Origin of the sequence: Rheinheimera hassiensis, assembly GCF_022436675.1 — a bacterium.
GTDB lineage: Bacteria > Pseudomonadota > Gammaproteobacteria > Enterobacterales > Alteromonadaceae > Alishewanella > Alishewanella hassiensis.
Genome location: NZ_JAKUJZ010000001.1, coordinates 1 through 115,343, shown reverse-complemented (window position 1 = coordinate 115,343; position 115,343 = coordinate 1). Strand labels below are relative to the sequence as shown.

Here is a 115,343-nt window from a genome sequence, read left to right as displayed (position 1 = left end):
TAAACGAAGCCGCACGACTGGCCGTACTACTGCCCGGCCCTCGCAGCCGCGACGCCCGTAATTTAACACCTTACCTGCGTGAGCGGGTGACCTGGGTTGAGCGGCAAATGCGGCAGCTGGGCAGTGGCTATTTAACGCCTATGCTTAATTAACCGACGAAACTTTTAACAGGATTGATACGCATGCCTATGTTGCAAATAATGACAGCGCCGGTCTTTGTCACGCTACTGGCGTTAAGCAGCCTTATCAGTGTTGCTGAAGCGAAGCCGGCAGCACGCGAGCAGAGCTTAGCGACAGCCGGGTATCGCCACGCCGGCGAAACTATCGGCACGGTGCGCCAGGTTTACGACGGCAAGTTATACCCGGATATTCAGGTTAACACTTTTCGCAATATCGACCGCTTGTTTCCAACCCGCACAGTAGCGCGCGGCAAGACGGTAAGTACTTTGCCGCTGAGTAAGCAGCCGTTGCAAGAGTTCTCTTACCAGGTCGATGGCAAGACCTATGATTTGTACGACGTACTGTCGATGAACCGCGTTAGCGGCATGCTGATTATTCACCGCGGTGAAGTTGTGTTTGAGCAATATTTGCTGGGTAATAACGAGCATACGCGCTGGATGTCGATGTCGGTGGTTAAATCTATTACCGCTACCTTAATTGGTGCTGCTATACACGATGGCTATATCAACAGCATTGACGACCCTATTGTTAACTATCTGCCGCGTTTTAAGGGCACCGCTTACGATGGCGTAACGGTGAAACACTTATTGCAGATGAGTTCCGGCGTAGCCTGGAATGAAACCTACACCGACCCGGCATCAGACCGCCGACGCATGCTGGAAGCACAAATAAGCCAACAGCCGGGCGCCATTCTGGACCTGATGGCAGCATTACCGCGCGCAGCAAAGCCCGGCACCGTATGGAACTACAGTACCGGCGAAACTCAACTGGCGGGCGCGCTGGTACGGGCCGCCACCGGTAAGCCGGTAGCGCAGTATTTGTCAGAAAAAATCTGGTCTAAGCTGGGCATGCAGGCCGATGCCAACTGGTGGCTACAATCGCCCGATGGCCTGGAAATAGGTGGCAGCGGTTTATCGGCCACCTTGCGTGATTACGCCCGTTTTGGCTTATTTTTACTTAATGACGGCGTAGTTAACTCGACAAATAACAGCCTCACGGCAACCGGCAGCGAGCGGATATTGCCGCAAGGCTGGACTAAAGCCGCCAGCAGCCGTCAGGTGATTGGCGGCGAAACGGTTGATTACGGCTATATGTTTTGGCCGATGCACGGCAACAGTTATGCCGCCGAGGGCATTTTTGGCCAGTACGTGTTTGTCGACCCGGATGCAAAGCTGGTAGTAGCGATGTGGAGCGCACAAGCCAAGCCGCTTAACCGCGCCGGATTAAATGAATACCGCTTTTTGCAGGCACTGTCTGATCATTTTCAATAATGTGTGTTTGCACTTGCTGAAACAGGGCGGATTACTATACTTTTTGTTTTAAACAAAAAGATGCTAAATAATGATTAAAACGTTAGCTTCGTTGTTTTTTATCTGCTGTTTTTATTTCTGTTTTCATTTAACAGCGGCGACTAAACCCGATTTACTGCTGGCTGAAGTGTATAACGGCAATATCGATGTGCAGCAGTATTGGGTTAGCGAAAAGCTTGATGGTGTACGCGCTTACTGGAATGGTAAGCAACTGATCTCGCGTGGTGGTAATGTTATCGCGGCGCCAGACTGGTTTGTGGCGGATTTCCCGCCACAACAGTTAGATGGTGAACTGTGGCTCGGCCGCAATAAGTTTGCCGATATCTTAAGTATTGTTAGTAAACATCAGGCTATTGATGCGCAGTGGCAGCAAATCCGCTATTACATTTTTGAGCTGCCGGATGCTGAGGGTACTTTTACTGAGCGCATTGAGGCTATGCAACGCCTTGTTCAGCAACAAAACAGCCGTTATTTAACGCTGGTACCGCAGTTTCGTATTGCGGATAACGCCGCGCTGCTGGCCAAACTTAGCGAACTGGAAGGTAAAGGGGCTGAAGGTTTAATGCTGCACCGTCAGGATGCTTTATATAAAACCGGCCGCAGCAATGATTTACTCAAACTAAAAACCTATCAGGACACTGAAGCCGAGGTTATTGGCTACCGGCCGGGTAAAGGTAAGTACAAGGGCATGGTGGGGGCGTTAATTGTTAAAACGCCGGAAGGCAAAGAGTTTGCCATTGGCAGCGGCTTAACCGATGCACTACGCCAGACTCCACCAGAAATTGGCACGGTAATTACCTATCGCTACAATGGTTATACCAATAACGGCATCCCACGCTTTGCCCGGTTTTTGCGGGCGCGGCAAGAGTTTTAGTAAGCTGTAGGAAGGCAAACCTGTGGGGCCGGTTTTTTTAATTTAACCGCAACAAAATAATCGCACGGTTTTGTTTTATTGCTAAAAACACAGTTTTTATTTTGGTTAGGGCGGCCTGGTCAAAATAATATCAGTTTTTTCTCCATTCAATATCACACTGCGGCTTAGATCCTGACTTAGGTTTTACTTACCCGGCATATAAAGCAATATATCGCCGGGCTCTCAACAGTTTATGTTTTTGTCATGCGTAGCTGTTGCCTCAGGATAGTGTAGACGGAGCCTTAATATGAAACTGATAATTTTTACTGCAAGCTGTTTGTTATGTACCTTGCCGCTGATGGCTGAAGATACGGCCCCCACTTCAATTGATTATGCCATGTACTTTCAATCATCCATTAAAGATGCTGAATACTGTTCAATGAAACTGGTGTCGGGCCAGTTGCAGGCAGTGAATAAATACAATGGTAAGCTGATTAGTAACCCGGCGATGACTTGCCCGGATATGTTTTCCTGGAAGTTATTTGCCGAGGTGATAACCGACAAGTTCTGGTCGCACTGGGCAGATGAGCAGCAGAACTGGCCGGCTGAGCCTTACCCATTATGCCAGACAGGGCAAAAGCCCTCTGCTGGTGTGCAATGCTGTTTGCCCGGCGATAAAAACAATAGCACTGAGCATTGTCCGGTGTTTCCGGGCGAGCGGTTTAAATCGCAGCTGACCACACTGGCAAAAGCTAAACCAGAAAATGCAGAAGCACATGCCAGAAGCAGTGCGTTAAAGCGCCACACCCGTTTGCCATTTCACAGCCAATTAAACCCGTTAACCAAGGTTAGTACTGAAGCGATGCTAAAGGCTGCGCAGTCGGGTAGCGCTGAGGTGGTGTCGTGCAGTGCCGTGCCGGTAAACGGCAGAACAGAAAATATGATACCGGCTATTTACAAAGCTTTTAATCCGGCTGATGTCGAAAGTGTTGGTCGGGTGATACGGCAAACAAATGCCGAGCTGACGGTACGTAACCAGACGTTTCATGACTACCTGTTTCGCAATAATCTGTATAACGCCAACGGCGCTTTAGATGTGTTTTTTGCCAGCCAGGCCAATATGCTGCAAGACGCACCGTATCGCAAAGCTAACCGCTCAGCGCAGGCAGGGCAGGCGCCACAGTTAGTGAAAATAGATCTGCCAACAGATGCGGTAATGATAAAAAGTAATTGGCTGTATCAGGGCCTGGCAGCGCAACTGGGCATGAATGCCGATGCCAGCGCTTATGCCAGTAAGTACCTTGCTACCCAGATAGACCTCAATGCGCTGGGTTTGTCTGCCGAAAGCGGCGCAAGCTGCAACCTTGAAGGCATTCATTATCTGGTGGCATTTCATATTTCATCGAAGGATATCCCCAATTGGGTATGGACGACCTTTGAGCATATCGCCTTACCCGGCCGCTGTGATGTAACAGGCTGTAATGATGCCTATGGCTACAGCAGTGCCGACCAACGGCCTGCCAATACCGCAGCTAATTATGTGGTACCCAACCAGCACTCAGATAAGCTGAACCAGAGCAGTATAGTGTTTAACCCGGATGCCGGTTATCCGACTGAAAGTATCCGGCAGGAATGGCAGCAATTGCTCAGTGCAATGAATATTGGCACCGGCAGCAGCAACAACCCGTATGAACCGGCCGCCACGAACAAAGCCTGGCTTAACTATCGGTTGAAGGGTTCTCAGGTTGAGTTTGTTAATGCTATAGGACAGCCAACGTTCTTGGGTAATTCTGTCACTGAAGCCGGATTCATGGACGGTTCCAGTTGTATTAGTTGTCACTCCAGGGCGGGGGTAGCAGCATTAGGTGCAAAACCGGGCGAAAAGCTGAACCCAAGCAATAGTTTTAAACACTTCTTAGCCTTGTCGGTGTTTGAAACCAGCCTGTCTGACTTTGGCTATTTCCACAGCCACAGCGGTACGCCGAACCCAGCCTGGTATTACCGGGACAACAACTCATCACCACAAATGGAGGTGATGCAGGCTGACTTTATCTGGGGCTTTTTAAATGCACAGCCGCTGGTGACATCAAGCAGCGCGAAGTAAGTTACACACAGCTGCATTTATGGCCGGGGCGGTAAATGCAGCTTATTTGGCAACAGCACCAGATAAACTTTTTTGCCATATATCAGCATAACTTGAACTAACAAAACAGAAACAGGCCGGCGTATAATCAGGCTTCGGTTTACCTTTTAGGAAGTACAGATGTCGGATGTAATCAGTAATTTAACCTGGCGCTATGCCACCAAAAAATACAACCCGAACAAGGTTGTTACGCAAGACAAAGTGGACTTAATTCTGGAAGCCATCCGGTTAACAGCTACATCCAGCGGCTTACAGCCTTATGAAGTCCTGGTGGTAACCAACCCGGCCCTGCGCGAGCAAATTAAACCGCATGCCTGGAACCAAAGCCAGATCACCGACAGTTCGCACTTACTGGTATTTGCCGCCTGGGACAATTACACCGCAGAGCGAATTAACCAGATGTTTGATTTAACCAACGAGATTCGTGGTTTTAAGAACGAAGGCTGGGAAAACTATCGCGCCATGCTGTTAAACACCTATCCGCAGCGCGATGCCGAAACAAATTTCCAGCACGCTGCCCGCCAGGCATATATCGGTTTGGGCTCGGCGTTGATTGCCGCCGCAGAGCAAAAAGTAGACAGCACACCAATCGAAGGCTTTGATCCGGCTAAAGTAGATGAAATACTGAACCTTGAACAAAAAGGTTTACGCTCGGTCGTGTTAATGCCGTTGGGTTATCGGGCAGATGAAGGTGACTGGTTGGTTAACCTGACCAAAGTACGGCGCAGCCGCGAGCAGTTTATTACTGAAGTAAACTAACATTCTGTCAATGGCGCTAAGCAGTATTACAACTGCTCGCGCCTTTTTAACAGGGCGATGATGATAGTCATTAGCCAACAGTTTGTGGTTGGTGGCGCGCCAACAGTAGCGCCCTAATTCTGGCAAAGGGTGTAAGTACTATTGCATTGCCCAGCAGCACCAGCGCGAAGCCGCTAAAGGTGTAGCCGGTCCAGTGAAAACCTTCAAATAAAGTGCTAAGCACTACAGCAACCAGCGGAAATAACACTATGGTGTAGCTGGCTTTTTCCGGGCCTATTTGTTTTAGCAGGGCAAAGTAACTGGCAAAGGCGACAACTGATCCAAACACGGCTAAATACAGCAGTGAGGCAATATAGGCCGGTTCGGTACTAAAATTAAAGCTATGGCCTTTACACAGCGCGGCTGCCAGTAGTACCAGGCTGCCATACAACATACCCCAGGCATTTACCTGCATAATTGGCATATTTTCCCGCGAGTTACGGACACTGACCATATTACCAAATGAGGCCGACAAGGCACCGGATAAAATCAGCAGCAGGCCCAGCAGGCTGGCGTTGGTAAAATCAATACCGTCTAAATCCGGCCAGAACAGCACCACAATGCCGGCAATGCCGAGCAAGGCACCAAAGTAGATACGTTTGGCTACAGGTTTGCCAAAAAACAGCCGGGTGTTAACAATGTTCATCAGCAGCATGGTGGTAAAGGCAATGGCGGTCATGGCTGAGGTAAGGTATTGCTGTGCCTGATAAATAAATAAAAAATTCAGCGCAAAATTCAGGCTGGCAAGCAGGAAAATAAAACCATGCTGGCGCAGCGTAAAATGCATATTAAGTTTGCGCCACCAGCAAAATAGCCACATTAAAGCCGCTGCGATAGCAAAGCGGTATAGCAACGACACTTCTATCGCAACCTCGCCTAGCTGAAATTCAATAGCAAACCAGGTAGAGCCCCAGATTAAAACAGTGATTAGGTACAGCAGAATGTTTTGCATAAAGGCGCCACTGCAGCAGCAAGAAAGGCGCCTATGATACGGCCTTTTTTGCTTTCTGATAGTGGCTGGCGCAACAATATTTTCGCTATAAAAACATACCACCTGAAGCTTCAATACGCTGGGCGTTGATCCAGCCAGCCTGTTCGGACAACAGTAAACTGACGACACCGCCGATATCATCGGCCTGACCAACCCGGCCCAACGCAGTCTGGCTGGCCAGATACTGATTTACGCTGTCATTGTCGCGTACAGTGCCGCCACCAAAGTCGGTAGCGATGGCGCCTGGTGCTAATACGTTAACGCGGATGCCATGCGGCCCCAATTCTTTTGCCCAGTAGCGGGTTAATGTTTCCATCGCGCTTTTCATTGCGGCATAAGCGCCGTAACCCGGCACGGCAAAACGCGTTAAGCCGGTTGAAACATTTAAAATGCGGCCCTGCTCGGCCAGTAATGGCAACAAATGTTGGGTCAGAAAAAACGGCCCTTTTACATGTATGCTCATTAGCTGGTCAAACTGCTGCTCAGTGGTATCAGTAAAGGGTACATTTATGCCAATGCCGGCGTTATTAAGCAAATAATTAAAGCTGTCTCGCTGCCAAAGCTGTTGCAATTGTTGTTGTACCTGGCTGGCAAAGGCAGCAAAGCTACTGCTGTCGGCGACGTCAAGCGGCAACGCTACGGCTTTTCGGCCCAGCCATTCAATTTCGCTGACCACTGCCTGCGCTGCTGTTGCGTTTTGCTGATAGGTCAGAATGATATCAGTGCCTTTTTGGGCCAGTGCCAGGGCGGCATTTTTGCCAAGGCCGCGGCTGCCGCCTGTGATTAGGGCGATAGGGTTAGTCGTTGTCATAGTGTGCTCCGTTTTGGGTTGCTCAGTTACGAAGCTCAGTGTATTGGTTGCTTGCAAGATGATAAACATGCTAAAAATGGTAAAACTGTTTGGTATAAATGGACAATAACATGCAGGACAAGTTACAGGCACTGCAGATATTTATCCGGGTGGCGCAGCTTGGCAGCTTTACCAAAGCCGGTGCCAGCCTGGGTTTATCAAAAACCCATGTATCTAACGTGGTGCAGCAACTGGAGCAACATTTAGGTTGTCGTTTGCTACACCGCACTACGCGCCGTGTCAGCCTGACGCAGGATGGCCAGCTGTGCTATGACCGCAGTTTATTGTTGCTGGCTGAGTATCAGGAACTTGAAAACCTGTTTCAGCAGCAAAGCAGCCAGGTAAGCGGGGTGCTGCGGCTGGATATGTCGACCGGTATGGCGCGGCATATATTGATGCCGCAGTTGCCTGACTTTATGCAGCAGTACCCGAATATCCGGCTGGAGCTGAGCAGCACCGACCGTAAAGTCGATTTGGTGGCAGAAGGCTTTGACTGCGTGATCCGGGTGGGTAGTGTTGGTGATGAAGGGCTGGTGGCGCGTAAACTGGCACAGTTACCAATGCGTAATCTGGCTAGCCCGGCCTATATTGCCCGCTTTGGCATGCCACAAACTCTGGTCGATTTAGCGCAACATCAACTGGTGCATTACGTCAGCATACTGGGGCAGCACAACAGCTATTTTGAATATACCGAGCACGGGCAGGACAAAACACTGTCGATGCCGGGTATGGTAACAGTGAACAATGCAGACGCTTATACTGCAGCTTGCCTGGCGGGGCTGGGGATTATTCAGGCGCCGGTAATTGGCGCTGCGGCTTATTTGCAAAGCGGAGCGCTGCTGGATATTTTACCGCAGCACCGCTGTGCACCTATGCCGGTGTGGTTATTGTACCCGCACCGGCGTCACGTCAGCCGGCGGTTGCAGGTATTTATGCAGTGGTTTGAACAGCAGTTGCAGCAGTATCTGCAGGCATGTCAGTAAACTTAAGCTGTTCAGATGGTCTGGCGAAAACGGGCGACATCGGCTTTTGGTGGTGCACCAAATAAACGGCTGTACTCACGGCTAAACTGCGACGGGCTCTCATAACCTACCTTATAACTGGCAGTAGCCGCTTCTACACCTTCGTACAGCATAATACGGCGGGCTTCATTGAGACGTAATTGTTTTTGAAATTGCAACGGTGACATTGAGGTAACCGCTTTAAAGCTTTGAAACAAGGCCGATTCACTTAAATGCGCTACGTCAGCCAATTCTTTAATTCGCAGCGGCTGGTTAAAACGTTGACGCAGCGTATCAATCACTTTGCCGATACGGCTGGCCTGGCTGTCAAGCAGCGTAAACTCGCGCAAATGGCTACCTGCGGGGCCTAACAGTAAACGGTACAGCAACTCTCGTTTTAGCAATGGATGTAGTACTGCGACATCCTGCGGGCGTTCCAACAAGGCAAAAATACGTTGAAATACCGATAGTAGATCCAGGTCGGCGTCGCCGATACTGATGCCACGGGCAGGTACCGGTTGGCGCGGTACTTTATCGCCCAAATCGATTACCAGCTCAGTAAGTTCACGCAAATCCAGACTGATACTGACACCCAGATAAGGCTCGTTACTGCTGGCCCTGATGATTTTACCGCTAACCGGCAGCATTACCGGTACCAGCAGATACTGCAGCGGATCGTACTGCAGCATTTCTTCGCCAAGTAATATTTGCTTGTTGCCCTGTAGTAACAGGCAAAGCGTTGGTTCATAAAGGGTCGGCGTTGCAGATGTCGGTGCATTGCTGCGATATAGTTTTAGCCCGGGTATGCAACTTTCGTTGACACCGGTGCCGGTTAGCTTGGCAAGCAGCGGTTGTAGCATTTGCTGGCGCAGAAGTTCGCGTTCGTCTGTCATTGTCGGCCTCCCGGCACAGTGGGTAAACGCAGTATAGGCAGCCAACATGGCTTTGCCTATTACTGCAGCAGTGCTTTGGAGGATCAGGCAATAAGTATGGACTATAAGGCAGCCACTACAGACTTAACCGGCGCGAGGAAAAGCCTGCAGAGTCATGTGTGCGACCTGGCGAAGTTGCTCAGAACAAGCGCCGTTATTGGCCTGAATTGCCATACCTTGTAGCACGGTAAGCAGATAACGCGCCAATACACCAGTATCAGTGTCAGGCGGTAAGTCACCGTCGGTTTTAGCCTGATCAAAGCGAACTTTGAGTTTTTGTTCACCCTCTACCCGGCGGTTAATTAGCGCTTCTTTTACACTGGCGGCAGCTTCACTACATGACAATGCGCCTTGTACAACCACGCAACCTTGTGGGTGGTTACTGTCGGCCATATTCATTGCTGCGCCATGCAGCATATGTTCGGCTACCTGATAAGCGGTGGGTTTTTCCAGCGCCGGTAAGAAAAACGAGCACGGGCGGCTTTCGTATAATTCTATCGCTTTTAAAAACAACTGCTCTTTATTGCCAAAAGCAGCATACAAACTGGGCTTGTTAATGCCCATGGCTTCAGTTAAGTCTGATAGCGATGTGCCGTCATAGCCTTTGCGCCAGAATACTTCCAGCGCTTTTTCCAGCGCGGTATCCATATCAAAGGCGCGGGGGCGGCCTACATTCACAGTGCTAGTTACTGCTGACATTATTCAGCTCCTGCATTAAAACTTGCTTATATAGTAAACAGCAAAAGACCCCTTGTCTAGTAAGGGTTATTTACCGATAAGTACATATATCTTGCCACTGACACCCACTAAGACCCCTAACCGGCTGCTATCGTTCAGTATATTCCGGCTTAACCAACAGCTGCGGAGTTTCAGGCAAGAATGCGCCAGCATTCGGCATTAAGCCCGCTGCGCTTTCGTCATACACTACTGACGTAGCCTGACAGTAGCCTCTGTTAGCTTTGTGAAGTCATCGGCACTGCAATAGTGCTGTTTCAGCCTTAGAACAAATTCTTCTTTTATGGAATTAAATTAATTTACCGCTCGGTACAGAAATCGGTTGACAGTTTTTCGCTGTCCTATATATTTACCGGGCGGTACAAAAATAACAAGTCTTTTTATACAATTTTAGTAACAACGTGGAGCAAAACGTCATGAGCAGAAAAAACACGGTAAGAACTTTTATGTTAGCAAGCGTAGCCGCGCTGGTGTTAACCGCTTGTGGCAACCCTGAAGCCGCTAATCAGGCCGCGGCACCGGCTGCACCACAGGTGAGTGTGGCGCAAGTGGTACACGAGCGCATTACCGAATGGGATGAATTTACCGGCCGCCTGCAAGCACCACAAACCGTGAATTTGATGCCACGCGTGTCAGGTTACATTGAACAGGTGCACTTTAACGAAGGCGCCCTGGTGAAAAAAGGCGATTTGCTGGTACAAATTGACCCTCGGCCTTTTGCTGCTGAAGTGGCCCGGCTAAATGCTGAGCTGCAAAGTGCACAAAGCGCCGCGGCACTGGCAGATAACGAATATAACCGGGCAGAAAAGCTTAGCAGCCAACGGGCTATTTCAGCCGAACTGCTGGACAGCCGTTTAGCCCGTAAGCAACAAACCACTGCCACTGTCGCCTCGGTAAAAGCCGCGCTGCAACGTGCCGAGCTGGATTTAAGCTACACCCGTATTACCGCACCAATCAGCGGCCGCGTGTCTTATGCGCTGGTAACTGCCGGTAACTTTGTAAATGCCGGCCAGAGCCAGTTAACCAGCCTGGTATCGACCGACAAAATGTACGCTTACTTTGATGTAGACGAACAAAGCTACCTGAAATACGCCCGTTTAACCGAAGCCGGTAAACGTGCCGATACCCGTGATGTCAGTGCAAACCCGGTGTATATGGCGCTGGCTAACGACACTGCATACAACCATACCGGCAGCATTGATTTTGTGGATAACAGCGTAAACCAGCAAACCGGCACTATCCGTATCCGCGCCAGTTTTGCCAACGGCGATAACAACCTGTTACCGGGTTTATTTGCCCGCATCAAGCTGGTAGGCAGCGACAGCTACGACGGTATTTTGATTGACGAGAAAGCGGTTGGTACCGACTTAAACAACAAGTATGTGCTGGTGGTAAATGCGGATAATCAGCTGGAATACCGTGCGGTGAAACTGGGCGAGAAAGTGAATGGCCTGCGCATAGTGCGTGAAGGGTTAACTGCAACTGACCGCATAGTGGTTAACGGCCTGCAGCGGGTAATGCCGAATATGCAGATCGATCCCCAAATGGTGGATATGGCAAGCGTAGAGCAGATAGCCAGCTTACGTAAAGAACAACAACTGCTGGATGAAACCAGCACCGCTCTGACTGCAAAAGCAGACGGCGCGGCAGCAACAGTTAATGCCGGCAAAACGCCGGGACGGGGTTAAGGAAATAGTATGTTCTCGCAATTTTTTATTAAAAGGCCCATTTTTGCCGCTGTTATTTCACTGCTGTTTTTTATTACCGGTGCGATAGCAGTATGGCAATTGCCGATCACGGAATACCCGGAAGTGGTGCCGCCTACTGTAGTAGTAACGGCCAACTATCCCGGTGCTAACCCCAAAGTTATTGCCGAAACGGTGGCGTCGCCGCTGGAGCAGGAAATTAACGGCGTGGAAGACATGCTGTATATGTCATCACAGGCTACCTCTGATGGCCGCATGACATTAACCGTTACTTTCGCCATTGGTACTGATGTCGACTTAGCACAAACCCAGGTGCAAGCCCGGGTAGACCGTGCCATGCCACGATTACCGCAGGAAGTACAACGTTTAGGTGTGGTTACTGAAAAGTCCTCACCGGATTTAACCATGGTGGTGCATTTAACCTCGCCGGACCAGCGTTACGACATGCTGTATTTGTCTAACTACGCGTCATTAAATGTGAAAGACGAGTTGGCACGGATTGAAGGTGTTGGCGCGGTGCGTTTATTCGGCGCCGGTGATTACAGTATGCGCATCTGGCTGGACCCAAACAAAGTGTCGGCGCTTGGTTTATCACCAGCGCAAATTACTGCGGCCATTCGCGAGCAAAACCAGCAAGCTGCAGCCGGTAGCTTAGGCGCCCAGCCAAGCGGTGAAGCTGATTTCCAGCTGCTGATTAACGTAAAAGGCCGTTTAGCCACGGTGGAAGAGTTTGAAGATATTATTATTCAGGTGGGCGCTAACGGCGAAATCAGCCGGTTAAAAGATGTGGCCCGGGTTGAGTTGGGTGCGTCTACCTATGCGCTGCGCTCATTGCTGAATAATAAAGACGCAGTGGCCATTCCTATTTTCCAGGCATCTGGCTCTAACGCGATCCAAATTTCTGACAATGTACGGGCGAAAATGGCCGAACTGTCAAAAAACTTCCCGGAAGGTTTAACCTACGACATCGTATACGACCCAACGGTATTTGTGCGTGGCTCTATTGAAGCCGTAGTTAAAACCCTGCTTGAAGCCGTGTTGTTAGTAGTCTTAGTGGTGGTGCTGTTTTTACAAACCTGGCGCGCCTCTATTATTCCGCTGGTGGCCGTACCGGTATCCTTGGTGGGTACTTTCGCCTTTATGCATCTGCTGGGCTTCTCGCTTAATGCGTTGTCATTGTTTGGTTTGGTACTGGCCATCGGTATCGTGGTGGATGATGCCATAGTGGTGGTAGAAAACGTTGAGCGTAATATCAGCGAGGGTTTATCGCCGATTGCTGCGACACAAAAAGCGATGAAAGAAGTTACCGGGCCTATCGTTGCCACAACGCTGGTACTGGCGGCAGTGTTTATTCCTACGGCCTTTATGTCTGGCTTAACCGGGCAGTTTTATAAGCAGTTTGCTTTAACCATTACTATTTCTACCTTTATCTCGGCCATTAACTCATTAACGTTAAGCCCGGCGCTGTCGGCATTGCTGCTAAAAGGCCATGGCGAGAAAAAAGACGCGCTGACCCGTGGTATGGACAAGCTGTTTGGTGGCTGGTTATTTAATCCGTTTAACCGCTTTTTTGCCCGTTTATCCAACGGTTACGGCTGGCTGGTGAAAAAAGTGATCCGTTTTGGCGCAATAGTGGGTGTAATGTACGTGGTATTAGTGGGCTTAACCGGCCTGCAGTTTGCCACCACACCTACCGGTTATGTGCCAGGACAGGACAAACAGTACTTAGTCGCTTTTGCCCAGTTACCTGACGCCGCTTCACTTGATCGCACCGAAGAGGTGATTAAAGAGATGTCGCGTGTTGCGCTGGAGCACCCTGGTGTGGCCAACTCGATCGCTTTCCCTGGCCTGAGCATTAATGGTTTTACCAATAGCCCTAACTCCGGCATTGTGTTTGTTGGTCTGGACGGATTTGACGAGCGTGGTAGCGCAGAGTTATCCGGCAATGCGATAGCCGGAGCGTTAAACCAGAAATTCGCCGGTATTGAAGATGCCTTTATCGCTATTTTCCCGCCACCGCCGGTGATGGGTTTAGGCACTATTGGTGGCTTCAGGCTGCAAATACAGGACCGCGGTAACCACGGTTATGAAGAGCTGTACAAAGTCACCATGCAGGTGATGCAAAAAGCCTGGGCTACGCCTGAACTTGCTGGTGTGTTCTCTGGTTATCAGGTAAATGTGCCGCAACTGGATCTGGATATCGACCGCACCAAAGCCAAGCAGCAAAGTGTGGCACTGGATGAAGTGTTCCAAACCCTGCAGGCTTATATGGGCTCGGTGTATGTGAATGACTTTAACCAGTTTGGCCGTACTTATCAGGTTAATATGCAGGCTGACGAGCAGTTCCGCCAAAGCGCGGCGCAAATCAGCCAGTTAAAGGTGCGTAATACTCAGGGCGAGATGATCCCACTGGGCTCCTTTATCAATGTTACCGACACGGCTGGGCCAGACCGGGTAATGCACTATAACGGCTTTACCACCGCTGAAATTAACGGTGGCCCGGCGCCAGGTTACAGCACCGGTGAAGCGCAGGCAGCGATTGAGAAAATACTGGCTGAAACGCTGCCAAACGGTATGACCTACGAGTGGACAGAGCTGACCTATCAGCAAATTCTGGCCGGTAACGCCGGGATGTTTATCTACCCGTTGGTGATTTTGTTGGTGTTTATGGTACTGGCGGCGCAGTACGAAAGCTTAAGCTTACCGCTGGCGATTATTCTGATCATTCCGATGACGTTGTTATCGGCACTGAGCGGCGTACTGATTTATGGTGGGGATAATAATATCTTCACCCAGATTGGCTTAATCGTGCTGGTGGGGCTGGCAACGAAGAATGCCATCTTAATTGTCGAGTTTGCCAAGGAGCTGCAAGACCATGGTATGACTGCAATGGAAGCCATTCTGGAAGCTGGCCGCCTGCGGTTACGGCCAATACTGATGACCTCTATCGCTTTTATTATGGGCGTGGTGCCAATGGTGTTCTCCAGCGGTGCCGGTGCTGAAATGCGCCAGGCCATGGGAGTAGCAGTGTTCGCCGGCATGATAGGCGTCACCATCTTCGGCTTAATTTTAACCCCGCTGTTCTACTACATGCTGGCTAAGCGTGGCGAAAAAAATGCAGCGACAGCAGATACTGCGGAGGCTCCTCATGCGTAATATCCTGAAACTCAGTGCTATTGCTGTACTGGTAGCGTCATTAAGCGCCTGTGCCGTGGGGCCGGATTACCAAACCCCGGCAAAAGTGGCGGATATCAGCTTTAACAGCCCGTATCAGCAGGCTGAACAAGCGCAAAGCTGGTGGCTGGCGTTTGACGATGCGGTGTTAAACCAGCTGATTAGCCGCGCACTGGTTGAAAACCGTACCCTGGCGCAAGCCAGGGCCAACGTCGACCGTGCTTATGCGGTGTTTCGTGATGCGAATAACGACTTTCTGCCCAAAGGTACTTTAGACGCCGGTTACCAGGCCAGTGAAAACCCGACGTTATCACCAGCCGACAATGGCGTAATCACCCGTGGCTACAGCACCGGCGCGAATTTAAGCTGGGATCTAGACCTGTTTGGCAAATTGCGCCGCGCCAGTGAAGCGGCAGAAGCCCAAGCACAGCAAGCCGATATTTTATGGCACGATGCGCAGGTGCAGCTGATAAGCCAGGTTGCCACCAGTTATGGTGAATACCGCGGTGCCCAGCTGCGCTTAGTGGTGGCCGAGCAGAACCTGCAAAACCTGCAGCAAAGCCGCGCTATCGTACTGGCACGGTTAGAGGCCGGTATGGCGTCTGAACTGGAGCTGGCACAAATAGACGTGCAGGTGCATCAGGTACATGCGGCGATACCGGCCTACCGTGTTGCACGGTTAACGGCTGATGCCACCTTATCAGCCTTGCTGGCACAGCAGCCTGGCCAGTTAAAGCTGGGCTCGGTACCAAACCTGCCAGAGCTCAAGCAACCTGTGGCGGTGGTAGACGGTGAAAACTATCTGCGTTACCGCGCCGATGTGGCCAGTTCAGAGCGCTTGTTAGCCGCCCGTACTGCACAAATTGGTGTGGCTACCGCTGATTTATACCCGAATATATCGGTACGCGGCTTTTTAGGCTTTTTATCCGGCCCGGGGTTAACGCTTAATGGCGATACCCAAAGCTGGTCGGTGGCGCCAACATTAAGCTGGCAGGCCGCGGATTTAGGCTCGGTTAAGGCCCGTATCCGCCAGGCAGAAGCCAGCTCACAAATGGCGCTGGCCCAGTTTGAGCAGCAGGTGTTTGATGCTATTAACGAGATGCAGTTGTCGCTTGGCAGTTATAACTTAAGCCGCGAGCAGCAACTGAGCACCGAGCAGCAATGGCAGGCCAGTAACAGAGCCGTGCAAATCGCCCGCGAGCGTTACAACGCCGGCACCGGTGAGTTTCTGGATTTACTGGACGCTGAGCGTGAACTGCTGCGTGCCCGCGACCAGTTGGCACAAGTACAACAGCAGAGCTTTATCCGTTTAGTGGACATATACCGCAGCTTTGGTGGCGGTATCCAACTGATTTAGCGTTGCTATAAGAAAAGCCGGACTTGTCCGGCTTTTCTTATTTGAGCTTCAGATAACATTCTTTCGGAGATATTGGCTCAGTACTCATCCAACGGGAAGTGTCAATATTGTTTAATATACCTGTGGAGGTCTGCGGGTATTGCTGCGCATGGCTTCACCATTTAAATTTGCAATACAGTGTCGATTTCCAACTGCGCAATAAAGTGCGCATCATGGCTTACCACGACAAAGCCGGCCGGATATTGATACAACGCTTGTGCCAGCAACTGTTTAGTCTCTAAATCCAAATGGTTATCCGGTTCGTCCAGTAACAGCAGGCTGTCGCTGTGTTGGCTTACCATTAGCATCGCCAGTTTCATTCGTTCGCCGCCGCTTAATACGCCAGCAGGTTTTAATGCCTTATCAGCACGCAAGCCGGCGCTGGCCAGTAAGGTGCGGGCGGTGGTTTCGCTAAGCAGTGGGCAATGCCGGCGCAGGTTAGCCAATGCGCTTTGGCTGCTATTGAGCAAGCTGAAGTGCTGATCCAGATACTGTACGGCGCAATTCAGCTGCAACTGGCCGGCAGCAGGCGCTATTAAGCCTGCCAACGTTTGCAGCAAGGTAGATTTGCCGCTGCCATTACAGCCTTGTAAATGCACACGTTGCTTACTGCGCCAATTAAAGCTTAGCGGCTGGTTATTGCCGTGCACCATTTGCAGTGCAACGGCATTTACCAGCTGCTTGCTGCCGGTTATTGCAGGTGCCTGCAAATAGAACTGTTGCGGTTTAATGACTTCCTGCTGTGCTTTTACCTGTTGCAACTGTTGCTGTGCCTGCTTTAGCTGGTGTTGCTCTTGTGTGCGCCGGGCCGACACTGCACTTTGTGCACGGTTTTTCTGGTAGTCCAGCAGTATAGTTGCCTGGCTGCCGCGCTGTTTTTCGCCCTGTTGCTGCCGTTTGGCGGCACGTTCTGCGGCGGTTTGTGTCTGGCGTTGCTGTTGTGCCAGATTACGTTCGGCCTGTTGGCGCTGCTGTTGCAATGATGTTTGCTGCAACTGACGTTGCTGCTGATAAAATTCATAGTTGCCGCCGTAACGGCTTAAACCGGAACTGTTTAACTCGTATATTACGTTGACTTGTTGTAGTAATTCCCGGTCATGGCTTATCAGCAAAATGGCGGTTTTTGGCCGGGCCAGAAAGCGGGTAATGCGCTGGCTTAACCAATTGCGTGCCTGTGCATCAAGATGGTTGGACGGTTCATCCAGGATCAGCAGTGGCCGTTGCTGATAAAAGGCCCACCACAGCCGCAGGTGATTAAGCTGACCGCCGCTTAAGCTGCTACAGCGTTGCCAGATATCCGGCGCAGCGCCTATCTGTTGCAGTTCGCTGTGCAGGTCATCCGTCAGTTGCCAGTGCCCGTCAATAATACTCAGGGTTTCAGTGTCGCATTGGCCATCAGCGAGTTGTTGCAGCGCTTTAAGTTTATCTGTAATACCAAGCAGACCGGCAAGGCGAATTTGCTGCCAGTGCGTTGGTGGTAGCTGCGACAGTAAATAGCAATCAGCAGGCTGTTGCTGTGCCAGTTGCGCTGCCAGCACCGATTTGCCGCTACCATTGCGGCCTATCAGTGCGCTAAGCCCGTTATCAAGCACCAGCTGAACATCACGATACAGTATATCGCCATTAGCTAAACTAAAGCTGCAGGGGGAAAAGTTGAATAAGGTCATATTGCCTCCCGATAATTCAGGGGCGGGTAATAAAGACAGATAAGGCAGTGCTATTGATAGCCCAACCGAAACAAACCCGCTAACCCTGATAAGTCCAATAAATAAAATTGACGGCTAATCAGGATTTAGTTGTTCATTTCAGTCATGAGCTCCAATGTTGGGGGGACGGCGGAATTATAACCTGTTCCGCATTGATCTCAATACCAGTGTTAAATGATGCTACTGCTTAGAGCTGTTTAATGCGTGAATAGCAAAACTACCCAGCCAGTGGCCGCCTTCGTAGCTGTCGCCTATCAGGTTGGGGTAAGAATGTGCCATATGCTGATCGGCTACTTGGCGCAGGTGCGCATACTGTGGGTACTGCTTTGCCAGGGCATACAGGTTCCAGGCACGGCTGAAGTTTAAACCATCTAAATGCACCAGCTTACCGTCGGTTCTGTCACTCACTTCGCCCACCGCCAGCGTATAAGCCGGGTTGGCAAGTTGCGGCATAAATTGATTTAGCCAGGGCAAAAATTGCTCTGACGGTAAAATACGCTGCATCAGACCGATTTCTTCCAGGCAAGGCGAGATAAAGTCGTAACCGCTGGGCTCCCAGTTTATCGGGCAGTTTTTATCCTGCAAAAAATAGTCTTTAGCACGCTGAGCAATAAGCTGCTGCAAGGCAGTGTTTTGCTGGTTAACAGCGTAGTCGTAAGCGAAGCTTAAACCAAAAGCAGTATTGGTATGCTCGCCAACGCGAACCGGATATAACAGCCGGGGTAAAAAGCTGATATAGCGCTCGGCAATAAGATCGGCCAGCGGCTGTAAATTAGCCGCCAGTTGTTTGGCCATTGGGTCTTGCCACTGCTGCAGTTCATCAGACAGTTTAAGCAACCAGGCCCAACCGTAGGTGCGCTCGAACGAGGCATTAATATCTTTGCTGAAAAAAGCGACTTCGCGTGCTACTTTGTCGGCCGTTAAGTTGCGCTGTAATACAGCTTTAACGTCATTTTTCTGGGCTAACTCCGGGAATTGACGCAGCAAATTTACCAGTGACCAGTAGCCGTGCACTGCGCTATGCCAGTCAAAACAGCCATAAAACACCGGGTGTACTGCTGAAGGCTCTTGCAAATCAGCGGCGCTGGCCAGTACTACGCCGGTTTTATATGGATAAGGTGTTTCGACACAGTGCAGTGGCAGTGATACCAGCTTGTTTGCTTCAGTGGATGTTAGTGTGTGGCTGCTATTTGCTGTATTGCCAGCCAGGCTAAGTGGCAGTAACAGGGCGCCGGTTAATATTGCAATTAGTTTCATTGGGTTACCTTACTATTGGCCGATGATTATATGCGGTATGTTGTCAGGTTAACGTAATTTATAGCGCTTGTCTGTCGCTGGTAGCCGCAGCTTAACGTGAATACAACGCAGTGAGCCGATCTTGGTTGCGTGGCAGCGTTGAACGTGGATAATTTAGTTCGCTTTGCGATTGCAATAACAACTGCCTAACCCGAACTTATGGGAACACAATGAAAACATCTTACCTTTTTACAGCCGCCGCACTGGCGCTTAGCCTTAGCACAGCAGCTGATGAAGGCCAGTGGCAACCCTATCAGCTGGCACAATTACAACCTGAATTAACCGCCAGGGGCATTGAGATCCCGGGCAAGCAACTGGCCGATTTAAGCCAGTACCCCATGAGTGCTATTGTTAGCCTGGGTTATTGCTCTGCTTCTTTTGTCTCGCCAAATGGCCTGGTGGTTACCAACCATCACTGTGGCTACAACGCCATTCAAAATAATTCTACCAAAGACAATAACCTGATTGAAAAAGGCTTTCTGGCCGCAACCTTAGCTGAGGAATTACCAGCTGGTGCGCAGGAGCGCTTATATATTACTGAATCGGTAACGGATGTAACTGCACAGGTATCGGGTAGTTTGGCGGCAGATTTAGCCGGCGCGGCACGTTATGAAGCCATTGAAGCTAACCGTAAAGCACTGATTAAAAGCTGTGAGGCAGATGCTAATTACCGCTGCTCGGTAGTTAGTTTTCATCATGGTTTAGAATATTTTCAGATTAAGCAATTGATGCTGCAAGATGTGCGGCTGGTGTATGCGCCGTCTGAGGCGGTAGGCAATTTTGGCGGTGATATCGACAACTTTGAATACCCGCGTCATACCGGCGATTACAGTTTTTTGCGCGGCTACGTTGGCAAAGACGGTAAACCAGCTCCGTATTCGGTTGATAACGTGCCGTACCAAAGTAAACAGTTCTTAAAAGTGAATGCCAGTGGTGTGCGTGAGGGCGATGGTATATTACTGGCTGGATACCCGGGCCGTACCAGCCGTTATCGTTTAGCTAATGAAATCGCCTTTGCGGCTAAATGGCAGTATCCGGCACAGGTAAAAACCTATCAGCAAATTATTAATACCATTGATAGCTTAAGCGCTAAGGATGCTGATTTAAAAGTAAAATACGCTTCTACTGTAAAAAGTCTGAACAACAGAATGAAGAAGCTGCAAGGCTTGCTGGATGGCTTTAAGGTAACTGATATTCATGCCATTAAGCAGCAGCAAGAGCAGGCACTGTTAACCTGGATTAATAGTGACGCCAGCCGTAGTGCTTACCAGCAAAGTATTACCGAACTGGCAACAGTCATTAAAGCCGAACAAGCGTTTAACCAGCAAACCTATTATTTTGACACTGCTAAACGCAGCGATATGTTGCAGGCGGCTATGCTGTTGTACCGTTTGGCACAGGAAAGCCAGAAGCCGGATGCCGAGCGCGAAATGGGCTTTCAGCAACGTGACTTAAGCATGATTGAAAGCCGGCTGGCACGAATGGAAAAAAGCTTTCATCCACACATGGATTTAGCTATTTGGTCAGAACAGCTGGCCGAGTATTTAGCTCAACCTGATACGGTAAGGGTAAGCGAGTTGGATGCCGCACTGGGTTTAACAGCGGGTATGAGCAAGGTGCAAGTTGCCGACAAGCTGGCTGCATTATATCCACAAAGCCAGCTAACCAGCACTGCGGGGCGTAAAGCGTGGCTGGGTAAAACCCCGGCTGAATTTACTCAAAGCAAGGATCCATTTATTCAAGTTGCAGTAGCCATTTATGAAAAAAACAAAGCACTGGAGCTGGAGGAGAAAACGTTAAATGGCCAACTATTGCGGGTGCGCCCAGCTTACATGCAGGCGATCATTGCCTACAATAAAACGCTGGGCAAACCGGTATACCCCGATGCTAACAGCACACTGCGTATTACTTACGGCACGGTAGATGGTTACCCGGCAAAAGATGGCGTGTATAAAACGCCGTTCACCTCGGTAAAAGGCCTGATAGCCAAACGGCAAAATACTGATCCATTTATCCTGCCGCAGGTTCTGGTAGAGGCTTACAACGCGGGTAAAACCGATGGCTATTATTATGCCGATTTAGCACCAAAGTACGAACCAGGCTTGCTGTGCCGTATTGCTGGCTGTGCCAAACCGGCGATTAGTGCTTTTAACTCAATACCGGTTAACTTTTTATCCAGCGCGGATACCACCGGTGGTAATTCAGGTTCTGCAGTAATGAACGGTAAAGGCGAACTGGTAGGATTAAACTTTGATTCTACGTATGAGTCGATCACCAAAGACTGGTACTTTAACCCCGAAATCACCCGCGCCATTCATGTTGATATCCGCTACGTGTTGTGGCTGATGGAGTATGTTGATGGGGCTCAAAACCTGCTGAATGAAATGGATATTGTCAGATAAGCACAGTTGCATACAGCAGTTTTTTATTTAGCAGTAACCGCGGCCAAAGCACAAAACACGCTTGGGCCGCAACCCGCTTACATTAACCAGATTAAGCTCGTCGTTAATCAAGGTTTACCCGTTGTATTGGCGTATTACTATCAAGTGTAATGGCCAGCTTGGGCACTTCTACTTCTGATAAAAGTGTTTTATGCCATACGCGCAGGGTGTAGTCGCCGGCTGGAACATCGTTTAACACAGCCAGGCCGTCGTCGTTACTGTGGCTGTAATATGGCGTATCCAGCACCACCACCCACGCAATCATCTGATCATGAATATTGCAGCCCAGAGCCGCTACGCCGCTTTGCTCAAATACAACCGGCTCGGTAGGGGTACCGACATACAGCTTAATTTCAAACTGCTTGATGGATGAAAAAGAATAGACATGATGGCGCACGGTGTCTTCATTGGGGAAGGTTACCGCCGTGCCACGCGGAATAACCAGCACTTCAGGGATAAAGGTGGTTTTGCGCTGAATAATGTTGGCAGTAGCGGCAGGTCTAACCGCAGCGGAGGCTGCAGTTGATTCGAGAAACACTACAGCACCTGCCACGGGCCCGCCGCTGATATGCTGCACCTGCACTTGTAACTGCGCGGCTAACGTTAGCGGCGGCAGCAGAAGTACCGCTGCCAGTAACAGGCAAAGAGACAGCTTAAGGTTCAATGGCAATACCTGCCAGTGCACTGCCATCGGCCAGCGTGCCGAGTTTTTTGGTTTTACCGCTGCTTAAATCTATCTGATAAAGCATACTGGCTGGCTCTGCCGCTGTGCTGGCAGCAACGAGGCCAATATTACTCAGGTCGGAAATATCAAAAGACACCTGCTGCAATGCTGTCAGCCCCAGGCTGCCAACAGTAAACAATTGTCCGGTATTAGGTGATACTGCCGGGGTTGTGCCTTCTTTGGTACCCTGAGTCAGCAAATTACCTGCTGTGATATCTATGGCGTAGTTGGTGGTTATTTTACTGTCTTGCTGGTTGTAAGTGTAAGCCGCAGCAGTAACCGCCGGGGTTTTGCCATGGTGTGAGTCGCCTGGCGCATACTGCAGTGTTGGATCGGTTGACGCCAGTTCTGCTGTAACCGGGTGCAAACGTAAGTTTTGGCCTTTGTCATTTACTACACGAATGCGGTCGGCCGCCGGGTTAAAATCAAAGCCGAACTGACCTTGTTGTAAGGTGCCTGCCGGTAAAGGCATGCCTACCGCTGTCAATGCACCAGTACCGGTGTTAATGGTGTAAAGCTGGCCTTTGTCTGATAACGCAAATAACACACCATAAGCTACGCGATAATCTATACCTTGCAGCGTTTCACCTTTTGCCAGGCCGGTAAGCGTTTTTTGCTCAATAACTTTATCCGGCGCTGAAGGGTTAACTTTAATTAACTGGTTGGCCTGGGTAAGCAGCCACAGTACTTCATTGCCTTTAAGCTCTGGCATTGCCGCTGCGTTAATGCCGGAAGAGAGCAAGCCAGTAACAGCCAGTAGGGTAGAACCGAAAACCGGTTTAGATATTTTCATTCTGTACGTCCTTTATCTGTTTTAACTGGCCGGCAATATGCAGACAGTTATAGTGAGTAAACACCGTTGCAGCTACTGAAATTCGCAGTAGCTTTTAGATCACTATGGCAGTACGGTATCGCAAGCTAAACAGTTTAGTAAATATAATAATAGTTATCTCAGATTTGCCCCATAATGGTCAGAGTCTGGCAGAAAACACCCTATGCTTATTTTGTTTCAAATAAAAAAACACAGGTAGATGAGGGACGTATGTTAAGAAAAATAAAAATTGGTAAAAGGCTTGCGGTAATTTTTTCCTTGATGGTGTTGCTAAGCATCCTTGTTGGTAGTGTTGCTATGTTTCGCTTTTCTGAAACCGAAACGAATATTAATAATATTGCTGACCGACGTCTGCCAGCTTCCTTATTGGCAGGTGATATGAACCGGGAGTTTTTGCTCATTCGCTTGTACACGGTAAATATGTTGCATGCCAGCTCTGAGGCCGACAGGCAGGTGCAGCGTAATGCATTGCAAGAAGCGACACGTAACTATCAGCAAGCTTCTGACAGCGCTGCTGCGTTTCACAAAACGGCAGCGGGAAGTGCGGTATTTAGCCAGGCGGTAGCAATTAAACAGCAATATGACCAGCTACATCAACAACTGCTGATGTTAATTGATCGCGGCCAAATAGATCAGGCTGAACAATTACGCCACCAGGGAATAAACGATACAGCACTAGAAGTGACTGAAGCACTGGTTGCTCTGGCTGCTTATCAACAAACCACCACCAGCCAGCAAGCCGACAGTGCCAAACACAGTATTGAGCTTGCTAACATGAATATGATTGTGATTATAGTCATTGCCGTCATTGTTGCGGTGATACTTGGCTTAATGTTAAGCCGTAGTTTAGTCAGACCAATGCAGGCGGCAGTGCTAATTAGCCAGAAAATTGCCGCAGGTGAGCTGAACCAGATTTTTCATGATGATGAGCCAGACGAAGCCGGCGAAATGATTCGCTCAATGGCACAAATGCAGCAACAATTAAAAACCACAGTACATGAAATAAATCAGTCTTCATCGCAACTGGCGGCTACATCTGAAGAGCTAAGCGTGGTAACAGAGCAATCCAGCCGTATCTTGCATCAGCAAAGTGAAGAGCTGGAGCAGGGCGCAACTGCAGTAACCGAGCTCACGACCGCCATTGAGGAAGTTGCCCGCAGTGCAGCTTCTACCTCACGTGATTCTGAAATAGCTAACGATAAAGCCCGGCAGGGGCAAGAACGGGTAAACCATACTATTCACACCATTCAGGCACTTGATGGCGAGCTGCAATCGTCACGCCACGGCATTGAAAAGCTGGCCGACAGGGTGAAAGACATCGGCTCTGTGCTGGGGGTTATTCGGGCTATTGCGGAACAAACCAACTTGCTGGCACTAAATGCTGCCATCGAAGCCGCCCGGGCTGGCGATAGCGGCCGTGGCTTTGCCGTTGTGGCAGATGAAGTGCGCGCATTGGCGCACCGTACTCAGGAGTCGACTAAAGAAATTGACCGCATGATGCATGCCGTTCAGGCTGAAACCCATAACACGGTAGAAAGCATGAACAGTTGTAGTGGTAAAGCAACCGAAACACTACAAATTGCCCGGCAGGCAGGCGAAGCCTTGCAGCTGATTGCCGAAGCTATTGGCCAGATCAGTGATCAAAACCTGACCATTGCCAGCGCGGCAGAAGAGCAAGCCACGGTCGCCCGTGAAGTTGACCGTAATTTGGTAAATATTCGCGATTTATCAGTACAAACTTCTGCGGGCGCCAATGAAACTCAGGCATCAAGTGCAGAGCTGGCCCGTTTGGCACAAACACTTAGCGAACTGGTAAACCATTTCCGCGTATAAATTTGTGCTGGCACAGAGTATTGCAGCAGCTAACAATCTTAGCTGCTGTTGTTATGCTCAGTAAGGGTTCAGTTGTCTTCTGCTACGGTGCCTGACCATATCGTACCAGGAGATGCTGATGTCTGAAGAGCAGTTGAAGCCGTCTGATCCTTTAGCCGCGCACCATAAACCACAAAATTTATCTGATCGTATCGCCTTTCGCTTAACCAAAATGCTGCGCTTTTGCGCCGACACCTTCTTTGCTAAACGTTATGGCCACCGCGCCGTTATTCTGGAAACTGTGGCCGGTGTGCCGGGTATGGTGGCTGGCATGCTGCGCCATATGCGCAGTTTGCGCCGTATGGAGGACGATCATGGCTGGATCAGGGTGTTGCTGGATGAGGCTGAAAACGAGCGCATGCACCTGATGACCTTTATTGAAATTGCCAAACCGAACTGGTTTGAGCGCACGCTGATTTTGCTAGCACAGGGCCTGTTTTTTACCGGCTTTTTAGTGCTGTATATGCTGTCAGCAAAAACAGCGCACCGCCTGGTGGGCTACTTTGAAGAAGAGGCGGTATACAGCTACAGCTGTTATCTGGCCGAGATAGAAAGTGGCGCAATTGACAATATTGCCGCACCTCAGGTGGCAATAGAATACTGGAAATTACCCGCTGACGCCCGCTTGCTTGAGGTGGTTATTGCCGTGCGCGCAGATGAAGCCGGGCACCGTGATGTTAACCACGATTTTGCCAATCAGTTAGCTAAGCAGTGAGTATTCTGCAACTAAGATATGCCTCATTAATCACAATAACTTGACCTGCTGGTTAATCTCATCTAGCTTAAGTAAGCGCTTACATTTTAATGTAACCATAATAATACTGCCTGTGCCACGGGTAACAAGGCAGAGCGGATAAGCGCAGCAGGACAGGATAAAAGTAATGTGCAGCAACAGGTGGCAATACCTGCTGTTAAAACGCAGCCCGCTAAAATACCGGGCTGCCACACTATTGTTGTTAACCCCACCAGCAAAATGTGTTTTGCCGCTGTTGTTATGGCCGTAAAACCGTTTTCACACTCAGCATGCCTTGTCTGGCACGCTTAAGCATGCATTAAAAGCTAGCGGCGTGACCCGTTTAATTGCACATAAACTGTGGGTTATTGCACATGAAAAATAGTCAAAACATTCCGGCACAGCACGCTAAGCTATGGCCGTCATTTTCTACTTTGCTGGCACTCTGTTGTTTAGGTGTGTCGCACACTTCTCTGGCAGATGTAACTAATCCTGTGATTGGTAATCTGTTATTCGAAGATAATTTCAGCAGCTTTAACAACAATACATGGAATGAAATTGAAGGCGATGGCTGCCAGGTAGGCTTATGTGGCTGGGGCAACCAGGAGCTGCAGTGGTATAGCGCCGACAACCTTAGCATTGAAGATGTGCCGGGCGAGCCGGGTAATAAGGCGCTGGTGCTGCAGGCGCGTAACGACGCTATCGGTGGTCGCGCTTTTAGTTCGGGTAAAATTGACAGCGAACAAAAGCTGGCCGTGCAGTACGGCATGATAGAGGTGCGTTTGCGGGTACCACAGCTGGGGATTGGTTTGTGGCCTGCCGCCTGGATGCTGGGCACCAGTACTGCCAGTTGGCCGGCCAAGGGCGAGATTGACATGATGGAAATGGGCCATCGTGCCCAGGGCAGGGCGGAGGCTGGCCACCCCGGTGCCGATATCAATAGCTATGTAGGTGCCAATGCCATTTTTTACGCCGATGCTGCCTGTGTGCCAGAAAATCCAACCTGTGCCGCCATGACAGCCTGGCAAACCGACAACGCTTATGTCGCGGCCCAGCCGCTGAGCAACCGCTTTGTTACCTACCGCACTTACTGGACGGACACCCAACTGCGTTTTACCGTAATAGACAATGGCGTTGAGTACGATATGTACGATGCACCTATCAGCATTACTGAGGAATCCAGCGAGCTGCAGCAACCGTTTTATTTACTGTTTAATATGGCGGTAGGCGGTAACTTTACTGATGCCGCAACGAATGCGCAGGTGACAGCTCCGTTGCCAGGTAAAATGTATATCGATTACATACGGGTATATCAGCTAAACGGTATGGGGCAGGTATTTAGTGGCAATGTAAACCCACCGGAAACGGGAAGCTTTGGCGTATTTACCGATACTACACCGACAAGCAACCAACTGCAGGCCGGTGTCAGTTCAGATATTTATATCTGGAACCAGGCGTCAGTAGTGGCGGGTAACACCGCACCGCTGGAAGGCAATAATGTTATTGCCTGGAACTATAACAGCCCGAACCAGTGGTTTGGTGGTGGCATTCAAGCCCGCCAAGTGCGCGATATGAGCAACTTTGCCAACGGCAGCATGAAGTTCAGTATCAAAATTCCGGCTAATGTTAGCTTTAAAATTGGCATTGCCGATTCATACACTAATGAAAACTGGCTGAATTTCCCAGCCAATGAAACCCGCTATGGTTTGGTGCGTAACGGTGACTGGGCAGAGGCGACTATTCCGGTTGCCGATTTACGCGGCGAACTGATTGCGCTACAGGCGTTAAGCGGCATGTTTTATATTGCCAGTATGGATGGCCAGTTACCCGGCAGCAGCTTTGAATTTGCCATTGATGATATTGTCTGGGAAGGCGGCGGTGGCACTGCGCTGGCCGACAGTGATGGCGATGGTGTGCCTGATAATCTGGACCAATGCGGCAATACTGCCAGCGGTACAGTAGTGGATGCAAACGGTTGCCCGGCTGCCGCCGGGGCTTCTGGCGTGGCGCAGACGGCAGCCGATAGTGTGCGGTTTTTTGTTAACAGCACAGGCTGGGCTGATGTGCATTACCGGGTAAATAATGGCGGGCAAATTAATGTTGCTATGCAACAGGCAAGTGGCGTAAACAGCTACCAGGTATCGGGTTTAGCGCCCGGCAATGTGCTGACATATTTTTTTACCTACTGGGATGCCGCCAATGGCTATGCTGTTGATACGGCAGAGCAAAGTTTTACCCTAAGCGGTAATGGCGGCGGAACTAACCCGGACCCGGGCGGGCCAGATCCTGATCCGGTCCAGGACAGTGACGGCGACGGTGTGAATGATGCGCTGGACAATTGCCCCGGCACACCGGCTGGTGCGCCGGTAAATGCCAATGGTTGCCCGCTGACAGCACTGAATGTAGTGCCGTTATTTAATGCGGCAACACCGCTGGAGAGCGCTATTCAGTATGATCGCGGCGATGCCTTAGTTACCCGTTTTTCTGATCGCGCCCGCGACAGACACGCCAAAGAAAACCATTTTCAGGCTTATGATCATTACCTGACGTTTTACTGGGAAGACAGAACAGCCGCCATCGAAATTGTCGATTACGTTGCCAAAGGCGGCAGCAGTATTCGGATGAATGTAGTGACGCAGAATAAATTGCATGATACAGAAGCAGAAAACCGCTGGTGGTATATCGGTATGAATACGCTGGCAGAGTTTTGCGGTAATGGTGTGATGAACATGGTAGATAACACCCATTACTGGAAAGAAGAAAGCTATAACTGCCGCGAAGGCCGGCCTATTCAGGTTGGCGATAAGCTGGAGTTTGAAGTCAGCCAGTTTTTAGATGGCTCTACCCTGCCGCGTGGCCGCGCTAACTATTACGGTACCACCTTTTTGTATATTGTTGGCCAGGGCATAGTGCCGTGGGATGTTACCGATAAAGAAATTTTCCAGCCTGGCCGTTATTTACAGCGTGACTCAGTGCCGCTGCCTGCCAGTGCACGGTTAGGTGGCGACACCACCCTGCATGTACAAATGACTGCCGAGCCAGACGGCCATTTTCAACAAATGGCGACTAACCTGGGTTACGACAATGGCCAGCCTTTTGTACTGGGACGGCGTTTGCACCATACCTCCTTTGTCGACGGCAGCCATGATGAAAACGCCGAAAACGGTATTTTTACCGGCATGGTGGGCTTAGCCGGTTCGAATTATATTAACCAGCGCTGCTCTGGCTGCCATGTGCGTAATGGCCGGGCTCCAATTGGCGCCGTTGGCTCGCCGCTGGATAAGTGGGTATTTCGCGTAGGCAATGCCGATGGCTTATCACATGCCGAATTAGGCCGGGTATTGCAACCACGGCGCAATGGCGGAAGCAGCAATGAAAGTATGCCATCTATTGCTTCGTTTACTGAAAGTAACGGCCTGCGCACGCCGAATTACCAGTTCAGTGGCACAATGCCAGATACGTTCTCGGCCCGTATTGCACCGCAGTTAAACGGTATTGGTTTGCTGGAGGCTATACCTGAAGCAGCGATACTGGCGCTGGAGGATGCAGATGATGCCAACGGTGATGGCATTTCCGGCCGTGCCCATCGCGTGCTTGACCCTGTTACCGGTGAAGCGCGTTTAGGCCGCTTTGGTTATAAAGCAGCAACCAGCAGCGTAAAACATCAGGTGGCAGCGGCGCTTAATACCGATATGGGTGTGATGACTACAATATTACCCACACCAGACTGTGGCGCAAGCCAGAGTAATTGCGGTGCTGGCGTACAGTTGGCAGATCAGCATCTGGATAATCTGGTGAAGTACATCTCGTTGCTGGGAGTGCGGCCACAACGTGATTACAACAACCCGCAGGTGTTGCAAGGCAAGGCTGTGTTCAGCACTATCGGCTGCAACGGTTGCCATACCGAAAGCTTTCAAACCAGTGAATATCACCCGCTGGCAGAGTTACGTAACCAGACTATTTACCCATACACCGATTTACTGCTGCATGATATGGGGCCGGGCCTGGCGGATAACTTAGCCGAAGGTGAGGCAGGCGGCTCAGAGTGGCGCACCGCACCGCTGTGGGGCCTGGGTTTATCCGCCTGTGTTACCGGTGGGGTAGCGGGCAACATAGGTTGGGACGCGTTTGGCCTGGATGGGCATGAGTATTGCACTCCAGACGGCAATTATCTGCATGACGGCCGCGCCCGCACTATTGATGAAGCGATCCGCTGGCACGGTGGTGAGGCAGAAATAAGCCGGATGAACTACCAGAACCTGTCGGCTACAGACAAAGATGCTTTGCTGGCGTTTTTAAACAGCTTGTAGCCAGTACCAATCCGCTTACCTAAACGGCACTCAATAGTAGTGCCGTTTTTACTGATGCATGCAAATGATAATTGTTATTATTTGTGCATTGTGCTAATAATACCAGCCTTGTTTACAGGTATAAAAACGCACAGTAGTTACCTCAGTAGTTACATAGTATGGCCGTGCATTAAAGGTAAGGTGAATGAAAGCAAGATTCCGCGACAGCATGACCTGGCTGCATACCTGGTCCGGGCTTGTCGTTGGCTGGGTGTTGTTTGCGGTATTTTTAACCGGCACTCTGGCATTTTTCCAGCATGAAATTACCGACTGGATGCAGCCCGAACTGCAACATAAAGCCAATCCTGAGCATAGCCTGGCACAAGCACAGGCATTTTTGCAGCAAAAAGCGCCGGGCTCCGCCAGTTGGTCTGTGTCGTTGCCCGATGAGCGTTCAGCTACCACCAATGTGTTTTGGCGTGATGCCGCCGCCGGCGGGCGCGGTTTCCGGCGTGCTACGCTCGATGGCAACGGTGAGGAAGTCCCATTAAGAGACAGCCGTGGCGGCAGCTTTCTGTACCGTTTTCACTTTGATTTACACTATATGCCGGTGCTGTGGGCCCGCTGGCTGGTAGGTATTTGCACCATGTTTATGTTGGTGGCTATTATCAGCGGCGTAATTATTCATAAAAAGATTTTTAAAGATTTCTTCAGCTTTCAGCCTGGCAAGGGGCCGCGCAGCTGGCTGGATGCGCATACTATTACCGCAGTGCTAGCGTTGCCGTTTCATTTAATGATCACCTACACCGGCCTGGTTACGCTGATGTTTATGTATTTGTCCTGGGCCATTTCGCTTGGCTTTGGTGATCGCAATACCCTGTTTGAAACCTTAACCCGGCAACCGCCGGCGGTGGTGGCCAGTGGTGAGGCGGCCGCTATGCTGTCGCTGCAGCCGTTGTATCAGCAGGCAAAGTTACAGTTGAGCGGTGCGCCTATTGCTTTTGTGGCAGTGAATAATCCTGGCGATGCGGCTGCCACTGTGCAGTTTACTGAAGGCAGTACGCAGTCGCTTATTGTGCCCGGCCGTACTTTAATTTATTCCGCAGTGAGTGGCGAATTACTCAGCCAGCAGCAACCGCAGTTGGCCGCCGAGCATACCCGCCGCACAATGGTAAATTTACACGCCGGCCGTTTTGCCGGTTTGCAGCTGCGCTGGTTGTATTTTATCAGCGGGGTTATGGGCACGCTAATGATCGCTACCGGGCTGGTGTTATGGTCAGAAAAACGACTGCGAAAGCAGAGCGCTAACAATAAGATAGCGCCGGGGCAGCAACTGGTTCGCTGGTTAAATATCGGCGTTATTCTGGGTTTGCCATTGGCTGTCGCAGCGTATTTTTACGCCAACCGCTTATTACCGCTGGCGCTGGAAAACCGCGCACAGATGGAAATCCACTGCTTTTTTGCCGGCTGGGCGTTAATGCTGCTGTATCCGTTGCTACGCGGTATCAGCAATAGCTGGCGTGAGGGCGCCTTGCTGCTCGCGCTGGCATATTTAGTGTTACCACTGTTGAGCATACTAACAGTACAGCGCAATATACTCAGTTACCATTTTCCTGCCGACACCACCTTACTGGCAGTGGATTTGGCACTACTGCTAAGCGCCGCCGGCTTTTTTCTGCTCTGGCGTTTTACCTTGCGCCGCGCGGCGCAGGCTAAGCAACACCTGACTAAGGACGAGGGCGATACCGCGCAGGAGCTGGTATGTCGTTAATATCACACCCCAAAGTACAATTAAGCTACCGTTTGCTGTTGGCCATTGCCGGCGGCTTTTGCTTGAGTATTCTGGCCACGGCCGCCTTGCCCGGCGTTCTAGCGCTAATGGGTGCCAATAAAGCCGGGGCCTTTGTCTGGCTGATGCTGCTGAGTTTTGTCTGGTATAGCCTGATTATTCTGTGGGTAATAAGCACTAAGCGCCTCGCCAGAACCAGCCTGATGTTGCTGCTGTTAGCGGCCGGATTATATTTGAGCCTGGTTTACACCACACCGCCGGCAGGGGTAAGTAGTAATGCGGAGCAAACAAGATGATGTTGCTGTGGTTATTATGTCTGGCCGGTTTTACGCTGCTGAGCCTGGCCATGCCGCGCTATCGCCGGCTGTTTGGCTTGCGCCATTTAAGCCAGCGCTCAGAGCGCGGCTGGCGGCTAAGCGGTTTCGCACTATTACTGTTGTCTTTACTGCTGGTATTACAGCGCCAGCAACTGGCTGAAGACTTAGTCACCTGGTTTGGCATTTTGACCATGACAGCACTGCTGGTTGCATCGGTGCTTGCATACCGGCAGCGGCGTTAACCGGCGTTATTTGGCCTGGTAGCGTGCCAGAAACAGCGCGATCGCTTCGTTGATAATATGCGCTTGTTGCGCCGGTGTCTGCTGTTCCAGGCCAAATAAACTGGGGTAAAACACAAAGGACTTCAGCTGGTAAATAAACTGTTTACCCGCAAAGGGGATATCGGTAATTTGTAACACCCCGGCAGAGCAGGCGTCGGTTAAAAAGTTGTCTATATAGCGCTTGCAACCCAGACTGCTGTCGCTCATCAGCTGTGCCAGTTCCGGGCGCTGCATGACCTGCATAATGGCAATTTTGGCTACCCGTAAAAAAGCCGCAGAACTAAGCAGCGTAACTTCATCTTGCGCTATGCTGCGCAGTTGCTGATCAATAGGCTCTGCCACGTTAAAACGCACTTCACCGCCCTGCGCCAGTTTGTTGAACATACGCTGTAAAATCGCCTGAAACAGTGCATCCTTAGTGGCGAAATGGTTGTACACTGTACGTTTTGACACTTTAGCCTGCAGTGCCAATTGGTCCATGCTGGTATGCTCCACACCGCTGCTGTGGAACAGTTCTTCTGCCGCATCAAGTATTTGCATGCGTTTCTGTTCTGTTAGTTTCATCGTTTTCAGCCTTGCATTAGTGCAGCTATTGTAGCCCAGCACAGAAAAAACTGCACTAACCAGTTTACTTATGTGTTTTTGTATGTAAACTGCACGGTGTAGTTTATATCGGGTGAGCTTATGCGCAAAGTAATTAAACCACTAAGCTGGCTGCTGGGCAGTCTGGCGCTGACAGGGGCAGGAATAGTGATGCTAAATACCAATATAGTAGCGAATGTTGATGCAACAACCTTAACGGATGCCAGCCAGTATCAGCATGGCAAGTTTCATAATGTGCATGCTTTTGAACAACCGGGTTTGCTGAAAACGCTGGAAATTGCCAAACGTTATTTCACTGAGCCGGCAGTAGACAAGGTGCCGGCGAAAACCATGCCGCTGCAGCCACTGAGCCGGCAGCAACTAGATGCCCTACCGGATAACGATGTGCACTTTGTTAAGCTGGGGCATTCATCGGTGCTGTTAAAAGTGTATGGCGAATACTGGCTGTTAGACCCGGTATTTTCGCAGCGCGCCTCGCCGTTTTCATTTCTGGGCCCGAAACGTTTTCACCAGACGCCAATCAGTATCGCAGAGCTTCCAGCTATTGCTAAAGTGCTGATCTCACATAACCACTATGATCATTTAGACAAAGCCAGTATTAAACAACTAGCGGTGAAAACCGCGCAGTTTTTGGTGCCGCTGGGGGTAGAAACCGACTTACAGAAGTGGGGTGTGGCAGCAGAGAAAATTCAGCGTTTTGACTGGTGGCAGGAACAGGTTAGCGACAATGCGCTGATTGCCTTTACGCCAACGCAGCATTTCTCCGGCCGTGGCATTGGTGATGGCAACACCACTTTATGGGGCTCCTGGGTAATTAAAACTTTAGCCGGTGCGGTGTATTTCAGTGGTGATTCTGGTTACTTTGATGGTTTTAAGCAGATAGGCAATAAATATGGCCCGTTCGATATCAGCTTTATTGAAACCGGCGCTTACGATAATGACTGGGCACATATTCATATGACGCCGGAGCAAAGTGTGCAGGCGCATCTGGATGTAAAAGGTCAGGTAATGGTGCCGGTGCATAACGGCACTTTTGACCTGGCGTTTCATGCCTGGTATGAGCCACTTGAGCGGGTTAGTACTGCTGCATCACAAGCTGATACCGCACTGTTAACACCAGAGTTTGGGCAGCTGGTGTCTCTGTCACAATTGCATAGCAGTGTGGCACAAAACAGCTACTGGTGGCAGGCGCTGATGCGCCAAGCAACAGCAACTAATGGTACTATTACCTCAGTAATACCATAAAAAACTGCTTGGTTTGCAGCGTTATTGTTTTTAACGATACATTCTTGCACAAAATATAAACCTGACTTTGGTTCATTATCGTACACGCAATTGTCGCTTGATATTTTAACCATATGAATAACATGTTAAATTACCGTTTATCTTTAATGGCGAGTCTGAATATATAAAAAGACAGATATAAAATAAAGCTGCGCGTTGGAGTAGTTACAATATCATCTTGTTTTTAAGCAATTTGGTTATTTTTAGAATGATTATCGTTAGATAATTTTATCAGGCAGGTCTGCTGGGTTTTCTTCTGCTCAAACACCGATAGTTATTGCACGATGCACTGTTTTTTAAACTTAATGTCTGATAGCCGAAAGTTGCGGCTATCAGATGCTGTGATCTCTAGAACGGATTTATACTGCCGCCCCATATTATCCCTGAAGCACAAACATTTAAATCTTCCCAGGTATTATCAGTGTAAATTACACGGTTAGCACAGGCTGACAGCTCTGTAAAACTGCTATTATTAGAGTAATTTATCAGGTTTACTATGCATGTTGTACTATTATCGCAACTCCAGCTTTGGCCGCGTCCGCTGTCATGGCTCCAGGTAACTTCCAGCACTGGTTTCGAAGTAACCAGCCTATACCAGATGGATGGTTGTGCATTAACTATGCTTGAACAATAGTGAGCAGTATATTGCTGCTGTGTTGGTGTGCCGCTAATAACACATTCAACATGAGCTGCAGCAGCATTAGCTGAGAAATATAGCGCGCTAAGAACAAGTAGTGATCTGATTATGTTCATATTTTTTCCTTACTTATTAGTATTTTACCCCCGTTGGGCCTATATACTCTAGCGCAGAATACATATTAAAAATAATACTTAAAATTAACTAAAATGTGATATTTATTTGATATTTAGGGGTGTTGAAGAACAGTAACGGCTGAATCATAGTGTAATTGAAGCATCATAAAGCTAAAAAATAGTATCTGATAAAAAATGAGGCTGAGCTGCATGGAGCGCATACAATGACAAAACATTGCTTTATGGGAGCAGCATTAGTTGCAAGCAGAAGTAGTTGGTTTAGGACTATATGAAAGCAAAGTTCGAAATGATGGATCCGTAAGGGGTACGTGCCAAGTAAATAAAGGGCTTTTTGGCTGCAATTTCCCCTTTAAAATTGCGCTGTCGTGCCTTGTTGTCGCACGTTAAATGCGATTAATAAAAGGCACAATGATGAACCTGACAACTACTTTTCCGTTTACAGAAAAACAACGATTGGCATTAAAAGCACTTGCCAAAAAATGCCAGTATAGCGACGAAAAACTGAGCAATTTAAAGCTGATCGTAACGCCAGCAGATATAAAAACGTACTATGTAGCTTTAGAAGTCAAAGGAAAAACGCATACGATTAAACTTGGCAGTCTTGAGGAGTTAGCACTGGATGATGCCAAAGCCCGGGCGGTTGAATTTATCGCTGGTGCAGATCATTTATATAGCAGCAATGAAAAAGCACCTGACATAACATGAGATTCTTTAGTGTTGAATAACAAGCATTAAATATAATGCTTGTTATTTTGTTTAAATAGAATTAAACAGATTTTTTCTTACGGCTAGCAGCAAAACCAATTAAGCCTAAAGCGAAAATAGCTAAAGAAGTTGGTTCAGAAACTGCAACCACAGGAGCTGGAGAAGTTACTGTTGAAGAGAAGCTTTTTACATTAACGCCATTGTTTGTTAAACCTTGAGTAGAAAAGAACCACTCAGTCTCAGTCGCAATAAAATCAGCGTGTGTAACATTACCGATAATGTATAAGCCAGTAGAAGCACCTTGTGTACTATTTTGACGAATGCTTGTACCCGTAAAAGAAAATCCTTCTACAGTCCAAAGTTCAACGCCAATAATATTGCTTAAAACTAAAGGGTTTTTTACGCTGAAAATAGAATCAATAGTGAAGTAATCTAAGTAATCGCCAGTAGCAAGAACAGGAAATAAAGTGCTGTTAAGGCTAAAATCAACTTGGGTAATTTCACCGTTTGCATTTAATGTAGTTTGACCAATACCAAACACATCAAAAGAACCATTAATACCTATAATTGGTGCTGCGTTAGCTGAAGCAGTTATAAAAAGTAATAAACCAGCGGCGAATAATTTTTTCAACATGATATTTCCATATTTCAATAAAATAATAAAAGTCAAAATACATAATTAAGTAAATGCTTAATTACATATAGAACGTTTCAATGAATCCCTCTATTTTTAAGCACTTTACGTGCCATGTTTGTATCTACTTGTTTTATATGTCTTTACCTGTTTTGTTTATTTTTTATGTTTTAAATTTTTTTTATATGAGAGCTATATGTAAGAAAAGCGGACGGTCAATTAATATACAATATCTGACGGGTCCGCGCGAATGGCGTAGATAAAGCAAATAGTTAGAATCAAAGGGAGCGTTCATGGCTGTTCGCGATCATATCTTTCGCCAAAAACTGCGAGTTTTCCAGTACGCAGCGATCTTGCATGGCTTGGTGGAAAGCGAGTAGTTTTAAGGAAGAAAAAAATTAAGGACTAATGCCTTAGTAAGTCAGAGCCGAGGCAAGTTTGAATTACCTTGCGTAACTTCCAAGTGAACTAGAGGAAGTACTCATAAAGTTGGAAAAGTTCGTTTTTCTGTTATTGCACACGACACTTCTGTTATTGCACACGGCACTAAAGCAAATTAGCGCTTCTTAAGCGCTAAAAACTAATCTGATAGGGCGACATTAACGCACTCATCGAGTTCTGTTTATATGCTAACAACAGCAGTATAAATATAGTTGGCGCCTGGCATATCGTGCAGTTTAGAGTGGTGGGTATCCTAAAGTTTTGCAGGCTGTAGCTTGTTTAGTAGAATCTCGGTAGCATCGAGCTATTTTCAGGAAGTAGGGCAAACGACAAGCCTTTAAAAATAGCGGCACCAGCTGGGTGGCGCGAGTGTAGTAATAAAGCATAGCTTTATATGAGCAGAACGTGCAGCAGCTCCAACTGCAAGGGAGAATAGTCCACTGAGGTTAGCATGAAAGCGAAGCTTGAAATGGTGGCCCCAGCTGGACTCGAACCAGCGACCGATCGATTATGAGTCGAGCGCTCTAACCAACTGAGCTATGGGGCCATGTGTAGCATTTCGCTATTGAAGCTATTAGCTGTGAAGCGGCAGGCAGTATAAAAACTTTTGCCGGCTTTGTCATCCGGCTTATTACGCTAAGTGCAGTTAATTGCTGCTTTTTTAGGCGTTAAGCCGGTTTAAATAATAAAGGCGCCGTTTAGCGCCTTTATCTGTGTTGTTATGAACGCTGCAACTTACTCGTCCAGGAAGCTTTTTAATACTTCTGAACGTGATGGGTGGCGCAATTTACGCAGAGCTTTGGCTTCAATTTGACGAATACGCTCACGGGTTACGTCAAACTGTTTACCTACTTCTTCCAGCGTGTGGTCGGTGTTCATATCGATACCAAAGCGCATACGCAGTACTTTGGCTTCACGGGCTGTTAAGCCTGCCAGTACTTCGTTAGTAGCGTTTTTCAGGCTTTCCATGGTGGCAGAGTCCAGCGGTGATTCACCGGTGGCATCTTCGATAAAGTCGCCCAGATGCGAGTCTTCATCGTCACCAATCGGCGTTTCCATTGAAATCGGCTCTTTGGCGATTTTCAGCACCTTACGGATTTTATCTTCCGGCATTTGCATGCGTTCGGACAATTCTTCCGGAGATGGCTCGCGGCCCATTTCCTGCAGCATCTGGCGGGAAATACGGTTTAACTTGTTTATGGTTTCAATCATATGCACCGGAATACGGATGGTGCGGGCCTGGTCCGCGATAGAGCGGGTAATGGCCTGACGGATCCACCAGGTGGCGTAAGTTGAAAACTTATAACCACGACGGTATTCAAACTTATCTACTGCTTTCATCAAGCCGATGTTGCCTTCCTGAATTAAATCAAGGAACTGCAAACCACGGTTGGTGTATTTTTTCGCGATAGAGATAACCAGACGTAAGTTAGCTTCTACCATTTCTTTCTTAGCACGGCGGGCTTTGGCTTCGCCGATAGACATACGACGGTTAATATCTTTAATTTTAAAGATACTTAAGCCGGTTTCTTCTTCAACTTTTTTCAGCTTTTCAATGCTGCGTACCAGCTCTTCCTGCATGTCTTTCAGTTTGGCTGAATAAGGCTTGTTAGCCGCAATTTCGGCATCTAACCAGGCAGTTGAAGTTTCAAAACCAGTAAAGGCTTTAACGAAGTTTTTCTTCGGCATTTTGGCGTATTCAACACAGTGCTTCATCACAATGCGTTCTTGCACCCGAACACGGTCCATCATTTCGCGCATGTTTTTAACCAGGCGATCGAACTGTTTTGGCACCAGACGGAAGCAGCGGAATACTTCGCTTAGTTTTTCAATTTCTACTTTGGTAGTGGCGTGTTCACGGCCGTTTTTCACGATCGAGTTACGGGTAACGTCGTACTGGGTACGCAGCTCGCCAAACTTCAGCCGCGCCATTTCCGGATCCGGGCCGCTATCGCCGTCGTCGGCATCAGCGTCGCCGTCTTCATCGTCATCGTCGCTGTCGTCATCGTCCAGCTTATCTTCTGGCACGTCTGAGCCAATGTGGCTGCCAACGATCGGCGCTTCGTCGATATCGTTCGGGTCAATAAAGGCAGTAACAATGTCGCTTAAACGAATTTCTTCAGCTTCATACTTATCCCACTGTTCCAGCAGATAAGTAATAGCTTCAGGGTATTCGGCAACAGAGCTTTGAACTGTGTTGATGCCGTCTTCAATCCGCTTGGCGATGTCAATTTCGCCTTCGCGGGTCAGAAGCTCAACAGTGCCCATTTCACGCATGTACATCCGCACAGGGTCGGTAGTGCGACCCAGTTCTTTGTCCACGCTGACTAAAGCTTGTGCCGCTTCTTCTACGGCGTCTTCATCTGTGGTGGCATCGGTCATGATCAGGTCGTCGGCATCCGGTGCTGTTTCAAACACCTGGATCCCCATGTCATTGATCATGCGGATAATGTCTTCTATCTGATCTGAATCGATAATGTCTTGCGGCAGGTGATCATTCACCTCAGCAAAGGTAAGATAACCTTGCTCTTTACCTTTAATGATCAGGAGTTTTAGCTGCGACTGAGGATTTTGCTCCATAGAGACTTATCTTCCACCAATTTGATTAATGTAAAATTGCGAACTAGCGATTATAACAAAGCGCGGCTTTTCTAGCCAGCCGCATTAGTTCGCAAGCTTTGGTTTTTTGCTTTTCAGCGCTTGCAGCAGCAGTTTGTATTCGTGCCATTCGGCTTTACTCAGTTGCTGCAGTTTATCTTTTCGTTCCAGGGCTTCCAGCCGTTGTTGCAAATACTGATCTTCAATTGAGTGAAAAGTATCGACAAATTCCTGTGACAATTGTTCCTGCTCGATCTGGTGATCCCAGGCGGCCAGAGTCATTAAAATGCTGTGTTCGGGTAAATCTCGCCATTGTTCTATCAGTTGCGCCGTGGTTAAATCCGGTTGTTGTTGCAGCCGTTGTTGCAGTGTCAGTAACAAACCTATACCGGGAATATTCGCTTCGCCAAGCTCCGGCGCATCCGGCATTACATTAGCTAAATTGGGGTACTGCAGCAATAAACCAATAGCACGTCGCATTGGTGTTATTTTCATCGCTGCTGGTTTTACCCGGTTTGATGCCCGGTTTACTGCCGCTTTTGTGCGCTCACGCGGCTTACCCAGCAGGTTAGCCAGTTTATCGCTTAAGCTGTCGCGGTAAAATTCACTTGGTATTTGTTTAATTAACTCTGCCGCTTTTACCGATAACGCTGATTTGCCTGCATCAGTGGCTGGATCAAACTCCTGCACCAAATGCTCAAAAAAGTACTGATTTAGCGGCATAGCGCCGGCTATGCGTTGTAAAAACGCGTCTTTGCCTTCTTTTTGTACTAAAGAATCCGGGTCTTCGCCGTCGGGCAAAAACACGAAATTTAACTCTACGCCGTCTTTTAGTTGCGGCAGTGCGCTTTGTAATGCGCGCCAGGCTGCATCACGGCCGGCGCGGTCACCGTCGTAGCAGCACACTACCTTGGGCGTATAGCGAAACAGCGTATGCATATGATCCGATGTAGTGGCAGTGCCCAAGCAGGCGACAGCAAAGCGGATATCATGTTCGGCCAGTGCTACTACATCCATATAGCCTTCAACCACCAGTATTTGCTCAACATGGCCCGGTTGTTGGCGCACTTCGTACAGGCCATACAGTTCGCGACCTTTATGAAATAAACGACTTTCCGGCGAATTTAAATATTTCGGCGTGCCGTCGCCCAACACGCGGCCACCAAAGGCAATAACGCGGCCGCGTTTGTCGCGGATGGGAAACATTAAGCGTTCGCGGAAAAAGTCATACTCGCGGCCGTTGTCGTTGCGGTTGATTAGCCGCAGTTCAGTTAACTGGTCGCGCAGTGGCTTATTGTTGCTCGGGCTAAGGCGTTTGAGCAGGTTATCCCAGCCATCCGGAGCGTAGCCAATGGCAAAATCGGCCAGTGTTTTGCTGCTTAAACCGCGTTTTGCTACATACTGCTGCACCATGCCAGCATTAGGGTGGCTTTGCAGCTGTTGCTGATAAAACTCGGCCGCCTGCTGCATCAAATGGTAGTCATCAGCCTGGGCAGCCGGTCGGTTTTTAACTACGCCTTGCTCGCGCGGCACTTCAAGATGGTGTTGCTGTGCTAACTCTTCAATGGCTTCAACAAATTCGAGTTGTTCAAACTCCATCATAAAGCTGATGGCATTACCGTGCGCACCGCAACCGAAGCAATGATAAAACTGTTTATCCGGGCTAACGGTAAAAGAGGGCGACTTTTCGCTATGAAACGGGCAACAGGCAGCGTAATTTCTACCGGCTTTTTTAAGCGGTACGCGCTGGTCAATCAGCTCAACGATATCGGTACGTGCCAATAACTCGTCGATAAACTGTCTGGGGATTTGTCCTGCCACCTTTTTCCTTCGGCGTTATTCAGAAAAAGACAAACCGTGCCTTGCGGGCACGGTATGCAGATGTCGACTTTGCGCTGTTACTTCGGGCTGGTCTTTGCTATTAGCGTTGCTGGCAGTATTGTGCGCAGCAGACAGCACCGGTGTCGCTAAGCGGGTACTAAAAGCCTGTTAGGCTTAGTACAGCTTGATGCGACGTGCGTTTTCGCGAGACAGCTTCTTAGCATGACGCTTAACAGCTGCTGCTTTTTTACGCTTACGGATCCAGGTTGGCTTCTCGTAGAATTCTTTAGCGCGTACGTCAGCTAATACACCAGCTTTTTCGCATGAGCGCTTGAAACGACGTAATGCTACGTCAAACGGTTCGTTTTCTTTTACTTTAACAACAGGCATTAAATTCTCACCTCAGGGCCAAATTGGTTATCTGTGAACCAATACGATTAAAAATGGTGCGGCATTTTACGCAAAAAGACAGGGCGATGTAAAGCAGTTCTGCGATCTAAATCCGATCCTCTGGCTCTGAATGAACTGAGCCGGTACAATGGCTGTCATTTTAGCGGATTTGAGACACAGATGCGAGTTTTAGGTATAGAAACGTCCTGCGATGAAACCGGTATTGCTGTTTACGACGACAAGCTGGGTTTATTAAGCCATGTACTGTACAGCCAGATCCCACTACATGCCGATTACGGCGGCGTGGTGCCGGAGCTGGCCTCGCGCGACCATATTCGTAAAACCATACCGCTGATAAAACAGGCGCTGCTTGAAGCCAATTGCGCTGCCGCCGATATTGACGGCGTAGCCTATACTGCAGGCCCGGGTTTGGCCGGTGCTTTGCTGGTAGGCGCGGCTATAGGGCGCTCTTTGGCCATGGCCTGGGGCAAGCCGGCGCTGGCGGTGCATCATATGGAAGGCCATTTATTGGCACCGATGCTGGAAGCTAATCCGCCGCAGTTTCCGTTTCTGGCGCTGTTGGTGTCCGGTGGCCACACCCAGTTAGTGGCGGTAGAAGGTATTGGCCGTTATGAGCTGTTAGGTGAATCTATTGATGATGCGGCCGGCGAAGCCTTTGATAAAACCGCCAAGTTAATGGGGCTGGATTACCCAGGCGGCCCGCTGTTAGCCAGACTGGCTGTGCAAGGTGATAGCAAAAAGTACAAGTTCCCGCGGCCAATGACCGACCGGCCGGGGCTGGATTTTAGCTTTAGCGGCTTAAAAACCTCGGCAGCCAACGTAATAGCCAAAGAAGGTAACAGCGCGCAGGTGCAGGCTGATATCGCCGCGTCGTTTCAGCAGGCTGTGGTAGATACTTTGGTGATTAAATGCGAGCGGGCGCTGCTGCAAACTGGTTATAAACGGCTGGTGATAGCCGGTGGCGTTAGCGCTAATACCTCGTTGCGCGAGCAATTAGCGCAATTGCTGAAGCGTCACGGCGGTGAGGTGTTTTATCCACGCAAAGAGTTTTGCACCGACAATGGTGCCATGATCGCGCTGGCGGGATATTACCGCCTGGCGGCCGGGCAGCAGCAGGATTTAACTATTGGTGTAACACCGCGCTGGCCAATGCAGGAGTTGCCGGCGGTTTAAATGATGATGTTACGTTAGTAGTTTGGCTGAAGGTTGGAATCCCGATTTGGGCGACACAGAGTGTCTGAGCAAACGCGTAAGCGGTAGCGACAAATTCGTCAGGAACGAATTTGAACAGCTTTAGCTGGCTCGGCGAGGGCAGGAGGCTCGAGATAGTTGCTGTGGCGAGCCAAGGCGGGAGTTGCAACCGAAAGCTAGCACTGAGTTGCCGTTAACTCACTCCTGAATCCGCTTAGACTTATCCCACACCTTACTTTCCTTGCCACGGTACAGCCGCATAATATTTTCGCGATGGCGTACAATAATCAGAATACTCAGCATTAACACAGGCACGGTATACAGCGGTTTAATAAACCAGGTAAAAATTGGTGCTAAGGTAACGGTTAAAATAGCCGCCAGCGATGAATAGCCACTGATTGCGACAATAATTAACCAGCTGGCGATCAGTAAACCGGCTAAATCCAGCCCGATTGGCATCATGGCGCCAAAAGCTGTAGCCACAGCTTTACCACCCTGAAAACCAAAAAACAGCGGGAAAATATGGCCCAGGCAAGCGCATATAGCAATAAGACCGAGATATAGCGGCTCTATTTGCAGAAAGTAAGAGCCCCATACCGGAATAGTGCCTTTAAGAATATCAAACAGCAGTACCAGCACAGCTGGCAGCTTGCCGCCTAAACGCAGTACGTTGGTTGCGCCAGGGTTGCCGGAGCCATGTAAGCGGGGATCGGGTAAGCGAAACAGCTTGCTGACCAGCACTGCCGACGAAACGGAGCCACAAAGATAGGCTGCCAGCATCATAATTCCAATCAGCGGGGTCATTAAGGCGGTTCCTCAGCACCAGTTTTTACGTTAAGATTGCAGCCTGATTTAAGGCCAGCAGAATATAGGGTTTTAGCGGTTTTACCTATCCGACCAGCCTACCTGAAACGAGAAATAACGCAATGCGGATGTAACTGAATGGACATAGTTTTTATAAAACAGCTACAAGTAGACACCGTGATCGGCGTTTACGACTGGGAGAAAACCATTCAGCAACGCTTGTTGTTAGATTTGGAGCTGGTTACCGATATCAGTAATGCAGCAAAGCAGGATGATATTCGCCAGACACTGGATTACGCCGTTATTGCCCAGCGTGTAATAGCGTTAATTACCGCCCAGCCACTGGAACTGATTGAAACAGTGGCCGAGCGCGTGGCGCAGTTGCTGCTAAACGAGTTTGCCACCACTCAGGTTAAAGTGTCTGTGCAAAAGCCTGGCGCACTGGAGCAGGCAGAAACGGTTGGCGTTACTATAGTGCGGAGTCGCAGCTGATGGCGCGCATTTATATCAGTATCGGCAGCAATATCAATCGTAGTTATCATATTCAGGCAGCAGTCAGCACACTTACGCAACACTTTGGCCCGCTTACGCTATCATCGGTATATGAAAGCGAGGCCGTGGGTTTTGCCGGCAGTGCTTTTTACAATATGGTTGTTGCGGTTGATACCAACTTATCGATAGCCGATTGCGTTGGCTTGTTTAAGCAAATTGAAGACAGTTACGGCCGTGACAGAAGCGCTGCTAAGTTCAGCGGCCGTACTCTGGATCTGGATTTACTAACCTACGATGATGTGATGTGCCAGCAACCGGTAGAACTGCCGCGGGCCGAAATTACTGAGAATGCCTTTGTATTATGGCCACTGGCTGAAATTGCACCTGATGTAATACATCCGCTTACCAGGCGCAGTTACAGTGACATGTGGCAACAATATTCGAAACAACAAAAATTATGGCCGGTGCCATTTAACTGGAGCAAGTAACTGTGAGTACAGTGGAAGTTATTATTCTGGCCATTATTCAGGGCCTCACCGAGTTTTTACCTATTTCTTCTTCTGCCCACCTTATCCTGCCATCTGCGATGTTTGGCTGGGAAGATCAGGGCTTGGTGTTTGATGTTGCCGTGCATGTTGGCACTTTGCTGGCGGTAATGTTGTATTTTCGCCGTGATATCGCCAATTTAACGGTGGGCTGGGTGCAATCATTAGGCGGCAAGCACAGCACTGAAAGTAAACTGGCGTGGTGGGTGATTCTGGCTACTATTCCGGCCGGTTTAGCTGGCTTACTGGCAGCTGATCTGATTGAAACCTTCCTGCGCTCGCCTTATGTTATTGCTATTACTACGATAGTGTTTGGCTTAGCGCTTTGGCTGGCAGACGCGACAGCAAAACAAATGCAAACGATGGAGCAGTTAACCTGGAAGCAGGCATTGCTGATTGGTATTGCCCAGGCAGTGGCATTAATTCCGGGAACATCGCGCTCTGGCATTACCATGACGGCAGCATTAATTCTGGGGCTGGATAGAGTAAGTGCCGCGCGTTTCTCTTTTTTACTGTCAATTCCCATTATTATATTAAGCGGCGGTTATCAGGGCACCAAGCTGCTGGCTGAACCAACACATTACGATGTTACCGCTATTTTACTGGGCACAGGTTTGTCTTTTGTCAGCGCCTTTATCTGTATTCACCTGTTTTTAAAAGTGATAGAGCGTATGGGCATGCTGCCGTTTGTGATCTACCGGCTGGTACTGGGCGTGGTGTTGCTGGCGGTGCTTAGCAGCGCGGCTTAATGCGGTTTCTGGACGTTTGCTTTAGCCGTTTTTATGCTGTTCAGCCGGGCTTTTTGTAAGCCCTGCTTGATGGCTTCACCTGTTAAACCCTGTGCTACCAAATCACGGGCATTAGTACTGCGGGCTGCTGTTGCCAGTGCCTGCAGGTAGCTAGCCTGCGGATACTCAGCCTGCTCAAAGCCGGTACGACCACGTAAGTCTGCGGTGCAACACAGCAATATAGCATCCAGCCGCGCGGGCTTGCGCCATAAATCTATTGCCTCAAACAGTTTTAATACCGTGCTGCTTTTAAGCTCGCGAGCCCGGTGCACCAGTTGATGATACTCACACACCAGCAATGCCAGATCGCGGCAATCATTGGGCACCCGTAAGCGTTCGCATAATTGCTTGATTAGCGGTAAGCCGGTATGTTCATGGCCATGATGCGCTGGCCAGAGTTCAGGTTTGGTTACACCTTTGCCTAAATCATGCACCAGCGCAGCAAAGCGGATATCCAGCCTTGGCGATAACATGGCGGCTTGTTGTAACACCATTAAAGTATGCACGCCGGTATCAATTTCCGGGTGCCACTGTGGTGGTTGCGGTACGCCCCATAAGGCGGCCAGCTCCGGCATCAGCACCTGCAAGGCGCCGGTATCGTACAGCAATTGAAAATAGGCCTGTGGTGTTTGTTCGCTAAGCGCTTTGGCGGTTTCCTGCCATATCCGCTCGGGTGTCAACGTATTGAGCTCGCTAGTTAACTGGCGCATTAACGCCTGGGTTTCGCTTGCAACGCTAAAACCCAAATGGGCGTAGCGGGCATAAAAGCGTGCTACACGCAGCACGCGCAGCGGGTCTTCAGCAAAAGCGTCTGACACATGGCGTAGTATTTTTTGCCTGATATCGGCTACGCCGCCAAAAGGGTCCACCAAGCTGCCATCATCGGCCTGAGCGATGGCATTGATAGTCAAATCGCGGCGCAATAAGTCTTGTTCCAGGGTAACGTCTGGTGCGGCATAAACGCTAAAACCGGTATAACCTTTACCACTTTTACGCTCGGTGCGGGCAAGTGCATGTTCTTCTTTAGTTTGCGGATGTAAAAATACCGGAAAGTCTTTGCCTACCTGCTGGTAACCGGCATTGAGCATTTGCTGTGGTGTGGCACCTACTACTACCCAGTCACGCTCGTGAAACGGGTAACCTAAAAGACTGTCGCGTACTGCACCACCTACCAGATATCGTTGCACCGGCTTTCCTGTTGGCAATTTTTTTGCCATTATACCCATCGCCTTTCAAAATGCACGGTCGCAACAAATGGCAGCGCCCTAACCAGCAGGAAGCAGTATGTATACCGGATTTTTCGGCTTAACCAGTGCCCCGTTTTCAATTGCCCCTAACCCGGACTTTATGTATTTAAGCCCACGCCACGCTGAAGCTTTGGCGCATTTGCGTTTTGGTTTAGGTGAAGCCGGTGGTTTTGTGTTGCTTACCGGTGAAGTTGGCACCGGAAAAACCACGGTATCGCGCTGTTTATTGCAGGAACTGGATGAGCGAGCCGAAGTGGCCTTTATTTTAAACCCTACCTTATCTGAGCTGGAGTTGCTGGCGGCAATTTGTGATGAGCTGAAAATCCGCTATAAAAAATCTGATGCCAGTTTAAAACTGCTGGGCGATAAAATAAAAGCCCGCCTGCTGAAAAACCACGAAGCCGGTAAACACACACTGCTGATTATCGATGAAGCCCAGCATTTGCAACCTGCAGTGTTGGAGCAACTGCGACTGCTGACCAACCTGGAAACCAATACCCGTAAATTGCTGCAGGTGATCTTAATTGGCCAACCCGAGCTGCAACAGCTATTAAAACGCAATGATTTGCGCCAGTTGGCGCAGCGTATTACCGCGCGCTATCACTTGTTGCCACTAAACCTGGATGAAGTAAGGCATTATCTGAAATTCCGCCTGCAGGTTGCCGGTTGCAGCAGGCCGGTATTTAGCGATGGGGCGGTGAAGCGCTTGTATCAGTTAAGTGGTGGCATACCACGCTTAGTTAACCTGATGGCAGACAGAGCACTGCTGGGTGCCTTTAGCCAGCAGCAGGCTATCGTCAGCGATAAGCTGGTAAGCCGCGCGGCCGGCGAAATTTTGCCGCTATCAGATCAGGTAGCCAAAGCGGCATTACCGCGCTGGTTCTGGCCTGTGTTGGGCGTTTGCGCTATAGTGCTGGGCTTTAGCCTGGCACTGATTATTATGCCGTTGCTGCAAAGCCAATAAAGTGAAGTAGAGAAGCTTATGTCGATTTTAATGGAAGCACTGAAACAGCAAAACCAGCAGGCACCCGTTGCTGGTGACAGCGGTGCTTTTTGGCGTAAGTTGGCGTTAATATTAGCATTATTCTTGGCCGGCTGTGTGGGGGCTGCTGCCGCTTACTGGTTTAAGCTGCCGGCCAAGACTGAACCTGCAGTGGTTGAACCGGCTAGCCCGGCGCAGCCGGTTAATATTTTTGCTGCACTGAACGAGGCAGACAATAAAGCCGCGGCCAGCGCAGCTGCAACGGTTATTGACAGCAAAATTACCCAGGCAATAAAACCACCGCCACAGCCGGTACAAGAGCAGTTTACCTCTTTACCTGAGGTAGCAACAATGACGGCAGGCACTGCAGCGGCAGAGCCACAGCCACTGGTTAAACCCGAACCCGAGCCAGCGGTTAAACCTGAAGCGGAAATATCCGGCGAGTTGCGGGATAAATTTGCCTCAGCGTTAAAAGCGACAGAAAACACCAGCTCAAACACCCGCACATTGCGCAGCCATAACGCCCCTGCTACCGATATAAACAGCCTGGATATGCAGCTACAGCAGCAAATTCCACCACTGCGCTTTGATGCCCACGTATATGCCACCTCTGTCAGCCAGCGCTGGGTAAAAGTGAATGGTAAAACCTTGCAGGAAGGGCAGTGGGTAACCGCGGATATCCGCATTAAAGAAATTACCCCACAGTATGTGCTAATGGAACTGGGTACGCAGTTATTTAGTATGGCGGCGTTAACTGAATGGCCAGCGGGCTGATTCAGATATAGTTTTTTACATCCAGGCCGAATTTTTTCAGATCAACGCAGCTGTCTATCTGCTCTTCCTGCTGGCGTGACAAGTCGAGGATTTTAGGCGGAATATGGTGTTGGTGCACACTGTGGTAAAACACTTTAACCTTGGGTAACAGCGGCTTTTTGGCGTTATTTTCCAGCACTAGTGCCAGCTTGCCGCTGCTCAGTTTCACAACCGATCCCGGTGGGTAAATACCGATACATTTAATAAACAGTTGCAGCAGTTCTGCATCCAGCTGATGTGGTGTGCGCTCCAGCAACTGGCGGGACGCAGCCAGTGGGCCGAGTTTAGGTGCCAGTGATGCTGTCAGTTTCTCGTAAGAGTTCACTATTGCCAGCATGCGGCTGCCTTTTTCTATTTGCCGTGCGGCAATCTTAGGCACGCCGCTGCCATCTAAGTGGGCACAATGCTGGCTGATCCATAACGACACTTCGCCAGCCAGTTTGGCTGTTTTTTGCAGCGCATTTAAACTAGCCGGAATTGCCAGATGATCTGCCATTTGCAGATAATCCGCGCCGATAGCTTTACCTATATCATGTAATAAGGCCGCCGTTATTAGTGACTGCACTTTATGTGACGGTAAATTCAGGTAGCGCGCAAAAGCGGCCATATACACAGCGCAGCTGATACTGTGTTGCAACAAACTATCGCTTTGCTCTGCGATGCGGTTAAGGCAGAGCAATACATCCTGATTCCGGCTGATAGATTCTGCCAGCCCGGCACTGACTTCATGTACCAGTGTCAGATCAATATTGTTGTCGCTGCGCACGGCGTCCAGCATCTGGCGTTGTACGCGCTGGGTTTGCAGCAGGGTTTTTTCTGCCCTTGGCCATTCATCGGCAAATAGTACCCGGGGGGGGAGTTCTTCTGTTGGGGTAATGGGCTCGGCAGGTGCTGCGGGTGCTTCGGTGGTTATGGCTTTGTCCGGGTCGGTCAGGACTACTTTAACGCCTTTCTTGCGCAATATTTCTATCGCTTGTCTGGTGCGAACCCAACCTGCATGTTTGACGACAATATCACCCGACTGTTGTAATACCTGCACAACATAACTGCCCGGTTGTAAATCAGATATATTAACTTCCTGATATGCCATCTATTGAGTAATCCAAAAACTTCCCCTGAGCCCAGCCTGCTATTTTACCTTAGTTAACCTTAACTATAAATTAACAACGAGATGATTTGTCATAATATCGCGATAGCATAAGGTATAACATAGCATAAAGCCCGCAGATGCGGGCTTTATCGTTGTGACAAACTGTAACAGTTAGCCGATGTTGTCTGCCATTGTCATCAGCGAGGCATTACCGCCTGCAGCTGTGGTGTTGATGGTAATAGTTTTTTCGGTAACCAGGCGCTGTAATAAGCGTTGCCCGGCAGGGGCTGTGATCAGCGGCAGTATCGCCCCGGCACGGCTGGCCAACAGGGCGGCACATAAGGGTTTTACTGCACTGCTGACTTCAACCATTGCGCCCGCCAGATCAGGATGCGCCAGTAACGTAGTCAGGCAATCTAACCGCACTACCGCCAGCAGATGCTGTGGTAAACCCGCCTGGAGAAAGGCTTTAATACAGGCTTCAGCTTCGGCCAGATCGGCTTCTTCCACTGCAGTAACCACGGCATTACCTGATGCCAGTGCAGTGATAATAGCCAGTAACCAGTGGCTGAACGAGCTGGTTTCATCCCGCACCAGCGCCAGAATGCCGCGTGGGTCCAGTACCAGTATATTGCTTTCGCCGGTAGGGCCGGGCAGGGCAATAGGTTTTTGCAGGTCACGCTCAACCCGTTTTAGTTTTTGCTGAGCCAGTGTCAATATTTGCTCTAAATCTGGTTCCAGCTTGTTTACCACGGCATTAGATGCCAGTGACGCCAAAAACTGGCGCAGTACAGAGGTGCGCTGATCAATGTTCAGCAAAGCCCACTGTTGCTGTGCCGTTGCCGCTGATGGCATAGCGTAAGCTACGGCACTACTGGTTGTTTCGCTTAACAGGCTTTGTTGCTTTTGCTCGCTCAGTTCAGCACAGCTGACATCAGCATTGTCCTTAACCAGCCGGGTTAAATATAACGGGCCACCCGCTTTAGGGCCGGTACCGGATAGGCCACGGCCACCAAAAGGTTGCACGCCAACAACGGCACCAATCATATTGCGGTTTACATAGATATTGCCGGCTTTAATATCGCGGGCTACCCGGTTGGTAAATTGTTCAATACGGCTGTGTACGCCCATTGTCAGGCCATAGCCGGTCGCGTTGATCTGGTTAATGATGTTATCAACTTCGTCTGCTTTAAAGCGTATTATGTGCACTACCGGACCGAATACTTCGCGTTCCAGCACGGTTAAGTCACTGATTTCATACAAGCGCGGGGCAAAGAAGTAGTGACGATCACCTGATGGAATAGTGCACTCGTAATGTAACGTGGCTTTGTCGGCTAAATACTGCACATGGCTGTTTAACCGCTCATGTGCTTTGGCATCAATAACCGGACCTAAATCGGTACTAAGCCACATAGGGTCGCCCACATGCAGTTCTGCCATCGCGCCTTTTAGCATGGTGATAATTTTATCGGCCACGTCTTCCTGTAAAAATAGTACCCGCAGCGCAGAGCAGCGCTGGCCGGCACTTTGGAAGCCGGAAGAAATCACATCGTCTACCACCTGCTCCGGCAGGGCTGTTGAGTCAACGATCATACAATTCTGGCCACCGGTTTCGGCAATCAGCGGCACAGGTTCGCCACCACGTTCAGCCAGTTTACGTGCTATCCAGCAGCCGGTTTCAGTCGAGCCGGTAAACATTACGCCCTGAATGCGGCTGTCTGGCACTATGTGCTGGCCAACCTGGCTGCCTGGCGCGATAACCAGCTGTACTACATGTTCCGGCATGCCGCACTGGCGCATAATGTCTACAGTACGTACAGCAATTAAACTGGTTTGTTCGGCCGGTTTTGCCACTACGGTATTACCAACCACCATGGCTGCAGCAACCTGGCCTAAGAAAATAGCCAGTGGGAAGTTCCACGGGCTGATACATAAAAATACACCACGGGCTTGCTCGGGCTGGGCAAACAGCTCTTCAGCACGGGCGGCGTAATAACGGCAGAAGTCGATAGCTTCGCGCACTTCAGCCACACTGTCGCCCAGAGTTTTGCCGGCTTCTTTTACGCAAAGTGCCAGCAGTTCGTTACGGTGTTTTTCCAGTGCATCGCCAATACGGCGCAGCAGGGCGGCACGCTCGGTAATGTTTGTTATTGACCAGCTATTAAAGGCCGTTTCAGCATTGGCCAGTATTTGCTGCATTTTGTTTTTGTCGGCGTACTCCAGGTAACCTATTACTTCATCAAGATTAGCCGGGTTAGTGACCGGCACGGCGTCGGGTTGCACCGGGATCTGTTTAACCGATTCAAACCACTGTGCCATGGCTGCTTTTACCGGTTCGAGCTGATCAATATCGGTTAAATCCAGGCCGTTAGAGTTTTTGCGCTCTGTGCCGTATAAGTTGGCTGGCAGCGGTATTTGCTGGTTACGTTTTTGCTTCCAGCCGCGCACCGTTTCTACCGCGTCGCTTAGCAGCGATTCTACCGGAATGGTTTCATCAATAATGTTGTTAACAAAGGAGCTGTTGGCGCCGTTTTCCAGCAAGCGACGCACTAAATAAGCCAGTAAGTCGGAGTGCTCGCCCACGGGGGCATAAATACGGCATGGGATCTTGTCTTTAATCACTATTTCGTCGTACAGCGCATCGCCCATGCCGTGCAGGCGCTGAAATTCAAAACCGCTGTAGTCTTTGGTCATCTCCATAATAGTGGCTACGGTGTAGGCATTATGGGTAGCAAATTGTGGATAAATGCTGTCGCGGTAGCTGAGCATTTTTTTCGCACAGGCCTGATAAGACACATCGGTAGAGGGTTTACGGCTAAATACCGGGAAGTCGCTAAAGCCTTCTAACTGGCTGAGTTTAATTTCAGTATCCCAGTAGGCACCTTTAACCAGCCGCACCATCATTTTGCGGCCAACTTTTACCGTTAAATCGCGCAGCCATTCAATGACATGGATACCGCGCTTTTGGTACGCCTGCACTGCCAGGCCAAAACCTTCCCAGCCATCCAGCGCTGGATCGCTGAACACTGCTGCAATAATGTCCAGCGAAATGTCCAGCCGGTCGGCTTCTTCAGCATCAATGGTAAAGCCGATATCATAAGCTTTGGCCGCCAGTGCCAGCTGTTTTACCCGTGGCACTAACTCTTCGATGACACGGTCACGGTGGCTAAATTCATAGCGCGGGTGTATAGCCGACAGCTTTACCGAGATACCGGGGCTGTTAAACGGGCCGCGGCCTTTAGCGGCTTTGCCTATGGTATCAATAGCCCGCATATAACTGTCGAAGTAGCGGTTAGCATCGGCCATGGTGCGGGCGCCTTCGCCCAGCATATCGTAAGAATAACGAAAGCCTTTAGCTTCCATTTCTGCGGCACGTTCCAGCGCGGCGCCGATAGTGGTGCCCATAACAAACTGCGCGCCCATTATCTGCATAGCATAACGCACCGCCTGGCGGATCACCGGCTCGCCAAGGCGGCCACAGGTGCGTTTTAATAAGCCAAATTGTTGTTTTTTCTGCTCGTCAGAGTAGTTCACCAGTTTGCCGGTAAGCAGCAAGCCCCAGGCCGATGCGTTAACAAACAACGAACTGCTGTTGCCCAAATGCGAGCTCCAGTCACCTTGTGATAATTTGTCGCGGATAAGGCGGTCGGCCGTGGTTTTATCCGGCACACGCAGCAGCGCTTCGGCCAGACACATCAGCACCAGGCCTTCTTCGGTAGATAACGAAAACTCGTTTAGCAGCGCATCGACGCCACCTTTGCCTACCTGAGCCTGGCGGATAGTCAGCACTAACTGGCGCGCACGTTCCCAGGCCCGGCTGCGGGCATTTACGCCAATGTCGGCCAACGGCAGCAGATAATCCAATACTTTATCTTCATCGGCACGATAGAAATCACGAATAGTTTGACGCAGCGGTTGGGTGGCAACCAGGGAACCGTTATACAACATGGCAGTTAGCTTCCTGACAAGATTTGAGAATGCGGCATTCTAGTGAAAAGTCTGCCGCATAGGGTGGTTATTTTTCTGCTTTAACCCTATATAATTCTGCCATTGTTAATTAAAACCAGAAAAATTGCTGCCATGAGTACACCTGTAAAAAGTAAAGGGCTGGACCGGATAGATATCAGCATTCTGGATACGCTGCAGCGTGACGGCCGCATTGCTAATGTGGATTTGGCGAAAAAGGTTAATTTAAGCGCCAGCCCCTGTATTGACAGGGTTAAGCGGCTAGAAAAAGAAGGCTATATCGATGGCTTTGGCGCCAGATTAAACGCCGCCAGATTGGGTTTTGGCACAGCCGCTTTTATTCAGGTTACGCTGGACAGAACCACCAGTGAAGTATTCGACAAATTCCGCGATGCGGTAGTGCAAATTCCGCAGGTGGCTGAATGCCATATGGTGGCCGGTGGGTTTGACTACTTACTTAAACTGCGCCTGCCGAATATGGATGCATATCGCAGCATATTATCACTAATTGTTGATTTGCCGGGTGTGGCGCAAACGCATACTTATGTGGTGATAGAGCAGGTAAAAAGTGACAGCGGTTTACCGCTAAAACCAACAGACAGCCCGCCAGTGGCGGGCTAAACAACACCGATTAAAACAGCAATAGCTACCAACGCTCGCTGTTACGGCGTTTAGGCATTAATAACGGTAACAGCAGCCCGAATATTAACCCTGCCAGCAGAATCAATGAACCCAGAATCATCGGCTTTTCCCAGATAGAGCCCTGAGTGTTTTCCAGCTGTACTTTAAGTTGTTCGTAAGCGCGGTTTGCCTGCTCCAGTTGTTCTACTGCTTTTTGCCGCTCGGCTACAGCTTCGTTAAGCTGGCTGTTTAACTGATCGCGTTGCTGCTCCAGCGCGTTCACTGTTTCGTTATGCTGGGCATATTCTGCTTTGAGGTTTTCCAGCTGGGTAACCAGCCCAGGTGTATAAGTAATGTGTTCTTTCGGTAACCAGCCGGTTTTGCCGTCAACCTGAATTTCAGCGTAGCCGGTGTCGCTGTCTTCTTGCAAAAAGGTGACGCTTTGGCCGGCATTGACGGTGCCGATAATACGGTACTGGTTGTTAGGGCCGGAATGCAAAAATACAAATAAGGCATCACTGATAAAGGCGGGTTTAGAACTGTCTTGCGCACTGGCTTGAGCTGAAAGAGCCAGCAACCAGGCTGAAAATAATACCAGCAGGGTGCTTTTAATTAATCTGAACATAGGTATCCTGAGCTTATTTAAATGAAACCGCTTTGCAGCCAATATCTTGGATGATAGGGAGTTGTGCTGCAATTGACAAGGGTTAAAAGCAGCTGCGCGGCCCCCGGCCGTCAGTGCGACGTACAGAGTAACCAATGAGTACTGAACTTGAGCTGAAGTATCTGCTGCCAGCCACTGGGCTTGGCAGTTTGGTGCAGTTAATTCCACAACTGGGAGAACTGCAGCATAGCGAGCATAACGCCTTATTAAATGCCTATTTTGATACTGCCGACAACTGGTTCCGCCGCCATGATATGGGGCTGCGTAGCCGGTTAAAGCAGGGGCGTTATGAACAAACCATTAAGCTGGCAGGTAGCCAGCACGGCGCTATGCAAATGCGACCGGAATACAATGTTCCCTGCCAGGGTGTTGTGCCAAAGCTGGATGCTTTTCCGGCAGAAATTTGGCCAACACAGACTGATGTACCGCAACTACAGCAGCAACTGACAGAGTTATTCCGTACTGATTTTGTTCGTCAGAGCTGGTTGCTGCGCTGTGCCGATGGCAGCGAAGTTGAACTGGCGTATGATCAGGGCGAAATTCGTGCTGGTAGCCACAGCGAGGCTATTGCCGAGCTGGAGCTGGAGCTGATTAGCGGTAATGCATTGCAGTTATTTGCGCTGGCCAAAACCTTGTTACAACAGCTGCCACTGCGCACCGGCTGGCAGAGTAAAGCTGCACGGGGATATGGCCTGCGAGCACAGCAAACGCTGGCTTTACCACAGCACTCTGGCAACACCGTGCTGGCACAAATCAGTGCACTGCAACAGGCGGAGGCGTGCTATGGTAAAACGCAGCAGGCGACAGCACTTAATATGGCTAGCCAGGCTTTAGCAGCTTTGGCATCGTCGTTATCTCAGCAGACACAACTGCAGCACTGCTCCACAGAAGCTGCTGCTCTGGCCAACGCCGTATTGCAGGACGACAAGGTGTTTGGCTGGCGCCGTTATAATGAGTTGCTGCTGGCTGTGTCTGAATATTTGTATCAAAGTGCGTAAAGCGGGAGAGCTATGGCAGTGACGGAAGCAGTGTTGCAAAGTTATCTTGAGCAGATGTTAAGCCGGTTTGCACTGGATAATGTTAGTGCAGACGCCCAGGCTGTACTGCGCCGGTTAATAAGTGGCAGCAGCTTTATTGGCCGGACCTTGCAGCAACAACCAACATTGCTGGCCGAGCTGACCGACAGCACGTTGCTGATGCAAACATTGCAGCAGCCGGTGGTGGCACTGCCTGAAGAGCAAGTATTGGATGATGCCGCTGCTTTTGCCGCACTGCGCCGTTGCCGTAATGCACAGCTATGCCGCATTCTTGCTGCGGATATGCTGAAATTACAAACCGTTACCCGTAGCCTGCAGTTAGTATCGCAACTGGCCGATACGTTAATTAATGCCGCTTACCACTGGGCCTATCAGCAGCTGAGCACGCAATGGGGTGCACCAAAGGATGAGCACGGTAATGCTATGCCGTTGCTGGTGTTGGGCATGGGTAAGCTGGGTGGTGCTGAGCTGAACTTTTCGTCAGATATTGATCTTATTTTTACCTATCCGGCTAATGGTGAAACGTCGGGTGGGCGGCGCAGCTGCGAAAACCAGCAGTTTTTTACCCGGCTGGGGCAAAAATTGATCGCTGCTTTGCATCAGGTAACAGCCGATGGCTTTGTTTACCGGGTAGATATGCGGCTGCGGCCCTTTGGCGACAGCGGCCCGCTGGTGCTGAGCTTTGCCGCCATGGAAGATTATTATCAGGAACAGGGGCGCGAATGGGAGCGCTACGCCATGTTAAAAGCCCGCATCCTCAACCCCGACGGCTATCACAGCAGTGAATTGCAGCAGTTGCTGAAACCGTTTATTTACCGGCGTTATATCGATTTTTCTGCTATTGAATCGCTGCGGCGGATGAAACAGCAAATTGAGCAGGAAAACCGCCGTCTGAACCGGCGTAATAATATTAAGCTGGGCGTGGGTGGCATCCGCGAAGTTGAGTTTATCGTCCAAACCCTGCAGTTAATCCGCGGCGGCCGGATACCAGCGATGCAACAACCGGCCTTATTAAAGGCTCTGCCGGTGCTGGCAGAGGAGGACGTATTAACCTGGCAACAGGTCACAGAGCTGCAAGACGATTATCTGCTGCTACGCACTGTAGAACAGGCGTTGCAGGGTATTGATGATCAGCAAACCCAAACCTTACCACAAGACGAGCTGGCGCAAGCCCAGCTGTTAGTGTCGTTAGGGTTAGATAACTGGGCTCAACTGCAGCAACAAATCGACACGGCAATGGCCAGAGTGCATCAGCAATTTAAGTTGGTTATTGATAACGGTGAAGAGCTGGAGCAGCAGGAAATTACTCTGGGCCGGCTGATCTGGGACAGTGAACAACCGGCAGAAGAACTTGCTACTCAATTGGAATGGTTAACGGCGCCCGATGCTACCGAACTGATTAACCAGCTGCAGCAATTTAAACAGGATTGCCAAAAACGCAGTGTCGGCCCGCGCGGCCGCGATTTTCTGGCCAAACTTGTTCCGCTGTTGCTGCATATGCTGCAACAGCAACAATCGTCGCCAACGGTGCTAAGCCGGGTATTAAGTGTATTTCGCCAGATTGTTACCCGCACCGCCTACCTTGAGCTGCTGTTTGAAAACCCCGCAGCGCTGCAACAATTGGTGCTGTTATGTACCCAGAGTGGCTGGCTGGCAGAGCATTTATCGCGCTATCCGATGCTGCTGGACGAACTGATCGATCCGGCACAGCTATACCAGATTGCTACTCAGGCTGATTATCAGGACCGTTTGCGCCAGCATATGCTGCGGGTGCCGTCTGATGATCTGGAGCTGTTAATGGAAACATTACGCCAGTATAAGCAGGCGCAACAACTGCGCATTGCTGCGGCTGATATCAGCGGCGTGCTGCCGCTGATGAAAGTCAGCGATCATCTGACCTGGCTGGCAGAAGTACTGCTGGCGCAGGTAGTAGAGCTGGCCTGGCAGCAGATGACTGAACGTTATGGTGTGCCAGCAGGTCTGGCGGAAGGCGATAAAGGCTTTGCTGTTATTGCCTACGGCAAATTGGGCGGGCTGGAGCTGGGTTATGGTTCGGATCTGGATCTGGTGTTTGTGCACCAGTGTGATACACAGCAGCCTACGTCGGGTGAGCGGGCTATTGATTCACGGCAGTTTTATTTGAAGCTGGTACAGCGGGTGCTGCACTTGTGTACTACCCGCACGAATAGTGGCGTGTTATATGACATAGATACCCGGCTGCGGCCATCAGGGAACTCGGGTTTACTGGCGATCCATATTCAAACTTACGCTGAGTATATGCAGCAGGAGGCCTGGACCTGGGAACATCAGGCGCTGGTGCGGGCACGTGCCATTTATGGCAGCGCCACGATACGTCAGCGGTTTGAACATATCCGCCAGCAGATAATAAGCCAGCCACGCGATCTGGCTACACTGCGTGACGAAGTGCTACAGATGCGTGAAAAGCTGCGCCAGCATCATGGCGTGGCAACGGCAGATCCGAAACACAGCGCCGGTGGTATCGTTGATCTGGAGTTTATTAGTCAGTATCTGGTGTTGGGTTATGCCGCGAAGCACGCGCAATTATATCGCTACAGTGACAATATCCGCATTCTGGATGCCGCAGCAGACTGCGGTTTATTACAACCGCAACAAGTGCAGGAGTTGCAACAGGCTTATCAGTTATTGCGTGGTGCCGGCCATCGCCAGACGCTGGCTCCGGCGAAGTTGCCAGAGCAAGACAGCCTGACGCAGGCAAAGCAAGTGGTAGAGCAAAGCTGGCGGCAGTTGTTTAGTCAGTCTTAGGTTTAGTATTGGCAGGGATACAGTACTCAGTAAGGTACTCATTGGTTTTATCGGTAATAACGGCAGCACGCTCACGCGGGCAGTAAAAGCTGATTACCGGTGAATGAAAATCCGGTGCTATTGCCTGCGCTACCTGATACACGGTATCAATCAGGCTGCTATCGACCTGAAAATACTGCTTTACCACATAGTCGCGTGGCAGCGTCCAGAATAACTCTATGTTCTCAGCTCTGGCATATTCGGCTAGCTTGGTTTTAACGGTATCGCCTTCACGAAACCGACGGTCAATCACCTGGCCGCGCCAGTTAGGCACACCCGGTACCACCACTTTAGCGCGCTGTTGTAACTGTAGTGACAATTTGTCGCTGGTGTCGGGCAGGTCTAACTTAAACTTAGATAATTCTCTGGCACCATCGGCAATAGAACCACGGATTTTGCTGTAAAACTGGCTGAAACCGTCGGCCGCCTGATTAACAGAATCTTTACGGATAAAGAAATCTGGTTTGGTCATTAAAAAATAGCCGAGGCTACCTAAAACCAGCAGCAACACTATACTACGAAACCAGAACCACATAATTCAGCTTCCTTTATACAATGACGGTGCGTCAGGATCCGGCCGGGTTTTAAAGCGCCGGTGTAACCACATATACTGCTCAGGTGCGCGCAGCACCACCTGCTCTACCCATTGGTTTACCCGTGTCACATCTGCTTTGTCATCGCCGGTTGGAAACGGGGCCAGCTTTGGCTGTACTTCTATTTCATAACCCTGGCTGCCAGGCAGGCGACGGGTAATGACCGGTATTACAGCACAGTTGGCGGCATTGGCAAATAGTAACGTACCGGTGGTTGATGCCGTATCTTTAACCGCAAAAAAGGGCACAAATTCGGCCTTGGTGCGGCCATAGTCCTGATCCGGCAGGTAGAAGCACACTTCACCCTGATTCAGTGCCCGGATCAAGCCTTTTACATCGCGTTTGCCTATCATGTATTTATTGCTTTTGCTGCGGCCGTGGTACGTCAGGTAATCCAGCAAGGGGTTATTATGGGGCCGGTAAAAACCAATACTGGGGTGGGTCAGGCCAAAAGCCCGGCATACACCTTCCAGGTGCAGTACATGGGGGGCAAGTAATAGCACTCCTTTACCTTCAGCCCGCGCGGCAGCGATATGCTCGTAACCCTTAAAGTGGGCAATGCGGCGTATGCGCCATTGCGGCCACCACCAGCCAATCACGGTATCAAACAGCGCTCTGCCGGTTTCAGCAAAATTTCGTTTTACCAGTGCTTGTTGCTCACTTGCAGGCATCTGAGGGAAGCATAATTCAATATTGCGCAGTGCCACCTTACGGCGGGATTTAAGCACTTTAAACAGTACGTGGCCAAAGCCTGACCCCAAAACCATCAACAGCCGGTAAGGTAACCAGCTAAGTAGCCATAACAAGGCTGCGCCTGACCAGATAAGCCAGTACTGCGGTAGCAAAAAACGCCAGTTAAATTTTGGGGCCTGAACCACGCCATATCCTCAACAAAAAATAATGCGCTATTGTAACGAAAAATGACGGAGGGAATAGTGAAAACTGGTAAGAGGTTCACCGCAGGTGCGGTGAACCTGGATCAGATTAGTTAGTAAGAGCTTGGTTAACTGCTGCTAAATCTTGCTCAGACAGGTTACCTGCAGCTTGTTTTAATTGCAGCATGGTAACGATATAAGCATAACGGGCACCTGATAAATTACGCCGCGCTTCAAACAGGTTACGGGTACTTTGCAGTACGTCAACTATAGTACGTGTACCTACTTCAAAACCTGCTTCAGTGGCATTTAATGCACTCTCTGCTGATACTACGGCCTGCTCTAGCGCACGAATAGACGAAATCTGTGCATTTACGCCGTTAAACGACACGCGAACCTGGCGGATAACTGCACGGTGATTCAGTTCCAGAGTCTGGCCTACTTCAACATAGTTAGCTTTAGCGACTTCTACCCCGGCTGATACACCACCACCGCTGTAAATAGGTACGTTCAGGTTAATACCTATGTTGCTGCTGTCTCCACGATCAAAGCCTGATGCTTTCTCAGTACCCAAAGTCGCAGTTAGCCCCAACGTTGGGTAGTGGCCGGCACGGGCCAGGTCAATATCTTTATCCGCGATATCCAGCAACACTCGCTGGCTTTTCAGTACAAGGTTATAGTCTTGAGCCAGAGTAACCCAATCTTGCACCAGTGAAGGTGATGGTGCACCTGGGGCAAATTTATCAGTGTTTAGCTGGGCTAAATCGTCATGGTATTGGCCGGTTATTTCGCGCAGAAACTCGCGGGTATTTTCCAGCTCGTTTTCTGCAGCTATTTCGCGTGCTACTGCACTGTCGTACTGCGCCTGTGCTTCATGTACGTCGGTAATAGCCGTTAAGCCAACAGCAAAGCGCTGTTTAGTTTGTTCTAACTGGCGCTCAATGGCCCGTTTTTCTGCTTGGGCAAAGCCCAAATCGTCAGATGCGCCTAAAACATTGAAGTAAGCATCGGTTACCCGCACAATCAGGTTTTGCATTTCACTGTCATAAACTGTCTGTACTTGCAATGCAACCTGCTCAGCCCTGGATAAACGTTTCCAGTCTCCCCAGTTGAACAGTGTTTGGTCTAAATTAATGCTGGCAGAAGTGGTATTCGGGCCATCAAAACTACGACTTGTTTGATCGCGACGGCCAAAACCGGCAGTGGCAGTAACGCTAGGCAATAACGCTGCACGCGAGACATCAATACTCAGTGCGGCTGCATCGCGGGTGGCTGCGGCGCGTAATACCGTAGGATCTTTTTGTACGGCCAGCTGATAAATTTCCTGCAGATCTGCTGCAGTGGTTTGCAAGCTTAGCAAACCGAAAGTGGAAGCTAATAAGGTGCTTATTAAGGTTTTTTTCATTTTTACCAATCCTGGCCAACTAAAAGGAAACTGCACGAATAATACTCTGTTACTGTAAACTAAGTAATCATTAAACCGTAAAGTTACACGCAAGAGTGTAACAGAATGTGAGTGCAGTCATGTCTAAATTCAACTCTGGCCAGTATCCTTCATTTGGCCATCAGGATCTGGAAATTCTCGACAAAACCACGGTTTTTCAGGGTTTCTTCCGCTTAGAACGTTACACCTTACGTCACAAGTTGTTTAATGGCAGTTGGAGCGGGCCTATTGTGCGTGAAATATTTGAGCGCGGCCATGCAGTTGTAGTGTTGCCTTACAATGCCCAAACGGATGAGCTGGTATTAATTGAGCAAATTCGTGTCGGTGCTGCAGCGAGCAGCCATAGCCCCTGGCTGCTTGAGGCGGTTGCCGGTATGATTGAGCCCGGCGAGAGTGCTGAACAGGTAGCAAAACGTGAAGCTCAGGAAGAAGCAGGGTTAACAATCGACGAACTTTGGCCTATGCTTAGCTACTTATCCAGCCCGGGGGGCACTACCGAACGTATTCAATTGTTTTTAGGCCGCATCACGCAGCCGGTACAAGCGGGTGTTTTTGGCCTCGCTGAAGAGCATGAAGATATTAAAGTGCATGTGGTGCCGCGCACCTTAGCAATGCAACTGTTGACTGAGCAAAAAATTGATAATGCTGCCAGTGTCATTGCGCTGCAATGGCTGGCACTTAATCTGGACAAAGTAAAACAAGCCTGGGGAGGCTAGTGTGTGGTTTAAACGCCAGAAATATGTACCAAAACTACCGGATTTTCTGGCACTGTGCGAACGCAATTACGCCCAGTTGAACCGCTACATGGCTGAGGATGCAAAAACTGGCCAGGCTACGGTCATTCAGGTATCAGAGCAGCACAGTTACCGCATAAGCGTGACGGAAGTGGCGCGCTTTACCACCACATTGCACATTGAGCTGACAGATGAGCGCGAGTTTTACTTTCGCCCCAGCTTTGTGGTGCGGCTTTACCATGATGCGCGGGTAGCTGAAGTGCTGGCCTGTCAGCAGATCAGTGGTTTTAAAGCCCGTTACGATTACCCTAATCTGGATATGCTGCTACCGGATGAAAAACGCCAGATTAACCTGCTGCTGCGTGACTGGTTGAAACTATGCGCTGACCAGGGCTATATAAACCGGGAGCTGGCGTTCGCCTGATGCAGTACCGCTTTAGCCCGAAATCTGCATACCATATTGCCCAGCTGAGCGACTGCCACTTGCTGGCAGCCTTTGATGATACCTATCAGCAAATACAACCTGCCGTGCATCTGGCGGCTATTGTCGATACGCTGATAGCAGAACAACCCGATGCCGTGCTGCTTACCGGCGACCTTACTCAGGATCACAGCGCTGCATCTTACCAGTTGCTGGCTCAATTGCTGGCGCCACTAAGCTGCCCGGTGTTTTGTTTGCCTGGCAATCATGATGACTTAGCGGCACTGAATGCATTATGCCAGCAAGCGCCGTTCCGGCCTGAGCGCAGCCTGCAAATGCCGCAGTGGCAGTTGCTGCTGCTTAATACCAAGGGGCCGACTCCGGCCGGTATTTTCCCAGTGGCGCAGCAACAGTGGCTGGCAGAGCAATGCCAGCAAAGTAGTGCGCAGGCGCTGTGGCTGTTTTGTCATCATCACCCGCGGCCGCTTAACTGTTTTATTGATAAACACGGCCAGTTAGATCAAACCGGGCTGTGGCAGGCTATAGCGACCGAGCCCCGTATTCGAGGCATTGCCCATGGCCATGCGCACTATGCTTATCAGCGCCGTGAGCATGATATTGATATTGTTGGCTGTCCGGCCAGCTCAGTGCAGTTTTTACCAACCCCCGACTGGCAAACCGTAAATGGCGGGCCGCAGTGGTGTGACTGGTTTTTTGCTGCCACGGGCGATGTATGCTGGCAGTTCCGCCAATTGGATTTAACCGCGAAGACGTGAAAAATGAATAAAAAAGTAGTGTATTTACATGGTTTTGCCAGCTCTTCCTTGTCGGAAAAAGCGGTACAGACAAAAGCATTTTTTCAGCAGTATTACCCGCATACCGATTTTAGTGCGCTGGATTTACCCTATGAACCGTCAGCCGCACTGGCGCTTATTCAACAACATATTGGTCAGCAGCGTAATGTGGCCTTAATTGGCAGTTCGCTGGGGGGCTTTCTGGCTACCTGCATTGCCGAGAAAATTCATTGCCGCGCCTGCCTGATTAACCCGGCGGTGGCACCACACACTGTATTAAATCAACATTTGGGTCGCTATTATCATCCGGTACTGCAACAGCATTATGATGTAACAACGGCACATATGGCCGCACTGGAGCAATTAATGCCGGTAAGGTTACAGCAGCCACAGAATTATCTGGTGCTGTTGCAAAGCGGTGATGAAGTGTTAGATTACCGCTTGGCGCTTGATTACTATCAGGGCGCCGAAATAAAACTGAGCGAAGGTGGCGATCACAGTTATGTCGGCTATGCCGCGCAGCTTGCGACTATTGCCAATTTTTGCCAACTCGCGTAAAACGCGCTTAATCCTATCAGCCAGTGACCGAGACTATGACATCACAACAGTACAACGCCGATTCGATTGAAGTGCTGACCGGGCTTGAACCCGTCCAGCGTCGCCCCGGAATGTATACCGACACTACCCGACCCAATCATCTTGGCCAGGAAGTTATTGATAACAGTGTCGACGAGGCATTGGCAGGCCATGCTGATACCGTGCAGGTGATACTGCATGACGATCAGTCGCTGGAAGTAATAGATAATGGCCGTGGTATGCCGGTAGATATTCATCCGGAAGAGGGCGTTACCGGCGTAGAGCTGATTTTCTGCCGCCTGCATGCCGGGGGTAAGTTCTCCAATAAAAACTACCAGTTTTCCGGTGGTTTACACGGTGTGGGTATTTCAGTAGTTAATGCATTGTCCAGCCGGGTAGACGTTACTGTGCGTCGTGACGGCAATATTTATGAAATGGCGTTTGAGCATGGTAATAAAGTAGCCGAGCTCAGCATTACCGGTACTGTAGGTAAGCGTAACACCGGCAGCCGGGTACGGTTTTGGCCTACGCCATCGTATTTTGATTCGCCAAAATTTTCCGTCAGCCGCATGCTGCATGTATTAAAAGCCAAGGCGGTATTATGCCCTGGTTTAACGGTGAGCTTTGATGACAAAGTAAACCAGCAGCAATATCAGTGGTGTTATCAGAACGGCATCAAAGATTATCTGGCCGAATCGGTAAAAGACTATATCTGCCTGCCAGAGCAGCCGTTTACCGGCAGCTTCAGTGCCAGTACCGAGGCAGTGGAATGGGCGCTTTTGTGGTTGCCTGAAGGCGGCGAGCTGGTAACTGAAAGCTATGTAAACCTTATTCCTACAGCCCAGGGCGGCACCCATGTTAACGGTTTACGCCAGGGCTTATTAGAGGCACTGCGCGAGTTTTGCGAGTTTCGTAACCTGTTACCGCGTGGCATTAAGCTGTCGCCGGAAGATATCTGGGATCGCTGTGCTTACATTTTGTCGCTGAAAATGCAGGATCCACAGTTTGCCGGCCAGACTAAAGAGCGTTTGTCGTCGCGCCAGTCGGTGGCTTTTGTATCGGGTATTGTTAAAGATGCCTTTAGCTTATGGCTGAACGAGCACACTGATATTGCCGAGAGCCTGGCCGATTTTTGTATTAACAACGCGCAAAAGCGGCTAAAAGCAGCAAAAAAGGTGGTGCGTAAAAAGATTACTTCTGGCCCGGCTTTACCCGGCAAGCTGGCAGATTGCTCCGCACAGGATCTTAACCGCACAGAGTTGTTTCTGGTAGAGGGCGACTCGGCCGGAGGCAGTGCCAAGCAAGCGCGTGATCGTCAGTTTCAGGCGGTAATGCCGCTACGTGGTAAAATTCTTAATACCTGGGAAGTTGAATCGGGCCAGATCCTGGCTTCGCAGGAAGTACATGATATCTCTGTTGCTATAGGCATGGACCCGGACAGCGCTGATTTAACCGCGTTAAGGTATGGCAAAATTTGTATTTTAGCCGACGCCGACTCCGACGGTTTACACATCGCCACCTTACTGTGTGCCTTGTTTATGCGCCATTTCAGCAGCCTGGTGGCGGCCGGCCATGTTTATGTCGCCATGCCGCCGCTGTATCGCATTGATATCGGCAAAGATGTGTATTACGCGCTGGACGAAGATGAGAAAAATGGTGTGCTGGATCGGATAGAAGCCGAGAAAAAGCGCGGCAAGGTTAACGTTCAGCGCTTTAAAGGTCTGGGTGAAATGAACCCGTTGCAGTTGCGTGAAACTACCATGGACCCCAATACCCGGCGTTTAGTGCAGCTTACAATAGATGATGTGGCACAAACGATGGAGCTGATGGATATGCTGCTGGCGAAAAAGCGTGCCACAGATCGGCGCGACTGGCTGGAATTAAAAGGCGATAAAGCCGCCATTACTGTGTAGGCTGCTGTAACAATAATAAGGCGCTATAACGGTGACAAAACACATTACGGTAATACTTCTTGGCAGTGCTCTGTTGTTTAGTCAGGGCTTGTTTGGTGCACAACTCCCTGCCTGGCTGCAGCAAGTTGCTGAGCAGAAACGGCAACAGCCAGAACAGATGCTGGCGTTACTGCAGCAGCACCAAGCCGATTTGCCAGGTTTGCCAGAGCCGGTGCAGGCGCAGTGGTACGCCGAACAAGCTGCATTGCTTGCTGCCCTGGGGCGGCACCAGGAACAGCAGCAAGCGGCAGAGCAGGGGCTGGCGTTGTTAGGCGAGTTGCAATCGCTGTCGAAAGTAGAGCTGTTATATGCGCTGGGTTTTGCCAGAGAAATGCAGGCAGACGACGTTAGCGCTTTACAGCATTATGAGCAGGGTATCGCACTGGCAACCTTGCTGGATGATGAAAGGCTGATTTTACTCGGCCAGATTAACCAGGCTGCGGTGTTTAGCAACCGGAATCAGAATCAGCAGGCGCTGGCATTGTTAAAAGATACCTATCAGCGGGCGCAGCGACTGGACGATACCGAGGTACTGGCCGAGGCTAACGCCGAACTGGGGTTGCTTTATGCTTCGCTGGCTTATGAGAAAGACGGTATAGCGTTACTGGAAACCGCGCTGACATTATATGAGCAGTTGGGGTGGCAGAAAAATCAAATCACAGTGTTGTTTAATCTGGCCCGTACCTACGGCTTTTTAGAACAATACGAATTATCGCTGCAAAACTATAATAAAATGCTGCAAAAAAGCCAGCAGTCGCAAGATATGGTTAATTTGTATCATGCTTATCTTGGTCTGGCGATCACTAGTAGCCAGAGTAATAGTGGTGATGCGGCATTAAGCTATATTGCCAAAGCAGAGGAATATCTGCCCCTGCTGCAGTCCACCGCACACATGTCTACCCACTACTACGAAAAAGCGCTTATTTATCAAAAATTAAAGCAAAGTTCGCTGGCTATGCAGCAGTTAATATTATCTGAGCAAAGCCTCAACAGCGAAGGGGTTGAAGATGACAGTCCAATCCGGCTCAGCATTATGTACCTAAAAGCCGAGCTGCAAGCCGAGCAGGGCCAGTTTGACCGGGCTTACCGGCAGCTGCACGATTTTGTTTTACTGTTTCAGGATGTGCGTAACAAAGAAAACGAGCTGGCAATAGAGCAGATGCGGCTTAGTTTTGATCACGAGCAACAGCAGCAACGCAACCGCTTGCTGGTGCAGGACAATGAACTAAAAGCGCTACGAATAAGCCAGGCCGAGCGCGAGCGCCAGGTGCAACTGCTGTGGCTCAGTATTCTGGGCTGTTCAACCGTAATTCTACTGATTTTATTGCTGTGGCAACTAAACCGGCATAAAGCGAAAAACCGCTCTGCGGGCAACAATGCCCCGGAGCAGACAGGATAAGCTATGACAGAAACCGTAATTTCACATGATGGTATTGAGCAGTTACCCCTGCGTCGTTTTACCGAAGAAGCCTACTTAAATTACTCTATGTACGTCATTATGGACCGGGCGTTGCCACATATTGGTGATGGGTTAAAACCGGTACAGCGGCGTATTATTTATGCTATGTCTGAGCTGGGTTTATCGCATCTGGCCAAATATAAAAAATCGGCCCGTACGGTCGGTGACGTCTTGGGTAAGTTTCACCCGCATGGCGACAGTGCCTGTTACGAAGCCATGGTATTAATGGCGCAGCCGTTCTCTTACCGTTACCCGCTGGTAGATGGCCAGGGTAACTGGGGTGCACCGGACGATCCGAAATCTTTTGCGGCTATGCGTTACACCGAGGCCAAATTATCGCGCTTCTCAGAAGTGTTGTTGTCTGAACTCGGCGCCGGCACGACCGACTGGCTGCCCAACTTTGACGGCACGCTGGAAGAGCCAAAAGTATTACCGGCGCGCTTGCCGCATATATTGCTTAACGGCATTACCGGTATTGCTGTGGGTATGGCTACTGACATACCGCCACATAATGCGCGTGAAGTGGCGCATGCCTGTGCTGCCCTGTTGGATAACCCGCAAAGCAGCGTGACCGATTTAATGCAATATGTAAAAGGCCCGGACTACCCGACCGATGCCGAAATTATCAGCCCGGCGCATGAGCTGGCAGCCATTTATGAAACCGGCCGTGGCAGCGTAAAAATGCGCGCAGTGTACAGCCAGGAAGATGGCGATATCGTTATTACCGCACTGCCGCATCAAACGTCCGGCTCTAAGGTGCTGGAACAGATAGCCGCGCAGATGCAGGCGAAAAAACTGCCAATGGTCAGCGACTTACGTGATGAGTCGGATCATGAAAACCCCACCCGTATTGTGATAGTACCGCGCTCAAACCGCATTGATGTTGAGCAGCTAATGCAGCATCTGTTCGCTACCACTGATCTGGAAAAAAGCTACCGGGTTAATATTAATATTCTTGGCCTGGACCAACGGCCACGGGTAAAAAACCTGCTGGAAATTCTGACCGAATGGTTAACCTTCCGCCGTGACACCGTGCGCCGGCGTTTGCAGTACCGGCTGGACAAAGTGCTGGATCGCATGCACGTGTTGGAAGGTTTATTAATTGCCTTTTTAAATATTGATGACGTGATCCGCATCATCCGCACCTTTGATGATCCTAAAGCCGAGCTAATCGCCTTTTTTGGCGTAACCGAGCGCCAGGCCGAAGCCATTTTAGAGCTGAAATTACGCCATTTGGCCAAGCTGGAAGAAATGAAAATCCGTGGCGAGCAGGATGAGCTGGCCAAAGAGCGTGACAAACTACAGGGCATTTTAGGCTCTGAGAAAAAGCTGACCAAACTGATTCGTGATGAGCTATTGGCCGATGCCGAAAAATACGGTGATGAGCGGCGAAGCCCGATAGTTATGCGCGGCGAAGCCAAAGCATTAAGTGAAAAAGAGCTGTTACCCAGTGAGCCGGTTACCATAGTGTTGTCGGAAAAAGGCTGGGTGCGCTGTGCCAAAGGCCACGATGTCGATGGCAATGCATTAAGTTACAAAGCCGGTGATGCCTTTAAAGCGCTGGCCAGTGGCCGTTCAAATCAGCTGGCGGTATTTATTGACTCATCCGGCCGTAGTTTTGCCACCGAAGCGCACGAGCTGCCCTCGGCCCGTGGCCAGGGCGAGCCATTAAGTGGCCGCTTTGCTGTAGTGGCAGGCGAGAGTTTTGATCATGTGCTGCTGGGTGACGAAAAACAGGCATTATTACTGGCCTCTGATGCCGGTTATGGCTTTGTCGCCGAATACAGCGATTTACTCAGCCGTAATAAAGCCGGTAAAGCGGTATTAAGTTTGCCGGTGGGGGCCAAAGTGCTGCCGCCGTTAGTGGTAAAACAGCCTGGAACGGATTTGGTGCTGTGTATTTCTAACGAAGGTCGCATGCTGGTGTTCCCGGTAGCCGACTTACCTAAATTAAGTAAAGGTAAAGGCAATAAGTTGATGTCTATACCCTCTGCCCGTGCCGCCAGCCGTGAAGAGTATGTTTGTCAGTTGGCAATAGTGCCGGCTGATGGCAGCGTAACCTTAGTGGCCGGTAAGCGTAAATTGGGCTTAAAAGCAGACGATTTAGCGCATTACCATGGTGAACGTGGCCGGCGTGGCAACAAATTACCGCGTGGCTTGCAGCGTATTGATGAAGTACTGGTTAACCCCGGCGCTGATATCAGCAGTGATCAAACCAGCACTACCGACTAAAGCCGCTATACTGGGCGCCTTTTTTATGGCGCCTTTTTTTGTGCCAGCGACAACAGCCACCTATGGTGGCAAAGCGGAGATAGCAGTGATAGCGGTAGTAAGGTTAATTTTATTGGTGCTGTTCTTTATTATCAGTACAGTTGCGGGTTTGCTGATTTGTTTGGTGCGGCCATTTCACCCGAATAATGTCTATATTTTTTCCCATTGGTATGGCGGAATGTCGCGCATTTTAGGTATTAGCGTAGAAGTTCGCCGCCATAGCGCTATCGACCCCACCAAGCCCTATGTTTATATTGCTAACCACCAGAATAACCTCGATTTATTTACCATCAGTAATGGTGTGCAGTTACGTACTGTCACTATTGGTAAAAAAAGCCTGAAGTACATCCCGTTTTTTGGCCAGTTGTACTGGCTTAGCGGTAATATTCTTATCGATCGGCAAAACAAAAGCCGGGCGCTGGGCGCGATGCTCGGTGCTGCCGAGCGTATCAGCCGCGATAATATCTCGGTGTGGATGTTTCCTGAAGGCACGCGCAGCTATGGCCGCGGTTTATTACCGTTTAAAACCGGTGCTTTTCATATCGCGCTGGAGGCAAAGGTGCCTTTGGTGCCGGTATGTATGAGCAGCACCCACGGCCAGTTTAAGCTAAACCGCTGGAATAACGGCAAAGTGATTATAGAGCTGATGGCACCGGTAGAGCTGCCAAAAGAGCAACTGAATATCCGCCAGTTTGCCGAAAATACCCACCAGCAGATGCAAGACAAAATTGCTTTACTTGATAGCGAACTGGGCAACGACTACACTGCCAGAAATATTGCAGCTAAAGAGTAATTTTATGGAAAACTGGCAGGAATTTACCGAAGACACCATCGCCGCTTTGTTAGAAGACGGCAGCGATCCGGATGCGCTTTACACCATCGAGCACCACTTTTACGACAAAGACTTCGCCAAGCTGGAAAAGCTGGCGGTAGAGCTGTTTAAACTTGGTTATGAAGTTACTGACGCTGAAGAAGTAGAGTTTGAAGACGGTGGCAATGCCTGGGTATTTGATGCCATTCGCGAGCAGTCACTGGATGCTGACAGCATTGTTGTTGATGCTATTAAACTGGAAGAGCTGGCGCACAAGCATAAAGTAGAGTACGACGGCTGGGGCACCTACTTTGAAGGTGACGAAGATGAAATGGATTTGGACGACGAAGAGTAACCGTTAACGCCTGACAAAAAGCCGCTACCAAGCGGCTTTTTGCATTTAGGCTAGTTAGTGTTGAGGGTTTCTGCTAATCAAGCGCTGTTAAAGCAAAAAGCTTTACCGGCTGGTTCGCCCAATATCTGATCGCTGTGCATTACCAGCTGGCCGCCGATAATGGTCGCAACGGGCCAGCCGGTAACGGTTTTGCCGTGGTAGGGGCTCCAGAGTGCTTTGCTGGCAATCCAGCTGTTATCTATAGTGCGCACTGCTTTGATATCAACCAGCGTTAAGTCGGCGTCGTAGCCCACCGCCAGCCGGCCTTTACCACTCAGGCCAAAAATGCGTGCCGGGTTGCTGCTGGTTAAATCGACCAACCGCTGCAAGCTAAGCCGGCCTGCGGCAACATGATCGAGCATTACCGGCAGCAGGGTTTGCACACCTGTCATACCGCTGGGGGACGCCGGATAAGGCCGGGCTTTTTCCTCCAATGTGTGCGGGGCATGATCGCTGCCAATTACATCTACAGTGCCGTCAACAATACCTTGCCACAACGCCTGTTGGTGGCTGGCATCGCGCACCGGCGGGTTCATTTGGGCCAGTGAGCCTAACCGCTCGTAGCAGTCGGGTGCATGCAATGTTAAATGGTGTGGTGTCACTTCTACTGTGACACGGCGTTTAAAGGCCGCCAGATAGGCCATTTCATCAGCGGTAGAAATATGCAGTAAGTGCAGCGGGCGTCCGGTTTGCTCTGAAAGCGCCACAATGCGTTGTGTTGCCAGCAGCGCACTTTGCGCATCGCGCCACTGCGGATGATTGCGCACATCAGCTGCGGTCAGTGGCTGGCGCTGGCGCAAACGCGCTTCATCTTCGGCATGAATAGCCACCCGGCGTTTGCCGCTTTGCAGAATTTGCCGCAATAAATCGTCCTGCTCCGCCAGCAAATCGCCAAAAGAGCTGCCCATAAACACCTTGATACCAGCACAACCTGGCAGGGTTTCCAACTGTGCCAGTTGCTGCAGGTTTGCCGCGCTGCCACCGATATAAAACGCATAGTTGCAATAACTGCTGCTGGCGGCAATATTCAGCTTCGCTTGCAGATCGGCATGGGTTAACGTCAGCGGGTTGGTATTGGGCATTTCAAAAAAGCCGGTTACACCGCCTAGCACAGCACCCTTGCTGCCGTGGCTAATATCTTCTTTGTGTGTCAGACCGGGTTCACGAAAGTGCACTTGCGTATCAATTACACCGGGCAGAACATGCAAACCGCTAGCGTCCAGTGTTTCATCAGCGTGCCAGCCGCGGCAATCAATGGCAGCAATTTTACCGTGTAGCAGAGCGATATCGGCCTGAACAATGCCTGCCGGAGTGAGGAGGCTACCGTTACGGATCAGCTTACAGGCGTGTTTGCGCTGGATCTGCTGCAAAAATTTATTGTTATCCATTGGAGCTGGCCGCAAAGGTGACGTTAGCGACCGCATCATGCGGATGCAGGCTTTCATGGTGCGCAACATCAATGCTAAAAGCAGCATAATTCTGGCTTAGGGCCGCATGTAATCGCCTGGCGGCATCTTCGACAAACATCAGGTTGGCGCCGTTAAGGCGGGCAAATTCCTGTTCGTCGGCGCGTTTTACAGCGGTTTGCAGTGGCGTGGCCAATGCCTGCTCGGCGCGGTCAATCAGGGGCAGGATGCCAAAATCATGCTGCGCCGGGTTAAGTTTAATGCGAAGCTGCGCGGTGCTGCGCTGGCTATGTGGTGTGGCCAGGCTGGCATGTTGCAATAGCCACTGGCTGGCCAGGGCAGTGTCAACGACAGGCTGACCAGCAAACTGCTGCTGAAACTGCTCGCTCAGCAACTGGCGGCTTAGCGACGCCGAGCAGGGGCAGGTAGAGGAGTAACCAATAGCCACACTGAGTTCAATACTTAGTTTGTTGTTTATCAAGGTCGCACTAATGGCGAGCGGATAGGCTTTAAAACCAGCCAGTGCCGGGGTTTTTAATGCTGGCCGGCGCAATAAGAGCTGGGCATTAAGGTGCAAGGTGGCACTGGTGCTGGCACATTCTTGCTGGCTTTGCAGCAGTATCGTCAACAAATGGTGCAGCGTTGCCGGGCTGACAGACTGCACTTGTACCCACTGATACAGATGCTGATACAGCCGGGACATATGAATGCCTTTTTTATCCGGTTGGGGCAGGTTAACGCTAACATCTGCTTTTACAGCAAGGGGTTGCTGCGGTAAGTCAGACAGTGTCAAGATTAAATCAATATGTTGCATACCGACGTTTTCCAGCGCAACGGCGAAAGCCGGGCTGGCAGCGTGGGCAGTATCAGCAAGATCCGGGGCAAACATCAGTGGGTAAATCCTTATTCAGCCGTTGGTATGTTGATGACAAGGGCTGCTGCAATCAGGGGTATATTGGGTCCAGCGTCAGTAATACTCTTGGTAATGCTGCTGCGGGTGAGCGATGCACTATGGCTTGCTGCTCATTGCCCTCCCAGCCGGAGCCTTTGAGTAAGGTAACGGCAAAAGATGAGGCATGAGCCATATTACCGGCAGCATCCAGCCACTCAGTGCCAGGGCCCAGATAAGTGCATACCAGGCGGCATACCAGATGGTCGGTATGAAATTTCGGGCACATGGGGCGCTGCAGTGTTTCTAAGCGCAAGCCAAGTTGCTGGCAATCCATCAGGCAGCTAAACATCTGACACACCAGGACAATATCTGCCAGTAGCGCGGCTTTGCCCGGTGCTTCCGGCAATGCCGCGGCAATATCGCTTTGCACGGTATCTATACCAACAATACGTTTTAACGGCATCGCCAGTGTAAGTTGGTTGCAGTAAGCGGTAATAAGCGGCTCTGCCTTGCGCTGCCAGCTAACCAGGTTAACGTCAGGGGCGAATATTTGTGGCAATACATCGGTACTGCTATCGCTAAGCTGGCGCGCTGGAAGATTATTTAACAGTTTAAATTCAGAAAAGGGCAAGGCACTCATGGCACTTGTTCCTGTGCAAAAGGGCTAGGCAGTTGCTGCCATTGCAGCTCGCCCAATGCAAGCTCATCATCGGTTAGCAGGCAAGCTTCAAGCTGGGCCAGCATGGTGGTTTTTTCCAGTTGCTGGCCGATAAACACCAGTTCCTGGCGTCTGTCGCCGTAAGGTTCGGCCCAGCTTTGTATAATAGCCTCTTGCAGCTCAGGTTCTTGCGGCCACTGCTCTGCCGGCACGGCCTGCCAGAATAGCCCGGCCATATTATAACGCGCGATACCGCCGGCCTGATGCCACAGCCAGGCGTATTCTGGCGTACTGGCCAGCCAAAAATAACCTTTTGAGCGCAGCAAGCGGCCACTGGGCCAGTTCTGGTGTAAAAAAGCGTAAAACCGCTGGGGATGAAACGGTTTGCGGGCAGTAAAAGCAAAGCTGCTGATGCCGTATTCTTCAGTTTCGGGTGTATGCTCGCCACGTAGCTCCTGCAACCAGCCCGGGGCTTGTTGTGCCTGCTCAAAGTTAAACAGCCCGGTGTTAAGGATTTGTGCCGGGTCGACCTTGCCCTGTTGCGCCTGAATAATACGGGCGCGGCTGTTTAAACTGCGCAAAATGGCTTTAAGACGCTGCAACTGTAATTCTGTGATCAGATCAGTTTTGCTGATCACTAGCACATCGCAAAACTCGACCTGCTCAATCAGTAAATCGGCTACGCTGCGCTCATCGTCTTCGCCCAGGCTTTCGCCACGCTCAGCTAAATCCTGGGCAGCTTCAAAGTCGGCCATAAAGTTAACTGCATCTACCACCGTTACCAGCGTATCCAGCCGGGCAATATCGGCCAGGCTCTGGCCGTCTTCGTGCTCAAAGGTGAAGGTTTCAGCAATCGGCAGCGGTTCAGAAATGCCTGTTGATTCAATCAGTAAGTAGTCAAACCGGCCGGCTTTGGCCAGCTTGCCCACTTCTAGCAGCAAATCTTCGCGCAAGGTGCAGCAAATGCAGCCGTTGCTCATTTCTACCAGCTTTTCTTCGGCGCGGTTTAAGCTGACTTCAGTATTTAGCTCTCTGGCATCAATATTCACGTCGCTCATATCGTTAACGATAACGGCTACGCGCAAGCCGTCGCGGTTGTGCAATATATGGTTGAGTAAGGTGGTTTTGCCGGCACCTAAAAAGCCGGATAATACGGTAACCGGTAAGCGTTTGTCAGCTGTTGAATTAATGTGCTGCATGTTCAGCCACCTGCAGGTTATGTAACAGTTTTCTGTTATACAAATGCGCACCAATCAACAGTAAGCCGCCAATAACAGCCAGTGCCGCTTCGGCATCGTGACCGGCAAACAATGAGGCAATCAGTAGTAAAAAGCCGCCAAGCCCGAGGGCAAAAGGGGCTTTACTGCGGTGGATACACCAGCCTCCGGGCAGGCTCCATGCCAGCATGGCGCTGATAGGCAGTAGCATCAGGTAATGAAACCATTCTGAACTAAATACACCCAGCAGTAAGCCCGAGCTACCCAGCGCCAGTAGCAACGGCGTGGCGATGCAGTGCACCACGCACAAGCCCGATAAGGCGGCGGCAATAAGATCTTTCATAAGCTTCCTCTGGTAAGTCGTTGTGGCGAAGTGATGTTATTTGCCCGCGAGCGTTGCATTGATGATAAATAATGTTATAACATCACATAAGTTGAAAGATGTTATAACATAACAATTGAGCCGTCAAATGCTGCGACAGGTTGTTGCAGCAGCGATGCGTGTGTATTTATGGGGAATAAGATGTTTAAGAAAACCATATTGGCTTGTCTGGTGGCTGGCAGCCTGTTATCCGGCCAGGTAAGTGCTGAGTCTATTTCCGGTGTGGTAACCGACAGCGCGGGTAAACCTGTAGCGGGTGCCAAAGTTACGGTGGTAGGAGAAAACCAGCATGCAGTAACGGACGAGACTGGCCGCTTCAGTGTAAGCCAATTATTAATGCAGGACGCCGAGCTGCATATTGAAGCGCCGCGCTATGCACACCGTAATTTTCATTTCACTGTGCCGCAGCAGGGGTTAAGTGATGTCAGCCTGGTGCTGCTTAACAGCACAATAGAGGTGATAGATGTAAAAGCCAGCCTGTTTCATGCTTCTGCCACTGAATCGGCTTTGCCGGTTAGTGTATTGGCCGGTGATGCCCTGAAAATGCGTCAGGCCGCTACCCTGGGCGATACACTGAAAAACGAAGTCGGTGTGCATTCTAATTTTTATGGTGGCGTTGCCAGCAGCCCGATTATCCGGGGGTTGGACGGCCCGCGTGTGTTAATTACCCAAAACGGTTTAGACGCCGGTGATGCTTCACGTGTTGGCCCCGATCACAGCGTAGCAAGCGAGGCCAGCACTGCCACCCAGATTGAAGTGCTGCGCGGCCCGGCGACGTTGTTTTACGGCAGCGGCGCTATTGGCGGTGTGGTTAACGTGGTAGATGAGCGTATTCCTACCGACAACAGCACCCGCGCCGAATGGATGGTGCAGCGTGAGTCAGTTAATAACGAAAAGCTGGCCGCAGGCTCACTGGTTACCGGCGTCGATAATATTGGTCTTTATATTGATGGTTTCTGGCGCGACAGCGACGACTACAGCATTCCGGGCTTTGCAGAAGCACAACCGGATGACGATGCGGTAAAAGGCCGGGTGGCCAGCACTGCCGCTACCGCCAAAGGGTTCACACTGGGTGGCAGTTATTTGCTGGACAACGGCTATGTGGGTGTTTCTTATGGCCGTTTAGATCGTGAGTACGGTATTCCCGGCCATTCGCATGGTAGCCATGAAGAGGAAGCCCACGAAGAAGAAGGCGTTGATCACGCTGGCGAAGAGCAGGTTTATGCTGATTTAACGCAAAACCGTTATCAGTTGCTCAGTGAGCTGAACTTCTCATCTGGCCTTATTCGGGCGGTAAATACCCGCCTGGCGTTTACAGACTATGAACACAGTGAAATTGAAGCCGGTGTTGTCGGCACTACTTTTCAGAATCAAAGCCACGAAGCGCGACTGGAAATACTGCACCGGCCTTATCAGAACTGGCGCGGTGGCCTGAGCCTGCATTATAAGTTCAGCGATTTTGAAGCCATCGGCGAAGAGGCGTTTACCCCGCCATCAGAGACGCAAATGCTGGCACTGGGCTGGATGGAAGAGCGGCATTTCGGCCCCTGGTTAGTGCAAATGGGCGCACGTGTTGAACGCGTAACAATTGACGCTACCGATGTACTACTGCCTGATATCGGAGCTCATGATCATGATGGCGATGATCACGGCCATGATCATGGCGGTGAAGCCGGATTTATCCGTGTGTTTGATGTCAGTCAGCGTTTTACGCCTTACAGTGTGTCAGCCGGAACGGTGTGGGATTTTACCGAAGGTTATAACCTTGGCCTGTCGGTATCACGCTCTCAGCGGGCACCTTCAGCCTCAGAGTTACTGTCGTTTGGTGCACATATCGGCACTGCGTCTTATGAAGTTGGCGCACTGTTTATGCTGGAAGGCGATGAGCTGGTGTTAAACACCCAGCCAATTGAAATGGAAGTGGCGAACAACCTGGATATTACACTGCGCAAATTCAGCGGTAATACCGGTTTTGTGCTCAATGCCTTTTACAACCGCATAGACAACTACTATTACCAGCAAAATACCGGCTTGTTTGCCGAATCTGGTCACAATCACGCTGGCCATGCTCATGGTGAAGAAGACCACGGTCACAGCCACGATGCTGAGCTGCCGGTGTATCTGTTTACCGCTGCCGATGTCACTTTACATGGCCTGGAAGCCCAGTTTAGCTGGCAGATTAATGATCCGTTCAAGTTAACCCTACAGGGCGATTATATCCGCGCCCGCTTGCAGGGCGGCGGCGATTTACCGCGCACACCACCACTGCGGCTCGCAGCAGAGCTGGCTTACGAGCTCGATGCGCTGAGCGCTGATCTGCGCGCTACCCGATACTTTAAACAAGACAAAGTGTCTGAACTGGAACAAGCCACCGCAGGTTACACCCTGTTGGACGCCAGTGTCAGCTACCGCTTTGATCTGGGGCCACAGCAGTTAACAGCCTATATCAAAGGCCAGAACCTGACTGACGAAGAAGCCCGGGTACACACCTCATTTTTAAAAGATTTAACGCCGTTGCCTGGCCGCTCTGTGGCAGTGGGTATACGCGGCAGTTTCTGATTTTTTGTGCAGCAGGTTAACTCTGGTTCCTGGCCTGCTGCACCTTTTACTTATAACAAGGAGTGGTAATGTTACAAACTAAATTAAGCCTGGCAGCCTTGCTGATCGGCGCCTCTTTACTCAGTGCCTGTGGTGACAGCACAACCAATATCGTCGAAAAAGAGCCAATTCCGATAGAAGACGATCACGATCATGACCACGATGACGTTAGCGCAGCTGGCCGGTTGGTTATTTCTGCCAAAGATTCAAACCTGCTGTCTGTATACGAGTTAAATGACGGCAGCTTGCTGGATAGCTTTGCGGTGGCAGATATTCCGTCAGCACTGGCCGCTTCGCCTGCACACCGTTATGCGCTGGCGATACAGCGCACCACAGACCGGGTAGAATTTATCGACGGTGGTCTGTATCAGGAAGATCATGTTGATCACCTGCATGACTACCAGCAAGACCCCGAGTTAGTCAGCTTTGTTTTAAGCGACAGCCGCCCGACGCATATTACGGCCAGCGATAGCCAACTGGCGGTGTTTTTTGACGGCGATGCCGCCAGTAGCACACCCGCTGCGGTAGCGGTAATTAGCGATGCGGATATTACTACCGACAGCAACGGCTATCCGGTATTAAACTACAGCCTGAATATGCACGGCGCAGCCCAGCCGCGCGGCGATTATTTGTTATCCACAGTACGCGATGCCAACAGTGCCACCACCTTGCCAGACAAGGTTGCCTTGTACGGACAACATGGCGATCACTACCATGAAGAATTGGTATTTGACGAACTATGCCCCGGCTTACATGGCAGTGCACAAAACGAGCACTTTATTAGCTTTGGCTGTACCGACGGTGTGTTGCTGATAGAGCAGGAAGGTACAACCTTCACTGCCAGCAAGCTGGCTAATACTGCAGATATTACCGGCACCATGCGCATAGGCACCTTAGTGGGCGATATGCATGCCGAACACTTTGTTGGTTTTGCCGGTACCAGTGTGTTTGCTATTCATGCCCACGACGGCGAAATGGACCTGATAGACTGGCAAGCAACAGATGGGGCTACCGTGACCGGTTATGGCTTTGCTGACCACGGCAGCAAGTTTGTGCTGCTGGACAGCCTGGGTTATTTAACCATTTTGAACTATCACGGCCACGAGCATGATGGCACAGATGAAGCCGCGTTTGAGTTTGTTGCCAAAGTGCAGCTAACTACTGCAGATGTCGCCACCATGCCTGAAGGCAGCCGGTTTGAGCTGGCCATTTCTGCCAGCGACGACAAAGTGTATGTTATTAACCCTATCGGCCAGACATTGCTTAGCGTAGATACCGCTGATGCTGAGGTTATCGCAACCAAACAGCTTAACTTTATGCCACATAAGCTGGTATGGCTCGGTATCGCTGAACCAGCCGAAGCGCATGACCATTAACACCATCAGGCGTTAGTCAGCGTTACAGCAAAGGCCGTTAATGCAAATTTAACGGCCTTTTTTTGTCAGACTGCCCCTTATCTCATTGAGAATAATTCGTATTTATGCTTATATAGCTTGTCTTTTCTACCTAAACACTTTTTGGGAGTGGCAGTATGAAACCAGCTTACGCATTAACTTTACTTGGCGCAGGTATCGCCAGCGCATTAATGAATATGGCAGCGGCGCAGGCTGCTGAAGTCAATATCTATTCAGCCAGGCAGGAAGAACTGATTAAGCCGCTGCTGGATAAGTTTACCGCCGATACCGGCATCAAAGTAAACCTGATCACCGGCAAACCGGATGAACTGATTAGCCGTATGGCCAGCGAAGGCCGCAACAGCCCGGCAGATGTGCTAATTAGCACTGATGTTGGCCGTTTACACCGCGCCAAGCAGCAGGGCGTGCTGCAAAGCGTGCAGTCTGAAGTGTTAAGCAGTGCGATTCCAGCAGCGCTACGTGACCCTGCCGGTTTATGGTACGGCCTGACTATGCGTGCCCGGCCCATTATGTATGTACCTGGCAAAGTAAAGCCGGAACAGCTGTCTACCTATGAAGATTTAGCCGATCCGAAATGGAAAGGCCGTATTTGTATCCGTTCGTCTGACAATATTTACAACCAGTCAATGACGGCCAGCTTAATTGCTCATGACGGCGCCGCTGAGGCAGAAAGCTGGGCTAAAGGCCTGGTAGCTAATTTTGCTATGCCGCCTAAAGGTGGTGATCGTGATCAGATCAAAGCAGCAGCGGCTGGCGTATGTGATATTGCCATTGCCAACACTTACTACTTAGGCGGTATGCTGGCCGATCCGGCAGAAAAAGCTGCCGCAGAGAAAGTAAAAGTATTCTGGCCAAATCAGGATGGCCGCGGCGCGCATGTGAATATTTCCGGTGCGGGTGTGGCCAAATATGCACCAAACAAAGCGCAAGCCGTTAAATTGCTGGAATATATGACAACGGCAGAATCGCAGCAGTGGTATGCCGAAGCAAACCACGAATACCCTGTGCGCGAGGGTGTAAAAGCCAGTGCTATTTTACAAGGTTTTGGTGAATTTAAAGCAGACCAGTTACAATTGGACAAATTAGGGGAATTAAACGCCGAAGCCATTCGTGTAATGGATCGCGCTGGCTGGAAATAATCTTTGAATTCAATTTGTTGTAATGTGGTTACCGCCGGATGAAAGCAGGTTGGCGTGATATCTGGCGTTGGTCGGTATTGCTGCCAGCTCTGCTGCTGGCACTGCCGGTACTGGTCATTTTTGCCAGTGCTTTTAACCCGCAACCCGAGGTCTGGCAGCATTTACGCCAGACCGTGCTGGCCGACTACGTAATAAACTCTTTACTGCTGGCCGGTGGCACAGGCTTTGGTGCTTTGCTGCTGGGCACGGCATCTGCCTGGATCATCACTCAATATCAGTTTACCGGCCGGCGTGTGCTGGAGTGGTTATTACTACTGCCGCTGGCCATGCCTGCCTATATTATTGCTTACACCTACACCGGCATGCTGGATTTTGCCGGCCCGGCACAAACTGCGCTGCGGGCACAGTTTGACTGGCGCTACGGCGATTACTGGTTTCCGCAAATACGCTCGCTCAGTGGCGCCATTATTATGCTGTCGCTGGTGCTGTATCCTTATGTTTATATGCTGGCGCGTAGTGCCTTTCGTGAGCAATCGGCCTCCTTGTTTGAGGCCAGCCGTACCCTGGGGCTAACACCGCGTCAGCACTTCTGGAAAGTTGCTTTACCGCTGGCGCGGCCGGCTATTTTAACCGGTACCGCATTGGCGATGATGGAAGCCTTTGCCGATTATGGCACCGTACAGTATTTTGGTGTTACTACCTTTACCACCGGTATTTTCCGTACCTGGTTTGGTATGGGAAATCAGGTCGCTGCTGCCCAGCTGGCCGCTATGCTAACCGGTTTTGTTTTATTGCTGCTGCTGCTCGAACGCTGGTCGCGGCGTAAAATCCGTTATTATCATCAGGGCCAGCGTAGCAATGCCGCCTCAAGGCGCAACATTGGTGCGGGGCGCCAGTTGTTGTTGCTGCTGTTATGTTTACTGCCGGTGCTGTTTGGTTTTGTTATTCCGGCCGTGCAACTGGTGAGCTGGGCGCTGAGCAACTATCAGCAAACCCTTACGCCGCAGTTTGGCCAATTGGTATGGAACAGTTTTTCACTGGCGGCGATGGCTGCAGTTATTTCTGTGCTGCTGGCCTTGTTGTTTGCTTATGGCAAGCGGCTGCGCGCTGATGCACTGGTGCAGGCGCCGGTGCGTGTAGCGGCATTGGGTTATGCGGTGCCTGGTACTGTTATCGCCATTGGCGTCATGTTACCGCTGGCATATCTGGATGGCCGTATCGATTTATTGGCCGAGCAATGGTTTGGCATCCGTACCGGGCTTATTTTTTCCGGTACCTTATTTGCGTTATTGCTGGCCTACAGTGTGCGCTTTTTAGCAGTGTCACTGCACAGCGTTGAAGCCGGGCTGGAGCGGATTAAACCCAGTATGGACAACGCTGCGCGCTCGTTAGGCTATACACCGCTACAGGTACTGCAAAAGGTGCATGTACCGCTGCTGCGCTCCAGTGTGCTGGCGGCATTATTGCTGGTGTTTGTCGATGTATTAAAAGAGCTGCCCGCCACCCTTATTTTACGGCCATTTAACTTTAATACGCTGGCAGTGCGCACTTATGAGCTGGCATCAGACGAGCGTTTAGCGGATGCCGCACTACCGGCACTGGCGATTGTGCTGGTAAGCCTGTTGCCGGTAATGTTACTGGCGCGCTCAGTAGATTCAAGTTTAAAAGGAAAACTTTAATGCTGGATTTACAACAGGTTGCTGTAGCTTACGCTGGTCATACTGTGGTGAAAGACATTAGCCTGTCATTGGCGCAGGGCCAGATAGGCTGCTTAGTGGGCCCTTCCGGTTGTGGTAAAACCACCTTATTACGCGCTATTGCCGGCTTTGAACCTGTGACTGCAGGCAGTATCAGATTGCAGCAGCAAGCAGTTAGCAGCGAAACCGTGCAACTGGCGCCAGAGCAGCGCCATGTCGGTATGGTATTTCAGGATTTTGCGTTATTTCCCCATCTTAGTGTGGCGGACAATATCAGCTTTGGTTTACTGAAAACGTCAAAGGCGGTAAAAGCAGCCAAGGTAAAACAGTTACTGCAACTGGTTGGTTTACCTGATTTGGGCCAGCGTTATATTCATCAGTTATCCGGTGGCCAGCAACAGCGGGTGGCACTGGCAAGGGCTTTGGCACCAGAACCAAAGGTATTACTGCTGGATGAGCCTTTCTCCAGCCTGGATACCGAGCTACGTGAAGGCCTGGCCCGTGAAATACGGCAGATTTTGCAACAGCTGCATATTACTGCAGTAATGGTAACGCACGATCAAAACGAAGCCTTTGCGATGGCCGATATGATAGGGGTGATGGAACATGGCCGTCTGCAACAGTGGGCCACGCCGTATGAGCTATACCACAAGCCACAAAACCGCTTTGTTGCTGACTTTATCGGCCGTGGTGTGTTACTGCCAGGTACTATGCTTGATTCGCAGCAGGTACAAACCAGCCTGGGGCTGTTTCGTCAGCGTTATGCCAGCACAGCACAGCCGGGTGATAAAGTAGACGTGCTGATCCGGCCGGATGACATAGTGCATGATGACAGCAGTGGTATTACTGCGCAGGTAACAGATAAAGCCTTTCGTGGCTCGCACATTATGTATCAGCTAAAACTGCAAAGTGGCGAGCCGGTGCAATGCTTAGCACTAAGCCACCATAACCATGCTATTGGCGAGCAAATTGGCATCCGGCTCGATTTAGATCACCTGGTATTATTTCCGCGCAGTTAAGGAGCCCTCAAACTTGGCAGCAGTCACTTTATGCCCTGCTGCGCTTTAACTTCTTGGGGATTTGGTGGTGGAAAGGTAACACCTTTCTCAATAAGCAAGGCTTTAGTTTTATGTGTTTCCTCACTTACCCGAAATGCTGGGTTTTTAGCATTTTTCTCAAGAGCCAAATGTACGCGCCACGCGACGGATGCGCCAGTTGTTGATGGCTGCGTAGCTGATGCGCCTTCGTTAATTAGCTTGTAAACAAAATCATATTTACCTAAGTCGGCAGCATACAGCGCGCTGTTACTGTTGCTACCGTCTTTAGCATTTACGTCTGCACCATATTCCAGAAGCAAGCTCAATTGCTGCCAGTTATCATGGCCGATACAACCGAAAATGGCAGGTCTATTAGTGGAGCTATCTCTTGAATCAGGATCAGCGCCGTATTTTAACAAGATGCTAAATAACTTATTGTCACCGTCACCGGCCAGAATGGCCAGCGGCTGGGCAGGTTTTGGGCCTTCACGGTTAATTTTCACCATAGCAGGAAAGTTAGCATCGGCGCCCAATTGCAGTGCTAACTCAACAGCGGCAGCGTCTTTTTGCATAATTAGCCATAACAAAGGGGTAATGCCTTCATCGCCGTGCACATTTAGATTAACACCCTGTTCTATAAGTAACTTCGCGGTTGTTTCATCTTTGCGTTGGATGGCGTGCAGCAAATTCACCATTTCAGCAGTGAAAAATAGTTCGGCTTTCATAACCTTTCCTTCTGACTTGCAGCTGCTAAGCAGGCCAACAAGCATAATCATTAAAACGGGGAGCAGCTTGCGTCCGGCTGACAATAATATTTTCAAACTAGCCATAATAAGCCTTTTTAAATACCGCCGAGCGTTTGAATATCTTCAGCTTTTTGCGCTTCAATACCTTCAACCACCTGATCCATGCCGTGGCGTGTGATGGGGTTGCCACCTTGTACGCTGGGTAAATCTAACATAGTACCGCTCGCTTTAGGCAGTGCACTAAAAGCCGCTAATCCAATGGCTGTAAGCATACCTGCTACCGGGCCCCCTATTGCTGTTGCGGCTCCGGCTAATACCGCCTTTGTGCCCAGACTTTGTGCCATAGTTAATACCTCGCCTTTTACCGCTTGCGTAGTAATAAGCTTGGACACTTCAGCTAGGGATAGGCCATTTTGCCGGCTGGCGGTTTTAGGGTGCAACCCTGCTGAGTTAAAGGTATATCCCGGCTGCCCGGTTACAGCAACGCCAGCAGATGCTAAGCCACCACCAAGAGAATGACCAACTATTGAGAAGTCGCTGCCAAAAATATCTTCAGTCTGAGTGGCTAAACGCATAGCTTGATTATACTGTTCAGTTTCAAGCCCACTGCCTTGCTTGAGGTTAGTTAACCAGTCTTCTTTACCGGTGACAGCGTTATTTGTGCCCCGGTAAGTCAGCATGGTTTCACCATTGATCTCCGACTTAAACAAGGCTGCACCGAAACCGGTTTGAGTATTGGTAAAATCGGCTTGAGTCAGACCAATCTCTTCCGGGTTGATAATTACAAGGCCAGGTGGTGCTTCTGGTAATACGTCCAAAGCACCGCGATTAAACTCATCCACTTTATAAACATACTGTGCAGCTTCTGCGCGCAAAATATTGTCGTTATTAAGGCTGAGCCTCGCGTGAGCCTGTTGTAGCGATGGAATGCCTGCAGTGTTGCTCAATAATAATTGCCGTTGTTGATAGCGCAACTGACGGGCCTGAACTTTACTTAGCTCAGCTAGCGGTAAGGCAGCAGGGCTATGGCTGGCAATCTTCGCTGCCGTTGATTCCCCCGCTGCAACACCTCCACCGGGTTTATTGGCTTTTCCTGTCGGTGCTGCACTGCTATTGCTACTGGCCGCTGCGGCTAAGCCTCCGCCGCCTATACCGTTGTCTGTTGGTGGTTTACTCCAGCCTTCGGTAAGTTGCCATATCCACATTTCGCGTTCGGCAAACATACTAAGCAGGCTGTCACGCAGTTGAAAGTCGGTGTACTTGGTTAAATTATGTTCCCAAGGTCTGGCGTGCTGATACATTTCTGCCCAGATTTGGCGTAAGTCCCAGTGCGGTTCTAAGTCATGCAGAAAATAGCTGCCGTATATACTGTCCTGTACCCGCCACAGATAATCCTGTCCTAAATCTGAGTAGGCTAACAAACTGCTGCTACATAAATAGGTATTACCCCATTTATCTTCCAGTATTACGCCGCTGTATTGGTTGTCCAGCATCCTGCCACCTTAATTCGCTGTTAAAACAACGGATTTGCATAAACAATAAATTTACAAGTAGCAAATTGTTCCAAATTGATGCAAAAATGTCAATCAAAGTTTATTTTTTGCTGTCAGGCGAGGGAAGTAGATTATCCATAATTTGTTGATATTGGCCTGACTGGCGTAACTGCTGCAGGCCGGTATTAAAATGTTGCATCAGCGCTTCTGAACGCGGATCTTTTTTCGATAACAGCAGGTACATTGGCCGTTGTTCCAGCGCTGGTGTCATCCAGTCTAATTGCCCGGCGTATTGCGGTAATTTTTCGTCAACTAAATACAGACCGTTGAGTTTGTCTGCCGGTACTAAATCTACCCGGCCGCGCGCCAGCATTTGAAACGCCTGCTCATCGGTTGCTACCTGAGTGGTAGCAAGGCCACTTTGCTGCAAACCAGGCACTTGCAAATAGCCCTGTACCACCGCCATTCGCAATTTCTGCTGCGCTAAGTCGGCATAATCACGGTAATTTACTGCCATATCCTTGCGTTTAAAAAAGACTATCTGGTTAGCATATAAAGGCTGGGAGTAATAAAAGTGCTCGGCGCGTTTGTCGTCATACCATGCAGCCACAAGGCCAATATAATTGGCCTGGTAGCTTTCACGGTAAGCGCGGGCAAAGGGCATAAAATCGATTTCAATACTTATGCCTTGCAGTAAAAAAGCCTGACGAATAATTTCGCTTACAGCGCCTTGCTGCGGTAAGTCTGCGGCATAATGCGGGTAATAATTGCTGCTGGATAACAGCAGGGTGTCAGTCTGGGCAGGCAGGGGGCGGCTAAATACTGTAACCAATAGCAGTAACGTAATATAAAACCGGTTCATTAGGCACCTGCGGTACAAATTTGAGTAAATAAGTGTGGCACAAGGTAAGGAAAATGCTAACAAAAATTGCGCAGCACTTGGTATGAAAACTGAGCTGAAAAATGTATAAGGTTGGCTAAACGACTGATTTATTTGGTGCCTAGGGTCGGACTCGAACCGACACGGAGTTTCCCCCGGCGGATTTTGAATAGAACGTGTTTAGAATAGCAGTTTAAAAAACAATAAGTTAAACTTGCTAAGTAGACGCTTAGCAAAAACTTAGCAAATTGCTATCTGGACATTACCAATGCATTACAGCTCGCATCATACCAGCATCACAGACATGGCTGCTACCCTCTGCATCCTGAAGCTACATCTACTTGACCCAATCCTCCGGCTTGGTGGCACACTATGACTAGCCAAATAGAGCGGCATGACATCGCACCTGGCCTATACATTTTTTTGCAGAGCAACAGTAAGCGCTGGTATGCCAGATTTTCCCTTCATGGCAAGTGGTATTGCAAAACGACTAAAGAAGTAGATAAAGACCGGGCCACTGCAATGGCTCATCGTATTTTCATCGAATATGAAATACGGTCTCAGACAAACACCTTAACCACCAGTAAACGGTTTAAGGATGTAGCAGAAAAAGCTATCAATGTAATGAAAGCGGACCTTGCGCGTGGTGCCGGCAAGGCTATTTTTGAAGACTATATTGGCGTACTGGAAAAGTACCATATCCCGTTTTTTGACCGAACCTACATAACGTCTATTGATAGCAACAAATTGCGTGATTTTGATATTTGGCGAGAAGGCAAGTTAAAACGCCAACCGGCACGTTCTACCCTGATGACTCACAATGCAGCTATGCAGATGGTATTCAAAGAGGCCATAGACAGTAAATGGATGTTAGCCGTTCAAGTACCAGCGTTAACTACAAATGGCACTACTACCGTCAGGCGAGCTGCATTTACCCCTTCAGAGTACGAGAAGATACAAGACCATCTTTACCATATGGAAGAAAGTAGTCGTAAAGAGGTGACTAGGCATATCCGGGAATTGACCCAAGACTATGCCGAGTTTGTAATTCACACCGGAATGAGGCCAGGCACGGAATTGGACAATCTAACATGGGGTGATTTACATATTGAGCGGCATGATGACAAAGCCACCTTCTTTATTACCATTCGCAAAGGTAAAACTACTTTACACACCGGCACACGAGAAGTCGTCTGTAAGCGAGCTTTGCAGCAAACTATATGGCGAATGACAGAACGTTTCCCTCACCGGAAGGCAACCGACTTAATTTTTCGTTTACCCGGTGGCTCCAGCACGAATGAAATTGGCCGGACCTTTAATGCTGCTATCAAAGAGATCGGTTTAGACAATTCACCTCACGGAAAGAGAACACTTTACTCTTTACGTCACTCGTTTATAACATGGGAACTGATAGCACAAAAAGTGACTATTGATGTTCTGGCTCGTCAGTGTGGCACGAGTATTGAGATGATCGAACGGCATTATAGCCATGTGATACCACGTATGTTCAGTCAACAGCTATCAGGTGTAGTTATACCGGATAAGAAAGAAATTGAGAAAAAGTGGGAATTACAAGAGTCGGTGGCTAAGCGCTGGAAGGAGCGGTATATAAGATGGGAGGCAAACTACAATAGTGGTGGATGTATCTGACCGTTTTTTTAACGTATCACGATGATTCTTAATCGGTAAAGCATTGCAACTCAGACCGTACTTGCTGAACAATATAAAAATATAGCTAAGCTATTAGCAGGTCCGCGATACCCTAGCTAATCGGCTTACACGCTTAGCTGGTTCTGATTTCGAGAAAATTAAATTGATATGTTTTTGCTTCAATGCCAATATGGCACTGTAAATTATTAAGGAGAATATTCAATGGCATACGAAGCTCAAATTAGTCGACACAATCCGACAGCATTCTTATTTATCGTTGATCAGTCGGGATCTATGTCAGACAAGATGTCCTCAGGTAGAAGCAAGGCAGAATTTGTTGCTGATGCACTTAATCGCACATTGATGAATCTGGTCACTCGTTGCACTAAGTCTGAGGGCGTTCGAAATTATTTTGAAGTTGGTGTGCTCGGCTATGGTGGTAATGGTGTTGTAAATGGCTTTAGCGGTATCTTAGGTTCAACCATTTTAAACCCAGTATCTGCCTTAGAACAAAATCCTGCTCGTATCGAAGAAAGAAAGAGAAAGATTGACGACGGAGCTGGCGGAATCATTGAGACTACTGTTAAGTTTCCGGTTTGGTTCACACCAATAGCCTCAGGTGGCACACCTATGAAAGACGCCTTAGCAACTGCTGCAGAGGTGTTGGTAGCTTGGTGCGATTCTCATCCAGATTGTTACCCACCAACGGTACTGCATGTAACAGACGGCGAATCAACAGATGGCGATCCAGAAGAAATAGCGAGCCATTTAAGGCAGATCAGAACCAACGATGGAGAAGTTCTCGTATTGAATATCCATGTTAGCGCCTTGGGGCATGATGTTATTCGCTTCCCTTCATCGGAGCACGGTTTACCAGACAGCTACGCCAAACTGTTATTCCGTATGTCCAGTTTACTACCAGCTCACCTTTTAGGGTTCGCCCAAGAAAAAGGACATAGCGTTAGCCCTGAGTCTCACGGTTTTATGTTTAATGCAGAAGCTGCAGAAATTGTCGACTTTTTTGACATTGGTACAAGAGCTTCTCAGCTGCGTTGAGACATAAATGAGACTAGTATTTTCTGGAAGTGTACCTAAACATACTGCGTATGCCGAAGCAAACGAAGATCACTTTAAGATCTCAGCCAATGAGAACAGGATTGCTCTTTGTGACGGAGCAAGTGAGTCTTTTAATTCTAAGCTTTGGGCTGAACTGGTAGCTGACGCCTTCGTTTCCAATCCACGGATAGGGCCTGAATGGTTAAAAACTATAACCGGCAAGTATGTTCAGGCCCACGACTTTCACTCTATGTCATGGTCTCAGCAGTCTGCTTTCGAGCGAGGTAGCTTCAGCACCTTATTGGGTTTAGAATTCCAAAAAAAAAGCCGTCGAATCAAAGTAGTATCAATTGGTGACTGTATTGCATTGTTATTTAATGGCAAAGTTCTTGTTGATAGTTGGCCGTTTGACGACATTGATAGCTTTAAGGCTAGGCCCACGCTCTTGTCTACGATAGCTGCCTATAACGAATTCTTAGATAAACCAGCATTCAAGAAGAACTTATACAAAGTGTTCAAATTGGCTGAATTAGATAATCCTATATTACTTTGTATGACCGATGCACTGGGAGAGTGGGCTTTAGATAAAGCAATAAACAACGATGACCAAATTTCAGAGTTACTTGATGTAAACTCTAGTGAAGCACTTACGGAGCTAGTTTTGAAGGAGAGAGCCACAAATAGCATGCGTATAGATGATTCAACTCTTCTCAAGCTAACTTTCTGAATACCTGCACATGGCATATCCCTCGCTGGAACAATACAATAATGCTTTTAGCGTTCATTCACGGTTGCTTACAGATACTGAGCTCCGCACAGGCACACTTGCTACCACGGGTCTTGGACTACCACTTGCTATTAGTGGAGGTTTTGCTCTCACTTACACGATAAGTAATTCTACTAAAAAATATGCCGTCCGCTGCTTTCACAGAGAGTCAAAAGCCCTAGAACCACGCTACCAAGCAATTTCAAGAAGACTTTCGACCTTAAGGTCTCCGTATTTTCTGGAGTTTCAGTTCCAGCCTAAAGGTATCGTTGTCGATGGCCATCATTACCCAATAGTGAAGATGGCTTGGGCCAAAGGAGAGACCCTAGGTGAGTTTCTGGAAAATAACTACAGAAACTCTTTTACTATCAATAACCTTCTAAAATCATTAGAAAACCTTGCATCGTTCCTTGAAAAAGAAAACATTGCACATGGTGATTTGCAGACAGGGAATTTAATGGTATCTAATCAAGGAACGGAAATACAACTCATAGACTACGACGGTATGTTCGTAGAGGATATTCGTTCGCTGGGCAGCACAGAGCTTGGGCATGTTAATTTTCAGCACCCAGGCAGGAAAATTACCAATCCATTTAATGCAAAGTTAGATCGCTTTTCTTTGATACTGTTATGGCTCGCGTTAAAAAGCTTGGCAGAAAAATCTGAGATTTGGAGTCAAACAAAATCAGAAGTAGATGCCATAGTATTTCGTGCAAACGACTTTCTTGACCCAAATAGCTCGAAGACATTTAGGCTTTTAACTGGAATAAAGTCGTTAGAGAAGTATGCCAAGGACTTTGCTGCGGTATGCTTTGCGACGATAGATAAAGCTCCAGCTCTATCCGACTTCATACTTGGCAAAAATATTCCTTCGGCGGTCAGGACTTCTACCAGCAGTTTTACAAAGCCAGGCGCGTTTAAGCCAGCATACATTAGCGCATATTCAGTCGTATCGGCCAATGATTATCAAGAGTGCTTAGGTAAAGTAGGTGATAAGGTTGAGGCAATTGGTAAAATTATAGAAGTTAAATTTGGCAAAGTGAAAAAAACTGGGAAGCCATACATTTTTATCAATTTTGGAGATTGGAGGGGACAAACATTCAAAGTATCTATTTGGAGTGATACTTTGAAGACAATGCATACGAAACCCGATCAGTCTTGGGAAGGACAGTGGTTGAGAATCGTGGGTTTAATGCAGCCTCCATATAGAAAATTTACATACACTCATCTGAGTATTAATATAACTAATTCTGGTCAAATGGAACTGCTAGATGAACATGAAGCCAAGTGGCGCTTATCAAAAGAAGTTGCGCCATCGCCTAATTACTCAGCAAACAATTTGAGTTCAAATCAGCAGATATTATCTGATATAAAAAATAATGGTGCTACTCGCGAGGTCGCCAAACAGCCTCAATATACTGTAAATAGAAATCAAAACACTTTAAATAATAAAGCTATATTGGACCAGATAAGAGGGGCCGCAGCATCTAAGACTCTAGGTGCTGTACAACCAAAAGCAACATATAATGCAAGCAGCTCAAACCAAATTAATCAACAACACCAGCCAAAAGAACAGCCACGGGAAAGCAATAGTAACGCAAAAACAATTGGCTGGATTGTTTTTTTCATTATTATTATTTTCATAGCACTGACTTAATTATTCAGTACGCAAAGAAAAATCACTACTCGCCCTTAGGTATGTCTTTGGTATTCACTTCAGATTTCTGCGCTTCACCAGAGATTGGCTTTACGAACTCAGGCTCAGATGCTAATGCCGAGCACAACAGCCCCCCAAAGGTTAACCCCACTAATGTTAGCCGCAGAGTTAGATGAGGGAGAACTATTTTCGCTAATGCTTGAGTACGGTGGCAAGCCATATAAGACCTTTATTGACCTACAACACTAAGAGTGGACTTCCCCTAATCTCATAGACGCTCATTAACCTCGTTGAGATTAGCTTTTTCCTCATAATCTGGGCAGATGAGTTCTGACCTTTCCCCCAAATTTAATACCACAGACGTAGTAAATATTGTCCCTACTACCCAGTGCCTTTTGCAAAAAAATTGCCGATCAACTAATACAGTTAGCCAGACTGATTAATAACTGAAGATTTTTTAATCAAAATCTTGTCTGAATGTATGAACAACGACATGTAAAAAGTATCATCGTAGATGACTGGCAACACAATTCCTTGATCACGAGTCATATTGCAGTACATAAGCAGCAAACGCAGTTCCGTCTTACTCATCAAAGAGTGATTACGGTACAGCGTATCGGAGTTGATTTGTAGACCATACCCAGAAAGTCTCTTCTTGATGAATTCGGTAGTTGTATTTCCGTTGTCGCATGCATTGAATATTGCTGGAACCTTTAAGTCGGAAATTTTAACTGACTCAACACCTTCATTAAATTTTTTTTCTGCTGCATCGGTATATTCTCGTGCACGCTGAATCTCGATCATACCAGCACCCAAGAACCCAAGCCAACTAGCCAAAGTTCCTGTGTGCATACGTAACCTCACCTTACGACTTCCCCATTGGTCAAAGAAGTTCTGCACCAGCATTTTATTAGTTAGATCTAAATTATTTATAATTGGAATACTACTCAAGCTCAACTTGGAACTCGATTCATGGAAGACTTTATTTATATCTAGAAGACGGTCAATTGTCGTCTCATTCAAATCGAAATCCGGTTTACCTAGAAACACAGAGGCAAGATTGTTTTTACTGAACGCCTGCTTAAGATTGTGTTTAATCATCTCGTATTCGGCCATTAGGGTAAGGCGGATCATAAATTCAGCACTAAAATTACTGTCTATCCTATCTGGGCCATTCTTTTTTACGGGCAGTACCCCAGCAACTGTCAGCCAGCAATAGATATTCACAGATGCGTCTTCAAATTCGTACGCAAAGCTGCGCCACACTAGATCGCGCCTAACTAGAGGTGAGTAGTTAACAAACTCACCTTTGAGAGTTTCAAAAATTTCCAATGCATGGTTCGCTTTAAACCCTGTGGACTTTTCTGTAATTGCGAGCATTAGCCCCATCTGATAAGAGACTTCAAATTCTTCAACTTTTTTTATAGTATCTAAAGGCACTCCTACAGATGACTTTACTTCAGGGAAAGCCATTTTCATTTCCTCAAGGGAACTTGCGACGTTTAACTCTAAGAATGAGTACGCCAAATGCTTGATGATCTCAGCCTCGCGGCCGGAGTACTTACTCTCAGCCATATGCGATACTCTTGTAATGATTTCACCAAGCTGATTTTGCTCTTTGGCATTCATGCCTCGGTGAACTAGCAACTCATTAAAGAAGCTCTGATCCAAAAAGTCCAAACCAGCCTTCTGTGCTTTAGTTATACGAGCCATTACTTTTATCCTCAATTCTTTTTAGCTATACCGATTGCAACTCCTGCGCTTGCAGTTGCCCCTAATGCTGCTCCTGTAGTAGCAACTACGGTTGCACCAGCTGCCATACCTCCTCCTCCAGCAGCAACTGCACCACCGCCAAGAGCTGCCAGAGAAGCCTTTGCCAATGCAGCACCTTTCAGCGTGCTAATAACAGTGCCAGACGCTGTTGCCCCGAGGGCACCTGTAGTGCCAATAGCTGCGGCGATTGGAGCTGCAAATGCTGCGGCTGCTCCACCAGTAACAACGGTAGTAACACATACCAATGCAACCTTACCGGGATGCTCCTTTACAATATTGACGGTAGTTGCAGATAAATCGACCACAGCCTTAGCTGTATCACCTACAAAATCAAAAACAGAATTGAAAAAAGACATATTTATAGCTCCAGGTTTGATTCAGATGAAATATCCGAACAACTTAGGGGCTATTATGTTCAACCGACTCCACATAATCTATTTAGAAAAATGACGTACCTTTTCCTACACTAGCTAGATTGTTGGGGCTTGCCGTCATAGAAACACATTAGCCTAGGTGAAGTGACTTACTCTCACAGCATTTGAGTAAGATATATCGAAATGTCTAACATATATTGAAAACTGTTGGTGTGATTAAATTTAAGTTTAAATGGAGCTTTTTAGCTTTTGCTTAGTTCGGTTCCCCCCTGAAGCTCCCACTTATCCCTTAACTGACTTGGAGAGTAGGGGCCGAATTTGCTTTCTCTAAGCCACTTAAGACTAACGCTCTTGGTTTTAATTTCTTTAGCAGCTACCAGATAAAACTCCCATTTCGACACATCCATGGCGTTCCATGCGGCATAATTTTTTTCCGTATGGAAGCAAAAACAGTAGTAGTCTGACTTTAGTGCTCCGAATTCCTGACTGTGATTATTAATTGTATTTTTAGCAACTAAACCCGAAAAACGAATTTTATTATCTGGTTGAAATACGACTTTAGACAGATCTTTAGTAGTACCATCAGGATTCAATGCCTTCCAAGACTGCCAATATGCACTAGCCTTAACTTCAATTCTAACCCCATCCTCACTTTTTAGATCGCTGTCAGCCCATAGGTAGCGTCTAGTACTATTGAGCCTCAAAATTTTTGCTACTAACCATTCTGCGAATATCCCTTTGTTCACATCGTCGCATAAATCTGAATAAGCCCATGAAAGAAAATCCAGTAATTTACCGTCCAACTTCAGGTCAGAATTTAGCAACTCATCATCAATGCTATTTATTATGCTCATTTAATCGCCTGTATGCTTGGAAGGTCTTTTAGTAAATTTTCCATTTCTCTGATTGGCCAAATAACACCCTTCAGCCCTTTGATTGTACATGGACGGTCAGATAGCATCAGCGATGTAGAGTATGGAAGCAAATCAGTGATTTTTTGTTTTCGGTAACTCAGTGTTATCTCTACATCACTGACCATTAATCTCATCGTTCCTTGGACAGAGCGACTGCACTCTGTATCCAGACTCACTTCTGCATCTTGCAGATATAACGCGGCCTTTTCCACAAGCTCACTCGACAATCCAGCTTTCATTAAACTGTTTATGAAAACGTCTTGAAACAGAATGGATAAACGGCTCAAATCACTTTTGAGTACACAGAGTATAAATACTGCGTACCGGGTAGCATCGTTAATAAACACCAAATTTTGTTTACGTTGAATGGTGACTATATTGGCATGCCAGTTAAGCAAAGGGTTAGCCTGGGCTGTGGAACACGTTTCGCCCGCCCCAAAGCGTGAAATGCTCAGTTGTTCAAAAAGCTTTTTGGTGCAATGTAAATTCACTGCCATTACCGCCTATTTGCATCACCTACTTTTAATATTAAATTCAGTGACTTGTAAAAATTTAAAAAATCCCGCCAACTACACTGCCGTATTCTAGTAAGCAAAATTGTACTTTTGGTTATGCCCAACACCGGGCTTAACTGAGGAAAAAGCAATGAGTAAACAAGGTTCATCTCGCCCAGCATCAAACCAGCCTGGCAATGGTGGTAATTGGCCAAGCACTACCGGTAACCCATCTGGTACTGGTCGCGGCAATGCAGTTCCAGCACCAGCTAAGCGTTAGTAAATGACTGCGGGGGAGCTTTCCCCCCGCTTCAGGGTTAGACTATGAAAAAATTTACCTCAAATAAAGACTTTAATGTGTATATTAAGCAACTTTGCAGAGCTGGCTGGATATTTATCCGAGGAAAGAAACACTCAAAGCTTATAGCGCCCTCAGGTAAAAGGGTTGTGGTTCCAGGCTCCCCAAGTGACAAGAGAGCTTGGATAACTTTAAACGCGATATTAGACTTTACTGCGCCGTGGAGGTTTTATGAAGCGGGGATTCATTCTACCAACACCCGTTGAAATCATTCGAGAAGCAGCAGGCTGTTTTGGTATTCGAAATACGAAAGTAACAAAGTACCTGGATGATAAAGCTAGGGAAGCAGTTCTTCACCCTGCTCAAATCAGCGAATTAATTAATAGTGTATTTTATGAATGCTTTGCCAAAAACGACTTGAATGGTTTTGCTGAATTTACCACACAAACAATAAATTCCATTATCGGTACATACTGCCGCAAAATGGCGGGTTGCGGCTTTTTCATTGGTTCGAGCCGTGAAAGAGCGCTTGTTACAATCAACCGTTACTTCTTCGCTATACAGCTAGAGTCCTTACTAACAAAAGTGCTCGACCCGTTCAGACGTTATTATGCGCCTTCGACTCTAGATTTCTTGAGTTCAAATTCAGCCTTTGATCAGGTTTGGCAGTGGTGCAGCGACACATTTTTGGACTGGAAAAAGTTTGAAGAGGCACCAAAAGAGGATAAAGATAAAATCAGAAATTGGCGTTCAGGAAAGCATCTTCCTGATTACCAACGTCTGAGAGCTATTATACCTCAGGTATGTCAATCTTATGCATTACCGCTATTGTTGACGGCCAGATTCATCGACGCACTTAAGAAAAAAAGTTGGGGTAAACGACTTATTCAAGGGGCCATCAACATACACGCTTCTGGCAGCTTCGATTTGCAAACAAAGATGAATAGACACCCGAATCGTTATTTTTCGGCATTTACTAGTTTTCGAAATGAGCTATCGGCTTTAGAGAAAATTCTGGTTAAACGACATAAAACATTAGATGACTTGGAATCTGCCATCAAACAACTACAAGTCTGCAAAAGCATCTCGGCATCTCTAATTCCAAAGGGCGGCGAGGGACTACTGAACTGGTTTGAAGCAAGATTTTTAGTTTTGTCAGGTCATTTAGCACCAGCAAAAGAACTCTATGAAAAAGCATTTGATGCTTTACTGTGCGGCGGCGGAGCATACATTGAGCAAGTAGTAAATGAGAGCTTAGTGGTTACAAGTGCAACAGAGAATCCAGATAACGTTTTTCTTAAAAAACTTAAAACAGCTCAAGTACTGTACGGCTATGACATCCCCTCAGCTGAGGTCGAATCCGGGCAAAAACAATTGCGCTTAAAAGACACAGTGGAAAAGTGGGAAGTTGATATGTGGCTAAAAGGGTTTGATCAGATGTTCTTACCTCGCACTTTATTCCCTGGCGTCTCTTATCCATTCACAGCAAACCATGGACCATTGATGCTAGATCATAATAGCGAGGTTAAGCCCGACTTAAGGTATCCCAAGAAGAAAATCAACGTCGGCAGTACATGGCAGCGAAGAATGCCTCAAATTAATTACTTCATCATGATGGATGATTTATCTTCAGTTAACCAACTTCTTAAGCATGGTGCTGAGGTAAATGTCTGCTCTGAGGTTGGTGACACTCCACTATTACTGTCACTGCATAAACTCGATTTACTCGAAGTCCCCTATATGTCCCTTAATAGACGATATTACGACGCGATAATCAAAATTCCGATGACTCCCAGCACTGTAAATCAAAAGACGGTAAAACAAAAGCACCTCGCAATTATACAAGCAGTCAGAACGGGTAAGCTCGAAATAGTAAGTAAGATTTTAGAGTTAGGTGCAGATGTTGGTATGCGGGGCTTAGCGGATAACCAAACTGCCCTAAATGAGATCATTAAGCTGGTTGGGGTTAAAAAAAATCCAAAGCGATTTCGTGAGGTTATGCTGCAACATCCTATAACGCCAGAACTCATTGACGTGGGTAGGCGGTTATCTGCTGGAGATTTTGGCTTTAGTCTCTCTGAGTTACAGGAGCAATTATCCGAACATCGAAAAACGCAGCTCTACAAAGAAATATCAGAAATGATGGCCGACCTGATGATTGATCGAGTATGCAAAAATACCAATATCGAAGAACTTAGAGATATTGCGAGACTACTAATAAGACAAGGCTCAGATGTCAATGCCGAGCACAACAGCCCCGCAAAAGGTTACACCCCATTAATGTTAGCCGCAGAGTTGGATGAGGCAGAGTTATTTTCGCTAATGCTTGAGTACGGTGGCAAGCCACATAAAACCTTTATTGACCCAAACACTAAGACTGCCAACAATGCATGGCAGATTGCCGCCTTTTGGCGCTCCCGCTCAATTTTGGCTTTGAGGCACTAAGGAACAGTTGTGTACGAAAAAGAACTAGAAGCGCTACTGCCGCGCTGCTTTGAAATGTATGATTTTATGGCGGAGCACGTTGAGCAGTTACAGCATCTTGAAGCGGTGCCGGAGCTTAAATGGCGAATGGCCTTTCAGTCAGGCATTTTGTCATTTGAACATGGCCTATCTTCTCTTCAGTTAATTGCTGATGGTTTCGCCTCATCGGGTTTTGCGTTGATGCGGCCCCAGTACGAAAGCCTGATACGTGGATTTTGGCTGATGTACGCTGATACTGAGGCTTGGTTTAATAAACTCTCAACAGCAGGCAAAGTTGGTCCGAACGAGATAAAAAAGCTGGAAACGCCCCTGATTGGAGAAATGCTTAGAGCACTTGAAAAATCGGATGCCCCGGCACACATTCTTAGCCAGTTGAATGACTTTAGAGGCATTAACAATTCAGCATTTAACAGCTTTACTCATAGCGGTCTTATCGCACTAGTTAGTAATGGCGTAGGGTATGAGCCCAAGGTTATTTATGATGCACTTCGAAACTGCAACGCTGTCGCTGCTATAAATATGCAAATGCTATCTATTTTGACTGGATATGAGGAAGCAATGGAGCCTGTCAGAAAGATGCATCATCACTTCGTTGACTGTCTACCTATTGTTCAGGCGTAATTACTTAATTGGCCGAAAATTAATACCTACGAACACTAACTATTTCAGAGTTATGCGTTATAACCATGATTTTTGACCCCGGTTCCAGTTCCTCAAATATTGATGCGTAGTACCGGGCGTTGAATTTGATAACTGGCAGTTTTAAGACCTCTCCATGCTCATTACAAAATTCTAGTACGACATTTAGACCATTATCATCAGCACTGACGTCATGGCTTAAGTAACAGTCCTTTAGCTCATAACATACATCTTGAGGTAAGTTAATTTTCTCCCTAGGAGGCAATCTTGGCGGTGGATGGACTACAGGACTGACTGCCGCAGACCTTGCTTTATATGTACTTTTGGGATTGTGTTGCCAAATCTGCGCTTCTGGATGGTTCCACACTGTCTTGCCATTTATACCGAAAATTTCTTTTTCGACTTCCTCAAGCTTGAAAGAGTTCTGGGAGTGGGTATCAAGCGTAATTTCTAATGTAAAAGCTTTACCTGCAATGATTTTTGTCGTTTTAGTTTTATCTATACCGTGCGTAACCTTAATTTCTACGTTCAAAACCCAACCATTTGAAGTGGTTAATCTAACATCTGGGATCGTAGCAATATTTTCATCACGGTACTCAAGTTCAGCGGCGGTAATCATCACAGAGTCGCTGATTTCGCCACTCAATGTTTTCGGTATGACTTTACCAACCTCAACACGGGGTATCTTAAACACCTTGTCGGTTCCAACGGCCTTCTTGAGACATTGTTTGGCGAAGGCGTGCAAAAGAGACTCATTGGTCACACCACAATCCGATGAATCTTTACAGTGTCTGAAATAATGTTGGCGCACATCTCCTAGGCACGCCTCCAATGCAACACTGCAATTAGGACATACACAGCTACATGCGAGCCCTCGCTCAGTAAGCGCAAGATCTTTAATTGACACAAATACGCCGTTTCTTAGCGCATATCTAAGTTCAGTCGCTACATGTCTTGGCTCCCTGATTATCACGTTGATAACGTCCCGGGCTAGATGGTTGATTTGAGTACTAGGTGGTTTCGGCGTCTTGCTCACGAACTCTATGCATGTGCAGATGGTCCTCAAGACAGAGATAGAACTCCTTTAAAAATTCATCCAAACTCTGTTTCTCATCATGAACCCAGTCAAAAAACAAGTCGAAAAATGGCTCTCTAAACTCGATATCATTTGGTGCGCCAACAGCATCAAAAATTATATCTAAAATTGTCTCTGAATATGGAATCGTGACGTCACAATCCATTGCTTCAGAAACTTTGTTAGCTGCTTTAGATTGCTCAGCAGCAATACAGAAAAGATCAGAGATTGTATGTTCATCAACTTTTCTAACTGCAAACGGAATTAAGCGCTCAGCCATTAAGACTCTCTTTTAAATTAAACTAATAGAAGCGTGAATCAGTAAAGCTAGTCACTTTCAACTGAAGGGCTTTTCTGCACTTTAATATGCATTAAAGAGCAAATTTTGCTCTTATTTAGAGACAAAGTGCTGCATATGTATCTAACTTAGTTAATTTTCAACATGCTGTCACTACTTTAGTTAAAATTTACATTGTCGTAACTATTGTAGATTATGCAGACGAGCGCGTGCTAGCTTAAAGCTCGTCAGATAGATAAGTAACATGCTTAGTCATGTTGCAGCAGAGAGGGGGGGGGAGTAAGAGCAAAGCCCAGTCTGGCTGGGCTTCGAATATCACATATTACTTTTTAGTCAGGATTTCTTCGCCATTTGCGGCAGCCCAGCCATTCCAGGCATCTGCGATTAACACATGTATAGTGCCACTGAATCAGGAGATGTACGAATTTAATTTGAGGTAAACCGTAACTTTTTCAAGTTGACTGTTGACGTATTTTTGTTCATGATGTATATGTTATTTAACATTTAACGCTCATATGCGTAACCTTTTTACCTTAATCGTAGATGTGGCGGAATATTTGAGTGCTATTATGGTCGACAGCTATTTGCAAAAAGAAAATGATGTAATTGATTACCTACGTTTATTTAACGGCAATAATCAAGATGTCGCCTCGAATAGAAGACTTGGTTTTCTAATTGATGGATTGAAAAATAATACCGTTTTTTTTATTTATAACTCTTTCTCTCAGCGTGTTGGTTATTTACTGTATGCAAAAATAACAATAGAGTCTTTATGGCAAAGCTATAAGTATAATAGAGATATCTTGCATTCTTTCGAGTGGGTTGAGGGAGATATTTACTGGATTAGGGATGTGTATATAGCGCATGGATTTTTCGATTTGTCTGCTAGAAAATGTATAAGGCAAGGTCTTAAGGATAAGTTTTTGTATATAAATTTCTCCAGCAATGTTCATATTTTAAAAAATTCCAAAAAGATAGACCTCAATAAGAAGTCTTATAATCTAGTTAGTGAATTGTCGGATGATCTTAGAAGATTTAATTTAAATGAATAGTGTGAAAAGTAAGAATATTACATTAAGTAAAGTAAAGCATTCTAAATGTGTGTGGACGAATGGCGCGCGCTCATATAATGATAATGAAAAGTTATTTTCCTACGTAAAAAAATCAGATAATTTATTTTTTTCCGAGATTGATGTCGACGATGATCTGACGACAATAGCTTACTGTGATTACTACGGTAGTTTTGGGATAGGTCCTAACTTTGGAAGTGGCCGTTCTGCTACCATTGAATCTTGTTTGGTTAAAGGTATAGGCCGCACACCGTTATCTGGAGTGACTGAAAGTGTATACAACTCTTCTGGAATTTATCCACTCTACGAAGGAATTACTGAAGTAATATCTTATATTATACTTAATAAAATATTGCCAGTTGGCTGTATTGAACATACGGCTCTTATTTATATCGGAAGGTCGCCGTTCTATTCAACATCTAGTAATGAAAATGTGATTTCAGACGGTTATCAAGACTTGGCCTTGTTAGTTAGGCATCCAGTCATAAGGGTTGGTCATTTTGTTAGAGCTAGAAATGCAGCTCCTCAGGAAGGGGTTGAATATTCAATTTATGATGATTTGGAAAGATTAAAGGAAAATATAGGGGGTCTGAATCAATGTCATAGCTTTCACGATGTTTTCACTTTGTTTTCAGAAAATTGTGCTAATCAGTTTTCATTTTCAAGAGTAAATAGGATTGGTCACGGAGCATTGAATCATTCTAATATAGCAATTGACGGAAAATGGCTGGATTTGTCGAACTCAACAGCAGTGCCTGATAATCATAATGGGCATGCAGGTTATGGTGATGTTCCTTTTCTTGATGAAGTAGGAATTGTAGAAGAATTATTAAAAGAATGGGTCTATAATTTCGGTAAGTTTACTTTTCAAAAAATAAGTATAGATTACTACTTGGATTTATATCGATCGAGGTATAAAGAATACTTTATAAAGCACTGCTTGGAATATTTTGGTTTATCATTTAGCGATGGTTGTCATCTTGATCCTAATGTTGAGCTTTTTTGTGCAAAGTATAATGTGTTTATTATGAACCCAACAAAAGTAATTATTGGTGTTCCAAGGGAGCAGTATGATATTGGTAAGCAGAGGAAGTATTTAAGATTTATTTTCGGCATGGCATTGTCTGAAGGGAATCCTATCTATAAATTATATTTAGACGAGTTCAATAGTAATTATATAAATAAGCTAGAATACAGATCGTTTTGCATGTTGTCCTCAATCAGATCTTTGAAGTCAGTATATCTAAGGCCTATGCTATATATCGGAAATATTTATCTTTACGCAAGGTCTATTGTCGGCTGTCATGACAATTTGCAGAGAATAATAGACGAGACTTCAGAAGTTGGCGATTGGTTTCTGTCAAAAAACATTGTTTTCAAAAACGTATCAACTGAACTGATTTTTGACGGATATAATTTTAAATTATTATACAATGATGAGGAGGTGGTTTTTGAGGACGCAAAGTCTTTAATAAGATATATGGAGAAAAATTCTAGTGTTGATTTTAAATTCATTGGGAAGGACTTCAAGGTTAATGTTATTGACGTTCTTAGTGAGCTGGTTTTTATCTTTAAATAAAATTATAGGAAATTTGACATGAAAACTGTAATATTTACTTTAGTTATTTCTTCGTTGAGTTTTGGCGCCTTAAGTTGTGAAGAAGGCAAGCAAAGCTTTGAAAAAACTATCGAGCTTGAATCTAAATATAAAGCATCAGAAGTTAATCCAATATTGTTTAAATCAAGTGGGTGTTTTTTAAGCTATCGTTCAAAAATTGAAACTGTTGATCAGCAGGTCTTTTTGAGTTTTATGAATGACGGGGCTAAAAAAATTGGTGGTTTTCCACCAGAACAAAGAGAGCAGGCGACTGTAGAATTTATCAATGAATTAACCGAAGAGATCCCTGTATATTTTGCTTATAACCCATCTATTCATAATAAAAACGACATAGTTATAGGTATTTACACTGAAACTGCTTCTTCAGTTAAAGGTGTCACTTCTCGGAATGGATTTACTGAGTATAACTTGACCGATAATATAAAAATTAATGGTAAATAAAAATTTAAGGACGGTTTTTATGAATAAGAAAAACTTATTTATGCCAACTGCGGCTATGGCTGCACAATTGATAGCTGCACCTGCTCACGCATATTGTTCTACATTAACCCAAGATATGCTAGGTTTCTATAATTGGGATTGCGAACTGTTAATACAAGGTGGTAATGCATCTAGTTGTTATGCTTATGTGGTTACGATAGACAGGCCTTATGGCTGGGGTACAGGTGTACCTTATCAACTTCAAATTCACCAAAATATTACTTGGGTGGGTGGTTCTTCTGTCACTAGACTTGTTCATTGGTGTGATATTACATCTTATACCTAGTTTTATGATTTTACATTTGTTATTTAGTGCAGAATGGATTTTCTAACTGGTCATACTATATTTATAGTGCTTTAGGCCAGTATATACATAAATTTTGTTGTCACATACAATTTTCCATATTCCACCTAACCTTCCGGTATCCTACATTTTCTCTTCTATATCTCAGACGATTTATTATATTATGATAGTCTTGAAATATTCCAAATAAGTTATGAAGAAGTTAAGGCTTATTGGGCTTAAATATCGAGAACACGTCAAGTATTAGAGCTCCTCCTTCGGGCCTTATGTTGGAAAGAAGAAACCCAGCTGGGCTGGGTTTCAGATATCAGGTGTTATTTCTTAGCCAGGATTTCTTCGCCATTAGCTGCTGCCCATTCATTCCAGGCATCTACTTTAGAGTTGTAGTTATCTAAAGCTTGTGCAGAGGCATCTGCGATTAATGCATCGATTTGCTTACCGTACTTTTTATCGACCTTAGATATTGGCACTACATCAACCCCACGATCCTGCAAACCTTTCTTCATGGTGTGAGTGCGCAGCAGGTTTAGCTGACCGTTCTCGACATAGAAGTACTGGCTGTCTTTGTTTATAGTCTTAAACTTCGGCTTAGTTGGGCGTTTATCAACTTTTTCAGAATCTTGTTGCAGTTCTGCTACAGCATCATTATGTAATTTGTAGCCTAGCTTTTCTAAGGTAAATCCCTGAGATTTCGCCAGTTGTTCTAACTGGTTAATCATCGCAACTTCGTTCTGCCGTTCAGCTATGATACTGTTTAGGGTTTCGATTACTTCCGTCAGTTTAACCAGCGTCAGTTCCTTTGCTGCTTTTTTTAATTCACGCTTATCTAATAAAATTGACATGGTTTTTTCCTTCAATAAATCAACCATGGAGAGTAAACAATTTCTCAATTAAAATAAAGATTTAAAAGATCTGGGATGCCTATTATTAATTTATTTATTCAGCGTGTATTAATAATCTTAAACTACTTACATGGAATTTATTCACTTAGTCGCATATCAGCTTTCAAGATCATGCTGTTTTTTTGTTAGCACCTGAGTGGTATTCATTAAAGTTTGGTTGAAAATTGGTCATCACACGGTAATAAATGGAATGCACGATGCCGTGTAGTTAATCAAAAGAAGGCATCACAATGAAAACCACAATTACCTTTACGTTAGTAGTACTGTCTTTCGTCTTTACCGGTATGGTATCCGCTGCGAACTGTGCTTATGGCTGCCCGACTGGTAAATCTGGACAAACAATTGATCGTCCTATCTACACCTTACACAACAACAGCAGCACAAAATTCGCTAACTGGGTCGCTTACAAAGTGACTCAGAATACGATTGATGGCCCAACCCGCACCCGTACTTGGAAAGCCGACCCTGACATTAACTCTACCTACACCCTTGAACCGGCAGATTACACTGACGCCAATGCGGTGCTGGGTACTGACCGCGGCCATCAAGTGCCGCTTGCCGCATTCAGTAATACCGCTTATTGGGCGATGACAAATTACCTCTCTAACATCACACCACAATCAGCCAACCTAAACCAAGGTGCGTGGGTTAACTTAGAGACTGCAGTAAGAAACCTGGCTCGCACGGGCCAGGATGTGTATGTGGTTACAGGTCCGCTATACGAGTGGTATTTTGGCACACTGCCCGGCGCAGATGAGAGCCATACTATTCCGTCAGGTTATTTTAAAGTGGTTATTACGGATAACGCAGGCTGGGTTGAAGCTTCTGCATATATTATGGAGCAGAACCTAAGTCGTTCTGCCAGCTATTGTCCGCGTGAAGTCACCATTAATCAGGTAGAGTCCCGAGCCGGCCTTAATATAATGCCGAGTTTACCTTCATACAAAGAGCCCGCGGTAGAGGGGCAGGTTGGTGGTCTGAAAGCTAAGCTGGCTTGCTGAAAAATTGAACATGGCCCAAGGAATATTAGCCTTGGGCCATCGTTAGATGAAGCTCTTACACTGAACTGAAGATATTCACTAAGTTGTAGTGGCTCATATCTGATCTGACAGTTTAGCCTAGAGGTTCCAATCTAACCCGACAGACAGTTATGAGCGAACAGCCGACTTTCGCTCATTGCTGTCAGTTGACCTAACTCATTAACCAATAAGGACGTTAGGCTAATGGCTTAGGTTTATCTACCAAGTATGGCTATCATGTGTCTACTTAAATAGTGGTGATTCAGACAAGCTAAGTTAAGATTTACTCTAATGCATTTTTTGCTGGAACATTTCTTTTCTACTAAATTATTTAATTAATAAGTTTTCAGCAGCCTTTCCAGCAGTTGTAGACCAAAAACAGACTATCGTTGTAATAGACAATTACAACCTCATTAAATAGTTTACGTCAGGTAAAATGATGAGTGAATTTCGAAACGATCTTGGCGAGCTACTTAGTGAAATCCGCTTACTTATTCAAGATTTCAGAAAACACTATTTTTCCCGTGAGTCAGTCAAGAATGAGTCAATTGATAGCAGCACGCCTAAAAGTAACTGGGTAATCTTAGTACCTCATATTGCCGGAGTACTAAAAATATTGATAACTGTTGGTCTTGGTACTTTGGCTGTGGCTGTAGTAAGCGAGAACAATCGGGAACGCAGTATAGCAATTGCCAGCAAGGAAGCTGACGCCAAAATTGCGAAAGACCGGTTCGAACTTGTTGCAAAGTACCTGAAACACGGCCTAGATGATAACCCACAAAAAAGGTTATGGTTCGCAGAATACTTCGCATCAGTTCTATGCGAAAAAGACACTCAACAGTGTTGGCAAGCTTATGCAGACAAGATGGCCGGTTATATAAGCGATGAACAGCAAGCAGAAATAGAAGTCGCTAATCTGCAACAACAAGTGGATAACAAAACTCTTACAGGCATAGACACATCTGCACTAGAAAAAGAATTGAAAGCGGAACAGGCTAAACTAACAGAGCTTCGAGCACGTTTAGGAGATAAACCAACGGTAATCGAAGGGCGCGACACCAGATTATCTGTTTTACATCCTGAATTTCGCTCCCGCTTATTATCACTGCTATCTAGTCTTAACCAAGAAAGTATACCTTTTCAGATTTTCGAAGCCTATCGTTCTCCAGGACGTCAGCAACAATTGTATCAACGGGGGCGAACAACCACTGGGCCAAAAGTTACTAACGCGGCCCCCTGGTCCAGTCTTCACCAATATGGCTTAGCCGTAGATATCGTCTTGTATGAAGATGGCAAATGGTCTTGGGACGACTCTGGTGAAAAGAAACATTGGTGGAAACGCTTGCACGAATTAGCCCAAATGTATGGTTTAGAGAACCCAACGTGGGATAGAGGTGGTATTCAGTTAAATGGGATTACATTATCAGAACTGAAAAAAGGTAACTATCCTGAAAATGGCGATCACAGCTGGGCAGAGCATCTCTCATCGGCAATTGAAAATTGGATAGGTGAGCCTGAAGCTCCGCCAAAACCCAAAATTCCAATAAACTAACTGTACTTATTTCATTAATAATGTCTGTTTTACCGATAGTTGTAAAACTTAAAAAGTAGGACTATGTACCCATAAACTAACAATGACCTAAATTAATATCCCATTAGGTGGTTTATCACTATGAGATAAGGGGAGTATTTTCTGGTGTAAAACGTCACTTGAACATAGAGCCCTCCTAAAGTTGTATTCTAAATTAAGCGTGTCTAGTCTTTTAGGGGAAGTCCAGACTGTCAGATTTGATCAAGCTCGATCATGAAAAGTGTCAGATGAAAATAAGACCAATCCAACTAAGTCCTCATCAAACCATATGCCTATTTGGACTACCAATACATCACAATACTAAAAATTGCTCTACCAAATTGGTATTGAAATTTACCCCACACACGGGTAGCTGAGTAACAGCCATCTTTAAGCGGTCATCACAAAACAGAGTTTTACATCCTTCGAGTTCAGATTTAAAAATTAGCTTGCCAGACAGCGCGCGCTCATCAAACACTAATTTCTCTAACTCAGTTGAGTGCGCAGCCTCATGGGGGACACAATCAGCAAGAGACTCTTTGCCTAACTCCAAACAATTAAACAACCACCAATCTGTGCCATTCAAATCAATAGGCAAAAACTCACCATGAGCAGATAAATCAGAGGACAGCGAGTCATAAGCTAATGGACTCAAAAGCAAAAAACTTCCCCAAAGCGAAACGTCGCTGGGTTCATTCTTGTATTTTTTATTGAAACCACAACTGGGTTTCACCCACCTGTCCAAAATGCTTACAGTTGAGTTTGAAAGCCGTCTCACTAACTTGAAGTCTTTATCTCCAAGCATTTTAGCCATTGAAATAACATCAAAATCGATAAGCTCGTGAGTGTTTTTAGGGGCTGCAATTCTGAATATCATGAGCGAACTCCGGAGCCCGCATCATCTAACGAAAAAACGCCGTACCTTAATCGCCGTTTTACATCTTTCAGCCAGCCTACATAAACATGTTCGGGGACATTATCATTCATAAACTTCTGTGATATCCAATGCTCGTACTCTGTGCAATGTAATGACCGATGACCAGAGGCTTCAGGCGTAGCCCAATCATCAGGTTTATTTTTCTCATAATTTCTTAACCACATACCATTTTTCGGATCGTTAATACCAATCCCATACGAGTGTAAATTGAGACGGCAAATCATCATTTGATACTGTAAGTATCTACCTTTGCCTGGAATTATGTGATGAGCTTCATGTATTGGGCTAGGCTTTGGCTCTCCGGCAGCAAACAGGTTTTTTCTCAACGTTTTAGTGGGGTGATGCTTTTCTCTAGCTAATTCTTCCTGAGACATAGAGGAACATGCGTCTCTATATGACTGCAGATGTTCATGTAATTTAACCTGAACTCCAATCTTTCTGCGTTCTATTCGAAGATGTTCCCAGTCTCTTTCGCATTTTGCAATCCGAGCTTGTCGTACTTTTTCACATTCATTGGCGGGAGTGGCCTTATTTCGTTCAATGTGAAACGCCCGAGCCTTGAGTTCATAATTATAAATAACCATTTCGAGCGGGCTGGGATTTAAAGGACGTTGCGGCATAGGCAAAGTCGGAAAATTGTGTGTAGTGCTCGGTTTCATCATGAAGTTCACTCCCTCATTTGTTTCAGCAAGTGGAAGTATTTTAGTTATTACGGAGGTTGACATCAATCATTTGTAAATCTATTTTTAACCAATAATTCACTTATTGGATCTGAATATGGATAATCAGAGGGTTACAGAGCAGCAGGCTGTTGCCATGCTAAAGGTGTGGAACGGCCTTGGCCGGGATTTGCCGTCACTGGCTAAACTACAACCCGACACTAGTAAAACGCTGATCGTGTTAATGCTACCTGGCTACCGCTGTAACCAATGGTATCAAGTCGGTGATGCCTACAATTGCTATAAGGATGCACTGACGAGTCTTGGGACATTAATAGATAAAACATGTACTGCAAACTAAAAACAGGTTGGTATATACAGGGGCTTTCTTCATAAGGTATTTAAATGTAGTGGCTCATATCTGATCTGACAGTTTAGCCGAGAGGTTCCAATCTAACCCGACAGTCAGTTATGAGCGAGAAGCTGCTGTTCATTCAGGCGATCTCGAAAAAACGAATATCTACTTTGCCTTAGTTGCAGACATTCGTCTTTTGTGAACTCAGCATGTGAAAAAACCTCTACTTAACTGACCCAATTCAGTGTGTCACTACCCTATGTCTGTTCTATCAAACCAACCAAGCGCAAGAACCGACGATCACTAACAAGCATTGGGGCTGTTTCTTCGATAAGGTCGAGTACTAGGGCTAGATCATATGGAATGTCTTCGGCACTGTTGGGGATAACTGCATCAAGCAATTCTAAAACGTCTGCAGGATACTTTTTCGTCAGAAGCTGTTCTTCGCTAGCTTCCCGGCCGAAGTTATAGAGCCAGTGGCTCTCACGCTCTACAGGCACTAAATAGCGGCGAACAGCTCTTAGAACTTCGGGAAACCGCTCATCGGTACGCTCCAGTAGAGATACCCAGGAAAATACCAAATTAGAGGTTATGAATTTGCGCTCTCTTGGCCAGACTGTGTTGATAAACGGTATAACATGCTTAGACCAACCATTATTTTCTGTGCGTCCTATGTTACCAAGCTGCCACACTGCATCCTGCCGGGTTCGATCATTCATACTGCGCAAACAATGGCGAGCTTCTTTAGCATTCAATCCATCTGGTTTATCGCTTCGAAATACAGCAAGGTTAATAATAATCTGAGTTGCGATCCTCGCAAGATTTTCACCCCAACTCCATCTATAAAGAGCCGGGAACAAATACAGCAACTTTGGCTTGAGAGCAGCCCCAATCTCTTGTGGTGGGAGCTCTGCTGCAAAAAGATATCCATTCCAAGCCGGCTCCGAAAAATAGTTATCAAAGTCGAACCAGGGAACAACTCTGTCTCTTACCCACGCAGGATCCAAATAAAGCAGCCACTTAATTTGCCTAGTTAGAATAGCGACTGCGTGATCTTTTCCTTCACCTGGGGCTGCAACCAAGCGCTCAATTCGAAATTTAAACCTTTCTGGTATTCCTTCCTCTTGATTCAGTTTCAGAGAATCTAGAGTATTGTGTAATCCTTGCATCGCATGCCCGATAGGGCTGTTTATTGCGTAATCCATGGTTCTGCGTGAGCGTTCAATAACCGTTCCACCACTTCGAACTTCCTCAATTGCACTGCGGGTCGCAACCCCATCTTCAGAAATCAACCCGGAAACTAGGTGATCAAACGTATTCCAGGCAAGCTCTGGTTCAAAAACCACCGCTGAAAGTAGTTTGTCCCGAAGCCAACTCCCAACTGAATGTCGTAATTCACGAATAGCTTCATAAGGTAGGCGTCCGAGCCGATGCAAAAATACACGGAAAAGCCTTGGGGGAACTCCATCTGGCCAATCACCAATCAAAGCAGACCAAAATTCTCGAGGGTATTCACCGCTCCTAGCCACATAAGAAAGCGATGACAGCGCCTTACGTGGATTGGCTTTAACTAAACCATTGAAAGGCTGTCTATTCGTAAAGCTGTCTAAATCACGCCCATGTTCAGCCTTCGCTCTGACCACCACCTCACTAACCGGCAAATCGATAATGGTTGCAGGCGCCTCATCTGTTCCAATGCGCCTAACATATCCATAATGCTCTTTAACCAAACTGGATGTCCAGCCATCGTTCCAACTCGGGATCCTCGATATCATACCCTCCAATCGACTTGTTTGATTTTCCATCAGACATTTACCTTGTAAAACCAACCAACGTGTGTACTGACTCGCTATTTCGTTATTGATTGTTGGGTATTCTTCGTCAGACCAATGTTCCTCTTTGTCTGGTCCGTTAAGTAGCCGATCTGCAAGAGCAGTTTTATTTTCGACAGAAAAGCTTTCCCATCGGTCACTGATCAAGAACAATAACTCTCGACGTACATTCATATCCCAAAAGCACTCTTGCGAAAGGTTCAGCAAACTTTCAGCTGCCTCATCGGCTTCAAATAGCTCAACATGACTCAGTGCGAATAGCTTAAGTTTCCTAAAGTAAAACCTATCTTCGCGAGGCCATGTAGCTACATACCCTCGCGTGATCTCAGGGAAGTTTGAGGCCATTCGAGCAAACAATTCGAGGAACCATCTAAACACTTCATGGCGCTCATGGTTTTGGCCTTCAACCTCTCGATCTGGATAACACGTCGGAGCAGAGAAATATAATGTGTTTGTGTCCTCTAGAAGCCCGGCAGCATGGTGGAAATGTCTCTCAGCAACACGAAAAACAGCTCCTATCACCAAGTCAGGCACAACAAGTTCTTCACTATGTCTATCAGGAAATTTCACAGTCCAGCGCGGAAAACTCTCGGTAGTCGAGTCCTCCCAGCTGCCGAATGGTGGTTTCGACACCTTAATACCTATAGGAGGCTCCAACGATAAGATGGGTTCTGTTACTTCTTCGAAGTATCGGAGTACTGCAGGAGTCCAGCCTTCGTTTTTAATTCTTTTTTTAACATCGTACCAGCCAGAATCCCAACGAAAGTTTCTGCTATCAGATTGATATTTAATAATAAGACTCCAAGTACGACGAGCTTCCGGGTGAAATTGCAGATTTCTTTGGAGTTCCCTCTCTATACTGGCCATAAGCCTCGGATGTAGTCCACTTTGGCGGGCCGCCCACCATGCGGCAATAGGGCTGTCTAAATGCTTTGTAATCCAGTTGCATAGATGGAGTAGTCTTGGTGGCATGCTTTCAGAGCCAGCTATTTGCCGATTTCCGAGTCTATGAAAAGTTGATGGATTAGTGTCGCTTCGGCGCCATTCCAGAATATGGTCGTAGACCCAATTGGACTCTTTATCAGCATCAGAAGGCCTTGGAGGGTCATCATCTAGGCCGTACTCCAGTAATGGATCAAAAATTTCTCCGTTATCTAAATAATCTTTGCTCACTTTACCTACGCGACACCAGGCATCAAAAACACACAACCATTCTGGCGGAGGAAGAGGATTAGCTTTTGCAAACAAACGAGCTCCAGCGGTTGTTCTGACTAAATGGATCACTTGGCCTCGTTCAAAAGCTGAAAGCTGGCGAGGGCCCTTCATAGCCAAGTTAATTACATTGGACCTCCACAGTCGTGGATTGTCGGCTCGCTCCGCCCAAGCTTCAAGACTTTGCCAAAGACTTGGGTAATCTTTGCAGGCAATAGCTGTTACACCGCGATCCCTCCACTTAGCTTCTATATTTTCGGGCTCTCCCTTATCAAAAGCATAAAGATTTGATCTGTCTGAAAGGCCATTATGATTAAGCCCCTGAAGCAAATACTTCACTGGCGGATCTTCAGCTTGATAGCCCAGAAGAACAACTGTGTAACTTTTTAATAACGATCGAATAAAGTTGGTAGCCCACCCCTCAGATAAATAGGCTCGCCCAAAATCGGCACTACTCAGTACATAAGGATGCAGCTTGACATCTGGGTTTTGAAGGCGGCCGTGTAGATAGGTGATGCCAGTTAAAGGTACACCGAGGTTAATGTCGGGAAAGGCAGGTGGTTCATAAATCTTCCCTTCTGCACATATCAAATCAGGTTCGAAAAGCAAGTCGAAGTTGGTAGTTACGACCTGCGGTTTGCCATTTTGGTCAGTCGATATTTTCGTAATTATATTATGTTCTTTACTTTTGACATCGTAAGCTCTGGCACGCCAAAGTCGTTCTGCAACCAAAGCATTGACGTCCTCTCGACCATATTCCTGATAGAGGAGATGAAAGATCTGGTCAAGAGGAGCCTTCGGGCGATTTTGTTTACTCTCATAATCTTCAATCCAAAGTCTAAACTCAGACTCCACTGTAGAATCTTTAGGTGGATCGAAGGAATCAACTACATGTTTTGTTAGCTCATAGAAAGTAGGCATTCCTGCATTCAAAGAAACTCCTGCTCCACACAGAAACACAACTCGTCCCTGATCTCGCCGTTCAAGCAGTAGATCTGGAATACTTGGACCATCTTTAAAGAAACGCACGTTTAATATCCCTTTAAGTAGCTATTCCAGTGGATATGGTTGATATTCAATCTTAATCCATATTACTTTTATTTGTCGAACCATGTACTTGTAAATATGATTTTCAGTACATTGAACTCTACAATCTGAATGTGCAGCTGTAGTTGCTAACTAAATTTTGTTACTTCGTTATATTCTTAACCTTGGTAACCTTCAGAAACGAGAAATGGACAATCTACGTATTTTGACGTTTTGACAATATCCTGAGGTTTAGAAAAACTCGAAATCCGAGAGTCACGTTTTTCAAGTAACGTCCGCTTTCAGTGAAAAGCGCCGATTTAATCGCATCTCAGTGAATATCCGCTTTTGGCACTAAGCTGATTGTCAGATTTGATCAAGCTCGATCATGAAAAGTGTCAGATGACATTAAGACCAATCCAATTTAAATTGCAAATCTCATCCAGATCGAGGGACTGTAAAAACACACATATACAAGTGGGCTAAGACAGATAATAATCATGAACAAAAATATCAACCAAGAGTTCTACTTTCACTTACGTTACGTGATGCACAAAATTTCATAGCCTTAGCTGAATTACGTTTCCCGATGCTTCTGAAGTTGATGTCAAAGCCTATAAACTCCGCAGTATATGCTGCAGCATCCTGTGATTGCTTAGTAAGTTGATGCCCCCAATAATCACTATGCTTTGCCCCCTTAACCTCTTTTTCACTCAACATTCCCGCAACCGTTGGTGGTGGTTTATCACGACCTAATGCCACAGGAAAAAAACCCTCACCACGGCCCGCTGCAAATTGGCCGGGGGGGAAGGCCGCTTTTAGAACTAAATCGCTACTAGAATGAAGCACTAATACATGTTTAGCACGGGCTATTGCTGAAGCAAGGCGTCCCCCGTATTCCACTTGAAAAACAGGTACGGCGGCTGCCATTAAACATAGTTTCCCGACTTGTGGCCGAGCCCCAAGCTTCCTAATTGTTTCGAGTACTACTCTGCAGCCGAGGGAGTGTCCAATGAAGTGGACAATTTCAAGGTTTGGCATTTGCATAAGAAACTTCGCGAGTATTGCACCAGCTTTCTTCGCTGTGCCAACTGCATAAGGATAAACCAAAAAATCAGCAATATCGAACAAGCCCCAAGCTGCATCTCCCGGCCAATGTACGTCAGCCAAAATTGATTGAAGTGATGCTGGTTGCAGACTTGAGTTCAGGCTATATTGCCGTTTGCGAAACCCCTCATAAGCAACTGCGGCTTCGCCGTAATGGTTATTAAATCCATGCACCAAAACAACTATCTCGCGCCTATCAAAACCTTTATTACTCGGTTCCATCAATAAACTTTGCCGAAGGTCCCCTCCTTCAAAACTTTGACGGAGCTGATAGACTACACCAGACGGATAACCTTTGGGAACGCCAACGTATCTAGCCACTTTGACGGACCTTTCTTAGTGCTACTACTAAATCTTTTGCAACAGGAGCGACTATACCACCGATAAGTGATGCGATCAGTATTCGTAACCAATCCAAGGGGCCGGTCTCATTACCTGTCGTAATTTCAAGATAAATTAAGCTAATAAAAAGCAGGACGCCCCCTAAAATAATTGAGTGTCTCTGATTGCTATGACTCCATACAAACTTCATTTCAATTTGCAGACAGTCTAATCTCCGCTTCGCAAGCTTGCTCAGTCGACTAAAGACATCTGCACGCTTCTTCATGGCCTGGTGATCATTGTTATTTGCATCAGGGGTAAAGGTTGACTCCGTCAGCCATTGTAAAATGTCTTCCTTATAAGCTCCTTGGGTGAGAAATTGATAGAGTTGAGGGTAAAGGTTTGGATCTGAGAGCGCTGAATCCGCAGCTTCCTGGATTTGACCCATCATTTTTTCAAGCTCAAGCGCAAACAGAGCGTTTTTTGGTATGAGTTTAAAATGTTCGTCTTTAATCCCGTCAAGAGTGAAACTAGCATCAAGACGTTCGCCAGTAGTAAGCAAAATAAGTTGCCGATATACATTGTTTTGCAGTCCTTCGGGATGCTCAGACTGATTTTGTGATGTTTCAAGAGGGAGCGACGTTTCAGTAATCCATTTGTGAATCTGACGCATGTGGAACTTTTCCCTGCTATTAAAGATATTCTTCCACATTTCAAGAAGCGCCATTGCAAGTACACTGGTGGCGGTTAAAAGCAATGCGTAGTGCAGAAGGAAGTCACTCAAATAATAAATGACTTCTATTAATGCGCTAAATAACTGTTCCTAACAGTAGATCACTAAGGGAAAGGAACTCAATGCGGTTTGCGCGATCAGATCGGTCGCCAA

The 115,343-nt window shown here is 47.9% G+C and carries 95 protein-coding genes and 1 tRNA gene (1 of these 96 running past the window's edge); 54 read left to right on the top strand and 42 right to left on the bottom strand.

Translation table 11 applies throughout. The features are described 5' to 3' along the window. From mtgA to MJX74_RS00460, 5 genes are all read left to right on the top strand, one after another. Nucleotides 1-152: the 3' end of a monofunctional biosynthetic peptidoglycan transglycosylase gene (mtgA, locus tag MJX74_RS00480; RefSeq protein WP_240219923.1), read on the top strand. The gene continues 538 nt to the left of window position 1, outside the view; the window shows 152 of its 690 coding nt (coding positions 539-690); the start codon falls outside the window, past its left edge; it ends in the stop codon at nt 150-152. A 30-nt stretch (nt 153-182) separates the two neighbouring features. After that, nucleotides 183-1,451, top strand: coding sequence for a serine hydrolase domain-containing protein (locus MJX74_RS00475; protein ID WP_240219921.1), 1,269 nt, complete (start codon nt 183-185; stop codon nt 1,449-1,451). Nucleotides 1,452-1,521: 70 nt separating this feature from the next. After that, complete coding sequence (locus MJX74_RS00470) at nt 1,522-2,364, top strand: DNA ligase (RefSeq protein WP_240219919.1); 843 nt, start codon at nt 1,522-1,524, stop codon at nt 2,362-2,364. Nucleotides 2,365-2,650: 286 nt separating this feature from the next. After that, nucleotides 2,651-4,447, top strand: a complete 1,797-nt coding sequence (locus MJX74_RS00465; protein WP_240219917.1) for a hypothetical protein — start codon at nt 2,651-2,653, stop codon at nt 4,445-4,447. A gap of 159 nt (nt 4,448-4,606) precedes the next feature. Next, nucleotides 4,607-5,245, top strand: coding sequence for an NAD(P)H-dependent oxidoreductase (locus MJX74_RS00460; protein WP_240219914.1), 639 nt, complete (start codon nt 4,607-4,609; stop codon nt 5,243-5,245). Nucleotides 5,246-5,315: 70 nt separating this feature from the next. Here MJX74_RS00460 and MJX74_RS00455 read toward each other — a convergent pair whose 3' ends face one another. Continuing rightward, complete coding sequence (locus MJX74_RS00455) at nt 5,316-6,236, bottom strand: DMT family transporter (protein WP_240219911.1); 921 nt, start codon at nt 6,234-6,236, stop codon at nt 5,316-5,318. A gap of 85 nt (nt 6,237-6,321) precedes the next feature. Continuing rightward, nucleotides 6,322-7,086 (bottom strand): SDR family NAD(P)-dependent oxidoreductase, encoded by a 765-nt coding sequence (locus tag MJX74_RS00450; RefSeq protein ID WP_240219906.1) that lies wholly within the window; start codon nt 7,084-7,086, stop codon nt 6,322-6,324. 110 nt (nt 7,087-7,196) lie between these two features. Between MJX74_RS00450 and MJX74_RS00445 the strand changes: the two genes are divergently transcribed. After that, nucleotides 7,197-8,108 (top strand): LysR family transcriptional regulator, encoded by a 912-nt coding sequence (locus MJX74_RS00445; RefSeq protein WP_240219902.1) that lies wholly within the window; start codon nt 7,197-7,199, stop codon nt 8,106-8,108. A gap of 11 nt (nt 8,109-8,119) precedes the next feature. Here MJX74_RS00445 and MJX74_RS00440 read toward each other — a convergent pair whose 3' ends face one another. Next, nucleotides 8,120-9,019 carry an AraC family transcriptional regulator gene (locus MJX74_RS00440; RefSeq protein ID WP_240219900.1) on the bottom strand — a complete coding sequence of 300 codons (900 nt, stop codon included), beginning with the start codon at nt 9,017-9,019 and terminating at the stop codon, nt 8,120-8,122. A gap of 123 nt (nt 9,020-9,142) precedes the next feature. Continuing rightward, nucleotides 9,143-9,757, bottom strand: coding sequence for a TetR/AcrR family transcriptional regulator (locus tag MJX74_RS00435; RefSeq protein ID WP_240219898.1), 615 nt, complete (start codon nt 9,755-9,757; stop codon nt 9,143-9,145). A 482-nt stretch (nt 9,758-10,239) separates the two neighbouring features. Between MJX74_RS00435 and MJX74_RS00430 the strand changes: the two genes are divergently transcribed. From MJX74_RS00430 to MJX74_RS00420, 3 genes are read left to right on the top strand one after another with little or no spacing between them, the layout of a single operon-like run. Beyond that, nucleotides 10,240-11,481 carry an efflux RND transporter periplasmic adaptor subunit gene (locus tag MJX74_RS00430; protein WP_240219896.1) on the top strand — a complete coding sequence of 414 codons (1,242 nt, stop codon included), beginning with the start codon at nt 10,240-10,242 and terminating at the stop codon, nt 11,479-11,481. Between the two features lie 9 nt (nt 11,482-11,490). After that, nucleotides 11,491-14,655 carry an efflux RND transporter permease subunit gene (locus tag MJX74_RS00425; protein ID WP_240219894.1) on the top strand — a complete coding sequence of 1,055 codons (3,165 nt, stop codon included), beginning with the start codon at nt 11,491-11,493 and terminating at the stop codon, nt 14,653-14,655. Then, nucleotides 14,648-16,030: an efflux transporter outer membrane subunit gene (locus MJX74_RS00420; protein ID WP_240219892.1), complete on the top strand. Its 1,383-nt coding sequence runs from the start codon at nt 14,648-14,650 to the stop codon at nt 16,028-16,030. Before MJX74_RS00425 ends, MJX74_RS00420 begins: the two co-directional genes overlap by 8 nt. Nucleotides 16,031-16,191: 161 nt before the next feature. On the opposite strand, the gene MJX74_RS00415 is transcribed toward MJX74_RS00420, so the two are convergent. Both MJX74_RS00415 and MJX74_RS00410 read right to left on the bottom strand, forming a co-directional pair. After that, nucleotides 16,192-17,736, bottom strand: coding sequence for an ATP-binding cassette domain-containing protein (locus MJX74_RS00415; RefSeq protein ID WP_240219890.1), 1,545 nt, complete (start codon nt 17,734-17,736; stop codon nt 16,192-16,194). Between the two features lie 219 nt (nt 17,737-17,955). Continuing rightward, a complete protein-coding gene (locus tag MJX74_RS00410) occupies nt 17,956-19,032 on the bottom strand; it encodes a DUF2891 domain-containing protein (protein ID WP_240219888.1) in 1,077 nt (358 codons plus the stop codon). 209 nt (nt 19,033-19,241) lie between these two features. On the opposite strand from MJX74_RS00410, the gene MJX74_RS00405 reads away from it, so the two are divergent. Continuing rightward, nucleotides 19,242-21,473 carry a S46 family peptidase gene (locus MJX74_RS00405; protein ID WP_240219886.1) on the top strand — a complete coding sequence of 744 codons (2,232 nt, stop codon included), beginning with the start codon at nt 19,242-19,244 and terminating at the stop codon, nt 21,471-21,473. Nucleotides 21,474-21,576: 103 nt separating this feature from the next. On the opposite strand, the gene MJX74_RS00400 is transcribed toward MJX74_RS00405, so the two are convergent. After that, nucleotides 21,577-22,176 carry a methylamine utilization protein gene (locus tag MJX74_RS00400; RefSeq protein ID WP_240219884.1) on the bottom strand — a complete coding sequence of 200 codons (600 nt, stop codon included), beginning with the start codon at nt 22,174-22,176 and terminating at the stop codon, nt 21,577-21,579. Beyond that, on the bottom strand, nt 22,166-23,029 hold the full coding sequence (locus MJX74_RS00395) for a DUF4394 domain-containing protein (protein ID WP_240219882.1): 864 nt from the start codon (nt 23,027-23,029) through the stop codon (nt 22,166-22,168). The genes MJX74_RS00400 and MJX74_RS00395 overlap by 11 nt, the downstream gene beginning before the upstream one ends. Before the next feature lie 249 nt (nt 23,030-23,278). Between MJX74_RS00395 and MJX74_RS00390 the strand changes: the two genes are divergently transcribed. The 6 genes from MJX74_RS00390 to MJX74_RS00365 all read left to right on the top strand — a co-directional run bounded on the left by MJX74_RS00390 (nt 23,279) and on the right by MJX74_RS00365 (nt 32,310). After that, nucleotides 23,279-24,901 carry a methyl-accepting chemotaxis protein gene (locus MJX74_RS00390; protein ID WP_240219879.1) on the top strand — a complete coding sequence of 541 codons (1,623 nt, stop codon included), beginning with the start codon at nt 23,279-23,281 and terminating at the stop codon, nt 24,899-24,901. Nucleotides 24,902-25,019: 118 nt separating this feature from the next. After that, the gene (locus tag MJX74_RS00385; protein ID WP_240219877.1) at nt 25,020-25,655 is read left to right on the top strand and encodes an alternative oxidase; all 636 of its coding nucleotides are present in this window, start codon (nt 25,020-25,022) and stop codon (nt 25,653-25,655) included. A 392-nt stretch (nt 25,656-26,047) separates the two neighbouring features. Further along, entirely contained in the window at nt 26,048-29,983 is a 3,936-nt protein-coding gene (locus tag MJX74_RS00380; RefSeq protein WP_240219875.1) for a di-heme oxidoredictase family protein, read from the top strand. Between the two features lie 184 nt (nt 29,984-30,167). Then, nucleotides 30,168-31,733, top strand: coding sequence for a PepSY-associated TM helix domain-containing protein (locus MJX74_RS00375; RefSeq protein WP_240219874.1), 1,566 nt, complete (start codon nt 30,168-30,170; stop codon nt 31,731-31,733). Continuing rightward, the gene (locus tag MJX74_RS00370) at nt 31,724-32,047 is read left to right on the top strand and encodes a hypothetical protein (RefSeq protein ID WP_240219873.1); all 324 of its coding nucleotides are present in this window, start codon (nt 31,724-31,726) and stop codon (nt 32,045-32,047) included. Before MJX74_RS00375 ends, MJX74_RS00370 begins: the two co-directional genes overlap by 10 nt. Continuing rightward, nucleotides 32,044-32,310, top strand: a complete 267-nt coding sequence (locus MJX74_RS00365) for a DUF3325 family protein (protein ID WP_240219872.1) — start codon at nt 32,044-32,046, stop codon at nt 32,308-32,310. Before MJX74_RS00370 ends, MJX74_RS00365 begins: the two co-directional genes overlap by 4 nt. Nucleotides 32,311-32,316: 6 nt before the next feature. On the opposite strand, the gene MJX74_RS00360 is transcribed toward MJX74_RS00365, so the two are convergent. Further along, the gene (locus MJX74_RS00360; protein ID WP_240219871.1) at nt 32,317-32,913 is read right to left on the bottom strand and encodes a TetR/AcrR family transcriptional regulator; all 597 of its coding nucleotides are present in this window, start codon (nt 32,911-32,913) and stop codon (nt 32,317-32,319) included. Nucleotides 32,914-33,033: 120 nt separating this feature from the next. Between MJX74_RS00360 and MJX74_RS00355 the strand changes: the two genes are divergently transcribed. Continuing rightward, the gene (locus MJX74_RS00355; RefSeq protein WP_240219870.1) at nt 33,034-34,197 is read left to right on the top strand and encodes an MBL fold metallo-hydrolase; all 1,164 of its coding nucleotides are present in this window, start codon (nt 33,034-33,036) and stop codon (nt 34,195-34,197) included. A gap of 1,224 nt (nt 34,198-35,421) precedes the next feature. Continuing rightward, nucleotides 35,422-35,715 carry an Arm DNA-binding domain-containing protein gene (locus tag MJX74_RS00350; RefSeq protein WP_240219868.1) on the top strand — a complete coding sequence of 98 codons (294 nt, stop codon included), beginning with the start codon at nt 35,422-35,424 and terminating at the stop codon, nt 35,713-35,715. A gap of 61 nt (nt 35,716-35,776) precedes the next feature. Here MJX74_RS00350 and MJX74_RS00345 read toward each other — a convergent pair whose 3' ends face one another. From MJX74_RS00345 to rpsU, 5 genes are all read right to left on the bottom strand, one after another. Then, nucleotides 35,777-36,349 (bottom strand): PEP-CTERM sorting domain-containing protein, encoded by a 573-nt coding sequence (locus MJX74_RS00345; RefSeq protein ID WP_240219866.1) that lies wholly within the window; start codon nt 36,347-36,349, stop codon nt 35,777-35,779. A gap of 911 nt (nt 36,350-37,260) precedes the next feature. Next, nucleotides 37,261-37,337, bottom strand: a tRNA-Ile gene (locus MJX74_RS00340). Between the two features lie 188 nt (nt 37,338-37,525). Beyond that, on the bottom strand, nt 37,526-39,370 hold the full coding sequence (rpoD, locus tag MJX74_RS00335) for an RNA polymerase sigma factor RpoD (RefSeq protein ID WP_240219864.1): 1,845 nt from the start codon (nt 39,368-39,370) through the stop codon (nt 37,526-37,528). Between the two features lie 84 nt (nt 39,371-39,454). Next, nucleotides 39,455-41,209, bottom strand: coding sequence for a DNA primase (gene dnaG / locus MJX74_RS00330; protein WP_240219863.1), 1,755 nt, complete (start codon nt 41,207-41,209; stop codon nt 39,455-39,457). Between the two features lie 174 nt (nt 41,210-41,383). Beyond that, nucleotides 41,384-41,599: a 30S ribosomal protein S21 gene (gene rpsU / locus MJX74_RS00325; RefSeq protein ID WP_027671378.1), complete on the bottom strand. Its 216-nt coding sequence runs from the start codon at nt 41,597-41,599 to the stop codon at nt 41,384-41,386. Nucleotides 41,600-41,779: 180 nt separating this feature from the next. On the opposite strand from rpsU, the gene tsaD reads away from it, so the two are divergent. Then, on the top strand, nt 41,780-42,793 hold the full coding sequence (gene tsaD, locus MJX74_RS00320; protein ID WP_240219861.1) for a tRNA (adenosine(37)-N6)-threonylcarbamoyltransferase complex transferase subunit TsaD: 1,014 nt from the start codon (nt 41,780-41,782) through the stop codon (nt 42,791-42,793). A 216-nt stretch (nt 42,794-43,009) separates the two neighbouring features. On the opposite strand, the gene plsY is transcribed toward tsaD, so the two are convergent. Then, nucleotides 43,010-43,615 carry a glycerol-3-phosphate 1-O-acyltransferase PlsY gene (gene plsY / locus MJX74_RS00315; RefSeq protein ID WP_068233655.1) on the bottom strand — a complete coding sequence of 202 codons (606 nt, stop codon included), beginning with the start codon at nt 43,613-43,615 and terminating at the stop codon, nt 43,010-43,012. A gap of 138 nt (nt 43,616-43,753) precedes the next feature. Between plsY and folB the strand changes: the two genes are divergently transcribed. The 3 genes from folB to MJX74_RS00300 are packed head-to-tail and all read left to right on the top strand — an operon-like array spanning nt 43,754 to nt 45,401. Continuing rightward, a complete protein-coding gene (gene folB, locus MJX74_RS00310; RefSeq protein WP_240219860.1) occupies nt 43,754-44,107 on the top strand; it encodes a dihydroneopterin aldolase in 354 nt (117 codons plus the stop codon). After that, a complete protein-coding gene (gene folK, locus MJX74_RS00305) occupies nt 44,107-44,595 on the top strand; it encodes a 2-amino-4-hydroxy-6-hydroxymethyldihydropteridine diphosphokinase (protein WP_240219859.1) in 489 nt (162 codons plus the stop codon). Before folB ends, folK begins: the two co-directional genes overlap by 1 nt. A gap of 2 nt (nt 44,596-44,597) precedes the next feature. Next, nucleotides 44,598-45,401, top strand: coding sequence for an undecaprenyl-diphosphate phosphatase (locus tag MJX74_RS00300; RefSeq protein ID WP_240219857.1), 804 nt, complete (start codon nt 44,598-44,600; stop codon nt 45,399-45,401). Here MJX74_RS00300 and MJX74_RS00295 read toward each other — a convergent pair. Next, on the bottom strand, nt 45,398-46,627 hold the full coding sequence (locus MJX74_RS00295) for a multifunctional CCA addition/repair protein (RefSeq protein ID WP_240220731.1): 1,230 nt from the start codon (nt 46,625-46,627) through the stop codon (nt 45,398-45,400). The genes MJX74_RS00300 and MJX74_RS00295 overlap by 4 nt on opposite strands. Nucleotides 46,628-46,724: 97 nt before the next feature. Here MJX74_RS00295 and MJX74_RS00290 point away from each other — a divergent pair, with 97 nt between their 5' ends. Next, nucleotides 46,725-47,651, top strand: coding sequence for an ExeA family protein (locus MJX74_RS00290; protein WP_275692627.1), 927 nt, complete (start codon nt 46,725-46,727; stop codon nt 47,649-47,651). An 18-nt stretch (nt 47,652-47,669) separates the two neighbouring features. Further along, nucleotides 47,670-48,443 carry a general secretion pathway protein GspB gene (locus tag MJX74_RS00285; protein ID WP_240219856.1) on the top strand — a complete coding sequence of 258 codons (774 nt, stop codon included), beginning with the start codon at nt 47,670-47,672 and terminating at the stop codon, nt 48,441-48,443. A 1-nt stretch (nt 48,444) separates the two neighbouring features. On the opposite strand, the gene MJX74_RS00280 is transcribed toward MJX74_RS00285, so the two are convergent. Together MJX74_RS00280 and putA are read right to left on the bottom strand one after the other, a co-directional pair. Further along, nucleotides 48,445-49,572, bottom strand: coding sequence for an HD-GYP domain-containing protein (locus MJX74_RS00280; RefSeq protein ID WP_240219855.1), 1,128 nt, complete (start codon nt 49,570-49,572; stop codon nt 48,445-48,447). Between the two features lie 171 nt (nt 49,573-49,743). Next, on the bottom strand, nt 49,744-53,520 hold the full coding sequence (gene putA / locus MJX74_RS00275) for a bifunctional proline dehydrogenase/L-glutamate gamma-semialdehyde dehydrogenase PutA (protein ID WP_240219854.1): 3,777 nt from the start codon (nt 53,518-53,520) through the stop codon (nt 49,744-49,746). Nucleotides 53,521-53,652: 132 nt separating this feature from the next. Between putA and MJX74_RS00270 the strand changes: the two genes are divergently transcribed. After that, on the top strand, nt 53,653-54,159 hold the full coding sequence (locus MJX74_RS00270) for an Lrp/AsnC ligand binding domain-containing protein (RefSeq protein WP_240219853.1): 507 nt from the start codon (nt 53,653-53,655) through the stop codon (nt 54,157-54,159). Nucleotides 54,160-54,184: 25 nt separating this feature from the next. Here the strand turns inward: MJX74_RS00270 and MJX74_RS00265 are convergent, their stop codons facing one another. Then, entirely contained in the window at nt 54,185-54,784 is a 600-nt protein-coding gene (locus tag MJX74_RS00265) for a TIGR04211 family SH3 domain-containing protein (RefSeq protein WP_240219851.1), read from the bottom strand. 134 nt (nt 54,785-54,918) lie between these two features. Here MJX74_RS00265 and MJX74_RS00260 point away from each other — a divergent pair, with 134 nt between their 5' ends. Together MJX74_RS00260 and glnE are read left to right on the top strand one after the other, a co-directional pair. Beyond that, the gene (locus tag MJX74_RS00260; protein WP_240219849.1) at nt 54,919-55,821 is read left to right on the top strand and encodes a CYTH domain-containing protein; all 903 of its coding nucleotides are present in this window, start codon (nt 54,919-54,921) and stop codon (nt 55,819-55,821) included. Between the two features lie 12 nt (nt 55,822-55,833). Continuing rightward, nucleotides 55,834-58,644 (top strand): bifunctional [glutamate--ammonia ligase]-adenylyl-L-tyrosine phosphorylase/[glutamate--ammonia-ligase] adenylyltransferase, encoded by a 2,811-nt coding sequence (glnE, locus tag MJX74_RS00255; RefSeq protein ID WP_240219847.1) that lies wholly within the window; start codon nt 55,834-55,836, stop codon nt 58,642-58,644. Here glnE and MJX74_RS00250 read toward each other — a convergent pair. The 3 genes from MJX74_RS00250 to tolC form a co-directional block, all read right to left on the bottom strand. Beyond that, nucleotides 58,631-59,218 carry a TcpQ domain-containing protein gene (locus MJX74_RS00250; protein ID WP_068233623.1) on the bottom strand — a complete coding sequence of 196 codons (588 nt, stop codon included), beginning with the start codon at nt 59,216-59,218 and terminating at the stop codon, nt 58,631-58,633. The genes glnE and MJX74_RS00250 overlap by 14 nt on opposite strands. Nucleotides 59,219-59,221: 3 nt before the next feature. Beyond that, entirely contained in the window at nt 59,222-60,154 is a 933-nt protein-coding gene (gene lpxL, locus MJX74_RS00245; RefSeq protein WP_240219846.1) for an LpxL/LpxP family Kdo(2)-lipid IV(A) lauroyl/palmitoleoyl acyltransferase, read from the bottom strand. A 106-nt stretch (nt 60,155-60,260) separates the two neighbouring features. Continuing rightward, the gene (gene tolC / locus MJX74_RS00240) at nt 60,261-61,556 is read right to left on the bottom strand and encodes an outer membrane channel protein TolC (protein WP_240219844.1); all 1,296 of its coding nucleotides are present in this window, start codon (nt 61,554-61,556) and stop codon (nt 60,261-60,263) included. 119 nt (nt 61,557-61,675) lie between these two features. Between tolC and nudF the strand changes: the two genes are divergently transcribed. Genes nudF through rraB form a run of 9 tightly spaced genes read left to right on the top strand, consistent with a single transcriptional unit; the run spans nt 61,676 to nt 70,968 of the window. Beyond that, nucleotides 61,676-62,311, top strand: coding sequence for an ADP-ribose diphosphatase (gene nudF, locus MJX74_RS00235; RefSeq protein WP_240219837.1), 636 nt, complete (start codon nt 61,676-61,678; stop codon nt 62,309-62,311). Nucleotide 62,312: 1 nt separating this feature from the next. Then, nucleotides 62,313-62,753, top strand: a complete 441-nt coding sequence (locus tag MJX74_RS00230) for a DUF1249 domain-containing protein (RefSeq protein WP_240219836.1) — start codon at nt 62,313-62,315, stop codon at nt 62,751-62,753. Further along, the gene (locus MJX74_RS00225; protein ID WP_240219834.1) at nt 62,753-63,526 is read left to right on the top strand and encodes a metallophosphoesterase family protein; all 774 of its coding nucleotides are present in this window, start codon (nt 62,753-62,755) and stop codon (nt 63,524-63,526) included. Before MJX74_RS00230 ends, MJX74_RS00225 begins: the two co-directional genes overlap by 1 nt. A 3-nt stretch (nt 63,527-63,529) precedes the next feature. Further along, nucleotides 63,530-64,102 carry a YqiA/YcfP family alpha/beta fold hydrolase gene (locus MJX74_RS00220; RefSeq protein ID WP_240219833.1) on the top strand — a complete coding sequence of 191 codons (573 nt, stop codon included), beginning with the start codon at nt 63,530-63,532 and terminating at the stop codon, nt 64,100-64,102. Between the two features lie 35 nt (nt 64,103-64,137). After that, nucleotides 64,138-66,033, top strand: coding sequence for a DNA topoisomerase IV subunit B (parE, locus tag MJX74_RS00215; protein ID WP_240219832.1), 1,896 nt, complete (start codon nt 64,138-64,140; stop codon nt 66,031-66,033). A 31-nt stretch (nt 66,034-66,064) separates the two neighbouring features. Next, complete coding sequence (locus MJX74_RS00210; protein ID WP_240219831.1) at nt 66,065-67,471, top strand: tetratricopeptide repeat protein; 1,407 nt, start codon at nt 66,065-66,067, stop codon at nt 67,469-67,471. A gap of 3 nt (nt 67,472-67,474) precedes the next feature. After that, nucleotides 67,475-69,763, top strand: coding sequence for a DNA topoisomerase IV subunit A (gene parC, locus MJX74_RS00205; RefSeq protein ID WP_240219830.1), 2,289 nt, complete (start codon nt 67,475-67,477; stop codon nt 69,761-69,763). After that, nucleotides 69,702-70,595 carry a 1-acylglycerol-3-phosphate O-acyltransferase gene (locus tag MJX74_RS00200; RefSeq protein ID WP_240219829.1) on the top strand — a complete coding sequence of 298 codons (894 nt, stop codon included), beginning with the start codon at nt 69,702-69,704 and terminating at the stop codon, nt 70,593-70,595. Before parC ends, MJX74_RS00200 begins: the two co-directional genes overlap by 62 nt. Before the next feature lie 4 nt (nt 70,596-70,599). After that, the gene (gene rraB / locus MJX74_RS00195) at nt 70,600-70,968 is read left to right on the top strand and encodes a ribonuclease E inhibitor RraB (protein ID WP_240219828.1); all 369 of its coding nucleotides are present in this window, start codon (nt 70,600-70,602) and stop codon (nt 70,966-70,968) included. 77 nt (nt 70,969-71,045) lie between these two features. On the opposite strand, the gene MJX74_RS00190 is transcribed toward rraB, so the two are convergent. Genes MJX74_RS00190 through MJX74_RS00170 form a run of 5 tightly spaced genes read right to left on the bottom strand, consistent with a single transcriptional unit; the run spans nt 71,046 to nt 75,523 of the window. Beyond that, nucleotides 71,046-72,395, bottom strand: a complete 1,350-nt coding sequence (locus MJX74_RS00190; protein WP_240219826.1) for a dihydroorotase — start codon at nt 72,393-72,395, stop codon at nt 71,046-71,048. Continuing rightward, nucleotides 72,388-73,302, bottom strand: a complete 915-nt coding sequence (gene folE2, locus MJX74_RS00185) for a GTP cyclohydrolase FolE2 (RefSeq protein WP_240219824.1) — start codon at nt 73,300-73,302, stop codon at nt 72,388-72,390. The genes MJX74_RS00190 and folE2 overlap by 8 nt, the downstream gene beginning before the upstream one ends. 55 nt (nt 73,303-73,357) lie before the next feature. Further along, nucleotides 73,358-73,945 (bottom strand): DUF1826 domain-containing protein, encoded by a 588-nt coding sequence (locus tag MJX74_RS00180; RefSeq protein ID WP_240219822.1) that lies wholly within the window; start codon nt 73,943-73,945, stop codon nt 73,358-73,360. After that, nucleotides 73,942-75,162, bottom strand: a complete 1,221-nt coding sequence (zigA, locus tag MJX74_RS00175; RefSeq protein WP_240219820.1) for a zinc metallochaperone GTPase ZigA — start codon at nt 75,160-75,162, stop codon at nt 73,942-73,944. Before zigA ends, MJX74_RS00180 begins: the two co-directional genes overlap by 4 nt. Then, nucleotides 75,149-75,523, bottom strand: coding sequence for a MerC domain-containing protein (locus tag MJX74_RS00170; protein ID WP_240219816.1), 375 nt, complete (start codon nt 75,521-75,523; stop codon nt 75,149-75,151). The genes zigA and MJX74_RS00170 overlap by 14 nt, the downstream gene beginning before the upstream one ends. A gap of 180 nt (nt 75,524-75,703) precedes the next feature. Between MJX74_RS00170 and MJX74_RS00165 the strand changes: the two genes are divergently transcribed. The 5 genes from MJX74_RS00165 (at nt 75,704) to MJX74_RS00145 (ending at nt 83,430) form a co-directional block, all read left to right on the top strand. Next, nucleotides 75,704-78,121 carry a TonB-dependent receptor gene (locus MJX74_RS00165; RefSeq protein ID WP_240219814.1) on the top strand — a complete coding sequence of 806 codons (2,418 nt, stop codon included), beginning with the start codon at nt 75,704-75,706 and terminating at the stop codon, nt 78,119-78,121. A gap of 68 nt (nt 78,122-78,189) precedes the next feature. Then, complete coding sequence (locus MJX74_RS00160; RefSeq protein WP_240219812.1) at nt 78,190-79,536, top strand: 5-methyltetrahydrofolate--homocysteine methyltransferase; 1,347 nt, start codon at nt 78,190-78,192, stop codon at nt 79,534-79,536. A 155-nt stretch (nt 79,537-79,691) separates the two neighbouring features. Beyond that, the gene (locus MJX74_RS00155) at nt 79,692-80,714 is read left to right on the top strand and encodes a Fe(3+) ABC transporter substrate-binding protein (RefSeq protein WP_420851373.1); all 1,023 of its coding nucleotides are present in this window, start codon (nt 79,692-79,694) and stop codon (nt 80,712-80,714) included. A 38-nt stretch (nt 80,715-80,752) separates the two neighbouring features. Next, nucleotides 80,753-82,393 (top strand): ABC transporter permease, encoded by a 1,641-nt coding sequence (locus tag MJX74_RS00150; RefSeq protein ID WP_240219810.1) that lies wholly within the window; start codon nt 80,753-80,755, stop codon nt 82,391-82,393. Beyond that, nucleotides 82,393-83,430 (top strand): ABC transporter ATP-binding protein, encoded by a 1,038-nt coding sequence (locus MJX74_RS00145; protein WP_240219808.1) that lies wholly within the window; start codon nt 82,393-82,395, stop codon nt 83,428-83,430. The genes MJX74_RS00150 and MJX74_RS00145 overlap by 1 nt, the downstream gene beginning before the upstream one ends. A 23-nt stretch (nt 83,431-83,453) precedes the next feature. Here MJX74_RS00145 and MJX74_RS00140 read toward each other — a convergent pair whose 3' ends face one another. The 3 genes from MJX74_RS00140 to MJX74_RS00130 all read right to left on the bottom strand — a co-directional run bounded on the left by MJX74_RS00140 (nt 83,454) and on the right by MJX74_RS00130 (nt 86,549). Then, nucleotides 83,454-84,173: an ankyrin repeat domain-containing protein gene (locus MJX74_RS00140; protein WP_240219806.1), complete on the bottom strand. Its 720-nt coding sequence runs from the start codon at nt 84,171-84,173 to the stop codon at nt 83,454-83,456. 116 nt (nt 84,174-84,289) lie between these two features. Beyond that, a complete protein-coding gene (locus MJX74_RS00135; RefSeq protein ID WP_240219804.1) occupies nt 84,290-85,687 on the bottom strand; it encodes a Tle-like phospholipase domain-containing protein in 1,398 nt (465 codons plus the stop codon). A 100-nt stretch (nt 85,688-85,787) separates the two neighbouring features. Next, the gene (locus MJX74_RS00130; protein ID WP_240219802.1) at nt 85,788-86,549 is read right to left on the bottom strand and encodes a substrate-binding periplasmic protein; all 762 of its coding nucleotides are present in this window, start codon (nt 86,547-86,549) and stop codon (nt 85,788-85,790) included. A gap of 390 nt (nt 86,550-86,939) precedes the next feature. Between MJX74_RS00130 and MJX74_RS00125 the strand changes: the two genes are divergently transcribed. The 4 genes from MJX74_RS00125 (at nt 86,940) to MJX74_RS00110 (ending at nt 91,696) form a co-directional block, all read left to right on the top strand. Then, nucleotides 86,940-88,217, top strand: coding sequence for a site-specific integrase (locus MJX74_RS00125; RefSeq protein ID WP_240219800.1), 1,278 nt, complete (start codon nt 86,940-86,942; stop codon nt 88,215-88,217). A 222-nt stretch (nt 88,218-88,439) separates the two neighbouring features. After that, nucleotides 88,440-89,273: a vWA domain-containing protein gene (locus MJX74_RS00120; protein ID WP_240219798.1), complete on the top strand. Its 834-nt coding sequence runs from the start codon at nt 88,440-88,442 to the stop codon at nt 89,271-89,273. A 7-nt stretch (nt 89,274-89,280) separates the two neighbouring features. Further along, nucleotides 89,281-90,000: a hypothetical protein gene (locus MJX74_RS00115; RefSeq protein WP_240219796.1), complete on the top strand. Its 720-nt coding sequence runs from the start codon at nt 89,281-89,283 to the stop codon at nt 89,998-90,000. Between the two features lie 10 nt (nt 90,001-90,010). Beyond that, nucleotides 90,011-91,696 (top strand): protein kinase family protein, encoded by a 1,686-nt coding sequence (locus MJX74_RS00110; RefSeq protein WP_240219794.1) that lies wholly within the window; start codon nt 90,011-90,013, stop codon nt 91,694-91,696. Nucleotides 91,697-92,122: 426 nt separating this feature from the next. Here MJX74_RS00110 and MJX74_RS00105 read toward each other — a convergent pair whose 3' ends face one another. The 4 genes from MJX74_RS00105 to MJX74_RS00090 form a co-directional block, all read right to left on the bottom strand. After that, nucleotides 92,123-93,409, bottom strand: coding sequence for a hypothetical protein (locus MJX74_RS00105; RefSeq protein WP_240219792.1), 1,287 nt, complete (start codon nt 93,407-93,409; stop codon nt 92,123-92,125). 11 nt (nt 93,410-93,420) lie between these two features. After that, a complete protein-coding gene (locus tag MJX74_RS00100) occupies nt 93,421-93,825 on the bottom strand; it encodes a hypothetical protein (protein WP_240219790.1) in 405 nt (134 codons plus the stop codon). Nucleotides 93,826-94,085: 260 nt separating this feature from the next. After that, nucleotides 94,086-94,697 carry a hypothetical protein gene (locus MJX74_RS00095; protein WP_240219788.1) on the bottom strand — a complete coding sequence of 204 codons (612 nt, stop codon included), beginning with the start codon at nt 94,695-94,697 and terminating at the stop codon, nt 94,086-94,088. Beyond that, nucleotides 94,694-95,254: a DUF6933 domain-containing protein gene (locus MJX74_RS00090; RefSeq protein WP_240219786.1), complete on the bottom strand. Its 561-nt coding sequence runs from the start codon at nt 95,252-95,254 to the stop codon at nt 94,694-94,696. The genes MJX74_RS00095 and MJX74_RS00090 overlap by 4 nt, the downstream gene beginning before the upstream one ends. A gap of 526 nt (nt 95,255-95,780) precedes the next feature. Between MJX74_RS00090 and MJX74_RS00085 the strand changes: the two genes are divergently transcribed. Then, nucleotides 95,781-97,994 carry an ankyrin repeat domain-containing protein gene (locus MJX74_RS00085; protein WP_240219784.1) on the top strand — a complete coding sequence of 738 codons (2,214 nt, stop codon included), beginning with the start codon at nt 95,781-95,783 and terminating at the stop codon, nt 97,992-97,994. Nucleotides 97,995-98,003: 9 nt separating this feature from the next. Continuing rightward, nucleotides 98,004-98,654: a DUF6988 family protein gene (locus MJX74_RS00080; protein ID WP_240219781.1), complete on the top strand. Its 651-nt coding sequence runs from the start codon at nt 98,004-98,006 to the stop codon at nt 98,652-98,654. A 19-nt stretch (nt 98,655-98,673) separates the two neighbouring features. Here MJX74_RS00080 and MJX74_RS00075 read toward each other — a convergent pair whose 3' ends face one another. Both MJX74_RS00075 and MJX74_RS00070 read right to left on the bottom strand, forming a co-directional pair. Next, nucleotides 98,674-99,435: a hypothetical protein gene (locus MJX74_RS00075; RefSeq protein ID WP_240219773.1), complete on the bottom strand. Its 762-nt coding sequence runs from the start codon at nt 99,433-99,435 to the stop codon at nt 98,674-98,676. Between the two features lie 247 nt (nt 99,436-99,682). Then, the gene (locus MJX74_RS00070; RefSeq protein ID WP_240219771.1) at nt 99,683-100,027 is read right to left on the bottom strand and encodes a hypothetical protein; all 345 of its coding nucleotides are present in this window, start codon (nt 100,025-100,027) and stop codon (nt 99,683-99,685) included. Nucleotides 100,028-100,602: 575 nt separating this feature from the next. On the opposite strand from MJX74_RS00070, the gene MJX74_RS00065 reads away from it, so the two are divergent. Genes MJX74_RS00065 through MJX74_RS00050 form a run of 4 tightly spaced genes read left to right on the top strand, consistent with a single transcriptional unit; the run spans nt 100,603 to nt 103,499 of the window. Continuing rightward, nucleotides 100,603-101,097, top strand: coding sequence for a hypothetical protein (locus tag MJX74_RS00065; RefSeq protein ID WP_240219769.1), 495 nt, complete (start codon nt 100,603-100,605; stop codon nt 101,095-101,097). Next, entirely contained in the window at nt 101,090-102,694 is a 1,605-nt protein-coding gene (locus MJX74_RS00060; RefSeq protein ID WP_240219767.1) for a hypothetical protein, read from the top strand. Before MJX74_RS00065 ends, MJX74_RS00060 begins: the two co-directional genes overlap by 8 nt. Before the next feature lie 18 nt (nt 102,695-102,712). After that, nucleotides 102,713-103,174: a hypothetical protein gene (locus MJX74_RS00055; protein ID WP_240219765.1), complete on the top strand. Its 462-nt coding sequence runs from the start codon at nt 102,713-102,715 to the stop codon at nt 103,172-103,174. A 19-nt stretch (nt 103,175-103,193) separates the two neighbouring features. After that, nucleotides 103,194-103,499 (top strand): hypothetical protein, encoded by a 306-nt coding sequence (locus MJX74_RS00050; protein ID WP_240219763.1) that lies wholly within the window; start codon nt 103,194-103,196, stop codon nt 103,497-103,499. Nucleotides 103,500-103,831: 332 nt separating this feature from the next. Here MJX74_RS00050 and MJX74_RS00045 read toward each other — a convergent pair whose 3' ends face one another. Continuing rightward, a complete protein-coding gene (locus tag MJX74_RS00045) occupies nt 103,832-104,359 on the bottom strand; it encodes an H-NS family histone-like protein (RefSeq protein ID WP_240219761.1) in 528 nt (175 codons plus the stop codon). 290 nt (nt 104,360-104,649) lie between these two features. Between MJX74_RS00045 and MJX74_RS00040 the strand changes: the two genes are divergently transcribed. Together MJX74_RS00040 and MJX74_RS00035 are read left to right on the top strand one after the other, a co-directional pair. Next, complete coding sequence (locus tag MJX74_RS00040; protein WP_240219759.1) at nt 104,650-105,420, top strand: DNA/RNA non-specific endonuclease; 771 nt, start codon at nt 104,650-104,652, stop codon at nt 105,418-105,420. Between the two features lie 457 nt (nt 105,421-105,877). Beyond that, nucleotides 105,878-106,990 (top strand): M15 family metallopeptidase, encoded by a 1,113-nt coding sequence (locus tag MJX74_RS00035; RefSeq protein WP_240219754.1) that lies wholly within the window; start codon nt 105,878-105,880, stop codon nt 106,988-106,990. 331 nt (nt 106,991-107,321) lie between these two features. On the opposite strand, the gene MJX74_RS00030 is transcribed toward MJX74_RS00035, so the two are convergent. Then, on the bottom strand, nt 107,322-107,885 hold the full coding sequence (locus tag MJX74_RS00030; RefSeq protein ID WP_240219753.1) for a hypothetical protein: 564 nt from the start codon (nt 107,883-107,885) through the stop codon (nt 107,322-107,324). Next, the gene (locus MJX74_RS00025; RefSeq protein ID WP_240219752.1) at nt 107,882-108,607 is read right to left on the bottom strand and encodes an AHH domain-containing protein; all 726 of its coding nucleotides are present in this window, start codon (nt 108,605-108,607) and stop codon (nt 107,882-107,884) included. Before MJX74_RS00025 ends, MJX74_RS00030 begins: the two co-directional genes overlap by 4 nt. Nucleotides 108,608-108,722: 115 nt before the next feature. On the opposite strand from MJX74_RS00025, the gene MJX74_RS00020 reads away from it, so the two are divergent. Then, a complete protein-coding gene (locus MJX74_RS00020) occupies nt 108,723-108,965 on the top strand; it encodes a hypothetical protein (protein WP_240219751.1) in 243 nt (80 codons plus the stop codon). A 251-nt stretch (nt 108,966-109,216) separates the two neighbouring features. Here MJX74_RS00020 and MJX74_RS00015 read toward each other — a convergent pair whose 3' ends face one another. The 3 genes from MJX74_RS00015 to MJX74_RS00005 form a co-directional block, all read right to left on the bottom strand. Beyond that, complete coding sequence (locus MJX74_RS00015; RefSeq protein ID WP_240219750.1) at nt 109,217-112,936, bottom strand: SIR2 family protein; 3,720 nt, start codon at nt 112,934-112,936, stop codon at nt 109,217-109,219. A gap of 606 nt (nt 112,937-113,542) precedes the next feature. Beyond that, nucleotides 113,543-114,457, bottom strand: coding sequence for a DUF726 domain-containing protein (locus MJX74_RS00010; RefSeq protein WP_240219748.1), 915 nt, complete (start codon nt 114,455-114,457; stop codon nt 113,543-113,545). Further along, on the bottom strand, nt 114,450-115,184 hold the full coding sequence (locus tag MJX74_RS00005; RefSeq protein WP_240219747.1) for a hypothetical protein: 735 nt from the start codon (nt 115,182-115,184) through the stop codon (nt 114,450-114,452). The genes MJX74_RS00010 and MJX74_RS00005 overlap by 8 nt, the downstream gene beginning before the upstream one ends. Nucleotides 115,185-115,343: the final 159 nt, after the last annotated feature.

Excerpts from the sequence above, each read along its gene's own strand:
- MJX74_RS00475 (WP_240219921.1), top strand. The coding sequence starts at position 183 with ATGCCTATGTTGCAAATAATGACAGCGCCGGTCTTTGTCACGCTACTG.
- MJX74_RS00470 (WP_240219919.1), top strand. The coding sequence starts at position 1,522 with ATGATTAAAACGTTAGCTTCGTTGTTTTTTATCTGCTGTTTTTATTTC.
- MJX74_RS00465 (WP_240219917.1), top strand. The coding sequence starts at position 2,651 with ATGAAACTGATAATTTTTACTGCAAGCTGTTTGTTATGTACCTTGCCG.
- MJX74_RS00460 (WP_240219914.1), top strand. The coding sequence starts at position 4,607 with ATGTCGGATGTAATCAGTAATTTAACCTGGCGCTATGCCACCAAAAAA.
- MJX74_RS00455 (WP_240219911.1), bottom strand. The coding sequence starts at position 6,236 with ATGCAAAACATTCTGCTGTACCTAATCACTGTTTTAATCTGGGGCTCT.
- MJX74_RS00450 (WP_240219906.1), bottom strand. The coding sequence starts at position 7,086 with ATGACAACGACTAACCCTATCGCCCTAATCACAGGCGGCAGCCGCGGC.
- MJX74_RS00445 (WP_240219902.1), top strand. The coding sequence starts at position 7,197 with ATGCAGGACAAGTTACAGGCACTGCAGATATTTATCCGGGTGGCGCAG.
- MJX74_RS00440 (WP_240219900.1), bottom strand. The coding sequence starts at position 9,019 with ATGACAGACGAACGCGAACTTCTGCGCCAGCAAATGCTACAACCGCTG.
- MJX74_RS00435 (WP_240219898.1), bottom strand. The coding sequence starts at position 9,757 with ATGTCAGCAGTAACTAGCACTGTGAATGTAGGCCGCCCCCGCGCCTTT.
- MJX74_RS00430 (WP_240219896.1), top strand. The coding sequence starts at position 10,240 with ATGTTAGCAAGCGTAGCCGCGCTGGTGTTAACCGCTTGTGGCAACCCT.
- MJX74_RS00425 (WP_240219894.1), top strand. The coding sequence starts at position 11,491 with ATGTTCTCGCAATTTTTTATTAAAAGGCCCATTTTTGCCGCTGTTATT.
- MJX74_RS00420 (WP_240219892.1), top strand. The coding sequence starts at position 14,648 with ATGCGTAATATCCTGAAACTCAGTGCTATTGCTGTACTGGTAGCGTCA.
- MJX74_RS00415 (WP_240219890.1), bottom strand. The coding sequence starts at position 17,736 with ATGACCTTATTCAACTTTTCCCCCTGCAGCTTTAGTTTAGCTAATGGC.
- MJX74_RS00410 (WP_240219888.1), bottom strand. The coding sequence starts at position 19,032 with ATGAAACTAATTGCAATATTAACCGGCGCCCTGTTACTGCCACTTAGC.
- MJX74_RS00405 (WP_240219886.1), top strand. The coding sequence starts at position 19,242 with ATGAAAACATCTTACCTTTTTACAGCCGCCGCACTGGCGCTTAGCCTT.
- MJX74_RS00395 (WP_240219882.1), bottom strand. The coding sequence starts at position 23,029 with ATGAAAATATCTAAACCGGTTTTCGGTTCTACCCTACTGGCTGTTACT.
- MJX74_RS00390 (WP_240219879.1), top strand. The coding sequence starts at position 23,279 with ATGTTAAGAAAAATAAAAATTGGTAAAAGGCTTGCGGTAATTTTTTCC.
- MJX74_RS00385 (WP_240219877.1), top strand. The coding sequence starts at position 25,020 with ATGTCTGAAGAGCAGTTGAAGCCGTCTGATCCTTTAGCCGCGCACCAT.
- MJX74_RS00380 (WP_240219875.1), top strand. The coding sequence starts at position 26,048 with ATGAAAAATAGTCAAAACATTCCGGCACAGCACGCTAAGCTATGGCCG.
- MJX74_RS00375 (WP_240219874.1), top strand. The coding sequence starts at position 30,168 with ATGAAAGCAAGATTCCGCGACAGCATGACCTGGCTGCATACCTGGTCC.
- MJX74_RS00370 (WP_240219873.1), top strand. The coding sequence starts at position 31,724 with ATGTCGTTAATATCACACCCCAAAGTACAATTAAGCTACCGTTTGCTG.
- MJX74_RS00365 (WP_240219872.1), top strand. The coding sequence starts at position 32,044 with ATGATGTTGCTGTGGTTATTATGTCTGGCCGGTTTTACGCTGCTGAGC.
- MJX74_RS00360 (WP_240219871.1), bottom strand. The coding sequence starts at position 32,913 with ATGAAACTAACAGAACAGAAACGCATGCAAATACTTGATGCGGCAGAA.
- MJX74_RS00355 (WP_240219870.1), top strand. The coding sequence starts at position 33,034 with ATGCGCAAAGTAATTAAACCACTAAGCTGGCTGCTGGGCAGTCTGGCG.
- MJX74_RS00350 (WP_240219868.1), top strand. The coding sequence starts at position 35,422 with ATGAACCTGACAACTACTTTTCCGTTTACAGAAAAACAACGATTGGCA.
- MJX74_RS00345 (WP_240219866.1), bottom strand. The coding sequence starts at position 36,349 with ATGTTGAAAAAATTATTCGCCGCTGGTTTATTACTTTTTATAACTGCT.
- rpoD (WP_240219864.1), bottom strand. The coding sequence starts at position 39,370 with ATGGAGCAAAATCCTCAGTCGCAGCTAAAACTCCTGATCATTAAAGGT.
- rpsU (WP_027671378.1), bottom strand. The coding sequence starts at position 41,599 with ATGCCTGTTGTTAAAGTAAAAGAAAACGAACCGTTTGACGTAGCATTA.
- tsaD (WP_240219861.1), top strand. The coding sequence starts at position 41,780 with ATGCGAGTTTTAGGTATAGAAACGTCCTGCGATGAAACCGGTATTGCT.
- plsY (WP_068233655.1), bottom strand. The coding sequence starts at position 43,615 with ATGACCCCGCTGATTGGAATTATGATGCTGGCAGCCTATCTTTGTGGC.
- folB (WP_240219860.1), top strand. The coding sequence starts at position 43,754 with ATGGACATAGTTTTTATAAAACAGCTACAAGTAGACACCGTGATCGGC.
- folK (WP_240219859.1), top strand. The coding sequence starts at position 44,107 with ATGGCGCGCATTTATATCAGTATCGGCAGCAATATCAATCGTAGTTAT.
- MJX74_RS00290 (WP_275692627.1), top strand. The coding sequence starts at position 46,725 with ATGTATACCGGATTTTTCGGCTTAACCAGTGCCCCGTTTTCAATTGCC.
- MJX74_RS00285 (WP_240219856.1), top strand. The coding sequence starts at position 47,670 with ATGTCGATTTTAATGGAAGCACTGAAACAGCAAAACCAGCAGGCACCC.
- MJX74_RS00280 (WP_240219855.1), bottom strand. The coding sequence starts at position 49,572 with ATGGCATATCAGGAAGTTAATATATCTGATTTACAACCGGGCAGTTAT.
- putA (WP_240219854.1), bottom strand. The coding sequence starts at position 53,520 with ATGTTGTATAACGGTTCCCTGGTTGCCACCCAACCGCTGCGTCAAACT.
- MJX74_RS00270 (WP_240219853.1), top strand. The coding sequence starts at position 53,653 with ATGAGTACACCTGTAAAAAGTAAAGGGCTGGACCGGATAGATATCAGC.
- MJX74_RS00265 (WP_240219851.1), bottom strand. The coding sequence starts at position 54,784 with ATGTTCAGATTAATTAAAAGCACCCTGCTGGTATTATTTTCAGCCTGG.
- MJX74_RS00260 (WP_240219849.1), top strand. The coding sequence starts at position 54,919 with ATGAGTACTGAACTTGAGCTGAAGTATCTGCTGCCAGCCACTGGGCTT.
- glnE (WP_240219847.1), top strand. The coding sequence starts at position 55,834 with ATGGCAGTGACGGAAGCAGTGTTGCAAAGTTATCTTGAGCAGATGTTA.
- MJX74_RS00250 (WP_068233623.1), bottom strand. The coding sequence starts at position 59,218 with ATGTGGTTCTGGTTTCGTAGTATAGTGTTGCTGCTGGTTTTAGGTAGC.
- tolC (WP_240219844.1), bottom strand. The coding sequence starts at position 61,556 with ATGAAAAAAACCTTAATAAGCACCTTATTAGCTTCCACTTTCGGTTTG.
- nudF (WP_240219837.1), top strand. The coding sequence starts at position 61,676 with ATGTCTAAATTCAACTCTGGCCAGTATCCTTCATTTGGCCATCAGGAT.
- MJX74_RS00225 (WP_240219834.1), top strand. The coding sequence starts at position 62,753 with ATGCAGTACCGCTTTAGCCCGAAATCTGCATACCATATTGCCCAGCTG.
- MJX74_RS00220 (WP_240219833.1), top strand. The coding sequence starts at position 63,530 with ATGAATAAAAAAGTAGTGTATTTACATGGTTTTGCCAGCTCTTCCTTG.
- parE (WP_240219832.1), top strand. The coding sequence starts at position 64,138 with ATGACATCACAACAGTACAACGCCGATTCGATTGAAGTGCTGACCGGG.
- parC (WP_240219830.1), top strand. The coding sequence starts at position 67,475 with ATGACAGAAACCGTAATTTCACATGATGGTATTGAGCAGTTACCCCTG.
- MJX74_RS00200 (WP_240219829.1), top strand. The coding sequence starts at position 69,702 with ATGAAGTACTGGTTAACCCCGGCGCTGATATCAGCAGTGATCAAACCA.
- rraB (WP_240219828.1), top strand. The coding sequence starts at position 70,600 with ATGGAAAACTGGCAGGAATTTACCGAAGACACCATCGCCGCTTTGTTA.
- MJX74_RS00190 (WP_240219826.1), bottom strand. The coding sequence starts at position 72,395 with ATGGATAACAATAAATTTTTGCAGCAGATCCAGCGCAAACACGCCTGT.
- folE2 (WP_240219824.1), bottom strand. The coding sequence starts at position 73,302 with ATGTTTGCCCCGGATCTTGCTGATACTGCCCACGCTGCCAGCCCGGCT.
- MJX74_RS00180 (WP_240219822.1), bottom strand. The coding sequence starts at position 73,945 with ATGAGTGCCTTGCCCTTTTCTGAATTTAAACTGTTAAATAATCTTCCA.
- zigA (WP_240219820.1), bottom strand. The coding sequence starts at position 75,162 with ATGCAGCACATTAATTCAACAGCTGACAAACGCTTACCGGTTACCGTA.
- MJX74_RS00170 (WP_240219816.1), bottom strand. The coding sequence starts at position 75,523 with ATGAAAGATCTTATTGCCGCCGCCTTATCGGGCTTGTGCGTGGTGCAC.
- MJX74_RS00165 (WP_240219814.1), top strand. The coding sequence starts at position 75,704 with ATGTTTAAGAAAACCATATTGGCTTGTCTGGTGGCTGGCAGCCTGTTA.
- MJX74_RS00160 (WP_240219812.1), top strand. The coding sequence starts at position 78,190 with ATGTTACAAACTAAATTAAGCCTGGCAGCCTTGCTGATCGGCGCCTCT.
- MJX74_RS00155 (WP_420851373.1), top strand. The coding sequence starts at position 79,692 with ATGAAACCAGCTTACGCATTAACTTTACTTGGCGCAGGTATCGCCAGC.
- MJX74_RS00150 (WP_240219810.1), top strand. The coding sequence starts at position 80,753 with ATGAAAGCAGGTTGGCGTGATATCTGGCGTTGGTCGGTATTGCTGCCA.
- MJX74_RS00145 (WP_240219808.1), top strand. The coding sequence starts at position 82,393 with ATGCTGGATTTACAACAGGTTGCTGTAGCTTACGCTGGTCATACTGTG.
- MJX74_RS00140 (WP_240219806.1), bottom strand. The coding sequence starts at position 84,173 with ATGAAAGCCGAACTATTTTTCACTGCTGAAATGGTGAATTTGCTGCAC.
- MJX74_RS00135 (WP_240219804.1), bottom strand. The coding sequence starts at position 85,687 with ATGCTGGACAACCAATACAGCGGCGTAATACTGGAAGATAAATGGGGT.
- MJX74_RS00130 (WP_240219802.1), bottom strand. The coding sequence starts at position 86,549 with ATGAACCGGTTTTATATTACGTTACTGCTATTGGTTACAGTATTTAGC.
- MJX74_RS00125 (WP_240219800.1), top strand. The coding sequence starts at position 86,940 with ATGACTAGCCAAATAGAGCGGCATGACATCGCACCTGGCCTATACATT.
- MJX74_RS00120 (WP_240219798.1), top strand. The coding sequence starts at position 88,440 with ATGGCATACGAAGCTCAAATTAGTCGACACAATCCGACAGCATTCTTA.
- MJX74_RS00115 (WP_240219796.1), top strand. The coding sequence starts at position 89,281 with ATGAGACTAGTATTTTCTGGAAGTGTACCTAAACATACTGCGTATGCC.
- MJX74_RS00110 (WP_240219794.1), top strand. The coding sequence starts at position 90,011 with ATGGCATATCCCTCGCTGGAACAATACAATAATGCTTTTAGCGTTCAT.
- MJX74_RS00105 (WP_240219792.1), bottom strand. The coding sequence starts at position 93,409 with ATGGCTCGTATAACTAAAGCACAGAAGGCTGGTTTGGACTTTTTGGAT.
- MJX74_RS00100 (WP_240219790.1), bottom strand. The coding sequence starts at position 93,825 with ATGTCTTTTTTCAATTCTGTTTTTGATTTTGTAGGTGATACAGCTAAG.
- MJX74_RS00095 (WP_240219788.1), bottom strand. The coding sequence starts at position 94,697 with ATGAGCATAATAAATAGCATTGATGATGAGTTGCTAAATTCTGACCTG.
- MJX74_RS00090 (WP_240219786.1), bottom strand. The coding sequence starts at position 95,254 with ATGGCAGTGAATTTACATTGCACCAAAAAGCTTTTTGAACAACTGAGC.
- MJX74_RS00085 (WP_240219784.1), top strand. The coding sequence starts at position 95,781 with ATGAAGCGGGGATTCATTCTACCAACACCCGTTGAAATCATTCGAGAA.
- MJX74_RS00070 (WP_240219771.1), bottom strand. The coding sequence starts at position 100,027 with ATGGCTGAGCGCTTAATTCCGTTTGCAGTTAGAAAAGTTGATGAACAT.
- MJX74_RS00060 (WP_240219767.1), top strand. The coding sequence starts at position 101,090 with ATGAATAGTGTGAAAAGTAAGAATATTACATTAAGTAAAGTAAAGCAT.
- MJX74_RS00055 (WP_240219765.1), top strand. The coding sequence starts at position 102,713 with ATGAAAACTGTAATATTTACTTTAGTTATTTCTTCGTTGAGTTTTGGC.
- MJX74_RS00050 (WP_240219763.1), top strand. The coding sequence starts at position 103,194 with ATGAATAAGAAAAACTTATTTATGCCAACTGCGGCTATGGCTGCACAA.
- MJX74_RS00045 (WP_240219761.1), bottom strand. The coding sequence starts at position 104,359 with ATGTCAATTTTATTAGATAAGCGTGAATTAAAAAAAGCAGCAAAGGAA.
- MJX74_RS00040 (WP_240219759.1), top strand. The coding sequence starts at position 104,650 with ATGAAAACCACAATTACCTTTACGTTAGTAGTACTGTCTTTCGTCTTT.
- MJX74_RS00035 (WP_240219754.1), top strand. The coding sequence starts at position 105,878 with ATGAGTGAATTTCGAAACGATCTTGGCGAGCTACTTAGTGAAATCCGC.
- MJX74_RS00030 (WP_240219753.1), bottom strand. The coding sequence starts at position 107,885 with ATGATATTCAGAATTGCAGCCCCTAAAAACACTCACGAGCTTATCGAT.
- MJX74_RS00025 (WP_240219752.1), bottom strand. The coding sequence starts at position 108,607 with ATGATGAAACCGAGCACTACACACAATTTTCCGACTTTGCCTATGCCG.
- MJX74_RS00020 (WP_240219751.1), top strand. The coding sequence starts at position 108,723 with ATGGATAATCAGAGGGTTACAGAGCAGCAGGCTGTTGCCATGCTAAAG.
- MJX74_RS00005 (WP_240219747.1), bottom strand. The coding sequence starts at position 115,184 with ATGGCGCTTCTTGAAATGTGGAAGAATATCTTTAATAGCAGGGAAAAG.